Origin of the sequence: Streptomyces sp. PA03-5A, assembly GCF_033792725.1 — a bacterium.
In the GTDB taxonomy this organism is placed as follows: Bacteria; Actinomycetota; Actinomycetes; order Streptomycetales; family Streptomycetaceae; genus Actinacidiphila.
Genome location: NZ_JARAVL010000026.1, coordinates 1 through 105,339, shown reverse-complemented (window position 1 = coordinate 105,339; position 105,339 = coordinate 1). Strand labels below are relative to the sequence as shown.

The following is a 105,339-nucleotide window of genomic DNA, read 5'->3' as shown; positions in this document are numbered from 1 at the left end:
TTCTGCGCCCGAGCACGGAAACAAGCCGACCTGCCACCGGTATCCATGCCGGACATCTACAAACACCCCACAATCCGAACGCTCGCAGCCGCCCTCACCAACGACGCCTTGACCGCCGAACCGGCCGGCAATCCAGCCATACTCGCTACACGCGAACGACGCTTCGCCGAAGTCCTGGCCGACATCGTGCACACCGAACACGTATCAGTCGACAGCCACTTCTTCAACGACCTCGGCGCCGACTCCATGCTGATGGCCCGATTCTGCGCCCGAGCACGGAAACAAGCCGACCTGCCACCGGTATCCATGCCGGACATCTACAAACACCCCACAATCCGAACGCTCGCAGCCGCCCTCACCGACACCAAACCCGACGCCAAAGCCAGGCCCGCCTCGCAGCCGGCGACTCCGGCAGCTCCCATTGCGCCGCCGAGGCGGGCGCGCAATGCCGAGTACGTCCTCTGCGGGGCGTTGCAGCTCCTGTTCCTCTTCGGCTACCCCGCCCTTACCGCGATCGTCGCGGTGAAGGGCTACGAATGGGTCTCGGCCAGCCCGAACCCGGTCGACATCTACCTGCGGGCGGTCGCGTACGGCGGCGCGATGTTCCTCGGCCTTTGCGCCCTCCCGATCCTGCTCAAGTGGGTGCTCATTGGCCGGTGGAAGCCGCAGCAGATCCGCGTCTGGAGTATGGCGTACTTCCGCTTCTGGCTCGTCAAGACCCTGGTCCAGCGGAACCCGATGGCGCTGTTCGCCGGTTCACCGCTCTACGTGCTCTACCTGAGGGCACTGGGCGCGAAGGTCGGTCGCGGCGCCGTCATCTTCTCCAGGTCCGTGCCCGTGTGCACCGACCTGCTCAGCATCGGCGACGGCACGGTGATCCGCAAGGATGCGTCCTTCAACGGCTACCGGGCCCACAACGGCATCATCCAGACGGGCGCGGTCAGCGTCGGCAAGCACACGCTCGTCGGGGAGATGACGGTGCTCGACATCGGGACCTCGCTGGGTGACGGGTCCCAGCTGGGGCACTCCTCATCGCTGCACGCCGGTCAGACCGTGCCCGACGGGGAGCGCTGGCACGGCTCCCCTGCGCAGCCGGCCGACGTTGACTGCCAGCGGGTCCCCACGATGGACGTCAGCACCCGGCGACGGTGCATCTTCGCGACCGTGCAGCTGGTGAACCTGCTTCTGGTGGGTACGCCGCTGACGTTCGTCATCGTGGTCCTCGCGCTCACGAAGGTCCCGCAGCTCGTCACGTTGTTGGACGCGGGACCGCTCTCCCTCACGAGCGGGGCGTTCTACCGCGACAACGCGCTGGTCATATCCGCCGTGCTCTTCTTCGGCGCCCTGCTCGTCAGCCTCGTCTTCGTGGGAGCCGTTCCGCGTGTGCTGAACCTCTTCATCAAGCCGGACAAGGTCTACCCGCTGTACGGATTCCGCTACTGGATTCACCGCGCGATCGCCCGCACGAGCAACAGCAGGTTCCACATGACTCTCTTCGGTGGCACCTCCTACATCGTCCACTACCTGCGTTGGCTGGGCTACGAGCTTCGCGACGTGCGGCAGACCGGCTCGAACTTCGGCGAAATGGTCAAGCACGACACCCCGTTCCTCAGCGCGGTCGGCAGCGGAACGATGGCCGCGGACGGGCTGTCCATCATCAATGCCGACTTCTCGAACACATCGTTCCGACTGTCCCGTGTGTCGATCGGGGCAGAGAACTTCCTTGGAAACGTGATCGCCTATTCCGCGCAGGGCAAGACGGGCGACAACTGCCTCCTCGCAACGAAGGTCATGGTTCCCGTCGACGGACAAGTACGGGAAGGCGTGGGCCTACTGGGCGCGCCGAGCTTCGAGATCCCCCGGTCGGTCAAGCGTGACAAGCAGCTCGAGGTGGAGAGCAAGGGCGAGCTGCGCCGCCGCCTGCGGGCCAAGAACATCTACAACACCATCAGCATGGCGCTGTTCCTGCTGGTGCGCTGGATCCTCATCTTCATCGTCACCGTGCTCTACCTGGCCGCCATCGACCTCTGGGCCTCCCTGGGCGTGCTCGCGTTCGCACTGGCCACCGCCGGGGTCTTCGTTTTCACCGTCGCCTACAACGTCCTGGTCGACCGGCTGGTGCGGCAGTTGCAGGCCTTGCGGCCGCAGGGCTGCTCGATCTACGACCGCGCCTTCTGGCGGCACGAACGCTTCTGGAAAGTGAGTTCCCTCGCCTATGTCCTCGTCTTCAACGGCACCCCGCTCAAGAACGTGATCTGGCGGCTCCTGGGTATGCAGATCGGCCGCAGGGTCTTCGACGACGGCCTCCGCGTGCCCGAGCGGACGTTCACCACGATCGGGGACGACTGCACTCTCAATGCGGACACCATCATGCAGTGCCACTCGCAAGAGGACGGAGGCTTCAAGTCGGACCGTATCGTGATCGGTGCCGGCTGCACGCTCGGTGTCGGCGCATTCGTCCACTACGGCGTGACAATGGGCGACGGCGCGGTGCTTGCCACCAGCTCCTTCCTCATGAAGGGCGAGGAAATGCCACCGCACGCACTGTGGGGCGGGAACCCGGCCAAGAAGATGCGCGGGCAGTCGGCCGACCTCCAGGTGCGCACGATCAGCCGCGGCGACGGCGCCGCCGTGCCCGTCCACGGCGACTGACACCCGGCGAAAAGGAGAAATGAGATGTCGATCTCTTCCCAGACAGCGCTGCCCGAGGTGGACCTGCAACCCGGCAAGCCGCCGATCCTGCACACCAAGCCCGCCGACGACGCGGTGCGCTGGGCAGCCGAGAACCGCGCGGCGCTGCGCGCGATGGTGGCCGAGCACGGATCGATCCTGATCCGCGGCCTCGGGCTGCGCGACGCGGCCGAGACCGTCGCCGTCTTCCACCAACTGGCGCGCACAGGTCTGATGACCGAAAGAGAGGCCTTCGCCTCCCGGCAGGCCTACGCCGAGGGCGTGTACTCCTCCTCGAAGTGGCCGCCGAGCCAGCCGATGTGCCTGCACCACGAGCTGAGCTACCGGCTCGAGTTTCCCGGCCTGATGCTCTTCGCGTGCCTGTCCGCACCCATCGAGGGCGGGGCGACCGGTGTGTCGGACTCGACGGCCACGCTCGACGCGCTGCCCGGCGACCTCGTCGAACGGCTCGAGCGGGAGGGCTGGATGCTCGTCCGCAACTACAACGAGGAGATCGGGACGTCGATCGCCGAGTCGTTCGGCACCGAGGACCGTGACGCGGTCGAGAGCTACTGCCACGCCAACGCCATCGAGTTCGAGTGGCGATCCGATGGAGGGTTGCGCACCTGGCAGCGCCGCAGCGCGGTGGTGCGGCACCCGGTCACCGGTCAGCGCTGCTGGTTCAACCAGATCGCCTTCCTCAACGAATGGACGCTCGACCCCGAGGTGCACGAGTTCCTCATCGACACCTACGGCGCCGAGGGGCTGCCGTTCACCACCCGTTTCGGGGGCGGCGACCCGATAGGCGAGGACGTCGTGCAGCTGCTCAACGAGACGTACAAGGCCAACACCATGCGGGAGCCCTGGCAGGCGGGCGATCTGATGCTCGTCGACAACATCCGCAGCGCACACAGCAGGGAGCCCTTCACCGGACCGCGTGAGGTCCTGGTCGGGATGGTCGACCCGGTACGCCTGGCCGACTGCTCGCCGACCGTCAAGGTGAACGCCGGATGACCACGTCCCCCGTGCGACCGTTCGCGGTCATTTCCGGTGCCCACGTCCACCGCGCGAGCCGTCGAACCCCCCGCGCCCAGCACCCAGGCAATCCCGGCCCTGCCTTCGGAGACCAGCCGGCGCAGGGCAGAGGTCTGGGATCCTCGGCTGCCAGGCAAAAGTGAGAGAAAGAAACCGCCGAAATGATCAACCGATTGCCGGACCTCGTTGCGAGGTCCGCCCAACGCAACCCCCGCGCGCCCGCCCTGACCGCACGGACGACCACGATCTCCTACACCGATCTGCACGAGCGGACGGAGCTCGCGGCCAGCGGCCTAAGCGACCTCGGCCTCAATAGTGGCGAGCGCGTCGCGGTCTTCCTCGAAAAGAAGATCGAGACCGTCGTGGCAATGCTCGCCTGCTCGCGGGCCGGTGGCGTGTTCGTCCCGGTGAATCCCGTGCTGCGGGCCGGGCAAGTGAGGCACATCCTCGACGACTGCACCGTGCGCGTACTGGTGACCTCCACAGACCGGCTGCACACCCTGCGCGCCCAACTCGCCGCCTGCAAGTCACTCTCCCACGTCCTCGTCCTGGGCGACTCGCTTGCCGATGACGCGGAAGCCCCTTACCGCGTGCTCCCCTGGTCGAAGGTCGCCGAGCCCCCGAGCCAGTCCGCGTGTCCTGCGACGGGCGGCGTCGACACGGATGTGGCCGCGATCCTCTACACGTCGGGGAGCACCGGGCCCCCGAAGGGCGTCGTGCTGTCGCACCGCAACCTCGTCGCCGGCGCGGAGAGCGTCAGCGCTTTCCTGAACAACACGGCAGAGGACCGAATCCTGGCCGTCCTCCCACTGAGCTTCGACGCCGGACTGAGTCAATTGACGACCGGCTTCTGCGTCGGTGCCCATGTGGTGCTCGCCAACTACCTGCTGCCGGGTGACGTCATCCGGCCGTGTGTGGAACACCGCATCACCGGGCTGGTGGGCGTACCGCCGCTGTGGATCCAGCTGGCAGCCCAGACGTGGCCGTCCGAGGCCGTGACCGGGGTGCGCTACTTCGCAAACACCGGGGGGCGGCTGCCGCGCGTTACCCTGCAACAACTGCGAACGATGTTCCCGAACGCAACGCCATACCTGATGTACGGCCTCACAGAGGCGTTCCGTTCCACCTACCTCGATCCCCGGGAGGTCGACCGGCGACCCGATTCCATCGGCAAGGCCATCCCGAACGCCGAGATCCTCGTGGTCCGGGAGGACGGCGGCCTGTGCGGTCCGGGAGAGCCGGGTGAGCTGGTGCACCGAGGTCCGCTCGTCGCGTTGGGCTATTGGAATGACGCAGAACGCACGGCCGAGAGGTTCCGGCCGCCGCCGAACCGCCCGGTCGAGCTGTGTACGCCCGAGCTGGCGGTCTGGTCCGGCGACGTCGTCGTCCGCGACGAGGAGGGCTTCCTGTACTTCGTCGGACGGCGCGACGACATGATCAAGACGTCGGGATACCGGGTCAGCCCGCAGGAGATCGAGGAAGTGGCGTACGAGACCGGCCTGGTCCACGATGCCGTCGCACTCGGCCTCGAGGACGAGGCACTTGGCCACCGGATCGTCCTGGTCGTGACACCCTGCGACCCCGCCGGCTTCGACCCGGCCACGATGACCGCACGCCTGCGGCAGGAACTACCCGGCTACATGGTGCCTGCCGATGTGGTGGCCCGGAGTGTCCTGCCCCGATCGCCGAACGGCAAGTTCGATCGGGCACTTCTTCGCCACGAGCTCACCGCCTCCCGCACTCGGGAGCCCGCGTGACCGCAGGCGCCTACGCGCACCCCACGATCAGCCGGTCCGCGATCGCCGACGGCATGCTCCACATCGGCAGCCTCCCGGTCGGGTCGCTCGCTGAACGCGCCGGTCCCACTCCGGTCTTCCCCGCAGGCCGCCGGGTCTGCACGGCCGATGAGGAGAAGCCAGCATGACTCGCTCGCCAGAGATCTCGCAGGCGATTTTCGAGGACGTCAAGGCCGTCGTGGTGGTGACGCTGGACATCGAGGACCTGGCCGATGACCTCGAGCCGGAGACGGGACTATACGGCAATCTCCCCGAAATCGACTCGCTCACCGTCGTCAAGCTCATCGTCGCATTGCGGAAACGGTTCGAGATCGAGATCGAGATCGACGAGATCATCTGTCAGACCTTTGACACCCTCGGGCAGCTCGCGGCCTTCGTGGAGTCCAAGGTGCGCTGAGAGTCGCTCCGCGGCGTCGAGCACCAGACGCGGATCCACCGTCCGGATCGGGACGCGCGAAATGCCATTGGATCTCCTTCCCTGCACGGCCTGGCTGTTCACCCGGCAGGCAAGAAGGAGGCCCGTCTTCGTATCGGCAGGTCGCCCGCGCACCGCGGCACCTCCACGCGCCAGCGTGAACAGGTCGCCCGGGGTCTGCACCACCCGCCGGCAGCAGCGGCTTCTTCAACTGCTGGCACACAGAATGCACTTCATGGGGCACCGCCTCCAGCCGGAGCCTCTCCACACCCGCCCACACCGCACCGGACCGGCGCATGCGGCCAGCACACCAGCATCCGGCTGCTGAACTCATCAGATCCCTTCTGCAGCTTGGCTGCAGGAGGTACCCGACACCGCGCTCGCCAGAATCCGTCCCGGCCTAGCCGGCCGCGCAACCGCTGTACAGAGGGGCGTCCAACACGGTAGCCAGCTGCTGCTCGCGCTCGGCACCGTTGCCGTCGTCAACGCGCTCACGGCGCTGTCCGCCGCCCTGCCCATCATCGCCGCCGTGTGAGGCAGGGCCGCACCAGCCGTCCTCTACGCCGTCACCGCCACCGCGGGCGGCGGGAGTCTGGACGGCGGCTGGGCGGTACCGATGGCAACCGACATCGCCTTCGCGCTCGCGGTCCTGGCCGTCCTGTCCATACACCTGCCGGCCGCGCTGCGCGCGTTCCTGCTCACCCTGGCTGTCGTAGACGACCTCGGCGCGATCCTGATCATCGCAGCCTTCTCCACCTCCAAGGTGCTCGAACCGGCCCCCGTGAACGCGCCGGGCACCCGGGGGCAGGCCGATCCCGAAGTAGCGGCGCAGGTCGTCCACCACCCGCTCCGCATCCAGAACGACGTGCAGGCGCTGCCCCACCACAGACGGCTCCCCGCCGGAGGAACCAGGCCCCGCGACGAGTTCGTGGATCTCAGATACCTGTGCCCTCATCTGTGTCAGTTGTGGCCGGTGGCGTCGGCTGGGCCGCCCATACCTCGCTGATCAAGGTGAAGGACGTAGTGAGCATTCCGGCCCCCCCAGCGTGGGGGCATGACGGAATGAGCCATCTGGCCGTGGGCGATACGGTTGCGCAGCTTGCGCCCCTCGTGGAGGAACTCCGTCTGCCGATCGGTCAGGAGGCCACTCTCCCCCCCCTGCTTGATGAGGGCGTGGAGCGGCTTCGTGCCGGAGTCAGGGACCTCGGCCCGGAGGACGATCTCCATCGCGATCAGGGCGTGCAGGAGGGCCACGGTGGAGAACTCGTAGCAGAAGTAGGAGTGGCGCAGGAGCTCGCGGGAGGTGTGCAGCACCGTTGCCGCGGACTGCGGGATACCGGAGGGCACCGTCAAGCCGGCGACGACGTCGTGCATGTCGGCGTACTGGTTGCCGAAGTGGTGGGCCCGGGGGTCGGGCACGGGGAACGGCAGGCGCTGATCGGTGGCGGCGTTCCACGGCAAGGGCATCCGCGTGCCGCTGTCGGCAGACCCCGTCCGGGCAGGTGGCTCCTCCCAGAGGAGGAGCACGGCCAATGCGATCTGGAGCACGAGCGCTGCCCGGTGCCGGAAAGGCGTGTCGACCAGGTCGTGCAGGACGCTGTTGCGGAGGTTCATCTGCCCGTCGGCGTTGCCCAGCACCGTCCGGAGGACGAGAGGCCACGGCTCGGGGAAGCCGAGTTCATCCAGCTTGTCGAGGAGGGGGCCAAGCTGCTGGACCTGTCCGATGGTCTCCCCTTTTGCGTGTGTGATCACCGCGATGTCGGCTGCCTGAGGTCGGCGGCGCAGCGTGCCTTCGAGGCGCGGCAGCGCCAGGGCCAGGGCCGTGTCGACATCGCCCTCCCAGAACGCTCGAAGGCGCGGGCGAGACCGCGCATCCGAGTCTCCGGAGCATGCTCCGGGCTGGTGAAGAACGGCACGAGGTCGTCCGCCGTCGGGCGGAACCGGTCGCGGACTCGGTCCAGTTGGGTTTCGACGACCAGGCCGTGCACGTCGAGGGCGAAGACGTGCTGCCGAAAGAAGAAGCTCTCTCCTCCCCTGGTCCAGGTGCCCTCCGCTTGACGCTCGGCGTTCGGTCGCGTGCGGCACCCGCGTCCGTGTGGGTGCGGCACGCGTTGTCGGCGGCGTCGATGGCTGGCTCGCAGGAGTCGACTCCGCTGTTCACCGCGCTGAGAACTGCTGGCTGAGCATCCATCTCGACTCCTGACTCCAGGTGTAGCGGTCGAACTCTAGGCGACCGTCCTGGCCGGGAACGAGTGGATTGTGAAGCTGGGTGACCTCTTCTGCATCGACGGCGTGGCTTGCCCGATATGGACTTGGGCTTACCCGCTTCTGCCGGAGCCTTGCCCACGTCAGCCGCGTAGACGGGAGAACCAGCTGGTGCCCTTCTACTCAGGCGCGACCTGGTCCTGCTCAATGTTCGGGCGGGCACCACAAGTGTCAGTCCCGGGCCGCAGGTCGCAGGTCCCGCACAAGGACGGGTGCGGCTCCGGACGATCTTCCAGCCAGCGCCCTCTGCTTCTATAGCGCTCCACCGTTCGTCGGTGAACTTCGCCCCGCAATCAGTGCATACGAGACATCCGGGCCTCCCGCTCGGCCGCCTGGTTCGCCTCCTGCTCCTGCGCTGCCATCGCACCTGGTGGCAGTCGTATGCCGATTCCGGTCAGTTGGGTGCCGAAGGGCTGGGATACCTGGGAGCGGGACGGCAGGCCGTGCAGTCCAGTACTCGGCGGTGGGGGGCCGCACATGTTGGGAAGCCATGGCGAGGATCCCGGAGACGCTCCGATGGCCGTTTTCCAGTGGCCGACCGCCCGAAACGGGCCCAGTGCCAGGGCGCCTCCGTGCTCGCCTCGACAACGAGCGGCGCACCGTCCGCGCGGGGGCGTGAACACACATCAGCAGACGTCCTCGCCGCCCGGCTGAACACGGTGGCACATCCCCTCCACGCGACAGCGATGACCATCCAGGCGGTCACCGGAGCGCACATCGGCCAGCTCGGGCTCATCCGCGATATCGACATCAACGAAACAGCGACCGCCGTCAAAGTCCACGACAGCCCCGCCCACCGCCAATGCCAGCGGTGCCGAGGCCGAACAGCCGGTTGTCGCTCCACCACTCCGGCGTCTCGTCGACGACCGGCGTGAGCTCCAGCAGCGTCACCTCGTTGCGACCGAGGACGAGGTCCACGTCGGCGCGCCCGCCGGCGACGGGCACGCTCCGGTGCGAGCGGGCGGGTTCGGCGGCCTCACGAAGGGCGTCGAGCTGGCGGTTGACGGGCGCGAGCGGCCGCCCCATCTCGCACCAGGCGGCCCAGGGATTACCGGCGTCCTCGCTCACGGAGCGGCGGCGCGCGAAGGCGGAGCCGTGCGCGTCGTGGGCGCCGACGGGCAGAGACAGCCGGACGGTGTGGCCGTCGACGGTCTCGCCGCCGGTCTGGTCGGCCGGAGCCCAGGCCAGCACGGTGACGCGGCCGTCGCCGTGCCGCGTCACCAGGTGGTCCTCACCTCGGGCGAGCACCTGCTCGCCCATCTCGGCCATGAAGGTGTACAGGTGGTAGGTGGGCTTCTTGATCTGACGGTGGGTCAGCAGTCCGAAGCCGCCATGGAACGGCGCGGTGGGGATACCCACCTCCTCGAAGACGTCGCTGAACGTCCAGTAGGAGAAGGAGTCGGCAACATCGCCGCCGCTGGCCAACACCGGTGCGAGGTACGCCGCGTGGAACGCGGTGTCGTGGATCGGGTTGTCCGGCCGGTACGAGGAGTTGAACTCGGTGATGTGGACCGGCAGGTCCGCGAGCTTGGTGCCCGCCAGCTGTCGCCGCGGGGCGCCGAACTGCTCCAGCAGCGCCGACGCCGGCATGAGCGTCTGGTGCGCACCGAACGGCACGTGCTGCTCGGGGCCGGAGGTGTAGGCGTGGCGGCTCACGAAGTCGATCGGCACGTCGCGGGTCTCGACGAACTCGGCGAAGCGCTGGATCCACTCGTCCTCGTAACCCGGTGCCAGGGAGGGTCCGCCGACCTGGAGTTCGGCGTCCACCTCCTTGACGGCCAGCGAGGTCACCTCATAGAGGCGGTGGTACGCGTCTTGGTCCGCGGCCCAGAAAATCGGCAGGTTGGGCTCGTTCCACACCTCGATCGGCCACCCGCGCACCTGGTCGATGCCGTAGCGGTCGACCAGGTGCCCGATGACGGCGCGGACGAGGTCCGCCCACTCCTTCTCGTCGCGAGGAGGGGTGATGTTGCCCTTCCACCAGAACACGGTGTCGTCGCCAGAGGCGAGCCCGGACGGCATGAAGCCAAGTTCCAGGAAGGGCGCGATGCCCATCTCCAGGTAGGCGTCGACCACCTGGTCGACGTATGTGAAGGCGTGGCGCACGCGCCGCTCGCCGGCGTAGTCGTAAGGCCGGTGGATGCCCATCCCGTCACTGAGCAGGCCGTGCCCCCGGATGTACCGGAAACCGATCTCCTTCTGTACGAGGTCGAGCGAGTCCTGGTAGTCACGCCGCAGCGCGAGGTCGAGCCGACCCGTACCGACGCAGTGGCGCCAGGCCTCGGAGAGCTGAGTTGTCGACTCACTGGGGATGACGATCCGCATGGTGGCGGTTCCTTTGCTGCGGTGCGGGCTGCCGCGCGACGGGCAGGCAGGTACGTCAGTTGTGCTGATGTCCGACGTACTACGCACCCTAGGAAGCCGGGGAAAACGGTGTCAAGACATCGAGTTCTCGCGGAACCGGCACTACGTGATGTGCTCGAGGCGAGCCGCTCAACCCCAGGTGCACGATCGTGAGTCATGTCTGCCGCATCGGTAACGATTGCGCAACCTGCGCAAACCACGGGTGGTCGCCTGCTCATTTCAAGCGGTAGACATTGCTTCATCTTCATGGATGGCCATTACTTTGCGCAACTTTTTCGCGCTCGCGGTGTTGACGACACATCAGGAAGTCCCCACGATGACGAGGAAGACACGCAGCGCGACAGCTGCCGCGATCGGTTTGGGTATCGCGCTGGCTGCCACTGGTCGCGCCGGCAGCGGCGACACCGGCAGCAAGGGTGGTTCGTCCGGCGGCAAGGTCACTTTGAGCTTCTGGGAGAACGCGCAGCCCGGGCCTGGTGAGGGGTACTGGAAGGCCGCCGTGAAGGAGTACCACTCGCTGCATCACCGAAGGAGGCCCTTGGCTTCCTCCAGTTCGTTGTGACCAAGGACCAGCAGAAGGCCTACGCCAAGGCCTTCTACACGATCCCGGTGAACAAGGACGCCCAGGAGGTCGTCACACCGACCCCTACAACATCTCGGCACTGCAGGCCTTCAACAAGGCCGCTCACTCCATGCAGTTCCTTGACACCGTGTACGGCCAGAACGTCGGCAACGCCATGAACACCGCCGTCGTGAACCTGCTGGCCGGCAAGGGCACCGCCGCCGACATCGTCAAGGACACCAACGCTGCCGCCGCGAAGGGCTGAGTAAGCACACGATGAGCAAGACCCTGGGTACTGACACGGCCACCGGCCGCCAGTCGCAGGGCACGCTCGTGATCTTCCCGGTGGCCCTCGCCGTGTTCTGCGGCGTCTGCCGATGACACAGGCCGGCACAGGCCCGCCGGCGTCATCGGCGTGGCGTTGCGGTTACCGAGGCGGGCCCGGTGGAGGCGCGCAGGACCAGCTCGGTGGCCAACTCCATGCGTGCGGGGCGTCGGATGCCGCCGTCTACGCTCCGGGAAAGCTCGATCAGGAGCTTGACCGCTGCGGCACCCAATTCGGTGCTGGGCTGCCTGATGGTCGTCAGCCCGGGGCTGACGCAGTATGCCTCGGGCAGGTCGTCGAAGCCGATGACACTGACATCCTCGGGAATGCGCAGGCCTCGAGCATTCAGTGCGTCGTAGATGCCGAGCGCCATGGGGTCCGAGCAGGCGAAGATTCCCGTGATCCCCGGGTGCCTGTCGAGCAGGGTGTGGGTGGCGGCCACGGCCTTGACACGATTCCATCCGCCGTAGGCCACGGACACCGTGGCACCGCCGGGTGCTGTGTCGGCTGCCGCACGGAAACCGTCGACGCGCGCTCGGCTGAAGAGATGACGGGCGTGGCCGGCAACAACCCCCATTCGCTCGTGGCCCAGAGACAGGAGGTGCTCGGCGGCCATGCGGCCGCCGTCCCAGTTCGCCACGCCGATGCTTGCCACCCCCGATGGCGGCGTACTCATCGGGTCGATCAGGACCACGGGGACGCCTGCGGCAAAGAGCGCGTTGAACTGCCGAGAGTTGGGATCGACCAGCGTCCCGATGGTGCCGACGCTGCGCCTTCTCAAGACCCGCGACACCCAGTCGCTGTGCGGCTCGGCGAGCGTCAGCACGACATCCAGTCCCGCTGTTGCCGCCTCGCGCCCCACCCCGGCTATCACCAGATTCGCCCACGACCCCTCGAAGTGGGTGACCACGAGTGTGAGCACGTTGGACAAGCCGCTCTCGTCCCGCACGCTTTCGATCTTGGCTCCGCCCCGGCGGGTGTAGCCGACGGCTCGCACGGCTTCCATGACCCTCGCGCGCGTCTCGGCCGAGACGTCGGTTCCGCCTCGCAGCACCTTGGACACGGTGGGCACGCTCGTGCCAGCGGTCTCGGCGACCAATGACAATGTCGGGCGCGATCCGACGGGTCGGGGGGACATGAGGACAGGCTATCCAGGGGGGAGGCCGTCCAGGACGGCGGGTCGGCAATGGCGGGCACTTGAGCGGTCGTGGACAAGGGCTTCGAGGCGGTTTGACGGCGCGGTCTCGCGGCATGCCGCGTGCCGCACCCACACGGACGCGGGTACCGCACGCGACCGAACGCCGAGCGTCAAGCGGAGGGCACGTGGACCAGGGCGTATTCGAACCAGTCGAAGGCAACCACGCCCTCGGTGGCGTACATGCCGATGACGCGACCGGTGAAGCCGCAGGCGACCTCGGTGGACAGGTAGCGCCCGTCCAGTTCGACGAGTGGCTGGGCGTCCGCGGCGTCGGGATCGCCGAGCCAGAAGGCGATGGTGTCAGGGCCGGTGGTCCCGCCGTCGGTGAGTTCGGGCGACGCGGGCACAAGGCCGGACGTCCGGATCACGACGGTAAGGGTCAGCGGCCCGGACGGGACCGGTCGGCGGGCCACGGTCTGGCGCAGCGGGCCGATCCGGGCGACGACGCCGGCCTCTCCGTTCCCGACCTCCAGTGCGTAGTGGTGGGCCTCGTCCAGGCGCACGCTGAGGCCGCCGCGTCCCGTACCCGGGTCGATCACAGCGGTGACGCGGCAGTCGTGGTGCTGCTGGCGGCGCCCGACGAAGGTGTACCCAGGGCGGTCGAGGGTGGCGCCGGTGGCACTGAGGGTCAGCCAGCCAGGGCGCTCGTTGAGCGACCAGGAGCCCTCCGGGCGGGTGAACGGCGAGACCCAGTACGGCGCGAGAGCGGACTCGTCGAAGTCGTCGCGGGCGGGCAGGGCCGGAACGGGGTGCCAGGCACCGCCCGGGGCCGCGTGGCTCTCCGGAACGGGCGCGACAACGGGCCAGCCGTCCTCGTCCCACTCCACGGGGGTCAGGAACGTCTCGCGGCCGAGCACGTGCACGTCGGGCGTGAAGCCGCGGGGCCGGACGCCGAGCAGCACCATCCACCAACTGCCGTCGGGAGCCTGCACCAGATCGGCGTGGCCGGTGTTCTGGATGGAGCGGGCGGTACCGCTGTGGGACAGCAGGGGGTTGGCGGGTGCGCCTTCCCAGGGGCCGCGCGGCGAGCGGCCGCGGGCGATGGACACACTGTGGCCGCGTTCGGTGCCGCCTTCCGCGATCAGCAGGTACCACCAGTCGCCGATGCGGTAGAGGTGCGGCGCCTCGGGGTACTTGAGGCCGCTGCCCGACCACGTGGCGAACGGCCCCTCCAGCACCTCCCCCTTGACCGGGTCGATCCTGGCCATGTTGATGCCGCCTGCGGGCCCCGAGAAAGCGCACCAGCAGGTGCCGTCCTCCTCCCACGCCAGGTCGGGGTCGATCCCGTGCAGGTCGATCCACACCGGGTCGCTCCACGGCCCCTCGGGCCGCTCGGCCGAGACGACGAAGGTGCCGCCGCCGTCGACATTGGTGTTGATGACCCAGTAACGGCCGTCGTGATGGCGGATCGTGGGGGCGTAGAGGCCGCCGGACGCCTTGGCGCCAGGGAGAGGCAGCGGCAGTTGCTCGGGCCGGTCGAGCACATTGCCGATCTGTTCCCAGTGCACGAGGTCCTTGCTGTGGAAGATCGGCAGCCCGGGGAAGTACTCGAAGCTGGAGCACACCAGGTAGTAGTCGTCGCCGACCCGGCACACGCTCGGATCGGGGTGGAACCCCCTGATCACGGGGTTGTCGTACGTACGCACAGAATGTGGTCCCTTCACATCGTCGAGCACCGTCGCGAGTTCAGGCCGAGCACGGCGCCAGATCTGCTTCATGTCGTCGCTCAGCGAAGGGCGATCGCCGTCCACGACACCGGCGGCAGCTCGATCGTGAGCACGCCGTCGGCGAGTGTCGCGCTCTTGTTCGCGGACGGGGTCACCCGGTGCTGCTCGGCGAGTGTGTTCTTCGCGTACACGTCGGAGTCGGCGACCGTGACCGCCTCGCCGATCTGCGATGAGCCGAGGCTGCGCACATCGACCGTGACCTGCGCGGCCTCTTGCAGGTCGCGGTTGACGAGGAAGACCGCGGCCCGGTCCTCGTCGACGGTTGCGACGGCGTCGATGACGGATGCCTCGCCGTGGCGTGCCGTTGTGTACGCCGGCGCCTCGACCACGGGCCGGATCACCTCGCCGGAAGCGATTCGACTCGTGATCGAGAACGGGTAGAAGATCGTCTGCCGCCAGGCCGGGCCGCCGGGCTCGGTCATGATCGGCGCGATCACGTTGACGAGCTGCGCGAGCGATGCCGAGGTGACGCGGTCGCTGCGCTTGAGGAGCGTCATCAGGAGGTTGCCGACGACTACGGCATCCGCCACCGTGTACACGTCCTCGAGTTGCCGAGGGGCGTGGCGCCACTCGTGGTTGAGCTCCTGGGACTCCTGGTGCTCCTTGAGGTACCAGATGTTCCACTCGTCGAAGGAGATGTTGATCTTCTTGTTCGAGCGTCTCTTGTTCCCCACGTGGTCGGCGGTCGCGACGACGGTGTCGATGAAGTAGTCCATGTCCATCGCCGAGGCGAGGAAGGAGCCGAGGTCGCCGTCGTGCTCCTGGTAGTACGCGTGGCACGAGACGTAGTCGACATGGTCGTAAGCGTGCTCGAGCACCGTGCGCTCCCAGTCGCCGAACGTCGGCATGCCGGACCCGGAGGAGCCGCAGACGACGAGTTCGAGGTCCTTGTCGGCCATCTTCATCGCGGCGGCGGTGCGGGCGGCGGTCTTGCCGTAGTCGTCCGCCGTCATGAAGCCGGTCTGCCACGGGCCGTCCATTTCGTTGCCGAGGCACCACATGCGCACGTTGTGCGGGTCCGGTGTGCCGTTGGCGATGCGCAAGTCGGACAGCGCCGTGCCCGACGGGTGGTTGGCGTATTCGAGCAGGTCCAGGGCGGACAGGATGCCTCGCGTGGCGACGTTGACCGCCAGCATCAGCTCGGAGTCGGTGAGCTTGAGCCACTTGGCGAACTCGTCGAGGCCGACCTGGTTCGATTCGAGCGAGTGCCAGGCGAGGTCGCGGCGCACCGGGCGCTTCTCGCGGGGGCCCACCGAGTCCTCCCAGCGGAAGCCGGAGACGAAGTTGCCGCCCGGGTAGCGGACGGTCGTGCTGCCGAGCTCCTTGACGAGTTCGACGACGTCCATGCGGAACCCGTCGTCGTTCGCGCTCGGGTGTCCCGGCTCGTAGAGCCCCGTGTACACGCAACGGCCGAGGTGCTCGACGAACGAGCCGAAGGTGCGGCGTCGGACAGGAGCGATGACGGCCTGCTTGTCGAGCTCTATATGGGCGCGGGGCAATGCGATGGTCCTTTCCAAGGGATGGCGCGGACGTGCCGCGGCCTGAGCGATGCCTCCGGTCAGCGGCCTGCCCCTGCCGCGGCACGGCAGGGGCAGGCGTGAAACGGTCCGGTGCGGTCCTGGCGCCGGTTTCAGCCCTTCACGGCACCGGTGAGTCCGCCGACGATCCGCTTTTCGAAGATCGAGAAGAAGACGAGTGCGGGCAGCATGGCGAGTGAGGTGAACGCGAGGACCTTCGCAGTGTCCTGGGAGTACTGCGAGGAGAACGCCTGGACGCCGAGCGGAAGGGTGTAGTTCGCGTCCGAGTTGAGGACGTACAGCGGCAGGACGTAGTTGTTCCAGCTGCCGATGAACGCGAGGATGCCGACCGTCACCACACCGGGCAGCGACAGCGGGATCACCATGCGGAAGAAGAATCCTAGTCGGCTCGCACCGTCGATCGCGGCGGCCTCCTCGATCTCGTGGGGAATGGCTCGCAGGAACGGCACCAGGATAATGACGGTCGTCGGCAGGCCGAAGGCGATCTGCGGGACAATGATGCCGAACAGGTTGTCGACGAGGCCGATGTTCTTGATGACGATGTACAGCGGGGTGATCGCGATGACCATCGGGAACATCAGGCCGGCGGCGAACAGGGAATACATCGCGCCCTTGAGCTTGAAGTCGTAGCGCGCTATCACGAAGCTCACCATCAGGCCGAGGACCACGATGCCGACGGTACTCACGAGCGCGACGATGACGGAATTGGCGAATTCGCCCCAGAACCTCCTCGACGTCAGGACGTCGGCGTAGTTGGTGAGCACCCAGGGGTGCGGCAGGGCGGCCGGGCTTGTCGTGAACTGGGAGTTGGTGCGGAATCCGCCGAGCACGATGTAGAGCACCGGTGCGATGCAAACCGCGATGAAGAGCAGCGCGACGAAGTAAGTGAAGGGATTCCCCCACTTTTGCAGCTTGTCACGCTTGTCGCGACGACCCATGGGCGTGTTCGGGTCCGCGTCGGAGGAGAGCCAGGAGTTGGCGGTTGTCGCGCTCATCGGGCGGCTCCTTCAGTGACGGCGCCCTTGAGGTCGCGGCGCAGGACGAAGCGCTGGTAGACCAGCGCGACGATGAGCGAGATCAGGAACATCACGACCGCGATGGCGCTGCCGTAGCCGAAGTTGCCCGCGTTGCGGCCCTGGGCGACCATGTAGATCGCCATGGTGGAGGTGCCCGCGGTGCTCGAGATGTAGGGGCCCCAGATGATGTAGACGAGATCGAACAGCTGCAGCGAGCCGATGATCGACAAGAACGCCCAGATGCGGATCGTCGGCCCCATCAGCGGCAGTGTGATGCGGCGCTGGATCTGCCAGTAGGAGGCGCCGTCGATCTGGGCGGCCTCGAAGAGCTCATCGGGTATCGACTGCAGGCCGGCGAGCATGAGGATGACCGCGAAGCCGATGTACTTCCACGAGATGATGCCCATCAGCGTCCAGATGGCCAGCTTCGGGTCGGAGAGCCAGTCGGACTGCAGGGAGCCCAGGCCGATGTGCTGCAGGAGGTCGTTGAGGGCGCCGTTGGTCTGGAGCATCAGACTCCAGCCGGCGCCGACGATGACCTCGGAGACGACGTAGGGCACGAAGATCAGGACGCGGATGGCCGAGCGGCCACGGATCTTCTGGTTGAGCAGGAGCGCGAGGACGATCGCCACCGGTGCCTGGATGACCAGCGAGAGCACTAGAATCAGCAAGGTGTGCCACAGAACCTGCTGGAACGCGGGGTCGGTGAGGATCAGCTTGTAGTTGTTCAGGCCGACCCAGTCGGTGGGCGCCCCGTAGCCCTTCCACCGGTAGAAGCCGTAGAACGCGGCGAGCGCCACCGGGAAGATCACGAACGTCAGGAACATGATGATCGCCGGCCCGGACAGGACCGCGATCTCGAGTCGCATCCTGGCACGCCCGCGGCGGCGCGCGGCCGCTCGCAGCGGAGTCGGGGACCCGGACCTGGCCGCGTCCCCGACTCCGGGCGTGCCCTGCGACTGGCGGCCGGTGGCCGTGTCAGTACCCAGGGTCTTGCTCATCGTGTGCTTACTCAGCCCTTCGCGGCGGCAGCGTTGGTGTCCTTGACGATGTCGGCGGCGGTGCCCTTGCCGGCCAGCAGATTCACGACGGCGGTGTTCATGGCGTTGCCGACGTTCTGGCCGTACACGGTGTCAAGGAACTGCATGGAGTAAGCGGCCTTGTTGAAGGCCTGCAGTGCTGAGATGTTGTAGGGGTCGGTGACGACCTCCTGGGCGTCCTTGTTCACCGGGATCGCGTAGAAGGCCTTGGCGTAGGCCCTCTGCTGGTCCTTGGTCACAACGAACTGGAGGAAGCCAAGGGCCTCCTTCGGTGCGTTCTTGGACAGTGAGTATCCGCCGCCGCCGCCCATGAGGGCGGTCGGATCGCCCTGGCCACCGGCCACGGCAGGGAAGGGGAACCAGCCCAGGTCGGGCAGCGGCTTCTTGTCCGCGGTCAGGCTGGCGTACACACCAGGCTCCCAGGTGCCCATCAGCTCCATGGCCGCCTTGTGGTTCGCGACCATGCCCGCCGACGACCCCGCGCCCTGCTGCGACGAGGTCGTCAGGAAGCCCTTCTGGAAGGGGCTGACCTTCAGGAACGACGCCAGGTCCTCGCCGGCCTTGGTCCAGCACGGATCGTCGAACTTCAGCGACTTGGCGGACTTCGTCATGGTGTCCTGGCTGCACTCGCGCAGGGCGAAGTTGTAGTACCAGTGCGCGGCCGGCCAGGCGTCCTTGGCACCGACCGCGATCGGCGCGACGTTGATCGCCTTCAGTTTCGCGACATCGGCCTCGAGCTCGTCCATCGTCGTCGGAGGCGCGGTGATGCCGGCCCTCTCGAACAGGTCCTTGCTGTAGTAGATGCCCTCGGGCTGCGTGTCGGTCGGCATGGCGTAAACCTTGCCGTCGATCGAATTGGCCGCGACCGCCGCCGCGCCCGCGTTCGCCTTGTCCGTGGCGGTGAGGTTCAGCTCCTGAAGCTGACCGGCGTCGACCATGGCCTGCATCTTGCCGCCACCGCGCTGCAGGAAGATGTCCGGCGCGGAGCCCGAGTTGAGCGCGGTCTGCAACTTGCCGTCGAAGTCCTCGTTCTGGATCGCCTGGATCTTGATCGTGACGTTCGGATGCAGCGAGTGGTACTCCTTCACGGCGGCCTTCCAGTACTCCTCACCAGGCCCGGGCTGCGCGTTCTCCCAGAAGCTCAAAGTGACCTTGCCGCCGGACGAACCACCCTTGCTGCCGGTGTCGCCGCTGCCGGCGCAACCAGTGGCAGCCAGCGCGATACCCAAACCGATCGCGGCAGCCATCGCGCTGCGTGTCTTCCTCGTCATCGTGGGGACTTCCTGATCTGTCGTCATTGACACATTACGAGAAGTTGCGCAAATTAATGGTCTGTTGGACGTCGAAAGCCCTGCACGTACGCTGATCTGGGTGTTCAAGCGGCAGGCCGGGCCGTGGCAGCAGCGAGAGTCGGGAACGTGCACACACGTCCGCGATGATCGCTGCCACCTGTGCTTTCCGAACTCCAGGCATGTTCGTGTGGACGTGCCAGGTGGACGGGGGTGACCGTACGGAGTCGTCTCCGCACGGGGAGGTTTCGGATCGCTCGAGAGTATGCGCTCCGCCCGAAGCGGCAGTCAATGAATAATTTTCGAAAGTTCATCGAAACTTTGAATGACGGTCAGGGAGTTGCTCCCGCCGTGCGACGGCGGCGTGGACGACCAGCAGCCTGCAGTTGCACCCTCGCCGGTTCGCGGCGCCTGGATCTTGGTGCCGCCGGAATGCAACGCCTTGTCGTCCACCGCCATGAGGTGTGGCCCGCAAGCTCCCGACGGAATGCGTGAGTCCCTTGACAGCAAGTAGTTTTGTCCCAAAACTACGTCCCCGACGTGGGGAGAGTTCAGATGTCGATCGTGATCGTCGGTGCCGGCGTCGACGGACATGCTGCGGCCCAGCCGGACACCGTGGTGTGCGCGAGCTGATGCCCCGTGAGGAACGCTTGGGGAACCAACCCCTCGTGCACCGCTTCCACCAGCAGCCGGTGCGGCTGCCCCCGATACACCGGCAGTTGCGGCCACTGGTGGTCGGCATGAAACCCGTGCGGCTCCACCATGCGTACAAGGGCCGGTCCCACTGGAACGGCCGACCCCGTGGTGGGTCACCGCACGCGTCCCTGTCGACCTGGACCCGCCTCGGACGGCGGGGCACATTGCCGCCTCCTGCAAGCGGGCGGCCGTCTCCAACCGGACGGGCTCAACAAGCCCCCGTCACTGACCCCGCCGAGCGACGGCCGATGAGCGACCTCGACCCCGGACGGCTGGCCGCCGTCATCCACGGCTGCGGCGTGCTGCCGGCCGCAGCGCGCGGGGCCGAGAACCTTCGAACGCTTCGACCGCGCCGGCGCCGCGTTGGTCGCCGACGCGGCCGCGACCCTGCACGCCGCAGACCGTCGAGCCCTGGCAGCCGCGCTACCGGCGCTGGAACAGCTGCGTGACGCCGTCACCGCCCAACGGCCGGCCCTGCCACCCCCACCCCGCGCCTGAATCGAAGGACGAGCAATGACCGGTATCCGCCGGCTGCTGTCCCGGCGGCTGCAGACCACGCAGCTCCAAGGAGTCGCCCCAGGCCCCCACGAGTTCACCGTGCAACGCACGATACGGGTGCCCATGGGCGATGGCGTGGAGCTGATCGCCGTCCTCTGCACACCGATCAGCGAGGTGGACCCCGCCACTGCCCACGATCGTCATCTGCTCCCCGTACGGCCGCCGGAGAGGGTGTTCGCGCTTGCGCATGCGGTGGTGGCCCGGTGGTGGGAGCAGGCCTTGCCCTGGGAGCGCGAGGGGGTCTGGCCGCGGCGGCTGCCTCGTTGCGGGCGGCGACGCCGGGGCTGATTTGGTGCCACCCTCGGTGCACCCCTGCACGCAACCGTGCAACCCACCCTCCAGCCCCCGGTCCAAGCAACCCGCCAGGAGCACCAGGAGCCGGTCGCGGCTCCCCGGAGCCTGGCCACGCCCGCCAGCCTGCAGCATGGGCAAGCCCACCGGGAACGGGCTTGCCCAGCCCGAACCAGGGGCGGGTCCAGAAGAAGCGTTGCCATCGGCCAGCGCCGGCCCGGGCCCGTACGGCGTGGCCGTAGCGCAGCGGCGCGGGATCCCGCCCGGACCGGTGAGTGCCGGCGGCGCCTGTTCCTCGATGGCGGTGAGTTCCGGCGGCAACAGGACACGGGGGCCCTGAACCGTCGCCAAGATCACCGGTCCGGCTGCTGTTCGCGCACCCGCCCTCACGCCGGCTCCGTCCCCCGATCGGCAGCCGCTCCGAAAAGGCTCCGTCAATCGTTTGCTCAGGCGGGAAGTTCGGTGATGCTGAGGGCGAAGTTCAGGTTCCCCACTCCGTGGTTGGCGAGGCCTACCGTGACCACGCCCGCTCCTTCCAGCCAGTGCGCCATTTTCAGGCCGCCGACGTCCAGCGGGCGCAGCCCGAGGCTCTCGATGAACGCCTCCACACTTGCCTTGGCCTGCGCGTTATCGCCGGCGAGGAAGACGTCGGGCCGCCCCTTCTCCAGGACATGACGGAAGACGGTGTTGAACGCCTTCACCACACTGGCGCTGGCCGGGGCGGCCTTGGCGACTTCCTGCGCGTTCGAGGTCTCCTCGCGGTGGGCTAGCCCGTCGAACGTGGAATTGAAGGGGTTGCTGATGTCGACGATGACCTTGCCCGCGAGAGCGTCTCCGTACTGGGCGACGGCCGGCACGACACCGTCGTACAGCAGGGCCACGATGACGATGTCCCCGGCCGGGGCGGTCCCCCATTCTCCCGTCGTGGCGCCGCCGCCGAGAGCCTTGGCCAGGTCGGCGGCCTTGGACTGATTGCGGCCCATGACCTCGACGGTGTTGCCGCCCGCTATCGCCCGCGCGCCGATGGTGCGGGCCATGTTCCCGGTGCCGATGATGCTGATGCTGCTCATGAGATGTCCTGCCCTGATTGTGTGTTGTTCGGTTCAGATGGCGGTGGTGCCGCCGTCGGCGACGAGTTCCATGCCGTTGACGTAGCTGGAGTCGTCGGAGGCGAGGAAGAGGGCGGCGGTGGCGATCTCGTCGGGGCGGCCCATCTGGCCGCGGGGGATGAGGGACTCGAACTGGCGCTTGGTGGCCTCGTCGAAGAGCTCTTCCTGCTTGGCGGTGGCGACCTGGCCGGGGGTCAGGACATTGACGCGGATGCGGCGGTCCTTGAGCTCGTTGAGCCAGATGCGGGCCCAGGCCTGCTGGACGGCCTTGCTGCCGGCGTAGACGCTCCAGCCGGGGAAGGCGCCGAGGGAGGCGTTGGAGCCGGTCATGAGGATGGAGCCGCCGTCGTTGAAGAGCGGAAGGGCCTTCTGAACGGTGAACAGGGTGCCGCGGGCGTTGAGCCCGAACCAGGTGTCGAACTGGGCCTCGGTGATCTCGCCGAGCGCGGCGGGCTCGCCCCCGCCCGCGCTGGCCCACAGAACGTCAAGGCTGCCCTTCTCCCGCTTGACGGTGTCGTACAGGCGGTCCAGGTCGTCCAGGTTGGCGGCGTCGCCCTGGACGCCGGTGACGTTGCGGCCGATCTGCTTCACGGCCTCGTCCAGGGCGTCCTGGCGGCGGCCGGTGATGAAGACGTGCGCTCCCTCGTCGACGAACAGCTTCGCGCCGGCCAGCGCCATGCCGGTGGTGCCGCCGGTGATGACCGCGACCTTGCCGTCGAGCTTTCCCATAGTCGTTCCCTTTGGGTCGGTGGTGCCGTGCGCCTGGGATGACGGTGTTATGTACACCGCCCTGTGTGCTTACCGTACGGGGCGGGCGGCCGGGACGCAAACTATGTACACCGGCCGTTACCCAGTTCGGGTACCATGGGCCTATGACGGAGTTGGAGAAGGGCCCCACGGGCCGCCGCCGCGGCCGGGGCGCCCGCGAGCGCATCCTCAGCGCGTCCCAGCAGCTGTTCCGCGAGCAGGGCATCAACCGCACCGGCATGGACCAGCTTTGTGCGGTGGCTGAGGTGTCCAAGCGCACGGCCTACCAGCACTTCACCGGCAAGGACGAACTCGTCGCCGAGTACCTGCGCCGGTTCGACCCCGCCGTTCTGTCCGGCGTGTTCGACCGCACTGACCTCACACCCCGCGAGCGACTCCTCGCCGCCTTCGACATCCCCCCCACCACCCCCCTGTGCCCCTACATCGGCGCCTCCGTCGAACTGAACGACCCCCAGCACCCCGCGTCCCAGTACGCACGTGACTACAAGAAAGCCGTCGCCGCGCGGCTCGCCGACACCGCCCGCGAAGCCGGCGCCGCCGACCCTGAACAGCTCGGCGAGCAGCTCGCGCTGCTCATCGACGGCGCCGCGGCCCGCACCCGGGTCCTCAACGCCGACGCCTTCCCCACCGCCGCCGCCATCGCCGCCGTCCTCATCGACAACGCCATCCCCGCCACAGCCAGCGATGACCGGCGACGGGAGGAAGTGTCGAGTTGACGTGGCACTCCCCCGGCCGGGCTGGACGCGCTGCCGGTCCCGCGGCTGCACCCGCTGGTATACGACACCAGCCGCCCGGCACCTCGCCCAGATCTGCTGGCTTTTACGCTGCCCGCCCGCCTGCTGTAGGCCGCAGCAGAAGCGGCGGGGAGACGGCGACCCCGAAGGCTTCAGGAGCTCGAGGCCGTCATCCCGGCCCAGGGCGCTGACGGGCCGCCGGTTCGAACAGACGGCTGATCGCATAAGTCCGTACGCGGTGGCGCATGAAGAACTCGTACGCAGCTGGGAGGTTGTGAAGATGCGGGTGGCCCGCCAGCGACGCTGGCGGGCCACCCGCATCTTCACAACCTCAACGAGCCGGAGACTTGCCACCCCTCTTATCCACTCCACCGCGGCGCTCTCCTCGCGGGGCAGCACGGCGTTGACTTCTGGACCGAGTGAGCTGAACCATCCACGCTGATCATCAGCGAGTGGCCCATCTGGGCCACGCCAGCCCGAAACGAAGGCCAACAGGCGGGCAGCCAGCACGTCCGGCTGTAACCCTCCGTCGGGTTCTGGATCCCATGGACCGCTCCCGACACTACGAACGGCGGACCGCCGGCGATCAGCCGACTTGAGCCGCGTCCGCAGCACGTACGTCCAGTCGGTCTCAGGTGCTTCGGGCCCCTCGGGCAACTGCCGGCCGAAGAACGGCCGGCTCAGAGGACACCCGCAACGGCACCACTCCGTGCGGCCACTTCACTCTCCAGCGCATGGTGAGCGGGGGTCAGCCGAACTACTCAGGCGTGCCTTGAGACGACATCGCCTCCAAGCTGCCACATCTCATAGTTCCCGCATTCTGCCGTGACCTCGGCCGCCGACTGAGCCGCAGTGACGAAGTCCTCTACTACCGGCGAGTTGTGCGATGCCGCCACCGCGAGGCACACCTGGTCGGGAGCCAGATCCGGGATGGGCACATAGACGACGTCCGGATGCGGGTAGAACACGGACGCCGAACGGGCCAGGAAGGAGATGCCCCGTCCGGCCGCGACATGCTCGAGCGTCTCGTCCACCCCGCGCACCAGGTACCCGGCATTGGGGAGCGGGCGCTTGGTGGGCTGCGTGCTCGGGTCACCGTGCCAGACCAGTGGTTCGCCGGCCAGGTCGGCCTCGGTGACCTGCTCCTTGCCGGCAAACCGGTGTCCGGCGGGCAGTACTGCTACCCGCGGCTCGGTGTACAGCGGGGTGACGCGCAGGCCGGCCTCGTCGATGGGCAGCCGCACATAATCGACGTCGATGTGGCCGTCGAGCAGCATCGCAGCCTGGTCGTCCCCTTCGATCCGCTGCACGTCCACGACCACGTCCGGGTGCCGGTCCTCGAACGCACGGGTCGCCGGGGTGACTGCAACGCCGGCCCGGAAACCGACCATCAGCCGCCGCTTGCCGCCGGCGGCCGCGGACACCCGGCGGCGGACCGCGTGGGTTGAGGCGAGCAGCGGACCGGCGTCGGCCAGCAGTTGCCGGCCCGCATCTGTCAGCTCTACGCCGTGGCGATCCCTGGTAAAGAGCGAGGCGCCGAGGTCCTGCGCGAGCGCACGGATCTGCCGGCTGAGCACCGGCTGTGCGATGTGAAGCTCATCGGCGGCGCGGCCGAAGTGCAACTGGTCGGCCACGGCGACGAAGTATCGCAGTTTGCGCAGGTCCAGATCCATGGCGGGTCCTGGCTGCGGCGTACGTGGGCAGCCTCCTGCGGCCGCACCTGCCGAGTGTGGCCGCCATCTCCTTCGACGCCACTGTCGCACCCTGCGCGCTGTCCGGGACAACGCGGGTCAGGCTGTGTGGAGCGCGCCATGTCATGCGGTCGGCGTGCCCGCAGGGCTGATCGAAGACGTGGTGGAGGTCCTGGGCGACGCCCTGGGCTACGGCACCGGCGCTGTGGCGTTCGCCAAGGGATGGACGAGCTCCGGCGAGATCGACGAGGTCTATGACGTGCTGCTCCCGCAGAAGTAGTCGGGAAGCGTCAGCAGGGCCGGGCGTCATCGTGGGCGCCCGGCCCTGTTGCGTGTGCGCGAGCCGCCGGCTGCGGCCTCATTCGCAGATGAATTGATCACGCCGGGCGGAGTTGGCCCCCGCCCGGCATCCCAGACCACAGCCTCCGAGAGGGGAATTCAGGCGCCGATGCGGGGCGGTGTGGCAGTGCCGTGGACCCGCTTGGCGTGGGCCGCATACTGGCGGCGTGCCATGGCCGGGACGAGCAGCCGAACGGGCAGGGGGGCCAGCGCGAGGACGGCCTTGACGACCTCGGGGTCGCCCTCGTACATCGCCATTCCGAAGACGAGCGCCATGACCTTCTTCGGAGTGACCGCCTTGCCGTGCTCGGCGAGCTGGTGCCACTCCTTCGCGGTGAGATGCTTCTCGACCAGCGGCAGGATCTGCTCCTCTTCCAGCGCCATGTGTTCCACGAGAGCGGCCGTCAGCCTCTCGAACGCGTCAGCGAGCGCTTCGCCGCCCTGCCCGGTTGAGCGCCAGCCGCCGAGCAGCCCGGTGACCTCCGTGTGTCCGTCCTCGATGGCCCGGTGCTGCTGCTCCATGGTCGGCACGATGGCCGCCGCCTCCGCGCCCCCGCGCTCCACGAGCTTGGGCCACAGCAGCAGGTCCTCGCCTTCGTGGTGCTGGTGCAGGACGGCGCACACCAGAGCGGCGTGGGCGCCGACAACCTCCGCGCGCCGGATGTCTCCCGGCGCGACGGACCGGATGAGGCCGGGCAGCAGCCGGAACTCCCGGCGCAGCCCTGCGTGGGCCATGTACATGTCGCGCGTGTCGGCCATAGGTTCATTGACGAGTGGAGCCATGTTCTCTTCCCTTGTATCGCGGCAGCACATCCCGCCACGGGATGCGGCCGGTATTCGTCGACCGGGCACGACGTCGTGTAAGACCGGACCGCCCGGTGGGCTGCGCTACCGTCGCCGTCGAAGAAGGCTGCCGAGCGGGGCTTTCCGGCAGGCCAAGCGCTACGAATCAAGGCGCTTGCTTTGCCGGAAACGGAGAACGGGCCGCAGCCGCCAGAGGAGCATGCCAAGAGGACGCATCCCCGTGCATCGGCCAGATGACTTGACCACGCGGCCCAGGTAAGGGATGACGGAGCAATCTCAACTGAACCGGGTGCCGAGGATCCACCTCGAGGGCTTTGTCGTTCTCTCGTTCAGCCCGAGGGGCCGGCGCCCTACGGCCGGTGTCGTCGAGACGGCGGGGGCGCTTGGGGCGGGGGGTGAGGGCGCGGCTGCCGGGTCAGGCCGGACGGAACCGCCGCGACGTGGTCAGGGCCGGTCCAGGTCGGCCAGGGCGTCGCGCAGCGCGGCGCGGGTGGTGATCCCAAGTTTGGGAAAGACCTGGTAGAGGTGGCCGCTCACGGTGCGGTGGGAGAGGTGGAGCTTCTCGGCGATCTGCTTGTTGGTGAGTCCGGAGGCAGCGAGCCGGGCGACCTCGGATTCCTGTGGCGTGAGCCCAGCGGGGTCCGACTTGTGCCGGGTCGCCCACCCGGCTGCCTTGAGGTGGCGTACGGCCCGGTCGGCCCATGGACGCGCGCCGAGCTCTTCGAAGATGTGCAGCGCGGTCACCAACGTCTTTCTGGCGGCTTTGGTCTTCCTCGCTTGCCACAACCGTTCGCCGTAGGCGAGGGTCACCCGGGCCCGCTCAAAGGGCCAGTCGTCGATGCCGGGAAGCGACAGCGTCCGCTCGAACAGTGCCGTCGCCTCGTCGGTGTCCGTGGCCGCCAAGGCCGTGGCGCCGCCGACGAGGAGCGCGAGGCGTGGCGAGATGTGTGCGATCCCGGCTTCCTGAACGGCCCGCACATGGGCGGTCGCCGCCGCCCGGCGGTCGGTGCGCAGGGCGGCTTCCACCAGGTCCATCACCACCCAGACCGCGTGCGGGACGTAGCGCGCCAGCGAGCCGGCCGGGCTGATGGCCTCCGCGTGCCGGAACGCGCTCTCGAAGTCCCCTTCCGCCAGCGCCGCCAGCACCCGCAGGTGCGCGGCAGTACTCATCATGTGGCCCACGCCCCGGGACGCCGCCTGGGACGTCATCGCGTCGGCCGTCTCCACAACGGAACCGACATCACCGCGTGCCGCCGCGACCAGTGCCTTCTCGTACCGGAAGTACCAAGTGTAGGACGGGTAGTCGACCTGCCCGCTGAGCAGCAGTCCTTCGTCGGCCAGGCGGATCGTCTCGTCCCAACGGCCGGTGTTGAACGCGTCCTGGCACAGGAGCGGAAGAACCCCGAGCTTCTTGACGGCCAGGCCTGCGCCCTGTTCCTGGCCATGGATACGGCGGGCAGCGTCGCGCGCACGGGACAGCCTGTCCACGTAGACGCCCGCGGTGCCGATGCGGACGATCTTCGTCGGATCGCTCTCATGGGCAAGCCCGGCGAGCAGTTCGTCCAGTTCGCGCAGCGCGGCGACGCCGACCCGTGCGGGATCGCCGAGCGCCGCCGCGGACACCGTGATCACCGCGGGCACGTCGGGAAGGCGTGCCACGATCCTGTGGAAGGCCTGCCACAGTTCCTGCCGGCCACCGAAGTGGCACAGCAGGATCAGCACGTAGAGGGCTTCGTCGAGCGCGGGATCGTAGGAGCCACGCCGGTGGAGCGTCTTCTCGATGGCGTTGACCATCACTTGGTGGGCCGGGTCGATGTCCCCGGTGCCGTTGAGCATGAGGTGGACCGTGGTGGCCGCCGAGTAGAGGGAGGCGTGGTCGTCGGTGCCGGCTTGCCGGGCGTCTTGGAGGAGGTGGGAGGCGCTGACCAGTTCGCCGGTCGCGTCGGCGCTGATGAAGGCTGCCTGGGCGAGTCGGCGGGCGCGGTCGGGCGCCGCGGGGCTCAGGTGCCCGGCCCGCGTGAGGGCCCGGATCGCGGCGAAGGAGTCACCGCGTGTGCCGGCCATGTGGGCGCTGCGTTCGAGGAGGGCCGCGACCTCCTCGTCGGACTCCACGGACGCTTCGCCCAGATGCCATGCCCGGCGTTCGAGCTGGTCATGCAGCACGTCGGCGATGGTGCAGTGTGCCGCACGGCGCTCCGCGGTGGTGGAGGCTCCGACGACCGCCGAGCGGATCAACGGGTGCCGGAAACCCAGGCGGTGGCCGCTGTCGTCGATCCGGACCAGGTCGTCCTGTTCAGCGGGGCCCAGGTCAACCAGCGTGGCCTGGACAGAGGGGTGCTGTCCCGCGCGTTGCAGGACGGCCAGGTCACCGGTCCCGTCCAGCGCGGCGATCAGGAGCAGACGGCGCGAGGCGGGCGGCATCCCGGCTACGCGCCCGGCGAAGAGGGCTTCCAGGCGCCGGCCCAAGGGAAGGACCTCGGGGAGGCGCTCCAGCGCGGAACGCTGGGGCCCGGTCAAGGCGGTGGGCAGCTCCAGCAGCGCGAGCGGATTGCCGTGGGCGGCGGTGAGGACCCGGTCCACCACGCTCCACACCAGGCCCGGATGACGGAGCCCGACGAGTCGGCACGCGGATCGGCGGTCCAGGGGCAGGACCTCGTGTGTGGGCAGGCCCGTGCCGTCGAAGAAGCCCCTGCTTCCCCCGCGGGCCGCAGCCAGGAAGGTGATACCGGTGCCGGTGAGGCGGCGGGCCACAAGCCCGAGGACCACGGCACTGGCCCGGTCGACCCAGGGAAGGTCGTCCACGACCAGCAACAACGGCTGCTCCGCGGCCGCACGACGCAGCAACGCCAGTGCGGCATTGGCGACGACGAGGCTTTGCGGTGTTGCACCTGCGCCGAACCCCAGCGCCACCCGCAGTGCCTCACGGTAGAGGTCGTCGAGCGCCTCGATCTCCTCATGGAGAGGGAGAAGCAGCTGGTTGAGCGCGGAGTACGTCATACCCGTCTCGAATTCCGCGCCCGCCGCCCGCAGGACGCGGACACCGGCCGCCGCAGCGCGCCGGGCGACCGCGTCCAGCAGGGCGGTCTTGCCCACCCCGGGCTCGCCCGACAGCAGCAGCGCCCCGAGGGCGCCCGCCGGACGGTCGAAAAGGTCGTCGATCAGCTCCAGGTCCTTTTGACGCCCGACCAGTTCCCCCGGTTCGCAGTCGTGCGAACGGTGATCGCGGCTCACGAACGTCTCCCAATTACTTGGATCACACAGGGCGCACAGCGTCTGTCCGCCCCGGTGGTGCAGTTGTTCGGCCGCTGCCGGGGGAGCGGCAGCGGGTCCAGACCATGGTGGACGGCTGCCGGGGACGGGGCCCCGGACCGGACCGCTGTCCGAGCCGGCCGTAAGGCGCCCACCGTCTTCCTTGAACGCCCACTGCCGGCGTTTCGTTCCAGGCGCGGCAGCTGTGCCGGGCCCCTCACGGCCCCTGTGGCCTTGGCGGCTCGTCCGCCTCCTGGCGTGATGCGGCCCCGAATCGGTCGGTGTCGGCAGGACCGCCCAGGCGGGGAGGCGTCGCAGGCGTGCGCCGGCCGGCGTGTGGCCACGCTGCGTCCACCGGCCACCTCGGACTCACGTGACATCTCAGCGCCGGTCGCGAGAACGCGGGCCCTGGGAGGGATCTCGAGCCGGTTCGCCGAGACGGGTTCGTCGCGTATCTCTGGGTCGTCCGCCCAGGTGGTCCGACGGAGACCCGGCGGGTGTGTGCTGGGGGGCACCGTTCCTGAGCGGCGGCACTATCACGGAAGGATCCGAGGGGAAACAGCCGGGAACGGCCCTGCCCTCTCCATCCTCTCCTGACCGCTGCCGGACTCCTCCCGTGCTCCTCCGGTCGCGGCCACCGTGCGGCGGGCCTTGGACAGGGAGGCCCGCCGCACCCAGCCCGTCAGCCCATGGCCCCGTGGTCCATCGCCCCGTGGTCCATCGGCGGCACGGCGCCACCGCCGGCGGCGGGCTTGCCCGGGGTGTTCATCATCTTCAGCATCATGTTCTGCAGGGTGAGCACCTCCGGCGGCATGACGACGAAGGGGCGCATCATGCCCTCGTCCTCGTGGTCGAGGATGTGGCAGTGATACATAAACCGGCCAGTCTCGCGTCCGAACTGGCCGGCGACGGTCACCATGGAGTTCGCCGGCATGTTGACGGTGTCCTTCCATCCTGACTCACTGACGGCGATCGGCATCGCGTCCTTGATGATGATCGGCCGGGTGGTGCCGCCCAGCGCGGTGTCGAAGGCTGTGCCGTCGACCATGCGGCGCTCGAGGAGCTGGAAGTTCATCAGGTGGATGTGCATCGGGTGCTGGATCTGCTGCTGCACCGGACCCACGCTGATGAACGTCCACTTCTCCCAGCTCCCCGCCGCGGCGAAGAAGTTGGTGGCGTCCTCGAAGTGCTTGCCCACGACGCGGAAGGTACGGGTTCCGCCGGGCAGGGCGAGCTGCACGACGCCCTTGCCGGTGCCCGTGCCCGTGCCCGTGCCCGTGCCCGTGCCCGCCGGAGCCTCCTGCAGCTCCATGATCGTCGGCATGCCCATCGGGTCGAAGGAGAGCATGACGAAGCGCTCGACCGCGTCCTGCGGGATGTCGGACGCGGTCAGGCGCCTGAACCGCGGGTCCAGCTTCTTCGGCGCGACGTAGGACTGCTTCCGCCCCCTGCCTACGCGGAACTGCATGACCTGCGGGTACGGCACGCCGGCCGCAGGCACGGGCGTGCCCGCTGGGGCGGGAGGCGCACCGGGGGCGCCGGGCGCGACGTTGACGAGCCTGAGCCGCCGGCCGCGGAAAGCCGCGAAGTCGATCACGATGTCAACGCGCTCGGCAGGGGCGAGGGTCAGGCTCCCCTCGACGCCCTGCGGCTTGTCGAGCAGGCCCATGTCGGTGCCGATGACCTTGATCGCGCCCTTGACGGACTGCCCGGTCTCCTCGTCCACCAGAGCAAGGATGTAGGCCCGGGCGTTGGAGGCGTTCACCACGCGGAAGCGGTAGGCGGTGGCCTCCACGTCGAGGTAGGGCCACACCCGGCCGTTGACCATGGTGTAGGGGCCCTGGAACTGCACGGCGGCCGCCATCACCCCGGGGATGGACGGGCCGACCTGGATCCGCTTCGCGAGGAGCTGCCCGTTGATCCGCCCCTTGCCGTCGGTGTCGAAGTTGACATCGGCGATGGTCAGCGGGATCTCGTACCGGCCGCGCGGCAGATCGAGGCGGTCCTCGTTCTCGTCACGGATGATGTAGTTGCCGAGCAGGCCCGCCATCACGTTGAGCGCGGTCACCGGCATGGCGTGATCATGGTAGAAGAGGTGCGCCGCGGCCGTGTCATTGGTGTACTCGGCGAGCTGCGCGCTGCCGCGGGTCACGCCCGAGTCCGGGGCGCCGTCGGAGATCGCGTGCTGCCGGCCGCCGTGCAGGTGGACCGAGGTCCAAGCGGTCAGCGCGGCCACCTCGGGCCGCCCCTTCGCGCCCCGCGAGCCGGGGCTGTTCAGGGACAGGAAGCCCGGCGGCGGCCCCTCGGGCTCCACGAAGACGCCCTTGACGGGGCTGGTGCCGGTGAGCTCGTTCCGCCAGGCCAGCCGGAACCGCTGACCACGCCGGGCCTCGATGGTCGGGCCGGGAAAGTAGCCCTCGTACGTCCACATGCGGGTCGCGGGGAGCTGCGAGTGCAGACGTATCTTCATCTCGACCAGGCGCACCTCAGTGGTGTCCCGGCTCGAGGGCTTCAGAGTGGGCGGGATCGGCAGCTCGTCCTTGAACGGCGTCAGCTCGGTCACCCGCGGCGAGGAGGGGCCCTCGAGGTCCAGGGCCTTGCCACCGCTCAGCCGCGCCGACGTGTCCACCGCAGCCTTGGCCTCGGCGCCCCCACCGGCCAGCAGATTCATCCCCCCGTAGCCGGCCACGCCGGCCACGGCGCCTCCCGCGATCCCGAAGAAGGTCCGCCTCTTATGCGCTGCCACGTGCTGTCCACTCCTTGATGTTCGTTTCTCCGACGGCTTGCACGCCCGCCCGTGTCCGGATCCACCGGTGAGCGAGCCCGTCGTCATGCAGGGCACCCGGAACGGGTCACCACATCGCCGGCTTCCGCCGAAATACAGGCACTGGCCACAGAGGCTGCGCCGCTACTTCCCGCGGTGCGCCCGCCGATCCCACGCGGTCGGCCTGGGACCGCACTGAACGCATGCACGCCATGGAATCCGGACGGCAGACACGGCATGCCAGCAGGCTTTCCGGCGGCCTGATTCACGCCGGTCCGCGCACACCCCACCACGATCCGTCATGGCGGGTTCCCACAGCTCATGGGCGGGCATGCAAGACCTCTCACCTTCCGAATCGCCATGAGCCTGTCGTCATGTGCGGATACGACATATCCGAACCAGATCCCGTTCGAAGCCCAGTCCGGTGATGGCCGCGAAGGTGAGCGTACGCATCGACGCGTGGCCGAACATGAGTAACATGACCTGTTTTCCCGTGGGGCAGCCCCCGTCATCCTTCTTCGGTGAACCGGTTGCCGTCGCCCTGCCGCCTCGCCGAAACAGTGGAATGGGCATGACCAGCCGAAGGGCGCCGTGCGGATTCCTGCGTCCGTGGTGCGGACACGTGGCGTCGGCTCACGGGGACTCTGCCCCGGCGGCGGCCGGGCGCCCATTCCCACGGCGCCGGTCCCGCGCTCAGGGTCGGCTCGTCGACGGCGCCCACGATCAGCACCAGGGCAGCCATGACCGGCTGGGGGTCTTCTCACTGGTGGGCGTGGACGGTTTTGAACGCCGACATCCGCCTTGTAGGCCTGGTGGTCATGGTCATCGGGGGTGCGCAGGTCATACCGGCATTGGGGAGTCCCCAGCTCTCAGCCAGTCATCGCGACCGCGACGTACAACTGAGTACGTCCGCATCAGGCGGTCGATATGCAGAGCCCGGCTGACCGGTTCAGGCCTGTGCCGCGGAAGGAGCGGGAGGTGCTGGGCCTGAAGATGCCGGGGGTGGTGTCGGCCGTCCCGCAGCAGCGGACGGCTGCAGTGGTGCCTTGCGCCTTGGAGCGGGCTGAGGTGGTGCCCGCCGCGGTGATGCCAGAGGCGTCCGTGCTGCCGGGCCACGCCGCGTCGGTCGGCTCCTCCTCCGGCGCCGAAGGTGAGCCCGGGCGCACCGTGTCCTGGCGGGCCGACTACCGCCGGCTCAACCACCGATAGGACGGCGATCCCCTCGATGACTGGCCTTCCTCGGTCTCGCCACCGCCCTTTGCTGTTGCAAACAGCGCGTCTGGCGCACCAGTACGAGAACGTCAACCGGCTCTGCTACGTCCGTGGCCCCGAGGGCATCGCCGTCGGACGCGGTGAGCAGCTCAGCTGAGGCCGCCTGAATTCGCCGCGCACCCAGGGCGAGCGGGGCCGGCCCTGCCACGGCCGACTGACGGCTGCTACGCGTCTTGGCATGGCCAGCGGTACTTGTGAATCAAGCTTGACGGGCTCGCACGGCCTGTCCTGCCTCGAAGGTCGGCGCACATATCAGCAGAGTCACCGGCACGGACCGGCACGCGCACCGCATCTCCGCCCGCTTCCGTACCAGCTCTTCCGGAACAATCGAACTGCTTGATCCGGCTACCGACCTACATGCCGACGGACTTGGCGCGTGGGTGTGGTTCCCGGTGGTTTCCCGGCGCACGATCGCAGTCAGGTGACCATATACACTCCGGATGTGATCATGCCAGGCATCTCGGGCGTCGACTCGCCGTCCAACTCCAGTTCACCGCGCATGCACATCCAGGTTGCACTGGCTCACGCGCAGCGCGACGAGTTGCTGAGACAGCGGTGGCGGAGACTGAACGACGCTCGTCCTTGGCACGTGCACTCGTTGCGAGTTCCGCGGCAGTACACGACAGGCCATTACCGGTGCTGGGTGGACTCCTCCGAGATCGGGGACATTGCCGTCAGCGAGCAATACGGCGACGCGGTGGAAGGCGTCATAGGCATGAAGCGGGCCACGGAGCGACGCACGGTGGTTCACATCATGCACAGTGGCGGGCTGAGCCTCACCGAAGCAGGTCGTACCGTTCAGGTCCCACCGGGCACGATGTGCGTACGGGATGCACAGGTGCCGCGGGAGTTCTCCTATCGCCCCGGCACACGGGCGCGGGTACTGCTGCTGCCCTCGGAAACACTGACCGGCACCGGACTCGACCAGCTGCCGACGCTCACGGTCATCTCCCAGAAAGCTCCCGAGGCGCGGCTGCTGCTGGGACAGCTTCATCTGATCCGCAGGATGCGGGGTGAATTGAGTCCGGCAGGCGTCCACGCCGCTCAGCAATCCGTCGTGCAGTTGCTGGCAGGCGCGCTCATGGCCCGGGGGGTGTCCGCCGACCCTGCCTTCCGCCCTTCGCTGCGCACGGCTGCCCGCAACTGTGTGGAAGCCCGGCTCCTGGACCCTCACCTGTCTCCGGCCGAGGTGGCAAGGACCCTGTCGGTCTCGGTTCGCACATTGCACCGAGCTTTCGCCGAAGTCGATGAGTCCCTGATGGCATACGTCCGGCGGCGCCGTTTGGAGCGAGCGCGCGAAGAACTCGTCGCACTGGGCGGGAGGTACACCGTATCCGCCGTAGCGGCTCGATGGCACTTCGCCGATGTGAGCCACTTCAGCCGGGCCTTCAAGCGGCAGTTCGGCGAGACACCGAGCTCGCTCGTTCACTGATGCCGCGAAGGAGCGGGAGCTTCCCGCTCCGGGCCGCGAGCGGACGATTCCCGGTCCACAACCGGGCTTTCGTCCACGGGTGGACCTTACTTCGCCGGCCGTCGCTGCTCGCCTCGATGCAGGATCGACGGCTCTCAGCGGCGCGCCGCCGCGTCCTGCCGAATGGGCCTTCGGCAGGACGTGGCTCGGCGTGCCTTCCACGGCAAGCCGTGGCGGTGGGCGGGCTCTATTGAGCGGACACCGGGGTGGTGACGTTGCTGAAGTTGTTGGCTCCGGCGGCGTTGGCCGCCGTGACCGGGCCGTGCGTCCAGATGCCGAGGACGTTGTTGGAGATCGTATTTCCGGTGATCTGGATGGACATCGACTCCACGGTGCTCACAAGCAGGCCCGTCGTCTGCAGATCGTGCGTGGTGCCAGTGTAGGTGTCCCCCACGACGTTGTTGGTGCCGATCTGGTTGTTGCTGACGACGTTGCCGCCCAGGTCCAGGCCGGACGCGCCACCGTGCACAGCCACAGCCGCCCAGCCGTTGCCGGTCACGACGTTGCTCTGCACGGTGTTGCCGTAGACCGCGCCGCCGGCCACGGCCGACGCGATAGTGATCCCGCCGCCGCCCGCCTCAAGTCCGTTGTCGAACACGTTGTTGCTGGTGATGCTGTTGCCGAAGACGCCACCGGCACTGGGGGCGCGCACGCCTCCAGGAGCCGCCGCCCCGTTGCGGGAGACCAGGGTGAAGCCGGAGCCCAGGGCGTTGCCGTGTACGGAGTTCCCGCTGAAGGTGCTGCCCGAGGCGGGACCTGTCTCGTCGCTGATGACGATCCCGGAGCCGTTGCCGCTGACGGTGCTGGCCAGCACGGTGGCGTTGGAACTGCCGAGCAAGTGGATGCCTCCGCCGCAGTCACCGGGCTTGTCCTGCGTCGGCCGGCACGGAGCGTATGAGTTGGCGACGGCGTTCGGGCCCGTACCGGTGTTGTTGCCCGTGACGATGGTGTTCGCGATGGTCGCGTTCTTCACACTGTTGACCAGGATCCCCTCGCCGACGGCGTTCTTCACCGTGAACCCGGTCACCGTGACGTCGGGCGCGCTGATCTCGATGCCGTTGACGAGGTCGGTTGCGTCGATGGTGACGTTCGAACGGGCTTCGAGAGCCAGCGGCTTGGACACCGCGATGTCCTCGTGGAACGTGCCGTTGCAGACGACGACTCGACCACCGCCGGCCACCCCCTTGACAGCCGCATTGATCGAGGTGAAGGCGGGAGTGCTGCAGCTGGTGTTCGCTGCGGAAGCGACGGCGGTAGGCGAGACGTAGACCGTCTGGGGGAGGGTCTGCGGAAGGGAGAACGCGTAGAGCTTGTTGTTGTCACCCTTGGACGGGAAGAACGGGCCCAGATTCTGGGTGTGGTATCCGGAGCCCCAGTACACCGAGCCGTCCACGATCGACGCGCCGCCGAGGACCGCACCTCCGCTGGGGAAGCCCCACTTGATGGCGCCGGTCGCGGCGTCGAGCGCGTACATGTTGTTGCCGGTCGGATTCGTGGATCCGCCGTAGACGACGCCGTTCGCGCTGGACACGAAGGACATGGGAGAGGCCGAGTCGGGCGTTGCGGTCTCCCACAGGATGTTCCCAGTGGCAGGGTCGAGGGCGGCCCAGAAACCGCCCGTGGTGGTCGACTTCTGCCCGGTCGCGGACGTGAGAGTCACGGGCAGGTGGTTGGTGTTGGTGTTGGCGACGTAGATGCGCTTGCCGTCGGCCGCCGAGCCCCACTGCAGGCCACCGAGGTTGCCGCCGGGGCCGACCGCCGTGGCCCAGACGATCTTTCCGGTGGCCGGGTCGAGCGTCCAGTAGACGCCGCTCTTCTGGCCGATACCGAGCAGGTCGGTGGTCTTGCCGTCGACGGTGGTGGTGAAGAGGTTGGGACCAGCGCCGAAGTCGAAGTCGTCACCGAACCGCTGGCCGACGGTCCAGGTGTCGGCGGTCAGGGTCTTGGTGCCCCAGACGATCTCGCCGGTGTGCATGTCGAAGGCGACGATGGAGTCCTGGTAGTTGTCGGCCGCCCCGGGATCGCAGTCGGTCTCGTCGGGCGAGGTGCATACGCCGGGCGGCACGGTGTAGTTGTTCCCCGTTCCGACGTACACCAGCCCCGTCTTCTCGTCGACCACCGGGTTGCTGCCCCACACAGCGCCGCCGGTGTAGCCCTCGGGAACGACGTAGGTCTTCCACAGCTTCTTGCCGGTGACGGCGTCCAGGGCGACAACGCTGCCGCGGAACGTGTACGGCGGGGCGAACTTCTCGGCCTTGGACGACACGCCGACGTACACGACACCGTCGGCGATGACGGGCGACGACGTCACGATGGCGGCCGGGTCGGCGTCGATCTGGGTCTTCCAGAGCCTGGTGCCGGTCAGGGCGTCGATCCCGAAGAGGAACGCGCCGTCCGTGCTGTCGCTGCGCTGCTCGCCCGACCCGGTGACGATCTCGCCGTTCCAGTACGCGGGGCTGAGCCGCGAGATGTCGCCGGCGATCCCGGTGTACTCGCTGATCTGGTGGCTCCAGATCTTCTGACCGGTCGTCGCCTGCACCTTGTACAGGTTGCCTGCCCAGTCCGGCGCGTACACGTAGCCGTCCACCACGGTCGGCGTGGCCGAAACGCTGTCTCCTGTGGTGAAGGTCCACTTCGTCTTCAGGTTGGCCACGTTGTCCGTGCCGATGGTGCGCTCGGCGGCCGCGTTGTGCGTGTCGCCGAGGTCGCCACCCGCGTACGGCCAGTCGGACGCGGATGCCGTCGACGCGACCGGGGCCGCGACGGTCGCGGACGGTGCGGCCGTCGCCGCCACGGCGTTGGCGGGCAGGGACGCCATGAGTCCGGCCATGGCCAGCCCAACCACGCCGGCACGCACCCGCCTTCGCCTTGCGCGGGCGGGTATGCGGGGTATGGACATGAAGGAGCACCTCCCGATGCTTGCTGATCTTGCGATCGAGAGCATAGGGACGCCCTGCCAGGGCGGCGGGCCGCCTTTGGCGTGCGACGTGCAGCCTCGGCGGATGGGAACTGAGATCAGCGCGGCTCCGTTTTTGGGGCTCTCGATAATGGTTCGCAGGCGTGGAGCGAGGATTCCTGCGCAGCTTCCATGAGGCTTGGGATGTCCCGGAGCTGTGGACCGGGGCCTCATGAGGATTGCCCCGAACGGAAAACGCGGAAGCGAGTCCAGCGAGGTCATTTCCGAGGGCCGCCTGATCATTTTCTGAGTCCGGGGACACTCCGCCGCCGGGTAGAAGCATCGCGACCATCACGATCGCCCCCGACTGGGAACTGTCCGGCGTGCGAGTGGCGCCACCCCAAGGGTCCGAACGATGCCGCCGACGAGGTCTTTCACTCATCGGCCCCCCCAAGAGGGTTGCGGATTGTCTGCCCGACTCAGGAGGTAGCCCGGCAGGACAGCGCTCACTACGCCAAATTCCGCCACAGCCGCACATTCCTTCACTCGGCCATGACTCACCCTCCCCCCGCGACGTTCTGGCCCAGTTTCGGAATCGGCACATCACGCCTGACGTCGCTGGACGGCGCATTCGCAGAAAGGGTGAGGCCCTTCAGTCGCAGGTCGCGATCCAATGCGCGGTCGACGCTCGGGGCGGCATCCACGCTTGGGTGGCCTCCCGGCGAGCGTGGCACGGAAGTTCATGTGCTTGACACTGGCCTTCCAGCGCTCCAGCCGCAATGCGTGATCTTCATGCCTGGATGGCGTGCCGTGGGCAGCGGACGGCCCGGGATCGGGCACGGTGGCGGCACCGCCAAGTGGAACAGCCGCGATTCCCCACCGTCCGGCCTGGTCCGCGCGATGCCGCGGGGCATCTTTTGTCCTGCCGTGCTCGTGAGAGCGACGACGCCCGTGTTCCGTGCGGAGAGCTCCGAGAGGTTCGGCCCAGGTGCCCGCCGATGGCTGGCAGTGGCTGCCAGGGTCGCCGCGGTGCTGCAGGACGCCTGGCAGCGCCTCGCCGACCAGCAGGCCGCCGTCATTGCGGCGATCGGCGACAACGCCCGGTCCCGGGAGGCCGCCGGCCGTCTCGCCCAGTTCCAGGCCGCCATCACCGACTTGCAGCAGTGTGTCGACAGCGAAGCGCGGGCGTTCGTGTCCGTGCAGCTGCCGCACCTGTACGAGGAAGGGGCCCGGGCCGCGGCGCGCGCGGTCGGCGGGCACTTCTCGTGGACGCTCATCCACCGCGAGGCCCTGCAGTCGCTGGCCTCCGACTCCTACGCCGACTTCCTGCGCCGCTCGCAGGAGGAACAGCGCATGGCCGGCGCGTTCTACCGGGCCGTGCGGGACGCCGCACGGCGCGAGGTGCCGCTGCTGGCCGCCGGCCAGACCACGGCCCTGCCGGCCGCGAAGGCCATGGCTGACCGCCTGGCCGCCGAGCACCAGCTGACGACCGTGATCTACCGCAACGGCCTTGGCTGGACCGCCCCGAAGGTCCGCCACGCCGACAGCGCCGACCTGTGGACCTGGCTCATCATCGCCGCGCACACCCAGCTTCGCCTCGCCCGTCCCCTTGCCGAGGACCTCCGCCGGCCCTGGGAACGTCCCGCCGCACCACGCCGCCTCACCCCCGCCCGGGTGCGGCAGGGGTTTCGCAACGTCCACGCGACCACGGCCCGTCCGGCGGCCGCACCGAAACCGTCCCGGCCGGGTGTGAAGCTCGCCCAGTGTCGCGGCCAAGCGTGGCTCCAGCGCCTCCACTTCGTCCCGGGCCTCGGCGAATCGATCCAGCTCGAGCAACACAGAAACCACTGCAACGTGGTGGCGGCGCGGCTTGGCCTTGCCTGCCGGGCTCTTCGGTACCTGGCCGGGCAACGCCTGCTGGTGCATCCGGCTGCGGTGCGGCGGCCTATCGACGGTCTACGGGGCCGTGCGAACCGGACCGCGTGAACGCAACAGCGCGCCCTCGACCACGCATCTGCGGGTGCTGCCCAGGGGCAGCACCCGCGTGTGTCCTGGCACGGCCTCCCCCACGATGTGCACACTTATGTAAGGTGGTGTGCATGACGGAGACGACGTACTCGATCGTGGAAGCCCGGGCCCGCCTGGGTGCCATCGCCCGCGAAGTCAGCGCCACCCGCGAGCCGGTCGCCATCACCGACCACGGCCAGACCGTCGCCATACTGGTCAGCCCCGCCGACGCCCTGGAACTCCAGGAGCTGCGGGCCCTGGCCGCCTACCGGGCACGCCAGGCCCGAGGTGACGACGCCGGTGTCCCGCACGACGAGGCCTACCGGCGGATCTTCGGCGAGGGCACGGCGTGAGCTACGAGGTCATCTGGGAGCCCGAGGCCCTCGCCCAGGCAGAACGGCTCGCCAAAGACGACCCCGACGGAGTACGCCAGGTGTTCGCCGCCGTCGACCACCTCGCCGTCGACCCGCGCCCCGACGGCGCATTCGGCAGCGCCGACCTGCTGCGCATCCACATCGGCGCCTACCGCGTGATGTACGAGATCAGCGAACAGCAGATCCGCATCAGCGTCATCCACCTCGGACGCGTGCGCTGACCCGAGGCCCGGTTCGGACGGCTCACCGCGGTCGCGTTCCTGGGCGTCAACGGCCACACCCTGATTTACCGGCCGGAGGGCGCCGCGGTTCTGATGCGCGACGTCATCTCCGGCGAGGTGCCCGTCCGGTCTCGGGCGAGGCCGCTCAGAGAGGTGTCCAGGCAGATCCGCTCGCGGACCTCCCCGGCCGCCCGGACCAGGGCGCGTCGTCGTCCGGCTCAAGCGGCCGGGACGGCGTCGTCGACGGAGCCGGGGACGTCGGCGCGGTCACCGGCCTTCCGTGCCGGCTTGAGGAAGAGGGCGAGGACGATGCCCACGGCGAGGGTCGGGGCGATCCACAGGTACCCGGTGGCCGTGGCGTGGGCGAAGGCGTCCAGCGCGCTGTCGCGCAGGGTCACGGGCAGCCGGCCGATGGTGTCGGGGCGGGTGGCGTCGAAGCCGCCGCCCGCCGGGAGGCCCCGGGTGCGGTCGGCGAAGCCGGTGTTGAGGAAGCTGCCGAAGACGGCGACACCGAAGGCCGCGCCAATGGAGCGGGCGAAGGTGACCACGGCGCTGGCGGCTCCGAGATCGGTGGCGGGCACGCTGTTCTGCACCGTGGTCAGCACGACCATGGGCACCATGCCGATGCCTGCGCCGGTGACCAGGAAGTAGACGCTCAGCACGAGGGTGCCGGTGGCCGCCCCGATGGTGCCCAGCAGCAGCAGCCCGGCGAGGTTGGCGAGCAGGCCCGCCAGAAGGATCATCCGCAGCCGGCCGACGTGTGCGGCCCAGCGACCGGCCAGGGACTGGCTGGCGACCAGGCCGGCGACCAGGGGCAGCATGTGGACACCGGAGAGAGTGGCCGAGACCCCGTGGACGATCTGGAGGTAGGTCGGCAGGTAGACCAGCACGGCGAACATCGCGGCGTTGGCGAAGAACCCGATCAGCGAGGAGAAGACGACGGTCCGGGAGGTGAACATCGCCGGCGGCAGGACCGGGGCGGCGGCGCGGCGCTCCACCGGCACCAGCAGCACGGCCAGCGCGACGGTCGCCGCGATCAGGCCGACGATGGCCGGTGAGCCCCAGCCCCAGCGCTCGCCGAAGGACGTGACGAGGACGAGGCCCGTGGCGATGGCGGCCAGGATGGTGGACCCGGGATAGTCGATGCGGGCCTTGGCGCCCCGGGTGGCCGCGGGCAGCGACCGCGCGGCGACGAGCAGGGCGATGACACCGACGGGCAGATTGACCAGGAAGGCCCACCGCCAGGACAGCTGGTCGGTGAAGACGCCGCCCAGTAGGGGGCCGACGATGCTGGCGACGCCGTAGACGGAACCGAACATGCCCTGGTAACGGCCGCGTTCGGCCGGGGCGACGATGTCTCCGACGAGGGCGAAGGTCAGTACGATCATGCCGCCGCCGCCCACGCCCTGCAGAACGCGGGCGCCGATCAGCTCGGGCAGGTTCTGCGCCAGGCCGCAGAGCACCGAGGCGGCCAGGAAGACCGAGGTCGCGGCCAGGTACAACCGCTTGCGGCCGAACATGTCGCCGAGCTTGCCCCACAGCGGCGTCGCGGCCGTCGACGCGAGAAGGTACGCGGCGCTGACCCACGCTATGTCGTCGAATCCGTTCAGGTCCTGCGCTATGCGGGGCAACGCGGTCGAGACGATCGTCTGGTCCAGGGCCGCGAGGAGGACGGCCAGGATCAGCGCGCTCATCGGCGCTGCGACGCCGCGGGGCGCGGGTGATGGGGACTCGTGTGATTTCGACATCGAGACGTGCCTTTCCGGGAGTGGTGCGCAGGGACGCTGTGCCATCCGCCGTTGACCGATGGGGCCCATCGCGATGGCATTACCAATGCCATCTGCCACATTAATGTAGCACTTACAGCGAAGGCCTCTACGTCTGAGAGGCGTTAGATGTCATAGGTTTCACACTCGGCCGTTAGACTCGTTCCGGTGAGAGCCGACGCAGCACGCAATCTGGAAACCGTCCTGACCACCGGGGCGCGCATGCTCGCCGCCGACCCGGGCGTGAGCATCGCGAGCATCGCCACCGAGGCGGGCGTGGACCGGCGCACGGTCTACCGCCGCTTCACGTCCCGCGACGAACTCCTCGCGGCCATCTACGAAGCCCGCCTCACGGCCATCGAGCACGCCATCGAGGACGCCCGGCTGCGCGAGGCGCCCGTAGCCGTCGCCCTGCACCGCTACGTCGAGAACATCATCGCCGTCAACCGCACCTGGCCCGTCGACCTCGCCCGCATGCTCACCGACGACAGCGTCCACGCGCGCCGCGAGGCCTCGGTCCGCGAGGTCGACGCCTTCCTCGAACGCGCCACCAGCGAAGGCCTGTTGCGCCCCGGTCTCGCAGAGGGATGGACGAATGCGCTGCTGCCCCAGCTCATGCACCTGGTCGCCCGGCAACTGCCCGACCTGAGCCCCGCGCAGGCGGCGGACGTCGTCGTCGACACCCTGCTGCACGGCCTCGGAGCGTCCTGACACACCGGCGGCTCCCGCGAATCCGCGGCCGGCGATTCCGCGCGGACGCGCCAGGCCGGGGTGGCCGAAGCCCGCCGGTCCACGAGCGGCTCGCTGCGCAACCACGTCGACACGGCGGCCCCGGCCCGACGGGCCGCGCGGAGCCAGTGGGCGGGCCCGCAAGCGGCGCACGCCACACTTACGCATCCACGCCGCAACCCAACCGCGGATGTCCCACAGGGGTGGAACCTCATTCCATAAGTGCTACAGTCGAGTGACAGATCAAGATCGGTAGCGCAAGCCTCACGGGCCCCATCGCCCCGCGGTCGGCCCCAGAACCCCGAGGACACTCCAACCGTTCACGGCAGGGCCTGCGCGCCGGACGGCCCGCGAAGGACGACCGGTGCGCACGCGCGTGGCCAACGACCTCCCCGCAGGAGCCCGGCCTCCGCGAAACGCCCGCAGGCCAAGCACCCCACCAAGGAGAGACATGCCTGTCACCACCCTTGACCCGAAGCCCGCCCTGATCGTCGTCGACCTCCAGAAGGGCATCCTCGGACTGCCCCTCGCGCACCCGGCCGCCGACGTACTCGCCCGGAACGCCGAACTGCTCGCGGAATTCCGTCACCGCGGCCTGCCCGTCGTCCTGGTGAACGTCGCCGGCGGCCCTGCCGGACGCAACGACCTCGGCGCGCGCTTCCCCACCCCGACCCCGGAGTGGACCGAACTCGCCCCCGAGCTCGACGCCGGCGCGGGCGACCACTTCGTGACCAAGCACGCACGCAGCGCCTTCACCAAGACCGGCCTGGATGAGTGGCTGCGCGCGCGGGCCGTGACGCAGGTCGTCATCACCGGCATCGCCACCAGCAGCGGCGTGGAGTCCACAGCCCGCGACGCCCACGAGCAGGGCTACAACGTCACGGTCGCGCTCGACGCCGTGACCGACACCGACGGCGTCGCGCACGACCACACCATCGCCAGGATCTATCCGCGCATCTCCGAAACGGGCACCACCAAGGACATCCTGTCCGCACTCGCCGCCACGAACTGAAATCCGCAGAACAAATTCTGACGCTACGCCACCAAGGCGAACCGCGAGGGTGACACGGAATGCCGGCCGGCGCGCGGTAAACGAGGCCGCCGGAAGGGCAACGGCGCCGCTCACCCCCTGAGCCAGCCCGTGACGGCGGCAGGCCGCGAGGCTGGCCGGGGTCGGGCCCAGCCGCCGCAGGCGCTGAAACAGCGTTCGACTGCCTAGCGGCGCCCGCAGGTCTTGGCAACGAAGGGGAGCGACGGCTGACCGGCGCCGGAGCTCCGGGACCGTCGCGCCGTTGCGCCACCAGCGCCCCCGACAGGCACACCTTGTCGACGACCTCCGTCGCCAACGCCAGCCTTCACCGCCTCCGTTCGCGTCACGCCTCATTCCGTCACCTGCTTAACCGGTGATACGGTCTGTCTCGGGCTTCGCCGAACCGGGCATCACTCCCCCGCCCTCCCCATGCGCTGCCACCTCCCGCGCACGCCGACCTACTTGAACGGAAACCCATGAAACGAGCTCTGGCCGTCCTCGCCGCCTGCGTGCCACTGGCCGCAGCGGTCTACCTGCCGACCGCGTCCGCCGAGCCCGGGAACGGCTCCGGTTCCGTGGCGCCGACCTGCGCGACGCCGTCCGTGAAGGCCCCGGCCGGCACCGAAGCGGAGTCCGTGACAGCGGCCCGCAAGGAGGGCGGCACCGTTCACGGAAACGGACTCCTGGGCGGCACGGTCACCGGCGTGCCCGCTTACTGCGAGGTGACGGTCACCCTGACCCACCCCGGCGACAACGACCACGCCGAGGTGCGGACCTGGCTGCCCGTCACCAACTGGAACGGCCGCTTCCAGGCCCTCGGCGGCAGTGCGTACGCGGCCGGGGACAACGGCACCGGGATGGCCACCGCGGTCAAGAACGGTTACGCCGTGACGACCACCGACGCGGGCGTCGGCGACGTCCTCGACGTCAACTGGGCGCTGAACGACGACGGGCAGGTCGACACCGCGCTGCTCAAGAACTTCGCCTCCCGTTCCCAGCACGAGGCGGCGGTCGTCGGGAAGCAAGTCGTCGACGACGTCTACGGCAAGCGCGCCGCCTACGCGTACTTCAACGGCTGCTCCACCGGCGGACGCCAGGGCTACATGGAGGCCCAGCGCTACCCCGACGACTACGACGGCATCCTCGCCAAGGCGCCCGCCGTCAACTGGGACGAGTTCGAGGTCGCCACCCTGTGGCCGCAAGTCGTCATGAACAACGAGAAGACCTATCCGACGGCCTGCGAGTTCAAGGCCTTCACCGACGCCGCCGTGAAGGCGTGCGACCCGCGCGACGGCCTCAAGGACGGCCTGGTCAACGACCCGGCCCGGTGTGACTTCGACCCGCGTCGGTTGATCGGCACCAAGGTCGTCTGCGCCGGCGAGGAGCTGACCCTCACGGCCGCCGACGCGGCCGTGGTCCGCAAGATATGGGACGGCCCCCGCACCCCGTCGGGCAAGAAGCTGTGGCCCGGCGTCCCGGTCGGGGCCGACCTGTCGGCCCTGGCCGGCGTCACCGGCCCCGACGCGAGCGGCGACGTCAAGGGCGCTCCGTTCCCCGTGCCCGAGTTCTGGGTCACCACATGGGTGAAGAAGCAGCCGTCGTTCGACGTGTCGACGATCACGTACGAACGGTTCACCCGGCTGTTCCGGCAGTCCGAGGCCGAGTACGACAAGGTCATCGGCACCGACGACCCCGACCTGTCCGCCTTCCGTGACTCCGGCGGCAAGCTCCTGAGCTGGCACGGCCAGGCCGACCAGTTCATCCCGGCCCAGGGCACGGTCGCGTACCGCGAGGACGTCGAGTGGACGATGGACGGCGCCAAGAAGGTCGACGACTTCTACCGCCTCTTCCTCGCCCCGGCGACGGTCCACTGCGGCCTCAACTCGGGCGACGGCACGATCGACGACCTCGGTGCGCTGAGGACCTGGGTCGAGCACGGCAAGGCCCCCAAGACGCTGCCCGCCACCCTGGTCGACTCCGCCGGGCAGGAGGTCAGCCGTGACCTGTGCCGCTACCCGGCACTCTCCCGCTACGACGGCCACGGCGACCCGGACAGGGCCTCCAGCTTCCGCTGCGTCGCCCCGTCCCGGCACTGACCGCTCCGCGACGGCCTGAGACGGACCGAACCATCATGCGCATACGGCGAGCGAACGCTCGTCCGTGCTGAGGCCGTAACCGAGCCGCCGCATCCCAGCCGCGGCATGGGCCGCCACGCTCCACGGCCGGCACCCCGTGTTCGACGGGGTGCCGGCTCGGGCCACGGCAGGGCCCGGGTGTTGGCCGACTTCTACCGGCCGCCGCGCTTGTCCAACATTAAACTTTGCTGGGTTCAGCAAGAACCGTGCTGAAAAACCTTGAAAGAACCGGGAAGGACCGTCCATGGAGATTCGCCGGCTTCAGCACTTCATCGCGGTCGCCGAGGAGCGGAGCTTCACCCGGGCCGCCGAGCGGCTGAACCTGGTGCAGTCCGGCGTCTCCGCGTCGATCCGCGCCCTGGAGAAGGATCTGGGTGCGGCGCTGTTCGAACGCACCACCCAGCGCGTCGAACTGACCGCGGCCGGAAAGACGTTGCTGCCCCAGGCCCAGCGCATCATCGGCGCGGTGCGCACGGCCCGGCAGGCGGTCGACGAAGCCCGGGCCGGCCTGAGCGGAACCCTGGAACTCGGGATCCTGTACGGCCTCACCCCGAAACGCATCCTCAGCGCGCTCAGCGCGTTCCACAAGGCGCACCCCGCCGTGGAGATACACCTGCGCGGCCCCGGGAACCGTGGCTCGAGCTCCCACGCCGAAGACCTGCGCAACGGAGTCCTCGACCTGGCCGTCCTCATGACCGCCGGCCGCCCGCTGGCGGGGTTGCGCCTGCACGCGCTCGGCACCGAGCACCTCGCTCTCGCCTGTGCCACCGACCATCCGCTGGCCGACCGCACGAGCGCCGAACTCGCCGACGCGACGGCATACGAAGTGATCGACTTCCCGGCCGGGTGGGGCATCCGCTCCGCCGTCGACTGCGCCTTCACCCGCGCGGGACTGCCGCCGCGCAGGACCACCTTCGAGATCGACGACATCCCCACGGCACTCGACCTCGTCCGCCACGGCCTCGGTCTCACCTTCGTACCCGAGTCCGTCACCGAGGGCGTTCCCGGGGTCCGCTTCCTTCCCGTGGAGCAGCACCGCCCCGTCTACCACGCCGGCCTGGCCGAACCCGACGACCGCCCGCTCAACCCGACCGCCCGGGCCTTCCTCGCCCAGGTACTGGGCGGCACACAGCCTCCCGGTCACGGATGAGCACCTGCCCGGCCCCGTGGAGCGTTGCCGGTGGCGACCCTGCGGGTGGAGGGCTCATGCCATCTCGGTCTCTCCGGTGGGTTGTCGGGGACCGGCCCACCCGTACCCCTGCGAGGCCTCCGTCACACGGTCGCCTCGCACAGAGGACCGCAGCCCTCTCTGGGCCGCGGTCCTCCTCGGCACTGCCTCAGGCGGGCCACGCCCGCAGCAGCGCCGCCACGCTCTGCACGGTGCACGCCTCGTCGCGCAACTCGTCGACCAAAGCCCGCACCTCGTCCCAGGTCGGTTTCACCTCGCGGCCGGCGGCCTGCAGATACGCCACGGTCACCGCCACGGCGACCGTCATGTTCGACCGCTCCAGCCACCGCAGGCGCCCCAGAGAGTGCGCCAGCGCTGCCGCCCGTGCCACCGCCCCGTCGTAGACGTCCCGGTCGAACAACTGGGCCTTGTGGCGCTCCACCGCCGACAGGGGCACGCCGAAGTCGTCGGGGGCCGGATCGTCCTCCCCCGCCTGACTCGCAACGCTCAGGATCCAGCCGAGGTCAACCGCGAGGTTCACGCACGCGCTCCTCGATGAGGTCCCCGAACTCCTCGATCACGTTCGCCGCGGACGCGAGGAACGCCTTCCGGACGGGATCGGTGTCGGACTTCACCAGGTGCTCGATGTACTCCTGGAGGGACATGTGCCGGTTGCCCGCCGCTTGGCGGGCCGCCTCCACGGTGTCCTCGTCCAGCCGGACGTTCAACTGTGTCTTGGCCATGCAGCAATGCTAGCTCCCGCTAGCCATGATCGGTAGTGCTTCTCACAGGGTCCAGGTCTGCTCCCCCGCGCCGGACCGGCTGTCACCCACGCGCCACGTCGACGGATGCCCGGCCCGGAAGGTTTCCCTCGCGGTCGGGGCCCGCGGGTGCAGGCTCGGCACGGAAGTCCTCGCTGACGCGCGATGCTCCTCGACCCCCGTGGTTCCGAGCGCGAGGAGCCTCACTCCGCCTCACAGACCTCCCCGTACCAGCGCCACTTCTCCACGTACTCCCACCCCGGGAGGTCGCCCCGCCCGGTCGCCCACAGCAGCGTCGGCCACGGCTCTTCGTCGCTCTCCACATGCGGGAAGAGCCTTCCGAGGACCAGTGCGCACAGGACGTCGGGGGCGGTGAACTCCAAGCCGAGGCCGGCTGTGATGTCGTAAGTGTGGACAAGGGTCTCGACGATGCCCATCGCCGCGAAACCAGCCGGGTCCGAGGTACCGAAGGTGTGGTGGGCGCGGGCCGACGAGGGAGTTGTGCGAGTCAGGGAGACCTGCATCGCACCGCACGCCTCCAGGACCGTCAGCAGGCCGGACGGGCCCGGCTCCCGGTCGGCCTGGAGGATGTTGAGCGGCCCTTCGGGTCGTTGGCGGTGCATCCCGAAGGGGACATAGTTTCCGGCCGGCAGGCCGGGCGTCCCGATCTGCATCCCGTAGAAGAACAACTCCCCCAGACGTGACCCCTCCGGTACATCCGCAGCAGGGCCACCGACTCTCTGCGCCGGGGCTGCATATCGACATCGCAGGTCGGCGCCTCGCCGTGCCACCGGGAGTGAGCGCAGGAGGCCGCCGCCAGGGGGTGCTGCGCAGCCATCTCGGCTGTCGGAGCGCGAGATTCGGATCTCGGTCACGCACGACGCCGCCCTAGTAGCGCTTGGTCATGTCGGTATTGCGTTGGGTATGTCGCGGTGGCAGGTTGGGCAGGCGCCGGTCCAGGTAGCGAGGAGGATCTGCAGGTCACGGACGACCTGGTAGAGACTTAGGCCGACGCCGCGTCTTTTGGGGCCCGCCCCAGTCGCTGCAGGGTGCAGGACGCATGGGCGACGGAGACGAGGGTGACGTGGTGGTGCCAGCCGTTCCAGGTCCGGCCCTCGAAATGGGCCAAGCCCAGGGCCTGCTTCATCTCCCGGTAGTCGTGCTCGATCCGTCAGCGGAGCTTGGCGAGACGGACCAAAGTGGTCAGCGCGGTGTCCTCGGGCAGGTCGGACAGCCAGAACTGGACCGGCTCCTTCTCGCCCGCGGGCCACTCGGCCAGCAGCCAGCACGCCGGCAGCTCGACATCGTCGGTGGCCTGCCGGATCTCACGTCCGGCGGGCCGGATCCGCAAGACGACGAACCTGGAGTAGTCGGTGCCTCATCGCCGGGCTGGGCCGACATGGTGCTGGAGATTCCCACCACGTACTGCATGCCCCGCGCGTTCAGGCCGAGCCGGAAGGCCGCCGCGTCGCCGTATCCGGCGTCCGCGATCGCCAATGGCACATCGATCCCCCAGGAGCGGGTCTCATCGGCCATGTCCATGGCGAGCTGCCACTTCTCCACATGCCCGACGTCCTCGGGAATGCCGCACGCGGTGCGGCGTGCGACCTTGTCCGGGTCCGCTTTCGGCGAGGAGGGATCCCAGGACGGGGGCAGGAACAGCCGCCAGTTCACGGCCGCCGAGGCATGGTCACGGGCCAGATGGAGCGAGACGCCCACCTGACAGTTGGTGACCTTGCCAGCAGTCCCGGTGTACTGCCGCGACACACACGCTGAGGCGTTTCCGTCCTTCAGGAAACCAGTGTCGTCAAAGACCAGCACAGTGGGCCGGATCACCGATTCCATCTTCCACGCCAGACGAGCCCGGATATGAGCCGGATCCCACGGGCTGGTGGTGATGAAATGGGCCAGCGCCTGCCGATTGCCGTCCTCTCCCAGCCCGGCGGCCATCGGCTCGACCGACCTGCGTCGCACGTCAGTCATCAGACCACGCAGATACACCTGCCCCCACCGGCGCTGATCCTTGCGCGCGAACGGCTCGAACACCTCCGCCGCAAACGCCTCCAACTCATCACGCACCACAGCAACTTCGTCCGGACTCACACCTTCCCAACGCCCAACCAACCCACAAGGACACGCACAGACTCAGCCGACCTGACCATGCACTACTAGCGTTGGAACCCCCTGGGTCACTGAAGCCCGGCACGGGGCCCGGCGTCAGTCAGGCTGGTGAGAGTCGGCTCTCCCCGCCGTGTGTTGCAACCGCAACTCGCGGGGGCTCACACCGTACGTGGTCTTGAAAACGCGACTGAAGTGGGCCGCGCTGGCGAACCCCCACCGGTGGGCGATGGCCTCGATCGTCATGAACTGATGCACTGGCGAGGCCAGTTCTTTCTTGCACTCCTCGAGGCGCTGCGTCCTGATCCATTCACTGAGGGTGATGCCCGCTCGGGACAGGGTCACGTAGAGCCAGCGTACGGAAACGTCGTGCTCGGCGGCGATACGTTCGGCGGTCAGGTCGGGGTCTGCCAGATGCAGGCGGACGTATTCCTGAACGCGCACAAGAAGTGTGCTGTTCAAAGGCGCTCTGGCCAGATCGTCCCGGTCCAGGGCCACGGTGACCACAGCCCTGATCAGGTCGACACTGGGCTCCGTGAACAGGGCGGTCTCAGCTTCGCCGGCCGCGGCCTGATGGCGGGCCAGCCGGGTAAAGAATGCTGCTGTGGCACCCACGACCGGGCGCTCCGAACTGAGTGGCACGGCGGTGATCTGGTCGAGCAAGGACGGCCGCAGCCCCAGGACATGCGTGGGCACGCGCACGAGAACCGAATCTGTTGAGCCGTGGAAAAGGACCTCATAGGGCTTGGCATTGTCGAGCACCGTGAGATCCCCAGCCCTTCTCAGTGCGTGCCTACCCCCTTGGCGGACATCGGAGGCCCCCGCCTCCTGGAGATGGACGAGAACGTGCGGCACCATATCCTCGTCCACCGGGGCAGCGGCGCACAGGAGGCGGGCCACGTTCCAGCCGATCTCCGAGACTTTCACCGACCCCAGCGCGTTGGTGGTCGCATAGGCCCGCTGGCGATGCGGATTCGGCGGGAGGTCCACCTCTACGCGGCCGTTGATGGACCACGAGAATTCACGGATCGCGTCCGCACGATGACCAGGAGCCAACGACGCGGCGTCGAGTCGAACTGCCATGCGGACTTCCTCCTGAACAGGTCGCGGAGCCTGCGTAGTGGGCACATTTTCCGTGGTACTGCGGCAGTGACCCATTTCGCAGATTTTATTGCATTGTGCATCTTTATTTCTGTTTGGCCTTGCGGTACACCGGCGGGCCGCCGCTGAGGGCCCGGGCCGCTCCCGGGGCAGGTTCACCAGCAAGCTCCACCTGAGCGCCGACGGCTGCAGCTGCCCGCCCCTGCTCCCTCGGTTCGGGCCGGCCTTGACCCGCAAGAAGTCCGACAGCCTCGCAGCGGACAAGGCTTGCAGCAACGGACCCATCCGCGCGTGTTTGCGTCGTCGCCGTATCCCGCACACCATCCCCGAGAAGACCGTGGCCGCCCGCCTGAGCAAGGGCTGGGCGGACGGCCACCCGGCTTCGGCGACGTCCGGTACAGGAAGCGCAACACCGTCGAGCGAGCGATCAACCAGCTCAGGCGGCACCGGGCCGCCTCCTTCGCCACCAAGTCCAGCGCGCATGTCGTCGACCAGTTCGGGCAAGCCGACCCCGGGCTGCGCCGGGCCATCCAAGGCGAAGGCCGCAGGACGAGCCTGCCTGATCCACGCATGCGCCCGCATCGCGTGGCGCGGATCGGTACGGCAGCACCGATCACCCGCCGTGTTGGTGAGAGGGGAGATCGAAGGCCTGCAAAGGATCAGTCTGCAGGACGCCGGTCTGCCGCCACTCCATGGGAGACACGCCGTAGACCGAACGGAAGGTGCGGCTGAAGTGCGCGTGGCTGGCGAAGCCCCAGCGGTGTGCGACGGCCGCCACGGTCTGCCCCGCGAGTTCCGGGGATACGAGGTCCGTTCGGCATGCCTCGAGCCTGAGGCGCTGGATCCAACGGCCGACGGTCATGGGCTCGTCCTGGAAGAGCTGGTACAGGTAGCGAACGGAGATGTGGTGTGCGGCCGCGAGTGAGGCCGGGCAGAGTGCGGGGTCTTGCAGGTGGGCGCGAACGTAGCTGCGCAGGCGTCGCAACAGGTCCACCTCCGCCGCAGGCGTGGCCGTTTCGTCCTTGATGTTGCCCTGCAGGGCGACCAGTGCCGTCAGCACGTCGACGATCCCCCGTCTGAGGTAGTCCTTCGGAGTCGGCGCGTAGATGCAGTGATCCGTCATCGTGACGAGTCCGTTCACGTACGACGCGAGGATTCCACTGATGCCTTGGCCGGTTGAGTAGGTCCGGCCGGTGGCCAGGCGCAGTGCCGAGTCGGGGAGATCCAGCATCTCGCGCGGGACTGTGACGAGGTGCCGTCGTACCGGGCCGGTGAACTCGACGGCGTAGGGCCTGCGGGTGTCGAGGATGACGAACTCGCCGGCGGCGACCGGGGTCTCCTGGCCGTCCTGACGCGCGACGCCGGCACCGGTTCGTTGCAGGCTCACCACCAGCGACTCGTCGCCGTCCGCGGCGATGAGCGGCGCGGTCCGGGCCAGCCGTTGCGGGCTTGTCTCGATGACGCCGGCTTGGACGCCCGCCACGCATGCCCGTCGAATGGCGCCATGGATCATGGCCTCTCCCAGGCTACGGACCTCCATCTGGATGAATGCCTGGCCCACGGCGTCTGCCCAGTACTCGGTCCGCTCGTCGGGCGGTTTGATGTCAGTGCGGAATGCTTGGATCACGATGCCCTCGCAAATTGCCAGGGAGCCATTGCGTTCCCGGGACCTGCGCAACGCGTCCACGCATCGCGCGACGCCGGGAAGCCCGTACCCTGCCAACGTAAAGCCCAGCCGCGGTCACCGAGCGCCTCCCGGGCGAGACTGCGGGACACCCCCAGACATGCGATCGGGAAACTGCGGGAAAACCCGGATACCGCGGCCGGCCAGTTGTGCCAGAGTCCGGCGCCGGGAGACCCGAGCCGCGCACGGGGCGACGCGGGCCGCGCTCCCCGGGCACACTCTCATCGCCCCAGAAGGCAAGTCCGTGCTGCCCGACGCCATCGAGCGCGCCGTGCGGCTGCCCTGCTGCGTGCTGTGGCTGGACAAGGACGGCGACAACCTCGGGGGGACGGGCGTGACGGCCAACAAGCTCGGCGTCGGCAAGGTCCACACCGGCAACACGGTCCCGCCAGAGGCGGAGATCACAAACGGCAAGGTCTCCGGTAACAGGTCGGTGAAGGTCGTCGACGTGGAACAGACACCGACCGCCGGCTGACCGGCGTCGAGCGGCGGACGCCACCTGTGCACGGCAGGGGCCGCATTGCCGTGGGTCGCGGAACGGGTGGACGACACCCGGGGCGTTCGCCACCACTGCCCTCATCGCTGGTGCCCCCGCAGCCGATCGCTACAAGGACCTCATCTACAAGATGCTCGTCAAGAACTACCGTGACTACGCTGGCGGAGCAGGGCTGAAGTTCATCCCGAGCTCCGCGTACAACTCGAGGGCGCTGATGAACCTTGCCCACTGGGTGTTCGGCGAAGACGCATACGTCCTCCCCGACACCGCCAGCTCCATGGGCACGGTGCTACCCCACAGTGGATGGATCTTCGCGAGCAATAGTGGCCTGAGTGACCCAGACACCGCCGAGACACGGAATCGAACTGACCGTCACGCCACTCCCAACAATCGCGGACCTGGCGTTCCTGAACAAACTACCGCCGGCACGGGATGACGGCCCACACCTCCGCTAGACAACCCGATCGATGGGGGCGCGGTGCACCACCGGACGTATCGGGCCCAGTCGGCGGCGCCGGCCGTGGACCGGCCTTCCGGCTGCCTGCGGCGGTCGACAGCTCCAAGCCGCCGAGGAGAGCACACCACGGAATAGCCCGGCGAAAATCGGCGGTCTCGATGAATGACACGGAGGCCGTCCTGGAGTCAGCCCAGATCGACGTGAAGACGTCAGCCCAACCGAGGTGTTACGGGGGTCTGCCTCAATCGTTCGCGATTAACAGTGGCAAAGCTGCCGATTTGGGCTCAGATCACGCGCCTGGTGTGACGCAAGTGCTGCATACCCGACCCAGGCGATCGACGGATGTTCCCGCCTCCTGTGCCCTCCACCGCGGTCCTCTCGTTGAGCTAGCCGACCGCAGGAACCGAAACGGTGAAAGGGACAAGATGGGCCGAGCCGTGCCGCCAGCCGTGCGTGCACGCGCCCGAGCGCGCACCTGCCCGAGGTGCCGCGCCGCACCCGGGCAGAAATGCGCACCTGATCGCGCTGGTCGCTGCCAGCTGCACAGCGACCGCATCCATGCCGCCCACCTGTCCCTGCAACCGCTTCCGCCGCGCCGTATCCTGCCGCCCGAAGAGGACCGTGTGTTGATGGAGTGGGACCCTGGCCGTGCGGACACCCCGGTCCTGTCGTAGCACCCCGAAGTCTTGCGGGACCTGTGCGGTACCCCGGATGAGATCGCCATCCTTCTGGCACTGACGCTGGCAGAGGCCGACATGCTCCGGCCCGAAGAGTCATCGCCCGGCAACTTCGTCCTCAGCCTGATGCTCATGCCGGTCAGCTACCTCTCAGCCCAGGAGATCCACGAAGCCGCCGACCGGCTGGCCGCGCGCGGGGTGCTCGCCGCAGTTCCTCAGGTCCCATTTCCATGTGTCCACGTTCAAAGGGAAGCTTCACGACTCACCGCGCGCGGTGGTTCAGGCGCTCGGGTCCGAGTCGCTACAGCCATGCTCCCCAGCGGCTGCAGGGGCCTGCGCGCGGCATCACTGATGCGGATCAGGATTCCGATAAGCACCCAGTTGGCGATGACGGAGGAACCGCCGAACGCAAGGAACGGCATCGTCATGCCGGTCAGCGGGATGAGGCCCATCACACCGCCGGCAACCACGAAGACCTGAAGCGCGAACGCGCCGGAGAGGCCGACAGCGAGGAGTTTGCCGAACGGGTCACGGGCGGCGAGGGCCGTGCGGACGCCGCGCTCGACGATCAGGCCGTAGAGCACCAGTATCGCCATCGTGCCGGCGAGGCCCATTTCCTCGCCGAACGTCGCGAGGATGAAGTCCGAGTTGGCGGCGAACCGGATCAGTTCGGAGTGGCCCTGGCCGAGGCCGGTGCCGAGGGTGCCGCCAGAGCCGAACGCCCATAGGGCCTGCATCGCCTGTTCCGAGTGGCCCGGAGCGCCCGACTGGCTGAGCTTGTATTCACGCATCGGGTCGAGCCAGGCCTGAACACGCTGCTGGACGTGGGATTCGAAGGTGGACACGCCGACGGCGCCCGCCACCGACATCAGCAGACTGAAGACGATCCAGCTTGTCCGCTCGGTGGCGACGTACAGCATGATGACGAACATTCCGAAGAACAGCAGCGACGTACCGAGGTCGGTCTCGAACACCAGGATGAGGATCGAGAGGAACCAGACGGCCAGGATCGGGCCCAGGTCGCGGCCGCGTGGCAGGTATAGGCCCATGAAGCGGCGGCTGGCCAGGGCGAGTGTGTCCCGCTTCACCATCAGATAGCCGGCGAAGAAGATCGCCAGGATGATCTTCGCGAACTCACCGGGCTGGATGGAAAAGCTGCCGACGTGGATCCAGATCCTGGCGCCGTAGATGTTGGCTCCGAGGCCGGGGACCAGAGGCAGGAGCAGCAGCACCAGCGCGCCAGCCATGCAGATGTAGGTGTAACGCTGCAGGACGCGATGGTCCTTGAGGAAGACCAGCACGACCGCGAAGAGAACGATGCCGAGCGCGGTGTACATCAGTTGGCGGGGCGCCGCGGTTCCTGCCTGCTTGATCGACTGGAGGAGCTTGGACTGGTCGAGGCGCCAGATGACGACGAGACCGAGCCCATTCAGCAGCGTGGCCACCGGCAGCAGCAGCGGGTCCGCGTACGGAGCGAATTTTCGTACGACGAGGTGGGCTACGGCGGCCAGCAGGCCGAGGCCCAGACCATAACCCAGCAGCCCTGTGGGCATCTGGGCGTGGATGGCGAGACCCACGTTGGTGTAGGCGAACACCGGAATGGCAACTGCGAAAACCAGCAAGGCCAGTTCGGTGTTGCGGCGGGTCGGTACGCCGACCGATCCGACCGTGGACGTGTGGTCCGTCGGAGTGCTTGTACTGCTACTCATCGTCTGACAGGGCCTCTCACGTCTCTGTCTGATCACCGCATGGTGAGAGCTGCTTCTGCTGCTCGGCGGCAAGGCTGGTCAGGTTCCGTCGTGGATCGGGAGGACGAGGTGCCGGGCTGGTAGTGGACGTAGCCATGGACGTCGGCGGAGGTCTTGCGGTTCGCGTGGTCCTGCCGGCCTCGCCCACTCCGGCCTTCGCGTCGTTCTGGCTCTCCACGCGGCGGAACCGCACACCGTCGCGTCGGCACGCCATCACGGAACTACTCGGGTGGGGTGGGAATGTTGGGAACGTCGTACATGGCCTGCACGTCGATCTCCAATTTGATGCGCGGGCCGACGATCGCGATGCCACGTGCGAGCATCGATCGCCAATTCAGCGTGAAGTCCTCCCTGTGCAGCTCGGCGGTTGCCAAGGCGGCGCAGCGCAGCTCCGTTCCGTATCCGCCGTTGACTGCGCCCAGGTAGGTCGTGTCGAGGCCGACTGAGCGGGTGGTGCCGTGCATGGTCAAAGAACCCTGCAGCGTCCACTTGTTGCCGTTGCGGTGCACGAAGCGCTCACTGGCGAAGTGGATGTAAGGATAAGCCTGGACGTCCAGAAAATCAGGGGAGCGCAGGTGAGTGATCGCCCCGGCCACGCTTCGGGGTGCAGGCTCGACACACGGCGGACTGAGGTGGTCCTGGCACATGGCCGGTGCGACGTGCGCAAACAGTGTCAGCAGGGCTGAACGGCGGGCGACCCCACCGCACAAAGCTCAGGGACGCGTCAGGCGGGGATGTCGGCAACTCCGTTCGGCAGCATCGCGCGCGCAGCCCGGATCACGTACAACGACTCGCGAAGGAGCGTGATCTTCCCGTTCTCAGCCACCAGTCGTCCGGCGTAGGTCTGGCTGAAGGGGCGGCCCGTGACCGTGGTCCGCTCCACCGACCACTCTCCGAAGACCTGGTCTTCGGTTTCGATGATGATGTCCACCGTGTCGAAGCCGAAGTCCGGGACGACCTGCAGCAGTGCGGTGATGAACTCGCGAATGGCCTCCGGGCCAGTCCCTCCGGTCGGGATGCCAAGCGACTCCAGGTAGGGAAGCTCCAGGACGCCGTCCTCAGCGAAAAGGGACGAGGCGATCTCCGGATCTGCGATGTTGGCTGTGTAGGCGAGCAGCAGCTCGCGGGCACTCATCATGGGTGGCGCGCTTTCGTTTGGGTCGCCCCGGGCGGACGCTTGACCGACGGGCAGGGTCCGTAGTTGCTCGGTTCAGTCGCGTGCCGCGAGGTCGCAGGTCCATTGCACCAGTTATGGACTGCATGGTCAAGTAACTGCTCGTGGACGGCTCTGGCTCGGTCGAGCGGAGGGGCGAAGCTTTCGGCGATCCCGGAGGGTCCCGAACGGTGTCGAGCGGTGCGCGGTGGACGGTGTCCGGCGGCGTTCCCTGATCGCAGTTGTCCGAGCCTCCGGCATGCGGTCGCGGCGGCCGTGGTCCGCTTGGAGCGGCTGGACCATACAACTGCGGCTCGCGAGGAGCCGACTCTCAGCATGTTCAGCGTGATGAAGAACGCGCCCTCGCGATGCTCCGGCAGCGCCCCAGTGCTTCCTGTTCACACGCGAAGGTTGGCGCCCATGCGGACCGGGGGCCGTCTGAGTTCGAGGTTCAGAGGGAGTAGGCGCTCGGTTCCCGCTGAGCGAGGACACCTTGCAGCATGTCAGCGATCGTGGTGCGAGCCAACTGTTGCTGCATCTGCTGCTCCAGGCTGCTGTACACCTGCTGCAGGGTTGGCTGGATTCCGAAGCCGACAGGGCAGTCGGCGTTCGGCGGCGTGTGATGCATGGCGAACGGGCCCTCGCCCTCCACGGCGAGGTAGACCTCGAGCAGCGTGATCTCTTCGGGTTCCCGCTTCAAGATCCAGCCGGCCCCTGCGCCCCTTTTTGACCCCACCAATCCCGCCTTGCGGAGGTCGCCTAGGCATCGGCGGATCACTACAGGGTTGGTGTTGACGCTCCCCGCGATGCGCTCCGAGGTGGCGACCTCATTGTTCTTCCGGTCCAGAGACATCCAGGTCAGCACATGGGTTGCGATCGTCATTCTGCTGTTCGCGCTCATCCTTGACCTCCTCCCGGCTGGCGGGGCCGCTTGCCTACCCCGCTCCCTACGAAACAATGAAGGTTACATCGCCGCGACGAGGCCCTGTTGCAGCGTAGGGGGCGTGGACGCCAGATGATCTGCGCCGCTACGACAGTCTCGGCCTCACGCTCATCGCCGACCCTGCGTGGTAGGGCGCCTCCCGTCTGCGGGCGGCCTTGAAGCGAGGTGGGGTCCGCAGGAGGGAGGCGAATAGCCGTCTGGAGCGGATGCGGGGAAGGGGCGGGTGCCACTACGCCCCCACACCTGCCACGGTCCAGGTCAGCCGAGCGGAAGGCGGGGGCGGATCTGGGTGGCTGTGCTCAGCAGTGCGAGCGTGCCGCCAACGGCGAAGCCGGCCCATGTGCCGTATCCGTCGACGACGATGCCGCCGATGAACGACCCTGCGGCCAGGGCGATTTGGCACGCGCTGACCAGGAGCGCCATGCCGCTTTCGGGCGCGTCGGGAGTAGCGCGCAGGATCCACGTCTGCAACGCCAGCGGTACTGCACCGAATGCCGCGCCCCAGACCATGACGAGCGCGACCACCGCGGGTGCCGTGCCTGCTGCGACGTTGAGGAGGGCGGCAGCGACTGCGACCAGAACGGTCGCGGCGACGTACACCGCACGCAGACGGCGGCCGATGATCGCTCCGGCGGCGAAGTTGCCGACCAGCCCCGCCAAACCATAGGCCAGCAGGACCGACGTCACAGCGGAGGACCCGAAGTGCGCCTTCTCCTCCAGGTACGGGGTCACGTAGGTGTAGGCGGCGAAGTGCCCGAAAAAGATCAGCACGGTGGCCAGCAGGGCGATCCGGGCTGCGGGATTGCGCAGAGCGGAGGTGAGCGTGGTCAGGCGGATTGCCCCGGTGGGCGGCAGGGCGGGCAGCCGCACCGTCAGGGTTGCCAGGGCGAGGAGAGCGGCACCGGCTGCAACGACGAATGCGGTCCGCCACCCGGCAAGGTGACCCACCAGTGCGCCGAGCGGCAAGCTGACCACGGTGCCGGCCGAGATTCCGGCGGTGATCAGTGACGTGGCCCGGTGGAGGGCCTCGGCGGGCACCAGTCGGGCGGCGACACCGGCGCCCATGGCCCAGAATCCGCCGACGCCGACGCCGAGCAGCACCCGCGCCGCCGCCATCACGGCCATGTTCGGGGCCACGGCTGCCAGGGCGTTGGAGGCGGCGATGAACAGGGCGAGGGCGATCAGGACCCTGCGCCGGTCCAGCCGTCCGGATGCCATGGTGACCAAGGGAGCCGTCACCGCGGCCGTCAGACCGGGCACGACCACCACCAGACCGACCGTGCCGATGGACACACCCAGGCTGGAGGAGATCACGGGCAGCAGCCCGATCGGCAGGAACTCCGACAGCACCAGGACGAAGGACATCAGCGCGACGGAGACGACGGCAGACCAGCCACCCCGCGGGGAAGGCCCGCCTTCGACCAAGTCCTGTATCGATGCCGGCTCCTGAATGGGCGAAGCCACGCTGGAAGGGTTGCTCATGCTTGCTCTCCTGGGAGGGCCCTGGGCCCTGTTGATCCGTGCCGCGCCAAGGCGCGGAGCCTGTGCTTCGCAGAGGCGGAAGCGGACAACGGTCACACCGGTGTGACCTGGGAAAAGGCGGGCGTCCCAGCGGCGAACTCCTGGTCCGCCCCACCACCCGCAGTTGTAACAGTGTAGGTTACACCAGGGGCGGCGGTAGGCACCCCCGAGCGGCAGCCCCGTCGTGGCCCCGATCGCCGACCCGAAGGGTAGGTACGGCCGGGAGCCGCGACATCGAGTTTTTGACAGGTTGGTCCAATTTTGTTACGTTATGGACCGCTTGGTAAGGAATGGGCGGCTTTCGCTTCACGGCAGATAGGCAACGTGAGGCGCGATCGGCTCGCCTTCATCCCGCTCCCGCGGGCCCGAGCACTCGGCTGCCGCGGTACTCGTCGACACAGTCGCCATCACGCCGGGCCGCATAACGGGCCTGCGCAAGGATGCAACGCACCAGGAGGAAAAGATGAACGGTACTAGCGATCTCCAGAGGGCGCGCGAAGAGGCAGCCGTCAACTACTTCCGATTGGTGGATGCTGCCGATCCCGCCGTGTTGGATCTTTTCGTGGACAACGCCCGGATGTTCTTCCCGAAGTTCGGCTTCGCAACCGGGAAGGATCAGATCGGGGCATTTGCACAGGGTCTCGGGAGGGGAATTTCGGCGATTGAGCACGACATCCCCGGTTTCACCGTGTTGTCGTCTGGAAACTATGTGGTGGTTGAAGGTTCGGTGAAGGGGACGACGACATCGGGTGTGGCCTTCCCTGACGGCGTCTCCTCCTACGGACTGTTCTGTAACGTATTCGAATTCGAAGGCGACCTCATCAAGAGGGTCCACATCTACGAAGACCCGGATTTCGCCAGTACGCACACCGACGGAGTGGCCTGGGGTGAATCGGTGCGCGACAGCATGTAGCCGGTCCCGCCCTGCACGCCCTGACGACAAGGTGCTCGCGGACGCACCATTGATGTTGCGCCTCACCCGCGCAGAGGTCCGCGGTGTCGCCCGTTTGCAACCCGCGCCAAGCCAGGGAAGCACCGGCCATGGCCGCGGCCCCGCCAAACGGCTGGAGCGTCAGCCAGGTCATGCCGGTTTTCCGCTGCAACGGCGTGCTACACCGGCGTCCGCTGGAGTGGCTCCGCGTCACCCGCTCGCCCCGCTCCGGTACCACCACGTCCTCGGTCCCCCGACGATGAGACCTCAGGACAACGGAAAGGGCACCAAATGCGCTCGCACGCTCGTCTCGGCGCGGGAATCAAACGTGGTGCCGGCATGCTGGCGGTGCTCACCGCGGTCGGCCCTGCATGGGCCGTTCCAGCTCTCGCCGGCGGTGTGCCCGCGGCTTCGGGTGGAGCCCACTCCAAACCAACTGTGGTTCTCGTGCACGGAACCAACTTGGACTCGTCTTCATGGGACGAGGTGGCCCGGCGTCTGCGCGATGCCGGATATCCCGTGGTCGTCCCCGCCAACCCCCTACGGGGTCTGCCGTACGATTCTTCCTACACCGCGAGTGTGCTGCGCAGCATCAAGGGACCGATTGTGCTCGTCGGCCACTCGTACGGCAGCGCGGTCACCAACGAGGCCGCCCTGGGGAACCCCACCGTCAAGGCTCTCGTGGCTGTGGCCGGTTTCCTCCCGCAAAAGGGGGAAAGCTCGGCTGAACTGGTGGGCAAGTTCCCCGGCAGCACCCTGGCCCAAACGCTGAAGCAGGTGCCCTACCCGCTGATGGGTGGCGGTACAGGCATGGACGTGTACGTCAAGGAGGACCTGTTCCCGCAGCAGTTTGCCGCCGACGTACCGTTGTCAAAGTCGTCGATCATGGCAGTCACCCAGCGCCCGGTGGACGCCAGGGCACTGGACGACAAGGCCACCGGCGCCGCCTGGAGGACCGTCCCGGCGTTCGACCTGATCACCGCCAACGACAAGAACATCCCTGCCGCGCTGCAGCGATGGATGGCCAACCGTGCGCATGCAGTGTCCGTGGAGGTGAGTTCCTCCCACGTCGCGCCCGTCTCACACCCCGAAGCAGTCACCGACCTGATCGAAACGGCTGCACGTGCCACCACATCCCAGACGGCCCCATCTCTGGCCGCGACCGGTCGGCGCCCCACATGGTTGCTGGCAGGCGCGGCCGTAGGCACGGCGACACTCGGCGGAGGCCTGATGATGGCGATGCGCCGGCGGAAGCGACCGTGACGGGTTGAACGCCGCGTCATCCAGGGTGTGCCACATGCGGCGCCGTCCGCGGCCCTACCACCCCCATCCCTCACCGGCACCCAGAGCGGCTGGATGATCCCTACCGGCCCGCGGGTGGGGGCTGGTTGAAGTGCCGGTTCCGCGAGACCACGAAGCGATCGTCGGCGCCATCGCTGGCTCCGCGAACGCTGCTGCTCGGCGGATGCGACCACCACGGACAGCCGCAGTGCATCGGCCGCACCACCACCCTCCCTCGCCGCAGCCGGCGCTGCGGTCGCTGGACTGTTCTCTATGGCGCGCGGGCATCCGTGGTCGGGGTGGTCGTCATCCGTCGGATGCGGAGCCGGGAGACCTGAAGTCACGCTGATGCAGCCCGCGGAAGTCGGCGCCGACGTCGCCAGCCGGCACCGTCGGCGGGCAGCGCCACCCCGAACGCTGGCACCGCCCCCGCACCGACCTCGCGTGTGATGGGTCCGCGGCCTCTTTTATGGACCATGCGGTAGAAACTGAGTGGTGAACCATGTGGTCAGTGACTTTGATGTGTGCCGGGCCACTGGACAAGTGCCGAAGTTGTGATCGCGCGCCGGCCTCGTCGTGATCGGTCTTGCGGAATCTCGTCGGCTCGGGTCCCGGCGTTAATCGGACGTGAGCCAGGCAGCTACGGGTGGCAGAGTCCCGCAGAGGATCACGAGCGCCTCGCGTGGCCTGGCCGGGGTCGCAGCGGCACACAGAACACCTGGCGGATGCCCGGTTCGCGCGCACCGGGAAACCTCCACGCACCTGCGGCCCCAGAATGCCGGCGTGAACGAGGGGCCGGGGTGCCGCCCGCGGATCATGCCCATACACCCGCCTGGCCGCGTGGAGCGTGTCTCCGGACACGCTCCACGCGGCATCAGGGGGCTTGTGCGCCTTCGGCCCCCGCCGGCCCTGCTTCCGAAGTGGTTGACGGAGGGGCGGGGATCCAGCGGTGGGACCAACGCATCACGGCGTCGACGACTTGTTCAAGGTCTTGTCCCTTGGCGGTGAGGTGGTATTCGACCTGCACCGGCGAAGAGGGAACAACCCGACGCTCGACGATGCCCTCCTCTTCCAAGGTGCGCAATCGCTGAGTGAGCATGGCGTCACTCAGGCCGGGCACCGCTGCCTTGATCTGCACGAAGCGGGCCTGACCCGTGAACAAAGCGCGGACGATCGCACCCGTCCAGCGGGCACCGATCAGTTCGATCCCCGCGTGGTAGCGCGAGCAGACCCGACGCACTTCGTTCACGATCGCTCCGATTGCTAGGCCGCAGCGCCCTCACGCAGCGGACGCAGTGCGGCATCCACCCGGACGATCTCGTCGAACATGGCCTTGGCTGCACCTGTCATAGCTTCATCGGCCGCAACCTTACCCTCCGCATCGATGAGGTTGAAGCCGAAGGGAGCCACGACGGATTCGACGATCGGCGTCATCTTTACCGCGGTGACGACCTGCTTGATCTGCTGGACGGCACGGGTACCGCCGGCCACGGCGCCATAGCTGACCAGGCCTACCGCCTTGTGGCTCCACTCGTTGAACAGGTAGTCGATGGCATTCTTCAGCTCCGCGTTGTAGCCGTGGTTGTACTCCGGCATGACGAAGACGAGGGCATCGGCCTCTGCGATCGTCGCGCTCCAGTCACGGGTGTGCTGGTGGACGTACTGCTGCGCCCGCGGGTGGTTGGGCTCGTTCATGAACGGAAGGTTCACCTCGGCCAGGTCGAGCAGTTCGACCTTGGTGAAGCCACCGTGAGCAACCGCCTGCCCATGGGTCCACTGCCCGATCGGCAGGCCCACGCGCCCCGGACGGGTGCTGGCAACAATGATCTTCAACGTGGTCATCAGGACTGCTCCTTTGATCCCCTCGACATGATCGGCCGAGGTGGGGGGACTCGACCGCGGACTGAGCCTATCAATTAAATTTAGTGACTAAAGCATCTTGAGCGGCCGTCGGCCGCAAACGCTGGACTCGGCACAGGGTCGGCACATGGGGTCCCCTTGCGACAGCCGCAAAGGGGTCGGCTGCGGTGTGACGCATGTCCCGGCCAGCGCGGCCACGGCCGGCCGATCCATGCGCACTCGCTCTCTTCGAGTGCGACGGCGCGGCAAGGCCGGCGGACTGCACCACTCGATTGCCGCAAGTGGCCGCCCGGTGGCCTGCCGGGCTGGCGATCGTGGCCGCCCAGAAATCGGCTCCCAGGGGAGGTTCGACGGCAACGGCCTGTCGCGTACCGGTTGCCTTGACTCTTCGATCAGCTGCCTGCGGCGGCCAGGGCAGCTTCCGCGATGCGGTTGGCGACAGCTAGGGGGGTTGTCGCGTCGTTCGCACTCTCTCGGAGGACTTGTGCAGTGGTGGTTCCAATGGATGCGAGCCGATGCAGGGACTGCGCAGGGGTGAGTTGGTGGAGTTCCAGGCCGGACGCGTACATGACTCCGCCCGCATTGGCCACGAAGTCCGGGGCCCAGGTGATTCCCGCCTTTGTCAGCTCCTCTGCGACGCCATCGTGTGCCAGTTGGTTGTTGGCCGAGCCGACGACCGCACGGCAGCGCAGGGATCCGACGAGCTGGGAGGTCAGCACGCCGCCCAGGGCGCACGGCGCCAGGATGTCGGTCTCCAGGGTGTAAGCACCTTCGAGGTCGACCCACTGCGCTCCGGTCTCCTCGACGACCCGGCGGCGCTCGGGGTCCGTGTCGGTGGCTCGCACTCGGGCGCCTTGTGCAATCAGGCGTTTGGTGAGTTCGTGCCCCACCCCGCCGAATCCGATCACCACCACCTCGCGCCCCCGAAGTTGCGGGACTCCCCACAGGTGCTCGGCCGCCGCGTTCATCGCGTGCTCGACGCCGGCCGCAGTGCCGAAGGTGGTGGTACCCAGACCGTCCTCCATGGAGGTGTAGCCGCCGACGTAGGGGGTTCTGCGTCGCATCAGCTGGATGTCGGCAGAGCTGGTGCCGACGTCAGGAGCGACGAAGTAGGCGCCACCGAGGTCGTGCACCAGTTCGGCTACATCGAGCAGCAGGGCTTCGCGCAAACTGCCGTCCAGATGCTGCGGACCTCCGGGCAGCAACGGGACGACGCTCTTGCCGCCGCCTGTGCCGTTGCGGACGGCGGCTGCCTTGTACGTCATCCCCCGGCTCAGGCGCAGGCAGTCCACCAGGGCCTCGACAGGGGAGGCGTACCGGGCGACCCGCATGCCACCGACGGCGGGCCCGAGGCGGGTGGAGTGGATGGCGATGATGATCGGCAGGCTGGTCCGGCGGCCCTGCCGGACCGCCACCTCCTCGTGGTCGAGCGTGGTCTCCAGCGCGAACGACGACATGCTCAGGCCTCCAGATGGAAATCACAAGCTGACTTAGCAGTACGTAAGTCAGGGCTGGCTTAAGCTAGCATAAGTCTGGTGCTTCGATAGACGGGATGCCTGTGATGTCCGCACTTACTGGATCGCTGACCGACCGGGACAGCTGGAGTGACCACCGCTGCTCGGCTGCCCGGGCCCTGGACGTACTCGGGACGCCGTCGAATCTGTTCGTACTGCGCGAGGCCTTCTACGGCACGACCTACTTCAACGACTTCGTCCGTCACACCCCGCTGAGTGAACCCGCAGCGGCCAAGCGCCTGAAGGAGCTCGTCGAGGTCGGGCTACTACGGCGTACCCCCTACCAGACGGCGGGACAGCGGACACGCGACCGCTATGAGCTGACCGGGCCGGGCGAGGGCCTCATGACCGCCTACTTCGCGCTGATGGAATGGGGAGACCGCCACGCCACGGCCGACGGTGGACCGGTTCGCCTGCGGCACAGGCATTGCGACGCTCCTGTGCACGTGGCGCTCTCCTGCGCTGACGGACACGCACTGTCCCCCAGCGACCTCGAGGTCGTGGCGGCCCCTGGGGTAGCGCAGGCCGCGGCATCCGAATGACGCAGATGCTAAAGATTCAAGACGATGTCCTGGGCGGGCTTGGAGCAGCAGATGAGGATGTTGCCGTCCGCCGGCGGTTCGACCGGATCGGGCGCGTAGTCAACTGAACCGGACATCAAGGCAAGCTCGCAGGTGTGGCAGACACCGGTGCGACACGACCACTGAACCGGGACGTCACACGCCTCGGCCAGTTCCAGCAGCGAGTCCTGCTCGTCGTTGAAGGGGACCGACAGGCCACTGCGGGCGAACGACACAGAAGGGCCGGCGCCCGGCGTTCCGGGAGGCAGGTGAGGAGCGCGAGTGCCCGATGCGTCTTTGAGCCCGGGAGTGAGAGACGGACCGCCGCTGAATATCTCGGTGTGCACGCGGGAAGCGTCCAGGCCGGCTTCGACAAGAGCGGCGCTCATGCTGTCCATGAACGGCACCGGTCCGCAGATGTAGGCATCGGCATCGGCCGGGAGACCCAGACCGAGAATCCGATCAGCCGAGAGCCGGCCGGCCTGCGTGTAGTCGCCGCCCTCGCGGTCCGCAACGCCCGGCTTGCTGTAATTGACGATCGACCGGGCGTCTCCCAGCTCCGCAAGGAGCTCACGGACCTCCATGGCGAAGGGGTGCTCAGTGCCGTTCCGGGCTGCGTGCAGCCACCACACCTGGCGGCCCGAGCGGCTGCGAACCAGAGAATGCAGCATGGCGAGCACCGGAGTCACTCCCACCCCGGCCGACAGCAGCACCACAGGGGTCTCACCATCGGACAGGCAGAACGTACCGCGAGGTGCGGCGACGTCGAGGATGTCACCGGGCCTGAGGTGAGTCCGCAAATGGTTACTGGCCGCGCCATGCGGCTCGACCTTCACGCTGATCCGGTATGTGCCCGTCCCAGGTTCACCGGACAGGGAGTAGCTCCGGATCAACGGCGAGGCATCACCTTCGATCCGTACCTTCACGGTGAGGAACTGCCCCGGCAGATTGGGCGGCAGCGCGGCACCATCGGCGGAAGCCAGGGACACGGAGAACACGCTCTGGCTTTCGGGCTGGATGCCCGTGACTGTCAGGGAACGGAAGCCGGTCCATGCAGGGGGCGGAGCGCCGGCCGCGGCCGTGAGGCCGGCGCTGCCCGAGGATGCGGCCTTGTCTCCGTCGGCCTGTTCCAGGAGGGTGCGCATCGATGCCTGCCAGCCTGGGCTCAGGGCCGGGACACGCAGGGCCCGTTCTACTTGGCTGCGTGTGTGCCCCGGGAGGTAGAGAACCGCGTCGATGTCCTCGACGGTCATGGCTTCCGGGCCGGTGGAAACCGTGACGATCTCCTGACCAGCCTCCACCTCACCTTCCTCGAGGACCCGCAGATAGAACCCCGGCCGGCGGTGGGAAACCAGCAAGGCCGCCATCTGAGGCTCTCCCATGCGCAGACCCACCCGGTAGCACGTCACACGCGGCTGGGTGACCTCGAACAGCGCCTCACCGATGCGGTACCGGTCGCCGATGCACACCTCACTGTCCGGGAGCCCGTCCACCGTGAAGTTCTCACCGAAACTGCCCGGCTTCAGATCATCCCGCCCCAACCGCCCGGCCCAGAACCGGTAGGAGTCCATCTGGTAGACCAGTACTGCCCGCTGCTCCCCGCCGTGGCCACCCAAGTCGCCCTGGCCGTCCCCGTCGATGTTGAGTCTCCTCACCATCCGGGGTCCGGATACGGTCTGCTTGTAGACCCCCGTGTAGACGGTCTTGCCGTGCCAGGGGACGTCCTGAGGTTCCGACGTTGACTGCGATCAAGGTCGCGACCACCGCACGGCCCTCCCACGCGGGGACCTGATCCGGCTTGCACCTCAGCTGAGGACGCGGCCGAGGAATCCGTGGATGTAGCCGCTGATGGTGTCCAGGTGCGTCTCCAGAGCGAAGTGCCCGGCCGGCAGCAGGTGGACTTCGGCGTCCGGCAGATCGCGGGTGAACGCCCGTGCACCGTCCGGCCCGAAGATCTCGTCTCTTTCGCCCCAGACCGCAAGCAGCGGCACCTGGCTCGTGCGGAAGTATTCCTGCAGCTGGGGGTAGCCGTCGATGTTGGTCGGGTAGTTCCGGAAGAGCGCAAGCTGGACCTCGTCGTTGCCGGGCCGGTCCAGCAGAGTCTGGTCGTGCAACCAGTTGTCCGGGCTGACGAGGCTCTTGTCCGAAGCGCCGTTCTCGTACTGCCAACGGGTCGTCTCGGCACTGAACTTGGCTCGTGCGCCAGGCTCGGTGTCTGCTCCGGGGGCCGTGGCGTACGCGAACAGGTCGTCCCAGAAGGGCTTGGCGAACCCTTCCATGTAGGCGTTGCCGCTCTGCGAGATGATCGCGGTGACGTCGTACGCGGGATTGAGCGCCAGCCGCCACCCGATGGGAGCGCCATAGTCGTGGACGTAAATCGAGAAACGGCTGATTCCCAGACTGTCGAGCAGTCCGCCGGTGACCGTCGCGAGGTTGTCGAAGGTGTACTCGAAATCGTCGACCTTTGGCATGGAGGACTGGCCGTAGCCGATGTGATCCGGGGCTATCACATGGTAGTTGTCGGCAAGCGCAGGGATGAGATGACGGAACATGTGGGAGCTGCTCGGAAAGCCATGCAGGAGCAAGACGACCGGCGCATCGGCGGGACCCGCCTCGCGATAGAAGACCTGCTGGCCGTCGACTGTTGCGGTGCGGTGGTGGGTAGGGAGCATTCTGGCCCTCCGAGGAAGCACCCGAGTCTGTGAAGGGAGTCAAGCGGCAGTTCGACGTGACAACACAACGTCGAAGAAACCGCAGGCTTCGTCCCCTTTGACGGTGGACGGAGCGGGAACAACGCTCCAGGTTGTGTTCCCTTCAAACGCTAGACCCGACTTTGAGGACGGGCCACTGGGAAGGAGGGCAGCCCCCATCGCCGCGCGGTGGTGAAGTGCCCAGGTCAGGCCGCCGAGGGCATCGCGTCCGCGGTGGCGCGGACGGCGCCTTCGTCTTCGGCCTGGCCGATCCGCGACACGAGATCACCCGCAGCGGACGCAGCGTCTCACCAAGTGTGGAAATCTGGCAGCATGCAGCGGTTCGGTGACAGCCGCCCCAATGCGGCGGCATCCGGAGGCCCCACCGGCAGGAGCCTGCTACTGGTTGAGGCCTTCCAGTTCCTGGTGAATGAACTCGGCGCTTTCCATGGGGTCGTCTACCTCGCGCAGTCAAAACGCTCCCAGCTTTTCTCGGCAGTGGTGGGAGGAGCACCGCCCAGCGTCTTCACCGTGCCCGAGTGGGTTTCCTACGACAGTGACAGCTCACCTGCCGTCGCGTATCGCACGGCACGTGTCGTGTCTCGCCCCGATCCCTGCTCTTCCGAATACAGTGACAGGGACTCTCCGCCTCTCATGCCTTACCCGCATTATGTCGTCTCTGTACCACTGACAGATGCCGGGGAGACGTACGGAGTACTCACCGGCCAGTGGGCGCCAGCCTTTCCCAGCGATCGACTGTGGGTGCTCGAGCGGATGGAAGAACTAGGCCGACGGCTGAGTTCAGAGCTGGTCGACTGCCAGCCTGCAGACCTGGGCGCATCGTTCATGCAAACTCCCATCATCATTCCGGTGCTCTCCAACCCACCGCCGCGTCACGACGCCACCGAGAATCCCTGGGGACTCAATGACGCGCCCGGGTCTTCTGCGCTCTCGATGATGTACCAAGTACACAAACTTTCAGCCGCCTTCAACGAAGCATTCCAGCTGGACGATGTGATGCGAGCAACCCGCGACCGCATCATGGTTCCGTTCCGCGCCCACGCATTTCTGGTGGCGATAGTTCAGGAGGGGAGGGTCCGAATCGTCGGTCGCCATGAGGCCGCGGCCGCGGCACGCGAGATACATGGCTCCAGCATCGAAGATGCTTTCACGGGCTCCGACACTCTGCGGACGAGGGCACCCATCTTTATTCCTGATACTAAAACACTCGCGCAATACTCCTGCGCTCTCATGAGCGATTCGGCAGCGGCCGCCATTGTGCCCTTCAACGCCAGTGGCGGTCTGAAAGGGTTCCTTCTCCTCGCCTTCGGGACTCCACGCCGCATCAAAGCAGAGGAGCAGGCCGTCCTCATGATGATGGCGGCACAGCTCGCCACGGCTGTCGAACGGGCCCACCTTCACGAACGTAAGCACGCCCTTGCAGATGTCCTTCAGCAGAAACTCCTGCCGCGCACCCTCCCAGATTTTCCGGAGGTCACGCTAGCCGCGCGCTACCTACCCGCTGAGTCGGCCGGCACCGGCCTGGGCGGTGACTGGTACGACGTGGTCCCCCTGCCCGGGAGCCAGGTCGGCCTGATCGTCGGGGACGTAGAAGGACACAACGTCAACAGCGCCGCAATCATGGGACAGTTGCGTAGCGGTTGCCGTGCCTACGCTGCCGAAGGGCACCGGCCCACTGACGTACTGGCGCGCGCCAGTGACCTGCTGGCCGAACTGGATACGGATCTGTACGCCACGTGCTGCTTTGTGCGCGTCGACCCCGGAAGCGACGTCTGCGAGATCGCACTCGCCGGCCATCCCCCTCCGGTCCTCCGGTGTCCCGATGCAGGAGTCGTGGTCCCCCCAACACGTGCCAACATCCCGCTCGCCGTAACGTCCGGTTACGCCTACAGCAGCACCGAGGTCACTATACGTCCGGGCACCCTTTTGATGCTGTACACGGACGGCATTCTCTTCGACGTAGATCCCGTCTCCGACGCCCGCACTCTCCTTGAGGCCGCCGGAACCGCTGATCATCACTCACTGCACGCGTTGACAGACCTCATGGTCTCACATGTCACGAACGGCAGACGGAATATTGATGACCTCGCTCTCCTGCTGGCACTGTATGAGGGGGGAGACACTCACGGAGAATTCAGCAGGGTGGCCCGCATGTCGATCCGAAAGCGTGACATCCGGAGCGTCAAGTCAGCCCGGAAATTCGTAAGGAACTATCTCCTCGACCGAGATCGATCCGACATCGTCGGCGACGCCGAAGTGATCGTCTCTGAAGTCATAACAAACGGCCTGATTCATGCGGACAGTGACGTGGAACTGCGATTGCGAGGATACCCAGATCGGATTCACATAGAAGTTCAAGACACGAACGCAAGGCCCCCTGTTCCCACATCATTCATCGAGAGCGAGGAAGAGAACTCTGTCGCGGAACACGGCCGGGGACTCGGCATAGTAGAAAATCTCTCCTCCGACTGGGGAACATCCCCCCACGGCCGAGGAAAGACGGTTTGGATTGATCTTTCATTCACCGGCACCAAGTAGTTTCAACGCCTACAGAAAGACGCCTAAGCGGGTGGAACGAGAGATATTGCGGGCGCGGCCAGAATCTAGCGCTCCCATGCACACGCACACCGTCAAACCGGAGGATTGAAACGCGAGAAGCCAGGCACAGACCATGTCAGACCGTCGGAATGATGCTCTATCTGAACTACCTGGTTGCTTTCGAACTCCACAACTCTATTTGCTTCAGGGAACGCCTCGTCGTCCTGGGGATCCCAGTTTATTCGCGCTGCGCCTGTCAGTTGGAGCGATGTGGCGGACTGCCAATCGACGAACAAGAGTCCGGCGGCCGGGTTCTCCACGATGTTGGCGAGAGTCATCAGCATGTTGTTGCCGTGATAGTCGGGCCAGATGAGGTGGTTCGATGTGACCACCCGGACGAATCCTGGGTTCCCTCCTCGATGAGACACATCGGCATCGCCATCGGTCGAGAGTGACGCGACGAAGAACGTGTCGGCTATAGCAATCATCTTCTGTTGCGGACCGCCGAGGTCGGTACTTCTCGACGCGAGTCGATCGCCGGCCCTTGGCGCGGACTCCGCCATCCGGCTTTGAATGTACTGGGGGCAGTTGCCGTATGCCTGGTCGACAGAAAGCAGCAGGCCGTCGGGAAGTGGTGTCACACGGCCGTTGACACGCAGCCTGCGCCGTCTGGCGAAATCGATGGACAGTGTCCCCAGTCGAGTGCCAGTGCGAAGTGCTTCGGCAAGCGGATCAACATCCACGGGTACGGCAGCTATTTCGAGTGTATTTGGATCCCGAACACGGATGAATCCTGGCTCACCGTAGAGGGCGGAAGCCCACACCCGTCCCGACTGATCCGATCCACCAATGATGAGCATCCTTTGACGCGCCAGAAAATCCGATGCTCCCAAGGGAAGAGCGCGCCCGATCATCGGCCGGATACGGTTGGCCTCCAGACGGACCCCGGCCCGGGTCTGAGCGGCCAACTCGCCTGCATGGTAAGACGCTGGATCTTGCTGATGACCAGTCATAAGCGCACCTGGCGTCGATGGTTTACAAACCCGTCGCGGAACTGTGCGGGCAGAAATTCTGCCCCCGTTTCAGGATATGGCAACGGCAAACAGCCCGCGATAGAAGACGGCCTATAAAGCCGTGGCACGTGGAGCCGTTGCGGGCGCTCCCACGCGGGGTGTGGGCCTGGGGGGGGTGCAGAGCGCCGCGGGTGCAAGGCTGACATCCGTCAGAAGTCGATCCCAATCACGGCGACGCGTCGCGACCCGCAAGGTCTCCGCGAGAGACTTGGACGGAGGCAGCATGCGACGAGACAGCCACTCAAAGTGAAGATATGGAACAAAGAGTCAAGAACTGATAGGGTGGCGATATGGCACGCCCTAGAAGCTTCGATGAGACCCAGGTCCTGGATTCGGCACGTGAGCAATTTTGGAACCGCGGTTACGCTGCCACAACGCTCGAGGACTTGGTTGCCGCCACAGGCCTGGGCAAGGGCAGCCTGTACGGAGCGTTCGGGGACAAACGTCAACTCTTCCTGAACCTGTTGAACACTTACTGCAGCGAGCAACTGCGTGACGTTGAGCAGACACTCACCGGTCCTGGCACTGCCATGGAATGCCTCACTCGACTCTTCGAAGGCGTGGCCAACGGCTACGCAGCCGATGCGCAACGCCGAGGCTGTTTCATGGTCAACAGCACCTCTGAGCTTCATGGGCAAGAATCCGACGTCGCCGCCCTGGCCCGGGCAACGTACCAACGCGTTGAAGACCTCCTGGTCGCCTGCGTGAAGGAGGCACAAAAGGAAGGGGCGGTCGACGCGAGCGCTGACCCGCAAGAGCTGGGCCGGCTACTCCTGGCAGCCCTGCAGGGCATTGAATTTCTCGCGAAGACCAACATGGACGCCTCGGCGCTTCTGCAGATCGGCCGAGCCGCGCTGAACCAGCTGCCGGGCGGACGCCAGGAGACCGGATGAGGTCGTCCCTGAGCCCTGCTACCAGACTGGGTCTCCGGACACGAACGCACCCCGTGCCCTCGCCCTGAAAGAGCATCGCTGGGGACCGACCGTCCATCCCCCTGCGCACACCTGTGGGGCCGCACATGATCTTTACGCCCCCTGGGCGCGCGGTGAAAAGCAGGTGTGGACAACTCCCCTTCGACCTCGTCAGTTCGCGTAGGCCTCGGACACCTTAAGCGTGTCCTCGTAAAGATACATCTTGACGATCTTGTCACCGGCTACCTGAAAGTGCATGGCTATGGGCATCTCATAGATGCGCCCCGTGCTCTTGGCGACGCGCGTGAACCGGCCCAGCATGACCGCATGGTCGCCGTCGACGAGAAGTGCTTCCACCTGGTCGACGTTCTTCTCAGGAACGATGTTTGCCACGAGGGTTCGCATATAGTCCGCCACGTCGCTTCCCCTGTGACGATGCCCCGTCCAGGGCAGCGAAGAAGATCCGGGAACGTACCAGTCGATTTCTTCCGCGAATACCTCAGTGACTGCATCCGGGTCCCCGGTGGCCAGCAGCCCGAAGAACTTCTCCACAATCTCACGTGTTGTCATGATCAATACCTTCCAGAGCAGGAGACATGCAGTCTCAGTTCAGGACGAGAGGTTGATGCACGAATGACCGGGTCACTGCGGGCCTGGCTTTTTGTGTGCGAAACAAGAAATCTCGATAGCTTTCGGGGGAAACCCGTGCACTTCGCACATGCAGTAGAGCAGATGTGGACCGTAGAGTCAAAAACTGTCGACGCCGTTCTCACCCGCACCCCTCCCGCAAGGCGATCGGCAAGTACCAGGGCCAGTTCGCGGCCGTCCCAGCGCAAGGGGGCACTCCCACTCGGGGGCGGGTCATCTGGCAGGCGAACGCATGGCACTGGAAGCGACGTTCGTCACAACCTGCCGAGCCGAATCCGGGCGGACTACTGATGATCTCGGTGGGATGTCGCGAGCAATGCTCAGAACTTGTGGATCGTTTCGGTTCCGGGGGGGGCATGCAGAGGGCGTACCTTCCCGAATGATCCGTAAGGTCTCCGAGTAGGCCCGCGTTGCAGCGCGGGTCGGCAAGGCACGTGCTCAGCGTAGTCACCGAAGACGGCTCTACCCAGTCCGGTTCCCTGATCGATGAGATCGTGCGCGAGGGCACTCGCCGGATGCTGGCTGCCGCGCTGGAGGCAGAGGTCAACCAGTACATAGCCGAGTTGGTTGCCGAGACTGACGAGCGCGGGCACCGCCTGGTGGTCCGAACGGCCACCACCGGCCCCGAACCGTGGTCACCGCCGCAGGTCCCGTCGAGGTCAGGCCCCGCGGGGGAACGACCGCCGCGTCGACGACGCCACGGGCGAGCGCAAGCGGTTCTCCTCGAAGATCCTCGCGCCGTGGTGCCGCAAGTCGCCGAAGGTCTCCGAGGTGCTGCCACTGCTCTACCTGCACGGACTGTCCTCCGGGGATTTTGTCCCCGCGCTGGAGCAGTTCCTCGGCGGTACCGCCGGCCTGTCCCTGGCCACCGTCACCCGGCTGACCAAGCAGTGGAGCGACGACCACGCCGCCTTCCAGGACCGGGACCCGTTCGTTCGCCTCGGCCAGGCCCACTCGTGCGTCCTGGTCCTGATCGGCGTCCGTCTCGATGGCACGAAGGAGCTGATCGCCCTGGCCGAGGGCCTGCGGGAGTCCACCGAGTCGTGGGCCGACCTGCTGCGCGACTGCCGCCGCAGGGGCATGCGCGACCCCGAGCTGGTGGTCGGCGACGGCGCGATGGGCATTTGGCGGGCGCTCGCCGAGGTCTTCCCGACCGCCCGGCCGCAGAGGTGCCGGGTTCACAAAACGCGCAATGTCACCAACTGCCTGCCCAAGTCAGCACAGCCCGGGTCGACGAAGGCGATGCAGGAGATCTACAACGCGGAGGACCTCGGCCACGCCGAGAAGGCGATCGAGGCGTTCGCGAAGACCTACGGTGCCAAGTTCCCGAAGGCCGTCGCGAAGATCACCGAGAACCGGGACGAGCTCCTGGCCTTCTACGACTTCCCGGCCGAGCACTGGATCCACCTACGGACCACGAACCCGATTGAGTCGACTTTCTCCACTGTCAAGCTCCGAACCAAGGTCACCCGAGGCGCGGGCAGCCCGGCGGCCGCGCTCGCGATGGTGTTCAAGCTGGCCGAGTCCAGCCAGGCGAGATGGCGCGCGATCAGCGGCGCCCACCTGGTGCCCCTGGTCCGCGCCGGCGCACGGTTCGAGAGCGGAGTCCTGGTCGAGCGAGAGGAACAAGCCGCATGACCGTCCGCGACATCCTGCAGAATCCGGACGAACACTTCCGTTTCGTGGCCTACCTCGACGAGCTGCAGCACGTCGCCGATGCGGACGAGGTCGACCTGGTCAGCGGCGTGCTCAGCGATCCGGACCAGACGATGGCCAGGTCCCGCGACCGCGGCACCGCCGCCCAGGCCCAGGACCAGGGCTACGGTCTGGTCACCGACATGGTCGGCCACCTCATCCCGAACCTGGTCATGACGGCCGCGAGCCAGGAACATGGCACCCTCACCGCCCGCGACGGCACCGACCTGCCCGACCTGCCGGTCGGCACCCGGCTGCGCATCCTGCCCAACCACGCCTGCGCCACCGCCGCCCAGCACCACGGCTACCACGTCGTCGACAGCAGCAAGGGCACGGAGCCCGCCCCGGTGATCCATGCGCGCTGGCCCCGCATCACCGGCTGGTGACCTGCCCCGGGCAAGGAGGGCGGACCATCCACGCGGTGAGGTAGGTGAAGGCGGCCCCGGGTGAGATTGCGGAAGTAGACGATCACATGAGGTCGGACGGCAGCGGGTGTGTGGTGTCTCCGATGCGGGATTGCGTGGGCAGCGTGCGGAGGACGCCGGTGCGGTCGGCGAGCTGCTGGCGCAGCAGACGGTTCTCCGTCATCGACTGGTGCAGGGCGCCGACCAGCGCCTCGACGTCGGTCTTCAGCTGGGCAATTTCCGCGGCGTCGGCGGCCCACAACTCTTTGAGCTTGCGGACCTGCTGGCGCAGCCGCTTCTCGCTGTCCGGCGTCTGGCCGCGGGCGCGGACCTGGTCGTAGAAGGCGTTCTTCCGATCCGGATGGCGCTGGGTGAGCGCGTTGCGGGGCACCTGTGTCTCCGCCGCGAGCGCGACGATGGTCAGCGCCCCGTTGGAGTGTTCCGGTCGGCCGCCCAGGATGCGGTCCATCGCGGTCTGGATGCCGTCGCGTTCATCGGGGGCGGATCTCATGTGGTCGGCCGGCGGGGGCCCTGTCGTCTGCCCCGCTCACAGTCGAACGTTCCGAGCGGGGCGCGAGGCGGCTCCGGTGTCGCCTTCCAGGTGGGCCCGGAACGGTCAGGGTGGTCCGTCCAAAGTGCTCTGCCGGGGATGTTTTGTCTCCGGTGAAAGCCCACTCTGACCCAACCGAAAGTCGCGGGGGCTCACGCCGTACGCCGTCTTGAAGACGCGACTGAAGTGGGGTGCGCTGGCGAACCCCCACCGGTGGGCGATGGCCTCGATCGTGATGAACTGATGCACTGGCGACGCCAGTTCCCTCCTGCATTCCTCGAGGCGCTGCGTCCTGATCCATTCACCAAGGGTGATTCCCGCTCGGGACAGGGTCAGGTAGAGCCAGCGTACGGAAACGTCGTGCTCGGCTGCGATACGCTCGGCAGTCAGATCGGGGTCTGCCAAATGGAGGCGCACGTATTCCTGAACACGCTCAAGAAGTGTGCTGTTCAGGAGCGTTCTGGCCAGGTCGTCCCCGTGCAGGACCATGGTGACCACGGCCCTGATCAGGTCGACACTGGGCTCCGTGAACAGGGCGGTATCGGATTTACCGGCAGCGCCCCGATGACGAGCCAGTCGGGTGAAGAACGCTGCTGTGGCGCCCACGGCCGGTCGCTCCGAACTGAGTCGACCAGCCGTGATCTGATCGAGCAGGGACGGCCGCAGCCCCAGGATGTGCGTGGGAACGCTCACTAGAACTCCACGTACTGGGCCGTGGAACAAAACCTCGTAGGGCTTCGCATTGTCGAGCACCATGAGATCCCCGGCCTTTATCAGTCCGTGTCTGCCCGCCTGGTGGAACTGGGAAACCCCCGCTTCCCGGATGGAGACGAGAATCTGCGGCACCATGTCCCCGTCCACCGGGGCATCAGTGCGCCGGATGCGGGTCACGTTCCAGCCGATCTCCGAGACTTTCACCGACCCCAGTGCGCTGGTGGTCGCGTAAGCCCGCTGGCGATTCGGGTCCGACGGAAGGTCCACTTCTGCGCGGCCGTTGACGACGGACCCCGAGAGTTCACGGATCGCATTCGCTCGATCGCCGGGAGCCAGCGACGCTACGTCAAGTTGATCTGCCATGCGGGCTTCCTCCTGAACCGGTCGCGGAGCCTGCATTGGACGGCAGATACCTACCGTACTGCGGCAAATGATCCATTCTTAATGGCTTTGCTAAACTTTAAGCATGTCTTCCGTTACTGAGGTTTTCGTGTGGGCGTCGGGTAGTGACGGGTGATGATCCCTGCGGTATGCCGTTGCCATGCGGTATGCACAGGGTGGGGGCCCAACCGCTGAGCGGCGGGCGTTTCGTGAACAGGTCCGGCTTGAGGCCGCAGGGCGATTCGCCCGCGGTGAGAAGACCGCCGTGATCGCGAAGGAGTTACGGGTCAGCGAGCGGCCGGCGGAGCGGTCGCGTCGGACCTGGCGTGCGGGCGGCATCGAGGGTCTGCGGTCGGCCGGCCCGGCGAAGGCACCGAAGCTGTCCGCCCAGCAGTTCACCGTCCTGGAGGAGGAGCTGGGCAGGGGGCCGGCCGCGCACGGCTGGGAAGACCAGCGGTGGACCCTGGCCGGGGTCCAGACGGTGATCGACCGCAGGTTCCGGATCTCCCTGTCGGTGGCCGGGGTGTGGCGGCTGCTGCAACGGCACGGCTGGTCATGGCAGAGCCCGGCCCGGAGGGCGCTGCAACGGGACGAAGGGCGCCGTGGAGCTGTGGAAGAAGGAGGTCTGGCCCCTGTGGAAGCACCGTGGCGGCGCTCGGGGCCTGGATCGCCTTTGAGGACGAAGCCGGGTTCGCGATGACGCCGCCACGCGCACGCACCTGGGGCCGGCGCGGCCACACGCCCGTGGTGAGGGTCCGCGGACGCTCCCGGCGGCGGATCTCGGTCGCCGCGCTGTGGTGCTACAAACCGGGCGAGAGACCGCGCCTGATCCACCGCCCCCGATTCCCCCTGCGCTTCAAAGGGGCACGCAAAAGCTTCGCGTGGACCGATTACCGGGACTTGGCCGTCCGGGCCCACCTCCAACTCGGTGGCCCGGTCGTGCTCGTGTGGGACAACTGTGAAACTTGAGCCGTGCCGCTGGAACCGGAAGCCTGACCCGTGGGACAACTGGCCGCAAGTGCCCTGTTTAGGATCTGTCGGCGTCCGGTCCCAGCGGTGCCTGCTGCCGCCGGCCCGGTGAGCGTGTCCCGATAGGGGCTTTGCTGCATCAAGCACCATCACAGTTCTGACCGCCCACCGGACCGGCGTCGGCCACCAGCCCCGTTTCAAGGAGCCCTGTGACCGCCGTCAGCCTGTCCCAGCCCGCACTCAACACGCAGCATGATTCGGCTCTGGCCGAGGATGTCGTCCTAGCTGGCCGCCGGGATGAAGCAGTACGCGTCCGACCACGACTGACTCACCGTCTTCCAGCTGCCCAGTATGCGCCCGACCTCAACCCGGTGGAAGGCATCTGGTCTCTCCTACGACGCGGACCGATGGCCAATGCCGCGTTCACCGATCCCGACCACCTCGCCCAGACCCTCCGGCACGGCCTGCGACACATCCAGCTCCGACCCGGCCTCATCAACGGCTGCCTCGCCGGAACCGGCCTGACCATCACCCCACCGACCCCGACCTGAAAACCTTAGTCATCGGACGAGGCCCCGCATACGAGGAGCCCACTCCCTCAAAACTTCACGCTAAGCAACCGCTCAGTCGCCACACGTGTCACTTCTCGCCACACCTGCGCCCTTAGACTCGCATTCGATCACGCCCCGTGACCAGCACCAACTCACGCAACACGGCCGGACGTTCACCCTCCACCTGGCGCGAACCCGCCACACACCCCAAACCCCCGACCGGCCCCTTGTGGCTCAGATCACATAGGGCGAGGGCTCTCGACGCTACCGGGAGTCGGCCGGCGCCTGGGCGGACCTGCTGCGCGACTGCGCCCGCCGGGGCATGCGCGCTCCCGTGCTCGCGGTCGGCGACGGCGCGCTCGGCTTCTGGAAGGCCCTGCGCGAGGTGTTCCCCGAGACCCGCGAGCAGAGGTGCTGGGTGCACAAGACCGCGAATGTCATGGACGCGCTGCCGAAGTCCGCGCAACCCGCCGCGAAGAAGGCCCTGCAGGACGTCTACAACGCCGAGGACCGCGCGAGCGCCGAGAAGGCCGTCAAGGCGTTCGCCAAGCTCTACAAGGCGAAGTTCCCCAAGGCCGTCGCGAAGGTGGTCGACGACCAGGACGAGCTGCTCGCGTTCTACGACTTCCCCGCCGAGCACTGGATCCACCTGCGAACCACGAACCCGATCGAGTCGACCTTCTCCACCGTCCGCCTGCGGACCAAGGTCACCCGCGGCGCCGGCTCCCGCGCGGCCGGCCTGGCCATGGTGTTCAAGCTGGTCGAGTCCGCCCAGGCACGCTGGCGCACCGTCAACGGCGCCCACCTTGTGCCCCTGGTTCGCGCCGGAGCGCGCTTCGAACGCGGACTTCTGGTCGAACGCGAGGAGCTGGTACAGGCCGCGACTCCGGGCCCTTGGTTCGTCCGCTTCCTGGACGATGACCACGCCATGAACCTTGTCGCTGTGAGTACCATGTCCGACACCGGGGCCAGCGAACGGTGGCCGGGCTTTGATTGCCAGGAGATCGTGGCGGCAACCCTCGTTCAGCAACCTCGCTACGTCGACATGGCCGACGAACGCTGGGACGACAATGGTCGGTTCATCGCCGCGGCCCGGGAGAGCGTCCCTCGGCTCATCGATGAGATCAGGCGCCTACGCCACCAGCTGGACGCCGCTCTTCGGAGCACACCGGAACAGCAATGACGCCCGCCTGATCCCCAGGTATTGACAACTGCGCCGCCACAAGCCCACATCATCCTTGTCGGACTCCGCCCGTATCGTGCACGCAAACTCTCGATACACGACCGGCAAAGGGGAGCGGGATGAACGAGTGGGTCCCTGTTGACTTGATACATCTGTCTGACGGACGAGGCGTCTCCCTCGTCCTGCGCGCGGTTGAGCGCCACAAAGCCCGACGTACCTTGGTTCGAGCCGAGTGCCTGATAACTACGGATTTCATGAACGCCCGCTTGAAGACCAACATCTGGCTTGATCACCTTGAAGAGTGGGAGGAAGCACTCAGGCGCCTCAGTGCTGGTGAAGGCGCTGGCTTGCCGAGCGGACGCCGAGGGCTGGAACTGTACTTTCACCCACACGAAAGCGGCTGGCTCTCCATCTCGGTCCACGATCCCGACAGGCTGACGGTAGCCCTGGGACTCGAACCAACGCCTGAGTGGATTGATGAGCACGAAGCACGCCTTCAGCATCTACGTGGCGCCTGGGGCGAGTCCTGAAGACAAGCAAGACTGGTGCGTGCCACCGAGGGCAGTGTCCGGTGCAATCCGGGCGCCGAGCCGCCTTGGCCAGCTCGTCGAACGCCCGAGGCTCACGCAGCCTGATCTACCTGATCCACAGGTCTTGACTATTGCTCCCACCAGGCCCCGGCAACGTCGATGAGCTCGTCGAGCGTGGTGCCGGCCGGGCAGTAGGCGATGTGGTACGAGATCCCCTGCGGTCGGCTCACGCTGCGGCGTGCGATCACCCAATGCCGGCGGTCCTCGCGATGCCAGGGACGGACCTCCACGCGGGCCCAGTCGAAAACACGCGGACCGTGGGCGCCGGCGCCGCACGAGCGGCGTTTCCACTCTGCCTGGGCAGACCGTTGAACAGGTCGTGGACGGGGTGGTCCATGGCCCAGCGGCTGACGACGGTGTCATGGCGGGTGGTGGCCATGACGTGGAAGACATCCGCCTGCTCCAGCTCCGTGCGCCAGCTCTTGCTGAAGCCGTAGGCGGCATCCGCGGTCACCCACCGGAACGGGACCTTGTCGGCGATAGCCCGGCGGACCATGGCCCTGGCCGTTGCCACCTTCGTCTCGAAGGCCACCTCTCGGTGATGCCTGCCCGGCGGCACCGTTCACGGTCATCGGTCCACGACGTCGGCAGATACAGCCTGCGGTCGATCAGGGTGCGGCCGCGGTCGGTGGCATAGCCGAGGACGACCCCGACCTGGCAGTTCTCCGTGCGTCCAGCGGTGCCGGAGTACTGCCGCTGCACTCCCGCCGACCGCACCCCCTTCTTCAGGAACCCGGTGTCGTCCACGATCAGCACCGCGTCCGGGTCACCGAGATGCTCCACGACGTAGTCCCGCACGTCATCGAGGACCTCGTCGGCGTCCCACTCGATCCGGTTCAGCAGCCGGTGGATGCGGTCTGGCGCCGTGTGACCGGCCTGCTCGGCCAGTGTCCAGCCGTTCTTCCGCTCCAGCGGGGCTATCAGCCCCTGCAAATAGGCCAGCGCAGACTCACGCGGCTCCGACCTGGCGAACCGGTGCACAAACCGCTCGTGCAACTCCGCCAGGCCCAACGACCACCGGCTCGCATCAGCCAGCACCACATCCCACCCCATGCCCACTCAACGAGTCGGCTGCCCACCCGTCACGGCAAAGACCGTTGCAGTACTTAAAGGACTCCACGGCACTTGGTCAGCGCGAACCCAGCCGCGAGGAGTTCGCCTACCGACGGCCGCTACCACTGCCTCAACGTTTGGGCATCGCCGAAGCCAAAGGCCCGAACGGGTGCCTGGAGGAAGGCCAGACTTCGTCAGGGGCAAGTAGCTAGCGACTGATGCCGAGCGCCGACAGCACCACCGCGTCGATGTAGCGGTGCATGAAGGCGGCATCGACCTCTACGTCCTCCAGCAGACGTCGGGTGATCACGGCGCCGAGCATCATGTGCGGCATGAAGTCGGCTGCAGGCACGTCGGCTTCTATCTCCTCGCGGTTGGCGGCTCGCCCCATCAGTTGCCGCACCGCGGTGAGCTTGGGCTCGATCAGGTGCTGGCGCATCGCCTCAGCGAGGTCGGGATTGATGGCGAAGGCGTGGGCCAAACCCCGGATCAGTGGGATATCCACGGCCGAGCCGTCGCCGATGCGATCGGCGAGCTCGTGCAAGTCGCTGCGGAGCGAACCGGTGTCGACGTTCTCGACGTGGACTGTCTTACCGCGCCTGAGCGCCGTCGCAACCAGTTGTGGCTTGCTCCTCCATTGACGGTAGAGGGTTGCTTTGCTGGAGCGGGTGCGGACGGCGACCGTGTCCATCGTCAGCGCGTCGTATCCCACCTCGCGCAGCAAGTCGATCACCGCGTCGTATAGCTCCTGCTCCCGTTCGGGCGTCAGCCGAATACGACGCGCCGGTGCGCTCGAGTCCGTGGTCACTTCCGTGCTCCCTCTCTCGTCCCCTGCGAAGCGGCTTCGCATCAACCCGACAATGGGGGATGCAATGACGTCGCTTTTCATGGTGCAGCCGATCACTTGGGGGGCGCCCGGGTGCACCGGGTATACACCCTCGCTCCCTGCCCCAGGCCTACCAGCGCTGCCGGCAAACGGCCACGCGCCGCTGGGCAGGCGGTCTCAGCGGGGCAGCGGGACGGCCATGGGTTCCGCCTGGCCGTCCCATTTCACCCAGACCTCTCCCGGGAGTGGGTGTCCGAAGGTGGGAACCATCAGGAACTGCAGCGACTCGCCGGGCCGCACGGTCGCATTCTCGGGCAGGTTGCGCACGATGGCTGTCGTTCGTTTGCGCTCCAGATGTACCCCGGTAGCGGTCGACGCGCCCCAGTTCCGCAGCAGGTAGGCGTGTGTTCCGCGGCGCTGAAGGTCCCACCCCACCGCGGGTCGGCCCGCCGGGTCAGGTGTAGCGAGCGATTGCAGGGGCGTCGTGGCGTTCTGCGACTGCGCGAGCAGCTTCAGGGCTTGGGCCAGGTTGTCTTCGACGGCGATGGCTCTGCGCTCGGCGGCCTCAACCTGTGCCTGACTGGCGATGTTGGCTTCTTCGGCGATTTGCGCCTGGCGATTTGCGTCGCGGCGTGTCGCCAGAGAGATCAACAAGGTGATTACGATGCCGACCCAGGTGGCGATGTTTCCAGTTTGCATGTCGGTACACCAAGGCGGTTGTGTTCCGCCTTCCTTCTTACGGTTACTGATTGTCAGAGCGTGGTGTCGTAAGTGGCTGAGGGCGTCCTGGACCACGGAGTGCGTGAGGCAGGCGCCCGGGCCGGTTCACCACGTGGTCCCGGCGAGGAGCACGAGGTACCCGGCGATCAGTGCCGCGCCAAGTATTGCGGGGATGAGGCTGGGCAGCCTGTCGCCATTGCGGACATGGGTTGCCACGGCACCGGCGAGGAGCAGCAGCAATCCGGTGGCGGCCAGGGCTCCGAACAGCGGCACGACGGGGCCGAGGGTCACGCCGACGGCACCTGCCAGTTCCAGGGATCCGATGACGCGGTAGCCCGTGGTGCTGAAGCCGGCGTGCGCGGCCATCTTGGGCGCGGGGCCCAGGGCCAGCATCTTGGCCATGCCCAGCAGGGCGAAGATCAATGCGATGAGGCAGAGCAGGACGGTGGGGAGGTTCATGTGAGGGCCTTACCGGTGTGGGGGGCGGCTGGATGGTGGGCCGTGTTCACCGGGGAAGCGCGCTGCTGCGGCCGGGTGGAGCGGCCCGGCTGGCCGCCAGCGGGGCATGTTGAGGACGTCATCGGCTGCTCCTGCTGCTGTGGTGGTCTGCGGTTGCGGTGAGGCCGCGTTGCCGACGACGTTCGTCACCCACGCGGGCGAAGTAGGCTGCAAGGTCGGGGTTGTCGATGGCGGCGGGGTTGAGCACCTGCTCGACCGGCGCGCCTTGGAGGATGCGTTTGACGGGAACCTCGAGTTTCTTGCCGGTCTTGGTGTGCGGGATGGCCGGTACGGCGAGGATTTCGTCGGGGACGTGGCGTGGTGAGGCGCCGGCGCGGATGGCGTCGCGGATCTTGTCGCGCAGGGTGTCGTCCAGGGTGACGCCGGGTGCGGGGACGACGAACAGGGGCATCCAGTAGCCGCCGTCGGGTTCCTCGGCGCCGATGACGAGGGCCTCGGTGATCTCGGGGAGGCGTTCGACGATGTCGTGGATGTCAGCGCTGCCCAGGCGTACGCCGTTGCGGTTGAGGGTGGCGTCGGAGCGGCCGTGGACGATCACCGAGCCGTGGGAGGTGTGGGTGATCCAGTCGCCGTGCCGCCACACGCCCGGGTAGGTGGCGAAGTAGGCATCGTGGTAGCGGCTGCCGTCGGGGTCGTTCCAGAAGTGCAGCGGCATGGACGGCATGGGCCGGGTGATGACCAGTTCGCCGACCTGGTCGCGGACCGGGGTGCCTTCGGCGTTGTAGGCGGCCAGTGCCACGCCGAGGTTGGGGGCGGACAGCTCCCCTGCCCAGACGGGACTGGTGGGAGCGCTTCCGGCGAAGCCGGAGACGACGTCGGTGCCGCCGCTGGTGGAGGCCATCTGGACGCCGGGCCCCACGTGGTCGCGGACCCAGGGGTAGGCGGAGGCGGGCAGGGTGGAGCCGGTGCAGCCGATGACGCGGATGGCGGCCAGGTCGTGCTTGGAGGGTTCGATGCCGAGCTTGGCCATGGCCAGCAGGTACTGGGGGCTGGTGCCGAAGACGGTGACCTGGTGGCGGGCCGCCAGCTCCCACAGGATGTCCGGGCGCGCTTGCGGGGCGGGGCTGCCGTCGTAGGTGCAGGTGGCGGCACCGGTCAGCAGGGTGGAGACGACCAGGTTCCACATCATCCAGTGGGTGGTGGTGTACCACAGCAGGCGGTCGCCGCGGTCGAGGTCGGTGTGGAGGGCGAGGGTCTTGAGGTGTTCGAGCAGGACCCCGCCGTGCCCGTGGACGATGCCTTTGGGCCGGCCGGTGGTGCCGGAGGAGAAGACGACCCACAGGGGGTGGTCGAAGGGCAGCGGGGCGCACGCGAGTTCCTCGGTGCGGCCGGTGGCGTCCTGCCAGGGAACCGTCTGTCCTGGGTGCCTGTCCTCGGGCCATGCCAGGCCCACGTGGGTTATGAGCACCGTGCCCTTCACGGAGGGCAGAGCGCGGGCGAGTTCGAGGGAGGCGTCGCGGCGGTCATGCGTGGTGCCGTTGAAGAGGTAGCCGTCCGCCGTGATGAGCACCGTCGGTTCGAGCTGGGCGAAGCGGTCGGCCGCGGCCTGGGGAGCGTAGTCCTGGCCGCACACCGACCACACCGCGCCCAAGCTGGCGGTGGCGAGGAAGGCGATGATCGCATGGGGGGTGTTGGGCAGATAGCCCACCACCCGGTCGCCCTGCCCGACGCCCAGGTCGCGCAACGTGGCGGCGACGGAGGCGACCTGGGCGCGCAACTGCCGGCCGGTGATCTCGTAGCCGGCTCCGGTCTCGTCCAGCGCGATGATCGCGGGAGCGTCCGGCTGCAGGTTGCGCAACGCGTGGTGGGCGTAGTTGAGGGTGGCGCCGGGGAACCAGCGGGCTCCGGGCATGGTTTCCGCGGCCAGCACCTGCTCGTACTGTGTTGTCGCGTCGATGGCGAAGTACTGCCACACCGCGGCCCAGAACCCTTCCAGGTCGGTGATGGACCACCGGTACAGAGCCTGGTAGTCGGCGGGGTCCTGGAGGCCTTCGGCGCCTGGGTGCCGGACGGTTTGCCGGGCGAAGTCCGCGATGCGGCTGCGGACGGCCGCCTGCGGGTCGGGGGTGAAGAACGGTTCCGGACACGGCGCGGAGTGCGGGGTGGTCATGGGGTGGCGCTCCTTGGCAGGGGGACGGCAGGCGGGGCTGTGCGCAGCAGCGGTGCCCAGGCGGCGGTGCCGGTGAAGTTCCCGGTACCGGCGGGGACGGTGTCCATCACGATGCGGTCCGGGCGCAGCAGGACGGCATCTGCCCGGCCGCTTGCCAGCCAGGAGGCCAGGGTGCCGTCGTCGCCCAGGGCGCCGGCGTGGAGGGTGTGTGCGCCCAGTGCGGTGGTCACGGCCGTCATCTGGGGGGTGGGCGGCACAGTGGTCAGGAGGGCGAAAGAGGTGCCCAGGAGATCGTCGAGGCGCCCGCGTTTGCCGTCGTGCAGCACCCAGGGTTGCGGGCTGTGGGTTCCGGCAAGTACGCGGCCGGCCAGCTGGCAGCGGCGCCGTACCAGGGGGCCGGCTTTCAGGGCGGGGCTCAGGTCGCGGCTGATGGTCTGGGTCACGCCGGGGATGCGGCAGGCTGCGCCCACCAGGGTCCGGCGGATCGCCGCGGCGTGGTCCTGGCCGCCGGTCATGGCCCAGCCGACGGTGACGGCGAGGCGGATCATGCGGCGGGCGTGCGGTTTGCGTTCGTGCTCGTAGGTGTCCAGCAGTGCTTCGGGGGCTTCGTTCTGGAGGACGCGGGCGAGTTTCCAGGTGAGGTTGTGGGCGTCGCGCAGGCCCGCGCACAGGCCCTGCCCGATGAAGGGCGGGGTGAGGTGGGCGGCGTCGCCCAGCAGGAAGATGCGTCCTTGGCGCCACCGGTCGGCCAGGCGGGCGCGGAAGGTGTACTGCGCCTGGCGTATCACTTCGAAGTCGCTGTCCCACGGGGCATCGGAGGGCAGGTCCACCCAGGGGGCGACCAGCTTGCGCAGACGTTGGTTTCCGTCCGGGCCGTCCAGGTGCTCGTCTTCGGGGAGCCGGAACTCCCAGCGGTAGCGGTCCTCGCCGACGCGCATGAAGGTGGCCGGCTGGGTGGGGCAGCAGATCTGCTCGGCGCCCTCCCAGGTGCGCACCTGGCGGCTGGTGCGCACGTCGATGACACTCCAGCGTTCCTGGAAGTGCAGGTCGTCCCAGGCGGCGTCGATGGCATGGCGGGTGAGACTGCTCGCGCCGTCGCAGCCGAGGACGGCATCGGCCCACAGGTGCTCCTCCTCGTCGCTGCCGTCGCGGCGGAAGGTGACCTGGACCGGGCCCATGGGGCCGTGGGGTCCGCTGGTGTCCTGGGTGACAGAAGTGACTTCCGTCCCGGTCCGCAGTTCGCACTCGGGATGGCGGGCCAGGGCGTCGCGCAGCAGGCGTTCCAGCTCGGGCTGGTCGAACATGGTGGTCTGCGGGAAGCCGTGGTGTCCGTGCGGGGACCGCGGGAGTTCGGCGATCAGGCGGTGCCGGGCATCCAGCAGCCGCAGCCCCCGCCCGGGGCGGGAGATGGCGGCGAACTCCTCGTGGATGCCGAGACTCTGCAGGATCCTGCGGACCTCGTCGTCCACGACGACGGCGCGTGGCAGGGGGTAGATGCCCTGGTGGCGTTCCAGGACGAGGCTGCGCACGCCGCGCTTGGCGAGGAGGAGGGCGGCCGTGACGCCCACGGGCCCGGCACCGATGATCACCACTGGTCTCCGGGATGCGGTGGCGCTCACTCGGCGTCCGTCACGGGGGTGTGCTGCTCGCCGAGGTCGATCCGCCCGTCGGGGGTGGCGATCGTGGCGGTGATCAGGTCGCCGTGCCGCAGGTAGCGGGGATTTTTGGCCTGGCTGTTGAAGAATGCCTTCCATTTCCGTGCGGGCGGCAGCAGCGCGCCGATCTTCTCGACCGCCTTGGGCGGGGCCTTCAAGGCGGTGCCGCCGGGCGTGCCGGTCAGCAGCAGGTCGCCCGGATCGAGGGTCTGGAAGCGGGCGAGCAGGGTCAGCGCCTGCGCGGGTCGCACGATCATGTCGGCCAGCGTGTGGTCCTGGCGCGGTTCGCTGTTGACGGACAGTCGCAGTCGCAGGTCGAGCAGGTGGGCGAAGTCCTCGGGCTCCAGCAGGGCCAGGTGCGGTCCGGTGGGTGTGAAGGTGGGGTAGGACTTGCTCTCGTAGAACTGGGTTTTGGTCAGCTGGACGTCTCGGGCGCTGACGTCGTTGGCCAGGACGAGTCCGGCGACGTAGCGTGGCAGGTCTCGCTCCTCGACGACGGTGCCCACGGGCAGGGGGGCGCCCAGGACGAGGCCGACTTCCACCTCGTAGTCGAGGAACTTCACGTGCGCGGGGCGGACGATCGCCTCGTGCGGACCGCTGACCGAGCCGGATGCCTTGCGGAAGAAGGTGGGCGGGATGTCTCCGGTGAAGCCCGAATCGCGTGCGTGACTGCGGTAGTTGACCATCTGTGCGACCACCCGGCAGGGGGTGGTGACCGGCGCCAGGGCCACCAGGTCGGCGACGAACGTGCCGCTTTCGGTGGAGGCGGCGGCCTCGCGGACTGCGTCGCGGTCGGCGAGCAGCTCGGCGGTGGTGGCCGCCTTGGTGTCGATCGGGACGGCGCGCTCGTTGCGCACCGCCCACCAGCCGTCGGCGGTGCGCATGACGTTGGTGCTCATGAGCTCATCGCTTTCATCAGGCCCAGCAGGCGTGCGGGGTCGAGTTCGTTGTCGCCGCGCAGGGCCTTGAGGACCTCGCGGAGCTTGGCGGGGGACGGGCTCGTGCCCAGGAAGTCACGGGTGGCCGACGGGCCCCACTGGGCCAGCCCGCCGGCGGACATCGGCGCCCACCCGGGCTCGACGTCGCAGGAGAACAGGTCGCCGTCGGCGAAGTGCTCCAGCATGAAGCGGTCGGGGTCGCGCCAGTAGTCGAACAGCTGGCTGCCCTGGATGTGGCGGCCGATCCCCCAGCTGCGCCGGTAGCCGCGCTCGGCCAGGTATTCTCCGCCGGCGGCGATCGCGTCGAGGTCGGTGACCTGGTAGGCGGAGTGGACGTAGCCGGCTCCGGGTCCCAGGTGCATGGCCAGGGTGTGGTGGTCCACGGCCGTACTGCCCTGGTCGCAGCGGATGAAGGCCATGGTCGGCCCACGGTCGCGCTGCCCGTCGAGGAACAGGAAGTCGGACACGATCAGCCCGAGGGTGTCCAGGTACCAGTCCAGGGTCCGGGCGAAGACTGGCGTCTCCAGGACCACATGGCCCAGACGCTGGATACGGGACGGCTCGCGGGGCGGACGCTGGGTGGCGTTCGTGCGGCGGTGATCGGTGCCGAAGTTCAAGGTCAGCGGGCGCTGCTCGGGCAGCGCGGGCAACGGCTCGGCGCAGTGGACGACCCGAACCGGCATGCCCGAGGGGTCGAGCAAGGAGACCGACTGTCCGCCGCCCGGTACGTCGGCGTCCGTGACGGTGCTGCCGGTGGCGCGGGCCAGCCGGTTCACATCGGCTTGCTCGGCCGCGCGGAATGCCGGCCCGATGAAGCGGGAGGCGCGTCCACGGCGGATGACCATACAGGGTGAGCCGGCGAAGGTGCCGCGCAGCCACAGTTCCCGCTCGGTGCGGGCGGCGATCGCGAACCCGAAGTCACGTGCGAACACCTCGGCCCGGTCCAGGTCCGGCTTCTCGAACTCCAGCCACGCCAGGTCCGCCACCTTGATCACCGGATTGCGGGCGCGCCCGGGGTGCTCGCCGCGCAGGGCGCCCTGCTCGCTGTGAAGGTCCTGGTGGGCCGTCGGCGGGTCGGCCTTGTTAACGGGAGTTTCGGACATGGTGCCCTCCAAGCAACACAGCTGTAATGAGGAAATCATCAACTTTGAAAACTTCATCGTCAATAGGGGGACACCAAGTAACTGATGAAAACATCAGACATGTAGGACTCATCGCCACGGTTGTTACACTCTCCGTATGCCGACGTCAGCCCCGCCCGGGAACCGCTTCGAGCGACGCCGCGCCGAGACCCGCCACGCCCTGGTCCGCGCGGCCCGCCAGCTGCTGGCGGAGACCGGCGAGACCAGCGCCAGCATCCAGACGATCGCCGATCGCGCGGACGTCGGTTTCGGCTCCTTCTACAACCACTTCGACTCCAAGACCGATCTGTTCGACGCCGCCGTCTCGGACGCCCTGGAGGAGTTCGGGCAGGTCATCGACGAGCGCGTCCAGGGGATCGACGACCCGGCCGAACTCGTCGCGGCGGGGTTCCGGCTCACGGGACGGATGGTGGACTCCCACCCGGAACTCATGCGGATCCTGCGCGACCACGGGCTCGCCCACATCCACTCCGAGCGCGGCCTCGCCCCGCGAGCGCTGCGCGACATCCAGCACGGCATCGCCTCGGGCCGTTTCACCTGCGCCGAGCCGACCATGGCGTTGTCGGCAGTGGGCGGAACCCTGCTGTCCCTGGTGGCGCTGAGGCTGGCCCGGCCTGACGTCGACGGTGACGAGGCCGCCTCGAACCTGGCCGAGATGGTCCTGCGCATGCTGGGCGTCCCCGCCGACGAGGCCCACGACATCACCCGGCGCGCCCTTCCCAGCCTCGCCTGACCCGCGTCGGCCGACCGGCACCGCGATCTTCTGCCGGGGGCTCCGACCCCCGCGTCGGCGATACGACGAGGGCCCCTGCGGGAGGCGCCCGCTCCGCGGCAAGCGTGGTGTTCCTTGCACGCTGTCGGTCAGCGGCGTCCGCGCCTTCCCGTCACGCTCCCTCGCAGGCCCGTGCGGGGTGGCTTTGCACACCTGCGATCGCGGCGTCCAGCGCACGGCTGAACATCGTGTCGATCTCGTCTGACGAGGGGGCGGGCGCCTCTTCCCCGTCGGGGCCGACCGGTGCCGGCGGGAGGGTGGTCCACCGCTGGAGCGCTCCGGTCAGTTCGCTGACGAGCAGACCCGTGAAGACAGCGCACAGGGTTGCAGCGACGCGCGGGATCTCGGGGGCCGGCAGCCTGGCGGCGGCCAGCGTGTCCGTAAGTCCACGCCAGAAGGGGTCCTCGGGCTGGATGTAGTCGGTGCGCGCGAAGGAGTACTGCATCAGTTTGGGGTGACGGTGCGCCAGGGAACGGAAATCAAGGGCCAGTTGACGCAGGCGCGCCTGCCAGGGAGCGTCCTCCTGCTCCGGTGTGCGGAAATGTGAGCCGACGCGCTCGGCGACGCCGCGCAGTACGGCGTCCTTGTTCGGCACGTGGTGATACAGCGACATGGGGTTCGCATCCAGCGCGGCCGCGAGCTTGCGCATGGTCAGCGCCTCAACACCGTCGGCATCGATGAGGCGCAGCGCCATGGCGTAGATGCCGTCCTGGGTGAGTGGTACGTCCCTCTTCCTCGTGCCCCGGGGAGCCTTCTTTGGGGTTTCCATACGTCGTATGGTAACACTGGAAGCAGTTCCATACGGCGTATGGAAACGAGGGTTCGCCGCCGGTCGGCCTTCCCCCGCATCGCACAACGCCCTTGCCCCTCCCCCTCTTCGCACAAAGGAGCAAGTCATGGCCACGCAACCCGTGACCGATCTGCGTCCCATCCGGTCCCCGCGGGGGATCCCCCTGCTCGGCCATACGCCGCAGATCCCCAGCACCAACCCGGTGGAGTACTTCGGCAAGCTGTCCAAGCAGTTCCCTGAGGGCATCTACGGCATGGACATCGCCGGTATTGAACAGGTCTTCGTGTACGACCCGGACCTGGTGGCCGAGGTCTGCGACGAGACGCGGTTCTTCAAGCAGATCGACAAGACACCGCTGAGCCACGTGCGGGACTTCACGGGGGCGGGCCTGTTCACGGCCCACCAGCACGAGGAGGAATGGGCCATGGCGCACCGGATCCTCCTGCCGGCGTTCAGCCAGCGAGCCATGAAGGCCTACTTCGGGCAGATGCTGGAGATCGCCGAGAACCTGGTGGGCAAGTGGGAGAACCGTGAGGGGCAGCCGGTCAACATCACCGACGACTACACCCGGCTCACCCTGGACACCATCGCTCTGTCCGGCTTCGGCTACCGCTTCCAGTCGTTCGGCAAGGAGGAGCTGCACCCCTTCCTCAACGCGCTGCTGGAGGCGCTGATCGAGTCACTGCGGCGCTCGCAAGAGCTGCCGATGATGACCAAGCTGCGCAAGGCTGACGACAAGAAGTACCGCGGGAACATCCAGGTGATGCGCGAGCTGGTCGAGAGCGTGATCAAGGAGCGCCGCGAGGGGAAGGGCACCGGTGAGGAGGACCTGCTGGGCCTGATGCTCCAGGCCACCGACCCGGAGACCGGCAAGTTGCTGGCGGACGACAACGTCCGCGACCAGGTGGTGACGTTCCTGATCGCCGGTCACGAAACCACCAGTGGCCTGCTGTCGTTCGCCACGTACTCGCTGATGCGCAACCCGCACGTACTGGCCCAGGCCTACGCCGAGGTGGACCGGCTGCTGCCCGGCGACACCGTGCCGGACTACGACACGATCATGCAGCTCGACGTGATCCCGCGGATCCTGGAGGAGACCCTGCGCCTGTGGGCTCCCATCCCTCTGATCGCCAAGGCGCCGATCGAGGACACCGTCATCGGCGGCCGCTATGAGCTGAAGAAGGGAACCAGGGCGAACATCCTCATGGGCGCGCTGCACTCCCACCCCGAGGCGTGGGAGCGGCCGGAGGAGTTCGACATCGACCGGTGGCTGCCGGAGAACCGCGCCCAGCAGCACCCGCACGCCTACAAGCCGTTCGGCAACGGCGTACGTGCCTGCATCGGCCGGCAGTTCGCGCTCACCGAGGCCCGCCTGGCCCTGGCGCTGGTGCTGCAGAAGTTCAAGTTCTCCGACACCGGCGACTACCAGATGGACGTGCGGGAGGCGCTGACGCGCAAGCCCGGTGACTTCCAGCTGGTCGTCCGTCGCCGCCAGGATCACCAGCGGACGGTTTTCGGCGCCGCGGACCGGCAGACCGACGGCACGCAGGCGCAAACCGCGGTCAGCGGTGTCGGGGTGAACCTGACCGTCGCCTACGGCTCCAGCCTGGGCTCGTGCGAGGACCTGGCGCGCACCATCGCCGACCGCAGTGAGCGCTCCGGCTTCGGCACCACGCTGCTCAGCCTGGACGAGCTGGGCGACAACCTGCCCACCGAGGGCCTGCTCGCCGTTGTCGCCGCGAGCTACAACGGCAAGGCTCCCGACAACGCCCAGCGCTTCGACGACCTGCTCGCCGCTGGACTGCCCGAGGGCTCGCTGTCCAACATGCGGTTCGCGCTGCTGGGCGCCGGCAACACCCAGTGGGTAGCCACCTACCAGGCCTTCCCCAAGCGGATCGAGGAAGGCCTGCTAGCCGCCGGCGCCACCCCCGTCATCGAGCGCGGCATCGCCGACGCCTCCGGTGACTTCGACGGCATGGCCACCCGCTGGATGGACACCCTGTGGACCACCTTGGCCGAGGAGTACGCCGCCGACACCTCCGAGGCGAGCGGCCCGCGCTACCAGATCCAGCTGCTCACCGAGGCGGACGTACGCCCTGCCATCGTCTCCGAGCAGGCCTACCCCCTCACGGTGGTGGCCAACGAGGAACTCGTGGCCGACGCGACCGGCCTGTGGGACTTCAGCATCGAGCCGCCGCGCCCGTCCGCGAAGTCCATCACCGTCGAACTCCCCGAGGGTGTCACCTACGACACCGGCAACCACCTGGCCGTCTTCGCCAAGAATGAACCCGCCCTGGTCAACCGCGTACTGACCCGGCTCGGTGTCGAGAACGACCAGGTGCTCCGGCTCGACCAGCCCGGCGGCGGCAGGACGCACCTGCCGGTCGGCATCCCCGTCACCGCCGGAATCCTGCTCACCGAGTTCCTGGAGCTGCAGGACATCGCCACCCGCTCCCAGATCCAGACCCTCTCCGAGTACACCGAGTGCCCCTGGACCCGGCCGCAGCTGCAGGCCTACACCGCCGACACCGCCGAAGCCGAAGAGCGCTACCAGGAGGAGATCCTCGGCAAGCGGGTCTCGGTGCTCAACCTGCTGGAGCGCTTCGCGGCGGTCGACCTGCCGCTGGCGGTCTTCCTGGAGATGATGGGCCCGATCCGTCCCCGCTTCTACTCCATCTCCTCCGCCCCGCAGGCCAACCCGCGTCATGTGCGCCTGACCGTCGGCCTGCTGGAAGGGCCGGCCCTGTCCGGTGACGGCCAGTACCGCGGCACCTGCTCCTCCTACATCGCAGGCCTGGAGCCCGGAGACGTCGTGTACGGCTACATCCGCGTGCCCTCGCCGACGTTCGCCCCGCCGGCCGACCCCGCCACGCCGCTGATCCTGATCGGCCCCGGCACCGGCATCGCGCCGCTGCGCGGCTTCCTGGAGGAGCGGGCCTGGCAGCACGAGAACGGCACGCAGGTCGGCCTGTCGCAGGTTTTCGTCGGCTGCCGCCACCCGGAGCACGACTACTTCTACCGGCAGGAGATGCAGGACTGGGAGCAGGCCGGGATCGCGCAGATCCACACCGCCTACTCGGCGGTGACCGGCCACCCGGCCCGGTTCGTGCAGAACGCCATCGCAGGCGCCGCCGACACGGTGTGGCAAGCCATCGAAGACGGGGCGTACATCTACGTCTGCGGTGACGGCCGCCGCATGGCACCCGCCGTCCGCGAGGCCCTCGCCGCCATCTACCGCCAGCGGACCGGCAGCGACGACGAGACCGCCCAGCAATGGCTCGCCCAGCTCGAGGCCGACGAGCGCTACCAGCAGGACGTCTTCGCCTGACCCCCAGACGCCGGGAGGCATGCGTCGCACCTGCCGCCCCGCATGTCTTCCGGCCACCACAAGCCCGCCAGACGCCATCGGCACCCGTCGGCCCGCCGGGAAATGCCGCTCACAGAAAGCAGATCTTCATGGACACCATGCTCGCCGGACGCTTCCACCTGGACAGCAAGAAGTTCGTCGTGGAGGAGGTCCCCGTCCCCGTGCCCGGTCCGGGCGAGGTGCTCGTCGAGGTCAAGGCCGCCGGCGTCTGCCTGTCGGACGTCCACTTGATCGACGGCTCCCTCGTCCCGCTGTTCGCCACCTCTGATGCGGTCACCGTCGGCCATGAGGTCTCCGGTGTGATCCACACTCTCGGCCCCGGCCTCAAGCGCGGCCTGACCGTCGGCACCCGCGTCACCCTGGAGGCCGGCAAGACCTGCGGCCGGTGCTCCGGCTGTGTGCGCCACCGCCCCTGCACCCAGATGCTCACCGCCGGCATCGACTACGACGGCGGCTGGGCCCAATACACCGTCGCCCGCGAGGACACCCTCATCCCGATCCCCGACAGCCTCCCCTTCGACCAGGCCGCGATCATCCCCGACGCGGTCTCCACCCCCTACGCCGCCGTCGTCGCCACCGCAGGCGTTCGTCCCGCCCAGTCCGTCGGCGTCTGGGGCGTGGGCGGAGTCGGCGCGCACAACCTGCGCCTCGCCCGCCTGGTCGGCGCCGCGCCGATCATCGCTGTCGACCCGCTGGCCAGCGCCCGCGAGCGCGCCCTGGCGTTCGGCGCGGACTACGCCCTGGACCCGGGCGCCCCCGACTTCGCCGACCAGGTACGCGCGGCCACCGACGGACGGGGCCTGGACTTCGCCTTCGACTGCGCCGGCGTGCCCGCCGTCCGTGAACAGGCCGCCTCCGTGCTCGGCCTGAACGGCGCCCTGATCCTGGTGGGCATCACGCCGCACCCGCTCACCATCAGCGAGGGCCTGACCTTCAACTACCTCAGCAAGCAGGTGCGCGGCCACTACGGCGGCTTCCCGGAGTCCGTAAGCGAGCTGGTGCGGCTGACCGCAGCCGGCCGTCTCGACCTGGCCCCCTCCATCACCGACCACATCCCGCTCGCCGACGCCGCCGGCGCCGTCAACCGGCTGGAGAACAAGATCGGCGACCCGATCCGTCTCATCCTCGTGCCCTGACGACTGCTGCGCACAAGCCACCTCGGGCAGGGGTGCGTGGGCGCGGGTGCTTGACGGAGCACCGGCGCCCACGGCCGTCCGGCATCCCTCGCCTCGCGGTCCCCACCGGCCGACGCGTGGGTGCGAGTCCAGAGGCCGCACGAGCAGGCGCGACGAAAAGGCACGGCTCCGCGGGCTCCACTCATCTCGACCGGCAGCAGATGTGCGCGTTCAGCGCCTCCGTGCGTGCCCACGCAGGGCGGCGGACCCGCGCCCCGGACCGCCTGCCGGTCAGCCGGCTGCCCGCGGGCGGCGGAAGAAGCGCCGCGCTGACCCTGTCGGGCCGGTCTGATGCCCCTGCGATCGGGAAGAACACAAGAAGACGCAGGGGCAAGGGAGGCTGCTGCGATGTTCGGAGCAATGAGCCAGCGCAAATCCATCCGGTACCCGCCGATCGCTGACCACGGCTTGATCGGGGACCTGCGCACAGCCGCCCTGGTGGGCACCGACGGGACCATCGACTGGTACTGCTGCCCCACCTTCGACTCCCCCAGTGTCTTCGCCGCCATCCTGGACGCGGACCGGGGTGGAGCGTTTGAGCTGTCCCCCGCCGTACCGGCCGACACCAAACAGTTCTACTTCCCGGACACCAATGTGCTGATCACCCGGTTCTTCACCGAGGACGGGCTGGGAGAGATCCAGGACTTCATGCCCGTGGCAGAGGCCGGCCAGTGCGCCCGCCACAGGCTGATCCGGCGAGTGGTGTGCATCCGCGGAAGGATCTTGTTCCGGGCCCAGGTGGCCCCCCGGTTCGGTTACGGCGCCCAGCCCCACACCGTGCGGCTGCTCGACCAGGCCGCCCTCTTCACCTCCGAGGCGCTGTCGCTGATGCTGACCGCCACGGTGCCGCTGAAGAACGACGAGAGCGACGTATGGGCGGAGTTCGAACTGTCCCAGGGGCAGACGACAGTCTTCGTCCTCGACCAGACCAGCGGCCAGACCCCGCCGCGCGGCGACCTGCACGCCGAGGCAGAAGCTGAGCGGGCGTTCACCACCACGGTCGCCTTCTGGCGAAGTTGGCTGCAGCAGTCCAGCTACCGCGGCCGATGGCGGGAGATGGTGCACCGCTCCGCCCTCACACTCAAACTGCTCACCTACGCGCCCACCGGCGCGATCGTGGCAGCCCCCACCACCAGCCTGCCCGAGCAGATCGGCGGTGGCCGCAACTGGGACTACCGCTACGCATGGGTACGCGACTCCGCATTCGCCGTCTACGGGCTGCTCAGGCTCGGCTTCGCCGAAGAGGCCGAAGCCTTCATGGGCTTCCTCACCCGGTACATACCCCGGCGCGAGGGACCCTCGGGACCACTGCAGATCATGTACGGCGTCGACGGACGCTCCGAGCTGCCCGAACGCGAGCTCCCCCATCTCGAGGGCTACCGGGGCTCGGCGCCTGTACGGGTCGGCAACGGCGCCGTCACCCAGTTGCAGCTCGACATCTACGGCGCCCTGCTCGACTCGGTATACCTGTACGACAAGTGGTGCCGCCCCCTGACCAGCGGCCAATGGCGCGGAGTGCGCGACCTGGTGAACTGGGTCTGCGAGCACTGGGACCAGCCGGACGAGGGCGTGTGGGAGACGCGCGGCGGCCGCAAGAAGTTCCTCTACTCCCGTCTCATGTGCTGGGTGGCCATCGACCGCGCCATGCGCATCGCCTGGCACCGCAGCCTGCCCGCCGACCTCGTCCGCTGGGGCCCGGTCCGGGACACGATCTACTGGCGGATCCTGGACCAGGGCTGGTCGCCGGCCCGGCAGGCGTTCACCCAGTACGAGGGCGGCGACGTGCTGGACGCTTCGGCGTTGATGTTGCCCCTGACCAATTTCATCGCTCCCGACGACCCCCTGTGGCTGTCCACGCTCGACGCCCTTGGCAACGAACTGGTCTCCGACTCCCTGGTCTGGCGCTATGACCCCAATGCGAGCCCCGACGGCCTGGAAGGCGACGAAGGCACCTTTTCCATCTGCTCGTTCTGGTACGTCGAGGCCCTCACCCGCGCCGGACGTCTGGACGAAGCCCGCCTGGCCTTCGAGAAGATGCTCACCTACGCCAACCACCTCGGCCTGTTCGCCGAGGAGATCAGCCACACCGGACAGCAACTGGGCAACTTCCCACAGGCCTTCACCCATCTCGCCCTGATCAGCGCTGCCTTCAACCTCGACCGCGCCCTCGGCTGAACTGGGCCCTGCACGGGGCCAGCCCGCCGTCTTGGCATGGCCGTGCGGGCCTGCGGCGCTGCCCCCATCCTGGGCATGAGGGGGTGACAACGGAGAAAGTGATCTGGTGCTGGCCGCGGGAAGCCGCGACCCCAAGCGGTTCTCCACGAGCCCGACCGGTTCGATGCCGCCCACCCGGACAACGGATACCGCGGCTTCGGCAGCGGTATCCACCGGTGCTACGGCGGCCCGCTGGCCCGCCTTGAGGCCCAGGCCCGCGTCACCTGCCCATCCACCTGTAGGGAGCGTGCTGCGCGGACCAAGGCAACAAACCGTGCGCGGTCGGTGTCAGCGGACCCTGGACTAGGGGGCTCCTTTCCCGGTTGCGGCGGGAAGGGGGCGCCGGGTCAGGTCGCGGGCCTCATCCGGGGGGACGCCGAGCATGTGCAAGAGCATCACGGCCAACGCGCCTGCAGCCCGATCCCGGTCGGCCTCGGGCCGGTTGAACCACAGCTCCAAAAGCGCCAGCAGGCTGCCGTTCAGCGCGGTCAGGGCGATGACCGGGTCGACCACCGTGAAGCGGCCCGAGGCCATACCGTGCTCCACATCGCGCTTCGCGCGCGGAGCCAGACCGTGGCCGGCGCAAATGCGGCCGAGCTCGCTGTGGCACAGGATCCGCATGACCTCCGGGTGCGACTCGGCCAAACGTGCGCTGAGCCGCACGCCCCCGGCAAGGCGCTCGGCGGGGTCGTCAACGCCACGCAAGCCTTCGTCGATGGCTTCGGCGTATTCCTCCAGCGCATCAGCCACAGCCGCTTCGAAGAGATCCAACTTGCAGGTGAAGTGGTTGTAGAAGGAGCCGAAGCCCACGTCCGCGCGCTCCGCGATGGCCCGAATGCTGGCGCTCGTGTCGCCGGACTCGGCCAGGATCTTCCGGGCGGCGCGGACGAGCGCCTGCCGGGTCACGGCCCGACGGCGTTCGAATCGGCTCCTGCCTGAGGCTGGCATCAGCATGCACCGCAAAGAGAACTACCAGTTCTGATGAATTCATCATCGCAGCAGGAGGTGCACCTGTCCACCCCTGCGCGAGGCCTGAGCGAACCCGCCCGTGCGCATTGAGTTCCCGCCCCCTAGAAGCCGATCAAAAGATCAGATATGAGGCACTTGACGATGAAACGATCGTATCTGATAATTTCATCAGAAGTGGACAAAAGGTGCCTCCTGATGGATGGCGCCGGCAAGGCCTTCGACTAGGCGGGTCGCGTGCGGGAGGCACGCCCGGGCCTGGGCCACCGGGAAGGTGCAGACCCGGCCGTCCCCGCTCGACCGCAGTCCGGGCCGCCGCTGCACACCCGTCCTCTCCCACATCACCGCACCGATGGGATATCCCCGATGACAAACACGGACCACACACCACTTGCCAAGCCGCTCAACCGCCGGGACGGACCCGACGCAGCGATAGCGATGATCGACGCGGAGGGGACCGTGGTGGGATGGACCCAGGCTGCTCAGCAGCTCGTCGGATACTCGGCTCGCGAGATGGTGGGCCGGTCCGCCGGACAGATGCTGCGGCCCTCCGAGGACGTCCTGGGGGCTTCGGCGTACGCCGAGCAGTGCCGCGCCCAGGGTGGCTGGTCCGGGACCGTGACGGTCCGCCATCGTGATGGTCACACGCTCAGGATGACTTTGCGGGTCTCCTTGCTCTGGGGACAGGACGCCAGCGCCCGGTGGCTGGTGTCCGTGACCGACATCGGCTCGCTGTCCTCAGGACCGGCCCACGGGCCGGTGCGCGAGTCACTCCTTGCCCGCACGCCGATCGGCATCGTCGTTCGTGACCTGCAACTGCGCTGCACCTGGGTGAACGACACCATGGAGCGCTGCGACGGTATTCCTCGTGCCCGGCGGTTCGGGCGCCGCCTTAGCGACTCGCTGCCCGGTTTCGAGACCGAAGCGCTCGAGGTGGTCATGCGGCAGGTGCTGGCGAGCGGCACCACCATGGTCCACGAATACCGGGCGTGGCCGCCGGCCGATCGGCGCCGGGAGCACGTGTTCTCGGCTTCGTTCTTCTGCCTCCAGGACGCGGACGGCCAGCCCCTGGCGGTGTGCTCCATGAGTGCGGATGTCACCGGCAACCGGCGGGCCCGTGAGCGCCGTGCCATCCTCAGCGAAGCCAGCACACGCATCGGCAGCACCCTCGACGTCATGCAGACCGGGCAGGAACTGGCCGACCTTGTCGTGCCATTGCTGGCTGATCACGCCATCGTGGACTTGGTGGAGTCGGTTCCGTTCGGCCTGGAGGCTTCGGCACGCATCGGCCCGCCGAGCAGCCGCCCCCCTCGGCTGCGCCGTGCCGGTCTGGCCACCATCGATCCAGGGCTCCCGCAGGTCCCGTGGGCGCGCGAAGAGGCGGTCCACGTCCACCCGGACTCGTCATTCGCCACCGCCCTGCGAACAGGCCGGTCTTACCTGGAACCGGAGCTGGACACCCAGGCCGGCCCATGGGTCGACCACGACCCGGTGCGGGCGCAGAAGGTCCGTGACACCGGAATCCACTCTTTGATGGTCATACCCATCCGCGCGCGGGGCTGCGTGCTGGGACTGGCGCTGTTCGGCCGCTCCGAGGAGCAGACGCCGTTCCAGGAGGATGATCTGCTCCTTGCCGAGGAGCTCATCACCCGGGCCGCGCTCTGTTTGGACAACGCTCTCCGATACGCTCGCGAACGCGCCGCAACCCTCACGCTCCAACGCGACCTGCTCCCGCATCGTTTGCGAGGCGGTGTCGCAATCGAGGCGGCCGCGCGCTACGTGCCGGCCGACATGGACCACGGCGTAGGAGGCGACTGGTTCGACGTGATCGGGCTGTCCGGCGCCCGGGTCGCTCTCGTCGTCGGCGATGTGGTCGGCCACGGCATCAACGCCGCAGCCACGATGGGCCGGCTACGGACCGCCGTGCACACCCTCGCGGACATGGATCTACCTCCCCATGAACTGCTCGCGCACCTCGATGACACGGTCCAGCGGGCGAACGAGGAGGACGCCGATACCCCGGACCACCAGGGCCCGGTCGGCGCCACCTGTCTGTACGCCGTCTATGACCCGGTCACCAGGCGGTGCACGATGGCGGGGGCCGGGCACCCTCCGCCGGTGATCATCGACCCGCAGGGCCGGATAAACTTTCCGGACCTGCCGCCCGGGGCACCACTCGGCCTTGGCCTTGGGCCGGTTGCCTTCGAGTCCATGGAACTGGAACTGCCCGAAGGAAGTCTGCTCGGGCTCTACACCGACGGTCTGGTCGAGTCCCGCAACGACGACATCGACGTCGGCCTCCACCGCCTGGGCACCACCCTGGCACAGCCCGGCCGGTCCCTGGAGACCTTGTGCTCCGAAGCGATCGAGACCCTGCCGATCCAGGCACCGGCCGACGACGTCACCTTGCTCCTGGCACGAACCCGCACACTACAACCCGCCCACGTTGCCTCCTGGGACCTGCGGAACGAGCCGGCCGCCGTCCGCACTGCCCGGAACCTGGCTGCCCGTCAGCTCAGCGCCTGGGGGCTGGAGCGCCTCGTACCCCCGGTGGAACTCATCGTCAGTGAACTTGTCACCAACGCCATCCGCTACGGCAAGGGACCCAGCCGCCTCCGGCTCATCCAGCACCACGTGCTGACGTGCGAAGTCTCCGACACCAGCGCCAGCCACCCACGCCCGCGATGTCCCCGCGCCCTGGACGACAACGGCCGCGGCCTCTTCCTTGTCTCTCAGCTGTCCCGCAGGTGGGGGACCCGCTCCGCAACGGACGGCAAGGTCGTCTGGGCCGAACAAGACCTGCCGTCCACACCACGCGAGCCCGCGCTGCCGACCCGGCGATGACTGCTGCTGGTCTCTTGGCCGCCGAAGGCGGGTGCCAGCCCCCACCACATGCACAGAAAGGATTTGAACAATGGATATGAAGGATGCCAACAACGCCTACTCAGCGAGCACCCCCCGAGCGACGACAAGCGGGTGCGATCCTGGCTACGGCGGTACGCCGTACGCCTTCGACGGCCTGGCAGCCGTCGTGCTCGACGACCGCGGCACGGTCGTGCAGTGGACCGGGACAGCCAGGGACCTGACGGGGTTCACCGCCGAGGAAGTGTGCGGGCGCCCCGTACACGAACTCGTGGCCGATCTGCGCCGGCCGCTCCACAAGCCGCAGTCCGGCCAGGTACGGCTGCGACACCGGTGCGGCAACACCATCGATGTCACCTTCCGGGCCACAAAGGTGGACGGCTCGCAAGACGTCCTGGTCCTGGCAGTACCTGCACATCACGTCGCCAACCACGAGCAAGGCGCAGCGCTCCTGCGCGCGCTGACCGCCCAGAACCGCATCATGGTCGCCCTGCACGACACGGAGCTGACCCTTGTGCAGACGAATTCCACGCCCGGCACTGTCAACGGCCGCCGGGTGTGCACGGGCAGCCGACTGGGCGACATGCTGTGCACCAAGGACGCCGAGAACCTCGAGGACGTACTGCGCCGGGTCCTGGCTACGGGCGTCCCGGTGGTCCGCAGGAATCAGCGCGTCAGGTGGCGGCACGATCCCGCGCGCCAGCAGGTCCTGTCGCTGTCGGCTTTCCGTCTGGAGAACGCACAAGGGCATCCCACGGGGGTCGCGGCCCTGTACGTCGATGACAGCGATCAGCTGCGCGCTCGCCGTCATCTGGACCTCACCCGTGAGGTGGCCGAGCATGTCGGGAAATCGTTGAACGTCGTGCGCACCGCGCAGGATCTGGCGAATGTCCTCGTCCCCGCCATCGGCGATCTCGTCTCCGTCGACCTTGCCCAGGCGGTGTTCGAAGGAGAGGAACCTCCCGGGGGCGGTGGGGATCTTCATCTTCGCAACGCTGCCATGGCCCCGGCCGCCGCGCTCTGGCCGGCCGGCATCAAGCCCGGCGGTCTCGTCCCGCCCCTGCCCGACCACCCCCTGTGGCACAGTTTCCGGCAGGGCGAGACGCTCACTCTCAGCCTCGAGGACTACGCTGCTGCGATCGGCGAACCGCGCCTGATCGAGTTCCTTGTCCCGCAAGGCTGCGATTCGGTGATGGTGGCCCCGCTGCACACCCGCGGTCTCACGCTCGGCGACATATCGGTCTGGCGCACCGGCCGATCCGCCCCCTTCACCGACGACGAGGCTGATCTCCTGCGGCAGATCTCCTCCCAGGGCGCGCTGGCCATCGACAACGCCCGCCGCTATACGCGCGAGCACCGTGCGGCTGTGGCGCTGCGGCAGCGTCTTCTTCCCCCGGCCACCACCGACACCGCTGCGGCCGAGACTGCGGGCATCCACCTGCCCGCAGGCGGCGACCCGGCGATCGGCGGCGACTGGTTCGACGCCATCGCCCTGCCCTCTTTGCGGGTAGCCCTTGTCGCCGGAGACGTGGTCGGTCACGGGATACCCGCAACCGCCACCATGGGTCGCCTGCGCACCGCCATCCAAACCCTCGCCGACCTGGAGCTTGAGGCGGACGAGCTACTCGCCCGCATGGCGGACCTGGTCCAGCGTCTCGCGGCCGAAGCGCCGCCCGGCGATCACGACATCGTCGGCGGCACCTGCCTGTACGCGCTCTACGACCCGATCAGCCGAAGCTGCACCATCGCCAGTGCCGGGCACCCGCCCCCCATCGTGGTAAGGCCCGATGGGACCACCGAGGTCGTCAGGATCTGCCCGGGACCGCCCCTGGCCGTCGGCGGCGTGCCGTATGAGAGCACCACGATCAACCTGGATCCGGGCAGCGTCCTCGCGCTCTACACCAACGGCCTGATCGAACGGGACGGCAGCGACATCGACCAGGGCCTGCAGCGCCTGACCGACGCCCTCGCCACAGCCTGCCGACCCGATCGACCCCTGGCCGACACCGGCCGGTCCCTGCTCACCGAACTGGCATACCAGCCACCACGTGACGACGCGGCCCTGTTGCTGGCCCGCACCCGCGCCATCCCACCCGGACACACCGCCGACTGGGAGTTCCCGGCCGCCCCGTCCGCCGTCTCCAGGGCTCGGGAAACGACGGCTCGCCAGCTGCACACCTGGGGACTGGACGATCTCCTCCTGTCGACCGAGCTCATCGTCAGTGAGCTGCTGACCAACGCCATCCGCTACGCCCACCCACCGGTGCACCTGCGGCTGATCGTCCACGACGACGTCCTGGTGTGCGAGGTCACCGACTCCAGCAGCACCCAGCCCCGACTGCGACATGCCCGCACCACCGACGAGGGAGGACGCGGCCTGTTCCTCATCGCCCAGCTCACCGCCCGCTGGGGCTGCCGTTGCAACGACAACGGCAAGACGATTTGGGCCGAACAACCCATCCCCACAGCTCCTGACGACGAGCCAGCATCATCATGATCCGGACCTCCGTGACGATGTACGCGTCGACCGCCTGGAGTTGCCGTCGCGCACAGTTCACTCTGGCGCCGGGGCGAGGCTGGGACTCCCGCCCGTGTGCCGGCGGCTGAGAATCTTCGGCGATCATGCGCTCATATTCTGGAGTCGGCGGAAGAATGCGCGGCTCGGCACGTCGCCCCGGACTGCGGGTCAGGTGTCGGGCCGGGATGCGGCGCGGCGGTATTCGGCGTTGATGCGCTGCGCCTCTGCGAGCTGGTCTTCGAGAATGACGATGCGGCAGGCGGCCTCGATGGGCATCCCCTGGTCGACAAGTTCCCGGGCGCGGGCGGCGATGCGCAACTGGTAGCGGGAGTAGCGGCGATGGCCGCCCTCGGAGCGGAGCGGGGTGATCAGGCGGGCCTCGCCGATGGCGCGCAGGAAACCCTGGGTGGTGCCGAGCATCTCGGCGGCCCGGCCCATCGTGTAGGCGGGGTAGTCGTCGTCGTCAAGCCGGCTGAACGAGTCGTCTGCTGTCATTGCACCTCTCTGCGAAAGCGCGCGGGGGGCCCTGGTGCCGTATGGCACCAGGGCCCCGAAGGAACTGCTACACCATCTGCCGGCCCTGGTACTGCGCCGGCCTTCTGTTTCCGCCCACCCGACCGGAATGCTGCCGGGGGTGCGGGGATCGCGGATGCGTGACCGGAGACCACCTCACTATC

At 67.9% G+C, this 105,339-nt stretch carries 79 protein-coding genes and 8 pseudogenes; 38 read left to right on the top strand and 49 right to left on the bottom strand.

The features are described from left to right. Window positions 1-45: 45 nt before the first annotated feature. From PV410_RS29345 to PV410_RS29320, 6 genes and pseudogenes are all read left to right on the top strand, one after another. Window positions 46-2,652: a Pls/PosA family non-ribosomal peptide synthetase gene (locus PV410_RS29345; protein ID WP_500328778.1), complete on the top strand. Its 2,607-nt coding sequence runs from the start codon at window positions 46-48 to the stop codon at window positions 2,650-2,652. Between the two features lie 24 nt (window positions 2,653-2,676). Then, a complete protein-coding gene (locus tag PV410_RS29340) occupies window positions 2,677-3,684 on the top strand; it encodes a TauD/TfdA family dioxygenase (protein ID WP_500328777.1) in 1,008 nt (335 codons plus the stop codon). Window positions 3,685-3,866: 182 nt separating this feature from the next. Then, window positions 3,867-5,462, top strand: a complete 1,596-nt coding sequence (locus PV410_RS29335) for an acyl-CoA ligase (AMP-forming), exosortase A system-associated (RefSeq protein ID WP_500328776.1) — start codon at window positions 3,867-3,869, stop codon at window positions 5,460-5,462. Then, window positions 5,459-5,629 (top strand): hypothetical protein, encoded by a 171-nt coding sequence (locus PV410_RS29330; RefSeq protein WP_500328775.1) that lies wholly within the window; start codon window positions 5,459-5,461, stop codon window positions 5,627-5,629. Before PV410_RS29335 ends, PV410_RS29330 begins: the two co-directional genes overlap by 4 nt. Continuing rightward, complete coding sequence (locus tag PV410_RS29325; RefSeq protein WP_500328774.1) at window positions 5,626-5,898, top strand: acyl carrier protein; 273 nt, start codon at window positions 5,626-5,628, stop codon at window positions 5,896-5,898. The genes PV410_RS29330 and PV410_RS29325 overlap by 4 nt, the downstream gene beginning before the upstream one ends. A 520-nt stretch (window positions 5,899-6,418) precedes the next feature. After that, window positions 6,419-6,676, top strand: a pseudogene (locus PV410_RS29320) (Na+/H+ antiporter NhaA); the annotation flags it as partial. 200 nt (window positions 6,677-6,876) lie between these two features. Here PV410_RS29320 and PV410_RS29315 read toward each other — a convergent pair. Then, the gene (locus PV410_RS29315) at window positions 6,877-7,668 is read right to left on the bottom strand and encodes a hypothetical protein (RefSeq protein ID WP_500328773.1); all 792 of its coding nucleotides are present in this window, start codon (window positions 7,666-7,668) and stop codon (window positions 6,877-6,879) included. Between the two features lie 1,284 nt (window positions 7,669-8,952). Then, window positions 8,953-10,506, bottom strand: coding sequence for a GH39 family glycosyl hydrolase (locus PV410_RS29310; protein ID WP_500328772.1), 1,554 nt, complete (start codon window positions 10,504-10,506; stop codon window positions 8,953-8,955). A 289-nt stretch (window positions 10,507-10,795) separates the two neighbouring features. On the opposite strand from PV410_RS29310, the gene PV410_RS29305 reads away from it, so the two are divergent. Both PV410_RS29305 and PV410_RS29300 read left to right on the top strand, forming a co-directional pair. Then, on the top strand, window positions 10,796-11,107 hold the full coding sequence (locus tag PV410_RS29305; RefSeq protein ID WP_500328771.1) for a hypothetical protein: 312 nt from the start codon (window positions 10,796-10,798) through the stop codon (window positions 11,105-11,107). A gap of 130 nt (window positions 11,108-11,237) precedes the next feature. Continuing rightward, window positions 11,238-11,372 (top strand): hypothetical protein, encoded by a 135-nt coding sequence (locus tag PV410_RS29300; protein ID WP_500328770.1) that lies wholly within the window; start codon window positions 11,238-11,240, stop codon window positions 11,370-11,372. A gap of 142 nt (window positions 11,373-11,514) precedes the next feature. Here PV410_RS29300 and PV410_RS29295 read toward each other — a convergent pair whose 3' ends face one another. From PV410_RS29295 to PV410_RS29260, 8 genes are all read right to left on the bottom strand, one after another. Continuing rightward, on the bottom strand, window positions 11,515-12,570 hold the full coding sequence (locus tag PV410_RS29295; protein WP_500328769.1) for a LacI family DNA-binding transcriptional regulator: 1,056 nt from the start codon (window positions 12,568-12,570) through the stop codon (window positions 11,515-11,517). A gap of 170 nt (window positions 12,571-12,740) precedes the next feature. Beyond that, a complete protein-coding gene (locus PV410_RS29290; RefSeq protein ID WP_500328768.1) occupies window positions 12,741-14,276 on the bottom strand; it encodes a glycoside hydrolase family 43 protein in 1,536 nt (511 codons plus the stop codon). 80 nt (window positions 14,277-14,356) lie between these two features. After that, window positions 14,357-15,856, bottom strand: coding sequence for an arabinosylfuranosidase ArfA (arfA, locus tag PV410_RS29285; protein ID WP_500328767.1), 1,500 nt, complete (start codon window positions 15,854-15,856; stop codon window positions 14,357-14,359). Window positions 15,857-15,987: 131 nt separating this feature from the next. Continuing rightward, complete coding sequence (locus tag PV410_RS29280) at window positions 15,988-16,890, bottom strand: carbohydrate ABC transporter permease (RefSeq protein ID WP_500328766.1); 903 nt, start codon at window positions 16,888-16,890, stop codon at window positions 15,988-15,990. After that, complete coding sequence (locus PV410_RS29275) at window positions 16,887-17,780, bottom strand: carbohydrate ABC transporter permease (RefSeq protein WP_500328765.1); 894 nt, start codon at window positions 17,778-17,780, stop codon at window positions 16,887-16,889. The genes PV410_RS29280 and PV410_RS29275 overlap by 4 nt, the downstream gene beginning before the upstream one ends. 143 nt (window positions 17,781-17,923) lie before the next feature. Beyond that, window positions 17,924-19,249, bottom strand: a complete 1,326-nt coding sequence (locus tag PV410_RS29270) for an ABC transporter substrate-binding protein (RefSeq protein WP_500328764.1) — start codon at window positions 19,247-19,249, stop codon at window positions 17,924-17,926. A gap of 279 nt (window positions 19,250-19,528) precedes the next feature. Further along, entirely contained in the window at window positions 19,529-19,693 is a 165-nt protein-coding gene (locus PV410_RS29265) for a hypothetical protein (protein ID WP_500328763.1), read from the bottom strand. A 98-nt stretch (window positions 19,694-19,791) separates the two neighbouring features. Further along, window positions 19,792-20,004 (bottom strand): hypothetical protein, encoded by a 213-nt coding sequence (locus tag PV410_RS29260; RefSeq protein ID WP_500328762.1) that lies wholly within the window; start codon window positions 20,002-20,004, stop codon window positions 19,792-19,794. A 445-nt stretch (window positions 20,005-20,449) separates the two neighbouring features. Between PV410_RS29260 and PV410_RS29255 the strand changes: the two genes are divergently transcribed. Then, complete coding sequence (locus PV410_RS29255; protein WP_500328761.1) at window positions 20,450-20,782, top strand: hypothetical protein; 333 nt, start codon at window positions 20,450-20,452, stop codon at window positions 20,780-20,782. A gap of 449 nt (window positions 20,783-21,231) precedes the next feature. Here the strand turns inward: PV410_RS29255 and PV410_RS29250 are convergent, their stop codons facing one another. Beyond that, the gene (locus PV410_RS29250; RefSeq protein WP_500328760.1) at window positions 21,232-21,855 is read right to left on the bottom strand and encodes an NADPH-dependent F420 reductase; all 624 of its coding nucleotides are present in this window, start codon (window positions 21,853-21,855) and stop codon (window positions 21,232-21,234) included. 33 nt (window positions 21,856-21,888) lie between these two features. Beyond that, window positions 21,889-22,623: an SDR family NAD(P)-dependent oxidoreductase gene (locus tag PV410_RS29245; RefSeq protein WP_500328759.1), complete on the bottom strand. Its 735-nt coding sequence runs from the start codon at window positions 22,621-22,623 to the stop codon at window positions 21,889-21,891. A gap of 143 nt (window positions 22,624-22,766) precedes the next feature. Here PV410_RS29245 and PV410_RS29240 point away from each other — a divergent pair, with 143 nt between their 5' ends. Beyond that, a complete protein-coding gene (locus PV410_RS29240) occupies window positions 22,767-23,378 on the top strand; it encodes a TetR/AcrR family transcriptional regulator (protein WP_500328758.1) in 612 nt (203 codons plus the stop codon). 779 nt (window positions 23,379-24,157) lie between these two features. Here the strand turns inward: PV410_RS29240 and PV410_RS29235 are convergent. Beyond that, on the bottom strand, window positions 24,158-25,069 hold the full coding sequence (locus PV410_RS29235; RefSeq protein WP_500328757.1) for a LysR family transcriptional regulator: 912 nt from the start codon (window positions 25,067-25,069) through the stop codon (window positions 24,158-24,160). Between the two features lie 154 nt (window positions 25,070-25,223). Between PV410_RS29235 and PV410_RS29230 the strand changes: the two genes are divergently transcribed. Next, on the top strand, window positions 25,224-25,367 hold the full coding sequence (locus tag PV410_RS29230; protein WP_500328756.1) for a hypothetical protein: 144 nt from the start codon (window positions 25,224-25,226) through the stop codon (window positions 25,365-25,367). Between the two features lie 158 nt (window positions 25,368-25,525). Here the strand turns inward: PV410_RS29230 and PV410_RS29225 are convergent, their stop codons facing one another. From PV410_RS29225 to PV410_RS29215, 3 genes are all read right to left on the bottom strand, one after another. Beyond that, the gene (locus PV410_RS29225) at window positions 25,526-26,185 is read right to left on the bottom strand and encodes a hemerythrin domain-containing protein (protein WP_500328755.1); all 660 of its coding nucleotides are present in this window, start codon (window positions 26,183-26,185) and stop codon (window positions 25,526-25,528) included. Between the two features lie 489 nt (window positions 26,186-26,674). Then, window positions 26,675-29,461 (bottom strand): AAA family ATPase, encoded by a 2,787-nt coding sequence (locus PV410_RS29220; protein ID WP_500328754.1) that lies wholly within the window; start codon window positions 29,459-29,461, stop codon window positions 26,675-26,677. A 700-nt stretch (window positions 29,462-30,161) separates the two neighbouring features. Beyond that, on the bottom strand, window positions 30,162-32,225 hold the full coding sequence (locus PV410_RS29215) for a multicopper oxidase family protein (protein ID WP_500328753.1): 2,064 nt from the start codon (window positions 32,223-32,225) through the stop codon (window positions 30,162-30,164). Window positions 32,226-33,221: 996 nt separating this feature from the next. On the opposite strand from PV410_RS29215, the gene PV410_RS29210 reads away from it, so the two are divergent. Further along, the gene (locus PV410_RS29210) at window positions 33,222-33,452 is read left to right on the top strand and encodes a hypothetical protein (RefSeq protein ID WP_500328752.1); all 231 of its coding nucleotides are present in this window, start codon (window positions 33,222-33,224) and stop codon (window positions 33,450-33,452) included. Window positions 33,453-33,963: 511 nt separating this feature from the next. Then, on the top strand, window positions 33,964-34,947 hold the full coding sequence (locus tag PV410_RS29205; RefSeq protein ID WP_500328800.1) for a helix-turn-helix domain-containing protein: 984 nt from the start codon (window positions 33,964-33,966) through the stop codon (window positions 34,945-34,947). A gap of 226 nt (window positions 34,948-35,173) precedes the next feature. Here the strand turns inward: PV410_RS29205 and PV410_RS29200 are convergent, their stop codons facing one another. Further along, the gene (locus PV410_RS29200; protein WP_500328751.1) at window positions 35,174-37,816 is read right to left on the bottom strand and encodes an outer membrane protein assembly factor BamB family protein; all 2,643 of its coding nucleotides are present in this window, start codon (window positions 37,814-37,816) and stop codon (window positions 35,174-35,176) included. Between the two features lie 1,527 nt (window positions 37,817-39,343). Here PV410_RS29200 and PV410_RS29195 point away from each other — a divergent pair. From PV410_RS29195 to PV410_RS29185, 3 genes and pseudogenes are all read left to right on the top strand, one after another. Beyond that, a pseudogene (locus tag PV410_RS29195) lies at window positions 39,344-39,631 on the top strand (NF041680 family putative transposase); the annotation flags it as partial. A 350-nt stretch (window positions 39,632-39,981) separates the two neighbouring features. Then, complete coding sequence (locus PV410_RS29190; RefSeq protein WP_500328750.1) at window positions 39,982-40,242, top strand: type II toxin-antitoxin system Phd/YefM family antitoxin; 261 nt, start codon at window positions 39,982-39,984, stop codon at window positions 40,240-40,242. Beyond that, window positions 40,239-40,484, top strand: a complete 246-nt coding sequence (locus PV410_RS29185) for a type II toxin-antitoxin system RelE family toxin (protein ID WP_500328749.1) — start codon at window positions 40,239-40,241, stop codon at window positions 40,482-40,484. The genes PV410_RS29190 and PV410_RS29185 overlap by 4 nt, the downstream gene beginning before the upstream one ends. Before the next feature lie 218 nt (window positions 40,485-40,702). Here the strand turns inward: PV410_RS29185 and PV410_RS29180 are convergent, their stop codons facing one another. After that, entirely contained in the window at window positions 40,703-42,232 is a 1,530-nt protein-coding gene (locus PV410_RS29180; protein ID WP_500328748.1) for an MDR family MFS transporter, read from the bottom strand. Window positions 42,233-42,472: 240 nt separating this feature from the next. Here PV410_RS29180 and PV410_RS29175 point away from each other — a divergent pair, with 240 nt between their 5' ends. From PV410_RS29175 to PV410_RS29160, 4 genes are all read left to right on the top strand, one after another. Then, entirely contained in the window at window positions 42,473-42,961 is a 489-nt protein-coding gene (locus tag PV410_RS29175; protein WP_500328799.1) for a TetR/AcrR family transcriptional regulator, read from the top strand. 469 nt (window positions 42,962-43,430) lie between these two features. Beyond that, window positions 43,431-43,991: a cysteine hydrolase family protein gene (locus tag PV410_RS29170; RefSeq protein WP_500328747.1), complete on the top strand. Its 561-nt coding sequence runs from the start codon at window positions 43,431-43,433 to the stop codon at window positions 43,989-43,991. 494 nt (window positions 43,992-44,485) lie between these two features. Further along, window positions 44,486-46,105 (top strand): tannase/feruloyl esterase family alpha/beta hydrolase, encoded by a 1,620-nt coding sequence (locus PV410_RS29165; RefSeq protein ID WP_500328746.1) that lies wholly within the window; start codon window positions 44,486-44,488, stop codon window positions 46,103-46,105. 283 nt (window positions 46,106-46,388) lie between these two features. After that, entirely contained in the window at window positions 46,389-47,294 is a 906-nt protein-coding gene (locus tag PV410_RS29160; protein ID WP_500328745.1) for a LysR family transcriptional regulator, read from the top strand. A gap of 187 nt (window positions 47,295-47,481) precedes the next feature. Here the strand turns inward: PV410_RS29160 and PV410_RS29155 are convergent, their stop codons facing one another. The 6 genes and pseudogenes from PV410_RS29155 to PV410_RS29130 form a co-directional block, all read right to left on the bottom strand. Continuing rightward, entirely contained in the window at window positions 47,482-47,853 is a 372-nt protein-coding gene (locus tag PV410_RS29155) for a fic family toxin-antitoxin system, toxin component (protein WP_500328744.1), read from the bottom strand. After that, window positions 47,837-48,055 (bottom strand): DUF6364 family protein, encoded by a 219-nt coding sequence (locus tag PV410_RS29150; RefSeq protein ID WP_018559404.1) that lies wholly within the window; start codon window positions 48,053-48,055, stop codon window positions 47,837-47,839. The genes PV410_RS29155 and PV410_RS29150 overlap by 17 nt, the downstream gene beginning before the upstream one ends. A 221-nt stretch (window positions 48,056-48,276) precedes the next feature. Beyond that, the gene (locus tag PV410_RS29145) at window positions 48,277-48,696 is read right to left on the bottom strand and encodes a hypothetical protein (RefSeq protein ID WP_500328743.1); all 420 of its coding nucleotides are present in this window, start codon (window positions 48,694-48,696) and stop codon (window positions 48,277-48,279) included. Between the two features lie 380 nt (window positions 48,697-49,076). Beyond that, window positions 49,077-50,176 (bottom strand): annotated as a pseudogene (locus tag PV410_RS29140) (IS701 family transposase). Between the two features lie 114 nt (window positions 50,177-50,290). Further along, window positions 50,291-51,274 (bottom strand): helix-turn-helix domain-containing protein, encoded by a 984-nt coding sequence (locus PV410_RS29135; protein WP_500328742.1) that lies wholly within the window; start codon window positions 51,272-51,274, stop codon window positions 50,291-50,293. 631 nt (window positions 51,275-51,905) lie between these two features. Further along, a complete protein-coding gene (locus tag PV410_RS29130) occupies window positions 51,906-52,919 on the bottom strand; it encodes a helix-turn-helix domain-containing protein (protein ID WP_500328741.1) in 1,014 nt (337 codons plus the stop codon). Window positions 52,920-53,220: 301 nt separating this feature from the next. Between PV410_RS29130 and PV410_RS29125 the strand changes: the two genes are divergently transcribed. Then, entirely contained in the window at window positions 53,221-53,451 is a 231-nt protein-coding gene (locus tag PV410_RS29125; RefSeq protein WP_500328740.1) for a hypothetical protein, read from the top strand. 1,397 nt (window positions 53,452-54,848) lie between these two features. Here PV410_RS29125 and PV410_RS29120 read toward each other — a convergent pair. From PV410_RS29120 to PV410_RS29100, 5 genes and pseudogenes are all read right to left on the bottom strand, one after another. Continuing rightward, window positions 54,849-56,315 carry an FtsW/RodA/SpoVE family cell cycle protein gene (locus PV410_RS29120; RefSeq protein WP_500328739.1) on the bottom strand — a complete coding sequence of 489 codons (1,467 nt, stop codon included), beginning with the start codon at window positions 56,313-56,315 and terminating at the stop codon, window positions 54,849-54,851. Between the two features lie 260 nt (window positions 56,316-56,575). Next, window positions 56,576-56,932: pseudogene (locus tag PV410_RS29115) on the bottom strand (YceI family protein); the annotation flags it as partial. A gap of 146 nt (window positions 56,933-57,078) precedes the next feature. Next, on the bottom strand, window positions 57,079-57,492 hold the full coding sequence (locus tag PV410_RS29110) for a nuclear transport factor 2 family protein (RefSeq protein ID WP_500328738.1): 414 nt from the start codon (window positions 57,490-57,492) through the stop codon (window positions 57,079-57,081). A gap of 466 nt (window positions 57,493-57,958) precedes the next feature. Then, complete coding sequence (locus tag PV410_RS29105) at window positions 57,959-58,408, bottom strand: Rrf2 family transcriptional regulator (protein ID WP_500328737.1); 450 nt, start codon at window positions 58,406-58,408, stop codon at window positions 57,959-57,961. A 300-nt stretch (window positions 58,409-58,708) separates the two neighbouring features. Next, entirely contained in the window at window positions 58,709-60,028 is a 1,320-nt protein-coding gene (locus PV410_RS29100; protein WP_500328736.1) for an MFS transporter, read from the bottom strand. A 406-nt stretch (window positions 60,029-60,434) separates the two neighbouring features. On the opposite strand from PV410_RS29100, the gene PV410_RS29095 reads away from it, so the two are divergent. After that, window positions 60,435-60,884, top strand: coding sequence for a nuclear transport factor 2 family protein (locus PV410_RS29095; protein WP_500328735.1), 450 nt, complete (start codon window positions 60,435-60,437; stop codon window positions 60,882-60,884). A gap of 417 nt (window positions 60,885-61,301) precedes the next feature. Further along, window positions 61,302-62,165 carry an alpha/beta hydrolase gene (locus tag PV410_RS29090; protein ID WP_500328798.1) on the top strand — a complete coding sequence of 288 codons (864 nt, stop codon included), beginning with the start codon at window positions 61,302-61,304 and terminating at the stop codon, window positions 62,163-62,165. 892 nt (window positions 62,166-63,057) lie between these two features. Here the strand turns inward: PV410_RS29090 and PV410_RS29085 are convergent. From PV410_RS29085 to PV410_RS29075, 3 genes are all read right to left on the bottom strand, one after another. Continuing rightward, the gene (locus PV410_RS29085; RefSeq protein ID WP_500328734.1) at window positions 63,058-63,432 is read right to left on the bottom strand and encodes a winged helix-turn-helix transcriptional regulator; all 375 of its coding nucleotides are present in this window, start codon (window positions 63,430-63,432) and stop codon (window positions 63,058-63,060) included. 14 nt (window positions 63,433-63,446) lie between these two features. Continuing rightward, a complete protein-coding gene (locus PV410_RS29080; protein WP_500328733.1) occupies window positions 63,447-64,025 on the bottom strand; it encodes an NADPH-dependent FMN reductase in 579 nt (192 codons plus the stop codon). 410 nt (window positions 64,026-64,435) lie between these two features. Next, window positions 64,436-65,500: a Glu/Leu/Phe/Val dehydrogenase dimerization domain-containing protein gene (locus PV410_RS29075; protein ID WP_500328732.1), complete on the bottom strand. Its 1,065-nt coding sequence runs from the start codon at window positions 65,498-65,500 to the stop codon at window positions 64,436-64,438. A 104-nt stretch (window positions 65,501-65,604) separates the two neighbouring features. Between PV410_RS29075 and PV410_RS29070 the strand changes: the two genes are divergently transcribed. Continuing rightward, window positions 65,605-66,099, top strand: coding sequence for a winged helix-turn-helix transcriptional regulator (locus PV410_RS29070; protein WP_500328731.1), 495 nt, complete (start codon window positions 65,605-65,607; stop codon window positions 66,097-66,099). A gap of 8 nt (window positions 66,100-66,107) precedes the next feature. Here PV410_RS29070 and PV410_RS29065 read toward each other — a convergent pair whose 3' ends face one another. Together PV410_RS29065 and PV410_RS29060 are read right to left on the bottom strand one after the other, a co-directional pair. Beyond that, complete coding sequence (locus PV410_RS29065; protein ID WP_500328730.1) at window positions 66,108-67,775, bottom strand: MOSC domain-containing protein; 1,668 nt, start codon at window positions 67,773-67,775, stop codon at window positions 66,108-66,110. A 147-nt stretch (window positions 67,776-67,922) separates the two neighbouring features. Next, the gene (locus PV410_RS29060) at window positions 67,923-68,789 is read right to left on the bottom strand and encodes an alpha/beta fold hydrolase (RefSeq protein ID WP_500328729.1); all 867 of its coding nucleotides are present in this window, start codon (window positions 68,787-68,789) and stop codon (window positions 67,923-67,925) included. Between the two features lie 351 nt (window positions 68,790-69,140). On the opposite strand from PV410_RS29060, the gene PV410_RS29055 reads away from it, so the two are divergent. Continuing rightward, a complete protein-coding gene (locus PV410_RS29055) occupies window positions 69,141-71,366 on the top strand; it encodes an ATP-binding SpoIIE family protein phosphatase (RefSeq protein ID WP_500328728.1) in 2,226 nt (741 codons plus the stop codon). A gap of 92 nt (window positions 71,367-71,458) precedes the next feature. On the opposite strand, the gene PV410_RS29050 is transcribed toward PV410_RS29055, so the two are convergent. Further along, a complete protein-coding gene (locus PV410_RS29050; protein WP_500328727.1) occupies window positions 71,459-72,334 on the bottom strand; it encodes a pyridoxamine 5'-phosphate oxidase family protein in 876 nt (291 codons plus the stop codon). A gap of 395 nt (window positions 72,335-72,729) precedes the next feature. Here PV410_RS29050 and PV410_RS29045 point away from each other — a divergent pair, with 395 nt between their 5' ends. Further along, entirely contained in the window at window positions 72,730-73,332 is a 603-nt protein-coding gene (locus tag PV410_RS29045; protein ID WP_467714927.1) for a TetR/AcrR family transcriptional regulator, read from the top strand. Between the two features lie 189 nt (window positions 73,333-73,521). Here the strand turns inward: PV410_RS29045 and PV410_RS29040 are convergent, their stop codons facing one another. Then, entirely contained in the window at window positions 73,522-73,920 is a 399-nt protein-coding gene (locus PV410_RS29040) for a nuclear transport factor 2 family protein (RefSeq protein ID WP_500328726.1), read from the bottom strand. Window positions 73,921-74,432: 512 nt separating this feature from the next. On the opposite strand from PV410_RS29040, the pseudogene PV410_RS29035 reads away from it, so the two are divergent. Both PV410_RS29035 and PV410_RS29030 read left to right on the top strand, forming a co-directional pair. After that, window positions 74,433-75,636 (top strand): annotated as a pseudogene (locus PV410_RS29035) (IS256 family transposase). Further along, on the top strand, window positions 75,537-76,079 hold the full coding sequence (locus tag PV410_RS29030; RefSeq protein WP_500328725.1) for a hypothetical protein: 543 nt from the start codon (window positions 75,537-75,539) through the stop codon (window positions 76,077-76,079). The pseudogene PV410_RS29035 and the gene PV410_RS29030 overlap by 100 nt, the downstream one beginning before the upstream one ends. Window positions 76,080-76,161: 82 nt before the next feature. On the opposite strand, the gene PV410_RS29025 is transcribed toward PV410_RS29030, so the two are convergent. Next, on the bottom strand, window positions 76,162-76,566 hold the full coding sequence (locus tag PV410_RS29025; protein ID WP_500328724.1) for a hypothetical protein: 405 nt from the start codon (window positions 76,564-76,566) through the stop codon (window positions 76,162-76,164). Window positions 76,567-76,713: 147 nt separating this feature from the next. Next, on the bottom strand, window positions 76,714-77,724 hold the full coding sequence (locus PV410_RS29020) for a helix-turn-helix domain-containing protein (protein WP_500328723.1): 1,011 nt from the start codon (window positions 77,722-77,724) through the stop codon (window positions 76,714-76,716). A gap of 178 nt (window positions 77,725-77,902) precedes the next feature. Between PV410_RS29020 and PV410_RS29015 the strand changes: the two are divergent. From PV410_RS29015 to PV410_RS29000, 4 genes and pseudogenes are all read left to right on the top strand, one after another. Then, window positions 77,903-78,708 (top strand): annotated as a pseudogene (locus tag PV410_RS29015) (IS630 family transposase); the annotation flags it as partial. Window positions 78,709-78,920: 212 nt separating this feature from the next. Next, entirely contained in the window at window positions 78,921-79,262 is a 342-nt protein-coding gene (locus PV410_RS29010; RefSeq protein WP_500328722.1) for a hypothetical protein, read from the top strand. A 265-nt stretch (window positions 79,263-79,527) separates the two neighbouring features. Next, window positions 79,528-80,124 (top strand): annotated as a pseudogene (locus tag PV410_RS29005) (IS256 family transposase); the annotation flags it as partial. Between the two features lie 440 nt (window positions 80,125-80,564). Further along, a complete protein-coding gene (locus PV410_RS29000) occupies window positions 80,565-80,975 on the top strand; it encodes a DUF5959 family protein (RefSeq protein ID WP_500328721.1) in 411 nt (136 codons plus the stop codon). A gap of 137 nt (window positions 80,976-81,112) precedes the next feature. Here the strand turns inward: PV410_RS29000 and PV410_RS28995 are convergent. The 8 genes and pseudogenes from PV410_RS28995 to PV410_RS28960 form a co-directional block, all read right to left on the bottom strand. Beyond that, window positions 81,113-82,088 (bottom strand): annotated as a pseudogene (locus PV410_RS28995) (IS701 family transposase); the annotation flags it as partial. Between the two features lie 208 nt (window positions 82,089-82,296). Continuing rightward, window positions 82,297-82,896 (bottom strand): TetR/AcrR family transcriptional regulator, encoded by a 600-nt coding sequence (locus PV410_RS28990; protein ID WP_500328720.1) that lies wholly within the window; start codon window positions 82,894-82,896, stop codon window positions 82,297-82,299. A 195-nt stretch (window positions 82,897-83,091) separates the two neighbouring features. Then, the gene (locus PV410_RS28985) at window positions 83,092-83,613 is read right to left on the bottom strand and encodes a hypothetical protein (protein ID WP_500328719.1); all 522 of its coding nucleotides are present in this window, start codon (window positions 83,611-83,613) and stop codon (window positions 83,092-83,094) included. A gap of 126 nt (window positions 83,614-83,739) precedes the next feature. Beyond that, on the bottom strand, window positions 83,740-84,093 hold the full coding sequence (locus tag PV410_RS28980) for a DoxX family protein (RefSeq protein WP_500328718.1): 354 nt from the start codon (window positions 84,091-84,093) through the stop codon (window positions 83,740-83,742). Window positions 84,094-84,211: 118 nt separating this feature from the next. Continuing rightward, entirely contained in the window at window positions 84,212-86,263 is a 2,052-nt protein-coding gene (locus PV410_RS28975) for an acetoacetate--CoA ligase (RefSeq protein WP_500328717.1), read from the bottom strand. Beyond that, window positions 86,260-87,882: a bifunctional 3-(3-hydroxy-phenyl)propionate/3-hydroxycinnamic acid hydroxylase MhpA gene (gene mhpA / locus PV410_RS28970; RefSeq protein ID WP_500328716.1), complete on the bottom strand. Its 1,623-nt coding sequence runs from the start codon at window positions 87,880-87,882 to the stop codon at window positions 86,260-86,262. The genes PV410_RS28975 and mhpA overlap by 4 nt, the downstream gene beginning before the upstream one ends. Next, the gene (locus PV410_RS28965) at window positions 87,879-88,817 is read right to left on the bottom strand and encodes a fumarylacetoacetate hydrolase family protein (protein WP_500328715.1); all 939 of its coding nucleotides are present in this window, start codon (window positions 88,815-88,817) and stop codon (window positions 87,879-87,881) included. Before PV410_RS28965 ends, mhpA begins: the two co-directional genes overlap by 4 nt. Further along, the gene (locus PV410_RS28960) at window positions 88,814-89,959 is read right to left on the bottom strand and encodes a VOC family protein (RefSeq protein ID WP_500328714.1); all 1,146 of its coding nucleotides are present in this window, start codon (window positions 89,957-89,959) and stop codon (window positions 88,814-88,816) included. Before PV410_RS28960 ends, PV410_RS28965 begins: the two co-directional genes overlap by 4 nt. A gap of 136 nt (window positions 89,960-90,095) precedes the next feature. Here PV410_RS28960 and PV410_RS28955 point away from each other — a divergent pair, with 136 nt between their 5' ends. Next, window positions 90,096-90,731 (top strand): TetR/AcrR family transcriptional regulator, encoded by a 636-nt coding sequence (locus PV410_RS28955; protein WP_500328713.1) that lies wholly within the window; start codon window positions 90,096-90,098, stop codon window positions 90,729-90,731. 151 nt (window positions 90,732-90,882) lie between these two features. On the opposite strand, the gene PV410_RS28950 is transcribed toward PV410_RS28955, so the two are convergent. After that, window positions 90,883-91,464 carry a TetR/AcrR family transcriptional regulator gene (locus PV410_RS28950; protein ID WP_500328712.1) on the bottom strand — a complete coding sequence of 194 codons (582 nt, stop codon included), beginning with the start codon at window positions 91,462-91,464 and terminating at the stop codon, window positions 90,883-90,885. A gap of 202 nt (window positions 91,465-91,666) precedes the next feature. Between PV410_RS28950 and PV410_RS28945 the strand changes: the two genes are divergently transcribed. From PV410_RS28945 to PV410_RS28935, 3 genes are all read left to right on the top strand, one after another. Next, on the top strand, window positions 91,667-94,888 hold the full coding sequence (locus tag PV410_RS28945) for a bifunctional cytochrome P450/NADPH--P450 reductase (protein ID WP_500328711.1): 3,222 nt from the start codon (window positions 91,667-91,669) through the stop codon (window positions 94,886-94,888). A gap of 128 nt (window positions 94,889-95,016) precedes the next feature. Then, the gene (locus PV410_RS28940) at window positions 95,017-96,063 is read left to right on the top strand and encodes a zinc-binding dehydrogenase (protein WP_500328710.1); all 1,047 of its coding nucleotides are present in this window, start codon (window positions 95,017-95,019) and stop codon (window positions 96,061-96,063) included. A gap of 399 nt (window positions 96,064-96,462) precedes the next feature. After that, window positions 96,463-98,277: a glycoside hydrolase family 15 protein gene (locus tag PV410_RS28935; RefSeq protein WP_500328709.1), complete on the top strand. Its 1,815-nt coding sequence runs from the start codon at window positions 96,463-96,465 to the stop codon at window positions 98,275-98,277. Between the two features lie 342 nt (window positions 98,278-98,619). Here the strand turns inward: PV410_RS28935 and PV410_RS28930 are convergent, their stop codons facing one another. Then, complete coding sequence (locus PV410_RS28930) at window positions 98,620-99,264, bottom strand: TetR/AcrR family transcriptional regulator (RefSeq protein WP_500328797.1); 645 nt, start codon at window positions 99,262-99,264, stop codon at window positions 98,620-98,622. A 384-nt stretch (window positions 99,265-99,648) separates the two neighbouring features. Here PV410_RS28930 and PV410_RS28925 point away from each other — a divergent pair, with 384 nt between their 5' ends. Both PV410_RS28925 and PV410_RS28920 read left to right on the top strand, forming a co-directional pair. After that, window positions 99,649-102,126, top strand: coding sequence for a SpoIIE family protein phosphatase (locus PV410_RS28925; RefSeq protein WP_500328796.1), 2,478 nt, complete (start codon window positions 99,649-99,651; stop codon window positions 102,124-102,126). A 187-nt stretch (window positions 102,127-102,313) separates the two neighbouring features. Next, window positions 102,314-104,641 (top strand): ATP-binding SpoIIE family protein phosphatase, encoded by a 2,328-nt coding sequence (locus PV410_RS28920; RefSeq protein ID WP_500328708.1) that lies wholly within the window; start codon window positions 102,314-102,316, stop codon window positions 104,639-104,641. A gap of 189 nt (window positions 104,642-104,830) precedes the next feature. On the opposite strand, the gene PV410_RS28915 is transcribed toward PV410_RS28920, so the two are convergent. After that, the gene (locus PV410_RS28915) at window positions 104,831-105,157 is read right to left on the bottom strand and encodes a helix-turn-helix domain-containing protein (protein ID WP_326569995.1); all 327 of its coding nucleotides are present in this window, start codon (window positions 105,155-105,157) and stop codon (window positions 104,831-104,833) included. Window positions 105,158-105,339 lie beyond the last annotated feature (182 nt).

Bases quoted from the DNA above. Each gene is read 5' to 3' on its own strand.
- PV410_RS28935 (WP_500328709.1), top strand. From the start codon at position 96,463: ATGAGCCAGCGCAAATCCATCCGGTACCCGCCGATCGCTGACCACGGC.
- PV410_RS29340 (WP_500328777.1), top strand. From the start codon at position 2,677: ATGTCGATCTCTTCCCAGACAGCGCTGCCCGAGGTGGACCTGCAACCC.
- PV410_RS29105 (WP_500328737.1), bottom strand. From the start codon at position 58,408: ATGAGCGCGAACAGCAGAATGACGATCGCAACCCATGTGCTGACCTGG.
- PV410_RS29020 (WP_500328723.1), bottom strand. From the start codon at position 77,724: ATGGCAGATCAACTTGACGTAGCGTCGCTGGCTCCCGGCGATCGAGCG.
- PV410_RS29160 (WP_500328745.1), top strand. From the start codon at position 46,389: ATGGAGATTCGCCGGCTTCAGCACTTCATCGCGGTCGCCGAGGAGCGG.
- PV410_RS29345 (WP_500328778.1), top strand. From the start codon at position 46: ATGCCGGACATCTACAAACACCCCACAATCCGAACGCTCGCAGCCGCC.
- PV410_RS29255 (WP_500328761.1), top strand. From the start codon at position 20,450: ATGACCGGTATCCGCCGGCTGCTGTCCCGGCGGCTGCAGACCACGCAG.
- PV410_RS29170 (WP_500328747.1), top strand. From the start codon at position 43,431: ATGCCTGTCACCACCCTTGACCCGAAGCCCGCCCTGATCGTCGTCGAC.
- PV410_RS29275 (WP_500328765.1), bottom strand. From the start codon at position 17,780: ATGCGACTCGAGATCGCGGTCCTGTCCGGGCCGGCGATCATCATGTTC.
- PV410_RS29040 (WP_500328726.1), bottom strand. From the start codon at position 73,920: ATGACAACACGTGAGATTGTGGAGAAGTTCTTCGGGCTGCTGGCCACC.
- PV410_RS29060 (WP_500328729.1), bottom strand. From the start codon at position 68,789: ATGCTCCCTACCCACCACCGCACCGCAACAGTCGACGGCCAGCAGGTC.
- PV410_RS29250 (WP_500328760.1), bottom strand. From the start codon at position 21,855: ATGAGCAGCATCAGCATCATCGGCACCGGGAACATGGCCCGCACCATC.
- PV410_RS29310 (WP_500328772.1), bottom strand. From the start codon at position 10,506: ATGCGGATCGTCATCCCCAGTGAGTCGACAACTCAGCTCTCCGAGGCC.
- PV410_RS28960 (WP_500328714.1), bottom strand. From the start codon at position 89,959: ATGTCCGAAACTCCCGTTAACAAGGCCGACCCGCCGACGGCCCACCAG.
- PV410_RS28915 (WP_326569995.1), bottom strand. From the start codon at position 105,157: ATGACAGCAGACGACTCGTTCAGCCGGCTTGACGACGACGACTACCCC.
- PV410_RS29075 (WP_500328732.1), bottom strand. From the start codon at position 65,500: ATGTCGTCGTTCGCGCTGGAGACCACGCTCGACCACGAGGAGGTGGCG.
- PV410_RS29165 (WP_500328746.1), top strand. From the start codon at position 44,486: ATGAAACGAGCTCTGGCCGTCCTCGCCGCCTGCGTGCCACTGGCCGCA.
- PV410_RS29270 (WP_500328764.1), bottom strand. From the start codon at position 19,249: ATGACGACAGATCAGGAAGTCCCCACGATGACGAGGAAGACACGCAGC.
- PV410_RS29080 (WP_500328733.1), bottom strand. From the start codon at position 64,025: ATGACCACGTTGAAGATCATTGTTGCCAGCACCCGTCCGGGGCGCGTG.
- PV410_RS28925 (WP_500328796.1), top strand. From the start codon at position 99,649: ATGACAAACACGGACCACACACCACTTGCCAAGCCGCTCAACCGCCGG.
- PV410_RS29225 (WP_500328755.1), bottom strand. From the start codon at position 26,185: ATGGCCGACACGCGCGACATGTACATGGCCCACGCAGGGCTGCGCCGG.
- PV410_RS29305 (WP_500328771.1), top strand. From the start codon at position 10,796: ATGGCCATTACTTTGCGCAACTTTTTCGCGCTCGCGGTGTTGACGACA.
- PV410_RS29295 (WP_500328769.1), bottom strand. From the start codon at position 12,570: ATGTCCCCCCGACCCGTCGGATCGCGCCCGACATTGTCATTGGTCGCC.
- PV410_RS29300 (WP_500328770.1), top strand. From the start codon at position 11,238: ATGCAGTTCCTTGACACCGTGTACGGCCAGAACGTCGGCAACGCCATG.
- PV410_RS28940 (WP_500328710.1), top strand. From the start codon at position 95,017: ATGGACACCATGCTCGCCGGACGCTTCCACCTGGACAGCAAGAAGTTC.
- PV410_RS29055 (WP_500328728.1), top strand. From the start codon at position 69,141: ATGCAGCGGTTCGGTGACAGCCGCCCCAATGCGGCGGCATCCGGAGGC.
- PV410_RS28985 (WP_500328719.1), bottom strand. From the start codon at position 83,613: ATGCAAACTGGAAACATCGCCACCTGGGTCGGCATCGTAATCACCTTG.
- PV410_RS28930 (WP_500328797.1), bottom strand. From the start codon at position 99,264: ATGCCAGCCTCAGGCAGGAGCCGATTCGAACGCCGTCGGGCCGTGACC.
- PV410_RS29045 (WP_467714927.1), top strand. From the start codon at position 72,730: ATGGCACGCCCTAGAAGCTTCGATGAGACCCAGGTCCTGGATTCGGCA.
- PV410_RS28945 (WP_500328711.1), top strand. From the start codon at position 91,667: ATGGCCACGCAACCCGTGACCGATCTGCGTCCCATCCGGTCCCCGCGG.
- PV410_RS29110 (WP_500328738.1), bottom strand. From the start codon at position 57,492: ATGATGAGTGCCCGCGAGCTGCTGCTCGCCTACACAGCCAACATCGCA.
- PV410_RS28965 (WP_500328715.1), bottom strand. From the start codon at position 88,817: ATGAGCACCAACGTCATGCGCACCGCCGACGGCTGGTGGGCGGTGCGC.
- PV410_RS29190 (WP_500328750.1), top strand. From the start codon at position 39,982: ATGACGGAGACGACGTACTCGATCGTGGAAGCCCGGGCCCGCCTGGGT.
- PV410_RS29205 (WP_500328800.1), top strand. From the start codon at position 33,964: ATGCCAGGCATCTCGGGCGTCGACTCGCCGTCCAACTCCAGTTCACCG.
- PV410_RS29145 (WP_500328743.1), bottom strand. From the start codon at position 48,696: ATGCACCGCCAACGACCCGAAGGGCCGCTCAACATCCTCCAGGCCGAC.
- PV410_RS28950 (WP_500328712.1), bottom strand. From the start codon at position 91,464: ATGGCGCTGCGCCTCATCGATGCCGACGGTGTTGAGGCGCTGACCATG.
- PV410_RS29180 (WP_500328748.1), bottom strand. From the start codon at position 42,232: ATGTCGAAATCACACGAGTCCCCATCACCCGCGCCCCGCGGCGTCGCA.
- PV410_RS28980 (WP_500328718.1), bottom strand. From the start codon at position 84,093: ATGAACCTCCCCACCGTCCTGCTCTGCCTCATCGCATTGATCTTCGCC.
- PV410_RS28955 (WP_500328713.1), top strand. From the start codon at position 90,096: ATGCCGACGTCAGCCCCGCCCGGGAACCGCTTCGAGCGACGCCGCGCC.
- PV410_RS29000 (WP_500328721.1), top strand. From the start codon at position 80,565: ATGAACGAGTGGGTCCCTGTTGACTTGATACATCTGTCTGACGGACGA.
- PV410_RS29135 (WP_500328742.1), bottom strand. From the start codon at position 51,274: ATGGCAGTTCGACTCGACGCCGCGTCGTTGGCTCCTGGTCATCGTGCG.
- PV410_RS29260 (WP_500328762.1), bottom strand. From the start codon at position 20,004: ATGGTGGAGCCGCACGGGTTTCATGCCGACCACCAGTGGCCGCAACTG.
- PV410_RS29235 (WP_500328757.1), bottom strand. From the start codon at position 25,069: ATGGATCTGGACCTGCGCAAACTGCGATACTTCGTCGCCGTGGCCGAC.
- PV410_RS29065 (WP_500328730.1), bottom strand. From the start codon at position 67,775: ATGGTGAGGAGACTCAACATCGACGGGGACGGCCAGGGCGACTTGGGT.
- PV410_RS29095 (WP_500328735.1), top strand. From the start codon at position 60,435: ATGAACGGTACTAGCGATCTCCAGAGGGCGCGCGAAGAGGCAGCCGTC.
- PV410_RS29120 (WP_500328739.1), bottom strand. From the start codon at position 56,315: ATGAGTAGCAGTACAAGCACTCCGACGGACCACACGTCCACGGTCGGA.
- PV410_RS29150 (WP_018559404.1), bottom strand. From the start codon at position 48,055: ATGGCCAAGACACAGTTGAACGTCCGGCTGGACGAGGACACCGTGGAG.
- PV410_RS29325 (WP_500328774.1), top strand. From the start codon at position 5,626: ATGACTCGCTCGCCAGAGATCTCGCAGGCGATTTTCGAGGACGTCAAG.
- PV410_RS29030 (WP_500328725.1), top strand. From the start codon at position 75,537: ATGGCGCGCGATCAGCGGCGCCCACCTGGTGCCCCTGGTCCGCGCCGG.
- PV410_RS29025 (WP_500328724.1), bottom strand. From the start codon at position 76,566: ATGGACCGCATCCTGGGCGGCCGACCGGAACACTCCAACGGGGCGCTG.
- PV410_RS29240 (WP_500328758.1), top strand. From the start codon at position 22,767: ATGACGGAGTTGGAGAAGGGCCCCACGGGCCGCCGCCGCGGCCGGGGC.
- PV410_RS29175 (WP_500328799.1), top strand. From the start codon at position 42,473: ATGCTCGCCGCCGACCCGGGCGTGAGCATCGCGAGCATCGCCACCGAG.
- PV410_RS29245 (WP_500328759.1), bottom strand. From the start codon at position 22,623: ATGGGAAAGCTCGACGGCAAGGTCGCGGTCATCACCGGCGGCACCACC.
- PV410_RS29335 (WP_500328776.1), top strand. From the start codon at position 3,867: ATGATCAACCGATTGCCGGACCTCGTTGCGAGGTCCGCCCAACGCAAC.
- PV410_RS28975 (WP_500328717.1), bottom strand. From the start codon at position 86,263: ATGACCACCCCGCACTCCGCGCCGTGTCCGGAACCGTTCTTCACCCCC.
- PV410_RS29070 (WP_500328731.1), top strand. From the start codon at position 65,605: ATGTCCGCACTTACTGGATCGCTGACCGACCGGGACAGCTGGAGTGAC.
- PV410_RS29280 (WP_500328766.1), bottom strand. From the start codon at position 16,890: ATGAGCGCGACAACCGCCAACTCCTGGCTCTCCTCCGACGCGGACCCG.
- PV410_RS29200 (WP_500328751.1), bottom strand. From the start codon at position 37,816: ATGGCCGGACTCATGGCGTCCCTGCCCGCCAACGCCGTGGCGGCGACG.